At 29.3% G+C, this 111,885-nt stretch carries 101 protein-coding genes, 4 tRNA genes, 2 riboswitches and 2 other annotated features (1 of these 109 only partly in view); of the genes, 16 read left to right on the top strand and 89 right to left on the bottom strand.

Annotated elements, in window-relative coordinates:
• Window positions 1-143: 143 nt before the first annotated feature.
• The 35 genes from LQE93_RS09110 to LQE93_RS08940 form a co-directional block, all read right to left on the bottom strand.
• Entirely contained in the window at window positions 144-2,144 is a 2,001-nt protein-coding gene (locus LQE93_RS09110; RefSeq protein ID WP_231073106.1) for a triple tyrosine motif-containing protein, read from the bottom strand.
• Between the two features lie 154 nt (window positions 2,145-2,298).
• A complete protein-coding gene (locus tag LQE93_RS09105; RefSeq protein ID WP_055266542.1) occupies window positions 2,299-2,742 on the bottom strand; it encodes a YaiI/YqxD family protein in 444 nt (147 codons plus the stop codon).
• A 108-nt stretch (window positions 2,743-2,850) separates the two neighbouring features.
• Complete coding sequence (locus LQE93_RS09100; protein WP_231073104.1) at window positions 2,851-4,203, bottom strand: glucose-6-phosphate isomerase; 1,353 nt, start codon at window positions 4,201-4,203, stop codon at window positions 2,851-2,853.
• Between the two features lie 233 nt (window positions 4,204-4,436).
• Entirely contained in the window at window positions 4,437-5,096 is a 660-nt protein-coding gene (locus LQE93_RS09095; protein WP_231073102.1) for a DUF6241 domain-containing protein, read from the bottom strand.
• A gap of 177 nt (window positions 5,097-5,273) precedes the next feature.
• Window positions 5,274-6,815 (bottom strand): glutamine-hydrolyzing GMP synthase, encoded by a 1,542-nt coding sequence (guaA, locus tag LQE93_RS09090; protein WP_186838734.1) that lies wholly within the window; start codon window positions 6,813-6,815, stop codon window positions 5,274-5,276.
• Window positions 6,816-7,068: 253 nt separating this feature from the next.
• Entirely contained in the window at window positions 7,069-8,523 is a 1,455-nt protein-coding gene (guaB, locus tag LQE93_RS09085) for an IMP dehydrogenase (RefSeq protein WP_231073101.1), read from the bottom strand.
• 101 nt (window positions 8,524-8,624) lie between these two features.
• Window positions 8,625-8,722, bottom strand: a riboswitch (purine riboswitch).
• Window positions 8,723-8,850: 128 nt separating this feature from the next.
• Complete coding sequence (locus LQE93_RS09080) at window positions 8,851-14,718, bottom strand: DUF5057 domain-containing protein (RefSeq protein WP_231073099.1); 5,868 nt, start codon at window positions 14,716-14,718, stop codon at window positions 8,851-8,853.
• 17 nt (window positions 14,719-14,735) lie between these two features.
• On the bottom strand, window positions 14,736-15,353 hold the full coding sequence (locus LQE93_RS09075) for a PilW family protein (RefSeq protein ID WP_231073098.1): 618 nt from the start codon (window positions 15,351-15,353) through the stop codon (window positions 14,736-14,738).
• 13 nt (window positions 15,354-15,366) lie between these two features.
• Window positions 15,367-17,490 carry a hypothetical protein gene (locus tag LQE93_RS09070; protein WP_231073096.1) on the bottom strand — a complete coding sequence of 708 codons (2,124 nt, stop codon included), beginning with the start codon at window positions 17,488-17,490 and terminating at the stop codon, window positions 15,367-15,369.
• 23 nt (window positions 17,491-17,513) lie between these two features.
• On the bottom strand, window positions 17,514-18,398 hold the full coding sequence (locus LQE93_RS09065; protein ID WP_231073095.1) for a type IV pilus modification PilV family protein: 885 nt from the start codon (window positions 18,396-18,398) through the stop codon (window positions 17,514-17,516).
• Window positions 18,399-18,406: 8 nt separating this feature from the next.
• Complete coding sequence (locus LQE93_RS09060) at window positions 18,407-19,684, bottom strand: hypothetical protein (protein ID WP_231073093.1); 1,278 nt, start codon at window positions 19,682-19,684, stop codon at window positions 18,407-18,409.
• A 1-nt stretch (window position 19,685) separates the two neighbouring features.
• Complete coding sequence (locus LQE93_RS09055; protein WP_231073092.1) at window positions 19,686-20,234, bottom strand: PilN domain-containing protein; 549 nt, start codon at window positions 20,232-20,234, stop codon at window positions 19,686-19,688.
• 9 nt (window positions 20,235-20,243) lie between these two features.
• Window positions 20,244-21,428: a type IV pilus assembly protein PilM gene (gene pilM / locus LQE93_RS09050; RefSeq protein ID WP_231073090.1), complete on the bottom strand. Its 1,185-nt coding sequence runs from the start codon at window positions 21,426-21,428 to the stop codon at window positions 20,244-20,246.
• 112 nt (window positions 21,429-21,540) lie between these two features.
• The gene (locus LQE93_RS16890) at window positions 21,541-21,969 is read right to left on the bottom strand and encodes a prepilin-type N-terminal cleavage/methylation domain-containing protein (RefSeq protein WP_331000416.1); all 429 of its coding nucleotides are present in this window, start codon (window positions 21,967-21,969) and stop codon (window positions 21,541-21,543) included.
• A 55-nt stretch (window positions 21,970-22,024) separates the two neighbouring features.
• A complete protein-coding gene (locus LQE93_RS09040) occupies window positions 22,025-23,227 on the bottom strand; it encodes a type II secretion system F family protein (RefSeq protein ID WP_231073088.1) in 1,203 nt (400 codons plus the stop codon).
• 15 nt (window positions 23,228-23,242) lie between these two features.
• Window positions 23,243-24,934 (bottom strand): GspE/PulE family protein, encoded by a 1,692-nt coding sequence (locus LQE93_RS09035; RefSeq protein WP_231073086.1) that lies wholly within the window; start codon window positions 24,932-24,934, stop codon window positions 23,243-23,245.
• Between the two features lie 126 nt (window positions 24,935-25,060).
• Window positions 25,061-25,810: a prepilin peptidase gene (locus LQE93_RS09030; protein ID WP_231073084.1), complete on the bottom strand. Its 750-nt coding sequence runs from the start codon at window positions 25,808-25,810 to the stop codon at window positions 25,061-25,063.
• 406 nt (window positions 25,811-26,216) lie between these two features.
• A complete protein-coding gene (gene groL / locus LQE93_RS09025; RefSeq protein WP_055266576.1) occupies window positions 26,217-27,842 on the bottom strand; it encodes a chaperonin GroEL in 1,626 nt (541 codons plus the stop codon).
• Between the two features lie 15 nt (window positions 27,843-27,857).
• Entirely contained in the window at window positions 27,858-28,142 is a 285-nt protein-coding gene (gene groES, locus LQE93_RS09020) for a co-chaperone GroES (protein WP_231073082.1), read from the bottom strand.
• 255 nt (window positions 28,143-28,397) lie between these two features.
• Window positions 28,398-29,888, bottom strand: a complete 1,491-nt coding sequence (locus tag LQE93_RS09015; protein ID WP_231073080.1) for a 4Fe-4S dicluster domain-containing protein — start codon at window positions 29,886-29,888, stop codon at window positions 28,398-28,400.
• A 261-nt stretch (window positions 29,889-30,149) separates the two neighbouring features.
• The gene (locus LQE93_RS09010; protein ID WP_231073078.1) at window positions 30,150-31,484 is read right to left on the bottom strand and encodes a class II D-tagatose-bisphosphate aldolase, non-catalytic subunit; all 1,335 of its coding nucleotides are present in this window, start codon (window positions 31,482-31,484) and stop codon (window positions 30,150-30,152) included.
• A gap of 181 nt (window positions 31,485-31,665) precedes the next feature.
• Window positions 31,666-32,394 carry a GntR family transcriptional regulator gene (locus LQE93_RS09005; protein WP_231073076.1) on the bottom strand — a complete coding sequence of 243 codons (729 nt, stop codon included), beginning with the start codon at window positions 32,392-32,394 and terminating at the stop codon, window positions 31,666-31,668.
• Between the two features lie 249 nt (window positions 32,395-32,643).
• Window positions 32,644-33,204, bottom strand: coding sequence for a hypothetical protein (locus LQE93_RS09000; protein ID WP_055266586.1), 561 nt, complete (start codon window positions 33,202-33,204; stop codon window positions 32,644-32,646).
• Between the two features lie 232 nt (window positions 33,205-33,436).
• On the bottom strand, window positions 33,437-34,348 hold the full coding sequence (locus LQE93_RS08995; protein ID WP_055266588.1) for a DNA-3-methyladenine glycosylase family protein: 912 nt from the start codon (window positions 34,346-34,348) through the stop codon (window positions 33,437-33,439).
• Between the two features lie 86 nt (window positions 34,349-34,434).
• On the bottom strand, window positions 34,435-34,860 hold the full coding sequence (locus LQE93_RS08990; protein ID WP_055266590.1) for a C-GCAxxG-C-C family (seleno)protein: 426 nt from the start codon (window positions 34,858-34,860) through the stop codon (window positions 34,435-34,437).
• Window positions 34,861-34,942: 82 nt separating this feature from the next.
• A complete protein-coding gene (locus tag LQE93_RS08985) occupies window positions 34,943-35,413 on the bottom strand; it encodes a hypothetical protein (RefSeq protein WP_231073074.1) in 471 nt (156 codons plus the stop codon).
• Window positions 35,414-35,661: 248 nt separating this feature from the next.
• Window positions 35,662-36,510: a 3-hydroxybutyryl-CoA dehydrogenase gene (locus LQE93_RS08980; RefSeq protein ID WP_231073072.1), complete on the bottom strand. Its 849-nt coding sequence runs from the start codon at window positions 36,508-36,510 to the stop codon at window positions 35,662-35,664.
• A gap of 38 nt (window positions 36,511-36,548) precedes the next feature.
• On the bottom strand, window positions 36,549-37,580 hold the full coding sequence (locus tag LQE93_RS08975; protein ID WP_055266597.1) for an electron transfer flavoprotein subunit alpha/FixB family protein: 1,032 nt from the start codon (window positions 37,578-37,580) through the stop codon (window positions 36,549-36,551).
• A 19-nt stretch (window positions 37,581-37,599) separates the two neighbouring features.
• A complete protein-coding gene (locus LQE93_RS08970; RefSeq protein WP_055266599.1) occupies window positions 37,600-38,379 on the bottom strand; it encodes an electron transfer flavoprotein subunit beta/FixA family protein in 780 nt (259 codons plus the stop codon).
• 13 nt (window positions 38,380-38,392) lie between these two features.
• The gene (locus tag LQE93_RS08965; protein WP_231073070.1) at window positions 38,393-39,532 is read right to left on the bottom strand and encodes an acyl-CoA dehydrogenase; all 1,140 of its coding nucleotides are present in this window, start codon (window positions 39,530-39,532) and stop codon (window positions 38,393-38,395) included.
• 35 nt (window positions 39,533-39,567) lie between these two features.
• A complete protein-coding gene (locus tag LQE93_RS08960) occupies window positions 39,568-40,362 on the bottom strand; it encodes a short-chain-enoyl-CoA hydratase (protein WP_055266603.1) in 795 nt (264 codons plus the stop codon).
• 362 nt (window positions 40,363-40,724) lie between these two features.
• The gene (locus LQE93_RS08955) at window positions 40,725-41,384 is read right to left on the bottom strand and encodes a redox-sensing transcriptional repressor Rex (protein WP_055266605.1); all 660 of its coding nucleotides are present in this window, start codon (window positions 41,382-41,384) and stop codon (window positions 40,725-40,727) included.
• 184 nt (window positions 41,385-41,568) lie between these two features.
• Entirely contained in the window at window positions 41,569-42,135 is a 567-nt protein-coding gene (locus tag LQE93_RS08950; protein ID WP_055266607.1) for a manganese efflux pump MntP, read from the bottom strand.
• 287 nt (window positions 42,136-42,422) lie between these two features.
• On the bottom strand, window positions 42,423-44,915 hold the full coding sequence (locus LQE93_RS08945) for a heavy metal translocating P-type ATPase (protein ID WP_231073062.1): 2,493 nt from the start codon (window positions 44,913-44,915) through the stop codon (window positions 42,423-42,425).
• Between the two features lie 15 nt (window positions 44,916-44,930).
• Window positions 44,931-45,287, bottom strand: coding sequence for an ArsR/SmtB family transcription factor (locus tag LQE93_RS08940; RefSeq protein WP_186838714.1), 357 nt, complete (start codon window positions 45,285-45,287; stop codon window positions 44,931-44,933).
• Between the two features lie 219 nt (window positions 45,288-45,506).
• Here LQE93_RS08940 and LQE93_RS08935 point away from each other — a divergent pair, with 219 nt between their 5' ends.
• From LQE93_RS08935 to manZ, 4 genes are read left to right on the top strand one after another with little or no spacing between them, the layout of a single operon-like run.
• Window positions 45,507-45,932: a PTS sugar transporter subunit IIA gene (locus tag LQE93_RS08935; RefSeq protein ID WP_231073060.1), complete on the top strand. Its 426-nt coding sequence runs from the start codon at window positions 45,507-45,509 to the stop codon at window positions 45,930-45,932.
• Window positions 45,929-46,414: a mannose/fructose/sorbose PTS transporter subunit IIB gene (locus LQE93_RS08930; protein WP_055266616.1), complete on the top strand. Its 486-nt coding sequence runs from the start codon at window positions 45,929-45,931 to the stop codon at window positions 46,412-46,414. The genes LQE93_RS08935 and LQE93_RS08930 overlap by 4 nt, the downstream gene beginning before the upstream one ends.
• 41 nt (window positions 46,415-46,455) lie before the next feature.
• Complete coding sequence (locus LQE93_RS08925; protein ID WP_231073058.1) at window positions 46,456-47,244, top strand: PTS mannose/fructose/sorbose transporter subunit IIC; 789 nt, start codon at window positions 46,456-46,458, stop codon at window positions 47,242-47,244.
• Between the two features lie 16 nt (window positions 47,245-47,260).
• The gene (gene manZ, locus LQE93_RS08920; protein WP_186838712.1) at window positions 47,261-48,082 is read left to right on the top strand and encodes a PTS mannose transporter subunit IID; all 822 of its coding nucleotides are present in this window, start codon (window positions 47,261-47,263) and stop codon (window positions 48,080-48,082) included.
• 605 nt (window positions 48,083-48,687) lie between these two features.
• Here manZ and LQE93_RS16805 read toward each other — a convergent pair.
• From LQE93_RS16805 to LQE93_RS08910, 3 genes are all read right to left on the bottom strand, one after another.
• Entirely contained in the window at window positions 48,688-48,816 is a 129-nt protein-coding gene (locus tag LQE93_RS16805) for a hypothetical protein (RefSeq protein ID WP_269144361.1), read from the bottom strand.
• 140 nt (window positions 48,817-48,956) lie between these two features.
• Window positions 48,957-50,534, bottom strand: a complete 1,578-nt coding sequence (gene lnt, locus LQE93_RS08915; RefSeq protein ID WP_186838710.1) for an apolipoprotein N-acyltransferase — start codon at window positions 50,532-50,534, stop codon at window positions 48,957-48,959.
• Window positions 50,535-50,809: 275 nt separating this feature from the next.
• Complete coding sequence (locus LQE93_RS08910) at window positions 50,810-53,476, bottom strand: cation-translocating P-type ATPase (protein ID WP_231073056.1); 2,667 nt, start codon at window positions 53,474-53,476, stop codon at window positions 50,810-50,812.
• Between the two features lie 500 nt (window positions 53,477-53,976).
• Here LQE93_RS08910 and LQE93_RS08905 point away from each other — a divergent pair, with 500 nt between their 5' ends.
• Window positions 53,977-54,279 carry a hypothetical protein gene (locus LQE93_RS08905; RefSeq protein ID WP_055266626.1) on the top strand — a complete coding sequence of 101 codons (303 nt, stop codon included), beginning with the start codon at window positions 53,977-53,979 and terminating at the stop codon, window positions 54,277-54,279.
• Between the two features lie 78 nt (window positions 54,280-54,357).
• On the opposite strand, the gene LQE93_RS08900 is transcribed toward LQE93_RS08905, so the two are convergent.
• Window positions 54,358-55,539: a chloride channel protein gene (locus LQE93_RS08900; RefSeq protein WP_231073054.1), complete on the bottom strand. Its 1,182-nt coding sequence runs from the start codon at window positions 55,537-55,539 to the stop codon at window positions 54,358-54,360.
• A gap of 165 nt (window positions 55,540-55,704) precedes the next feature.
• On the opposite strand from LQE93_RS08900, the gene LQE93_RS08895 reads away from it, so the two are divergent.
• A complete protein-coding gene (locus LQE93_RS08895; protein ID WP_055266631.1) occupies window positions 55,705-56,142 on the top strand; it encodes a globin domain-containing protein in 438 nt (145 codons plus the stop codon).
• Window positions 56,143-56,436: 294 nt separating this feature from the next.
• Complete coding sequence (locus tag LQE93_RS08890) at window positions 56,437-57,504, top strand: mannose-1-phosphate guanylyltransferase (protein ID WP_055266633.1); 1,068 nt, start codon at window positions 56,437-56,439, stop codon at window positions 57,502-57,504.
• 55 nt (window positions 57,505-57,559) lie between these two features.
• On the opposite strand, the gene LQE93_RS08885 is transcribed toward LQE93_RS08890, so the two are convergent.
• The 5 genes from LQE93_RS08885 to LQE93_RS08865 form a co-directional block, all read right to left on the bottom strand.
• Complete coding sequence (locus LQE93_RS08885) at window positions 57,560-58,936, bottom strand: aldehyde dehydrogenase (RefSeq protein ID WP_055266635.1); 1,377 nt, start codon at window positions 58,934-58,936, stop codon at window positions 57,560-57,562.
• Window positions 58,937-58,963: 27 nt separating this feature from the next.
• Complete coding sequence (locus tag LQE93_RS08880) at window positions 58,964-59,692, bottom strand: DUF3298 and DUF4163 domain-containing protein (RefSeq protein WP_231073052.1); 729 nt, start codon at window positions 59,690-59,692, stop codon at window positions 58,964-58,966.
• Window positions 59,693-60,020: 328 nt separating this feature from the next.
• Entirely contained in the window at window positions 60,021-60,806 is a 786-nt protein-coding gene (gene rluF, locus LQE93_RS08875; protein WP_055266640.1) for a 23S rRNA pseudouridine(2604) synthase RluF, read from the bottom strand.
• A 17-nt stretch (window positions 60,807-60,823) separates the two neighbouring features.
• On the bottom strand, window positions 60,824-61,816 hold the full coding sequence (locus LQE93_RS08870) for an anti-sigma factor domain-containing protein (protein WP_186837910.1): 993 nt from the start codon (window positions 61,814-61,816) through the stop codon (window positions 60,824-60,826).
• Between the two features lie 9 nt (window positions 61,817-61,825).
• A complete protein-coding gene (locus tag LQE93_RS08865) occupies window positions 61,826-62,419 on the bottom strand; it encodes a class D sortase (protein ID WP_231073050.1) in 594 nt (197 codons plus the stop codon).
• Between the two features lie 394 nt (window positions 62,420-62,813).
• Between LQE93_RS08865 and ispF the strand changes: the two genes are divergently transcribed.
• Window positions 62,814-63,287, top strand: coding sequence for a 2-C-methyl-D-erythritol 2,4-cyclodiphosphate synthase (gene ispF, locus LQE93_RS08860; protein ID WP_231073048.1), 474 nt, complete (start codon window positions 62,814-62,816; stop codon window positions 63,285-63,287).
• 129 nt (window positions 63,288-63,416) lie between these two features.
• Here ispF and LQE93_RS08855 read toward each other — a convergent pair whose 3' ends face one another.
• From LQE93_RS08855 to LQE93_RS08845, 3 genes are all read right to left on the bottom strand, one after another.
• Complete coding sequence (locus tag LQE93_RS08855; protein WP_331000417.1) at window positions 63,417-64,832, bottom strand: Na+/H+ antiporter NhaC family protein; 1,416 nt, start codon at window positions 64,830-64,832, stop codon at window positions 63,417-63,419.
• 364 nt (window positions 64,833-65,196) lie between these two features.
• Window positions 65,197-65,272 (bottom strand) — tRNA-Lys (locus LQE93_RS08850).
• Window positions 65,273-65,295: 23 nt separating this feature from the next.
• Window positions 65,296-65,369: transfer RNA gene (locus tag LQE93_RS08845), tRNA-Gly, on the bottom strand.
• A gap of 324 nt (window positions 65,370-65,693) precedes the next feature.
• Between LQE93_RS08845 and LQE93_RS08840 the strand changes: the two genes are divergently transcribed.
• The 3 genes from LQE93_RS08840 (at window position 65,694) to LQE93_RS08830 (ending at window position 67,416) form a co-directional block, all read left to right on the top strand.
• Window positions 65,694-66,095 carry an HNH endonuclease gene (locus LQE93_RS08840; protein ID WP_055266651.1) on the top strand — a complete coding sequence of 134 codons (402 nt, stop codon included), beginning with the start codon at window positions 65,694-65,696 and terminating at the stop codon, window positions 66,093-66,095.
• A 159-nt stretch (window positions 66,096-66,254) separates the two neighbouring features.
• Window positions 66,255-66,854, top strand: a complete 600-nt coding sequence (locus LQE93_RS08835) for a chromate transporter (protein ID WP_186837913.1) — start codon at window positions 66,255-66,257, stop codon at window positions 66,852-66,854.
• A gap of 1 nt (window position 66,855) precedes the next feature.
• Complete coding sequence (locus LQE93_RS08830) at window positions 66,856-67,416, top strand: chromate transporter (protein ID WP_055266655.1); 561 nt, start codon at window positions 66,856-66,858, stop codon at window positions 67,414-67,416.
• 5 nt (window positions 67,417-67,421) lie between these two features.
• On the opposite strand, the gene LQE93_RS08825 is transcribed toward LQE93_RS08830, so the two are convergent.
• The 3 genes from LQE93_RS08825 to LQE93_RS08815 form a co-directional block, all read right to left on the bottom strand.
• Window positions 67,422-68,297 carry a LysR family transcriptional regulator gene (locus LQE93_RS08825; RefSeq protein WP_186837914.1) on the bottom strand — a complete coding sequence of 292 codons (876 nt, stop codon included), beginning with the start codon at window positions 68,295-68,297 and terminating at the stop codon, window positions 67,422-67,424.
• 88 nt (window positions 68,298-68,385) lie between these two features.
• Window positions 68,386-68,460, bottom strand: a tRNA-Gly gene (locus tag LQE93_RS08820).
• A 116-nt stretch (window positions 68,461-68,576) separates the two neighbouring features.
• Window positions 68,577-68,660, bottom strand: a tRNA-Leu gene (locus LQE93_RS08815).
• Between the two features lie 167 nt (window positions 68,661-68,827).
• Window positions 68,828-69,041: a binding site (T-box leader), on the top strand.
• Between the two features lie 72 nt (window positions 69,042-69,113).
• Here LQE93_RS08815 and thrS point away from each other — a divergent pair.
• Window positions 69,114-71,045: a threonine--tRNA ligase gene (gene thrS / locus LQE93_RS08810; protein WP_055266659.1), complete on the top strand. Its 1,932-nt coding sequence runs from the start codon at window positions 69,114-69,116 to the stop codon at window positions 71,043-71,045.
• Window positions 71,046-71,081: 36 nt separating this feature from the next.
• Here thrS and LQE93_RS08805 read toward each other — a convergent pair whose 3' ends face one another.
• The 3 genes from LQE93_RS08805 to LQE93_RS08795 all read right to left on the bottom strand — a co-directional run bounded on the left by LQE93_RS08805 (window position 71,082) and on the right by LQE93_RS08795 (window position 72,986).
• Window positions 71,082-71,657, bottom strand: coding sequence for a 5-formyltetrahydrofolate cyclo-ligase (locus LQE93_RS08805; RefSeq protein WP_070205690.1), 576 nt, complete (start codon window positions 71,655-71,657; stop codon window positions 71,082-71,084).
• On the bottom strand, window positions 71,650-72,492 hold the full coding sequence (locus tag LQE93_RS08800) for a CPBP family intramembrane glutamic endopeptidase (RefSeq protein ID WP_186837915.1): 843 nt from the start codon (window positions 72,490-72,492) through the stop codon (window positions 71,650-71,652). Before LQE93_RS08800 ends, LQE93_RS08805 begins: the two co-directional genes overlap by 8 nt.
• A gap of 179 nt (window positions 72,493-72,671) precedes the next feature.
• Window positions 72,672-72,986, bottom strand: a complete 315-nt coding sequence (locus LQE93_RS08795) for a DUF1540 domain-containing protein (RefSeq protein WP_055266665.1) — start codon at window positions 72,984-72,986, stop codon at window positions 72,672-72,674.
• Between the two features lie 288 nt (window positions 72,987-73,274).
• Between LQE93_RS08795 and LQE93_RS08790 the strand changes: the two genes are divergently transcribed.
• The gene (locus LQE93_RS08790; protein WP_055266667.1) at window positions 73,275-74,933 is read left to right on the top strand and encodes a glutamine--tRNA ligase/YqeY domain fusion protein; all 1,659 of its coding nucleotides are present in this window, start codon (window positions 73,275-73,277) and stop codon (window positions 74,931-74,933) included.
• Between the two features lie 189 nt (window positions 74,934-75,122).
• On the opposite strand, the gene LQE93_RS08785 is transcribed toward LQE93_RS08790, so the two are convergent.
• From LQE93_RS08785 to cdaA, 14 genes are all read right to left on the bottom strand, one after another.
• The gene (locus LQE93_RS08785; protein WP_172675765.1) at window positions 75,123-75,260 is read right to left on the bottom strand and encodes a hypothetical protein; all 138 of its coding nucleotides are present in this window, start codon (window positions 75,258-75,260) and stop codon (window positions 75,123-75,125) included.
• 137 nt (window positions 75,261-75,397) lie between these two features.
• Entirely contained in the window at window positions 75,398-75,550 is a 153-nt protein-coding gene (locus tag LQE93_RS08780; protein ID WP_156334263.1) for a hypothetical protein, read from the bottom strand.
• 248 nt (window positions 75,551-75,798) lie between these two features.
• Window positions 75,799-77,460 (bottom strand): glutamate--tRNA ligase, encoded by a 1,662-nt coding sequence (gltX, locus tag LQE93_RS08775; RefSeq protein ID WP_055266669.1) that lies wholly within the window; start codon window positions 77,458-77,460, stop codon window positions 75,799-75,801.
• A gap of 158 nt (window positions 77,461-77,618) precedes the next feature.
• Window positions 77,619-77,793 (bottom strand) — a binding site (T-box leader).
• A gap of 117 nt (window positions 77,794-77,910) precedes the next feature.
• Window positions 77,911-79,212: an NCS2 family permease gene (locus tag LQE93_RS08770; RefSeq protein WP_207731827.1), complete on the bottom strand. Its 1,302-nt coding sequence runs from the start codon at window positions 79,210-79,212 to the stop codon at window positions 77,911-77,913.
• Window positions 79,213-79,289: 77 nt separating this feature from the next.
• Window positions 79,290-79,391: riboswitch (purine riboswitch) on the bottom strand.
• A 230-nt stretch (window positions 79,392-79,621) separates the two neighbouring features.
• Window positions 79,622-80,041: an FMN-binding protein gene (locus LQE93_RS08765; RefSeq protein ID WP_231073039.1), complete on the bottom strand. Its 420-nt coding sequence runs from the start codon at window positions 80,039-80,041 to the stop codon at window positions 79,622-79,624.
• Window positions 80,042-80,192: 151 nt separating this feature from the next.
• On the bottom strand, window positions 80,193-80,609 hold the full coding sequence (locus LQE93_RS08760; RefSeq protein ID WP_070205695.1) for an FMN-binding protein: 417 nt from the start codon (window positions 80,607-80,609) through the stop codon (window positions 80,193-80,195).
• 156 nt (window positions 80,610-80,765) lie between these two features.
• Window positions 80,766-81,188: an FMN-binding protein gene (locus LQE93_RS08755; RefSeq protein ID WP_055267109.1), complete on the bottom strand. Its 423-nt coding sequence runs from the start codon at window positions 81,186-81,188 to the stop codon at window positions 80,766-80,768.
• A gap of 332 nt (window positions 81,189-81,520) precedes the next feature.
• Entirely contained in the window at window positions 81,521-82,864 is a 1,344-nt protein-coding gene (gene glmM, locus LQE93_RS08750) for a phosphoglucosamine mutase (protein WP_231073037.1), read from the bottom strand.
• Window positions 82,865-83,037: 173 nt separating this feature from the next.
• Complete coding sequence (locus LQE93_RS08745; protein ID WP_231073028.1) at window positions 83,038-83,877, bottom strand: AIM24 family protein; 840 nt, start codon at window positions 83,875-83,877, stop codon at window positions 83,038-83,040.
• A 223-nt stretch (window positions 83,878-84,100) separates the two neighbouring features.
• On the bottom strand, window positions 84,101-85,171 hold the full coding sequence (gene buk / locus LQE93_RS08740; protein WP_186837917.1) for a butyrate kinase: 1,071 nt from the start codon (window positions 85,169-85,171) through the stop codon (window positions 84,101-84,103).
• Window positions 85,172-85,195: 24 nt separating this feature from the next.
• Window positions 85,196-86,104: a phosphate butyryltransferase gene (gene ptb / locus LQE93_RS08735; protein WP_186837918.1), complete on the bottom strand. Its 909-nt coding sequence runs from the start codon at window positions 86,102-86,104 to the stop codon at window positions 85,196-85,198.
• A 141-nt stretch (window positions 86,105-86,245) separates the two neighbouring features.
• Window positions 86,246-87,844: an NAD(P)/FAD-dependent oxidoreductase gene (locus LQE93_RS08730; RefSeq protein WP_186837919.1), complete on the bottom strand. Its 1,599-nt coding sequence runs from the start codon at window positions 87,842-87,844 to the stop codon at window positions 86,246-86,248.
• A gap of 261 nt (window positions 87,845-88,105) precedes the next feature.
• Window positions 88,106-89,350, bottom strand: coding sequence for a CdaR family protein (locus tag LQE93_RS08725; RefSeq protein ID WP_231073026.1), 1,245 nt, complete (start codon window positions 89,348-89,350; stop codon window positions 88,106-88,108).
• Window positions 89,317-90,174: a diadenylate cyclase CdaA gene (cdaA, locus tag LQE93_RS08720; protein ID WP_055267096.1), complete on the bottom strand. Its 858-nt coding sequence runs from the start codon at window positions 90,172-90,174 to the stop codon at window positions 89,317-89,319. The genes LQE93_RS08725 and cdaA overlap by 34 nt, the downstream gene beginning before the upstream one ends.
• 159 nt (window positions 90,175-90,333) lie before the next feature.
• Between cdaA and LQE93_RS08715 the strand changes: the two genes are divergently transcribed.
• On the top strand, window positions 90,334-91,332 hold the full coding sequence (locus tag LQE93_RS08715) for a hypothetical protein (RefSeq protein WP_231073024.1): 999 nt from the start codon (window positions 90,334-90,336) through the stop codon (window positions 91,330-91,332).
• 64 nt (window positions 91,333-91,396) lie between these two features.
• Window positions 91,397-91,987: a cell wall hydrolase gene (locus tag LQE93_RS08710; protein WP_055267092.1), complete on the top strand. Its 591-nt coding sequence runs from the start codon at window positions 91,397-91,399 to the stop codon at window positions 91,985-91,987.
• Window positions 91,988-92,197: 210 nt separating this feature from the next.
• Here the strand turns inward: LQE93_RS08710 and iadA are convergent, their stop codons facing one another.
• From iadA to LQE93_RS08680, 6 genes are all read right to left on the bottom strand, one after another.
• Window positions 92,198-93,370 (bottom strand): beta-aspartyl-peptidase, encoded by a 1,173-nt coding sequence (gene iadA, locus LQE93_RS08705; RefSeq protein ID WP_231073021.1) that lies wholly within the window; start codon window positions 93,368-93,370, stop codon window positions 92,198-92,200.
• 68 nt (window positions 93,371-93,438) lie between these two features.
• Window positions 93,439-93,963, bottom strand: a complete 525-nt coding sequence (locus LQE93_RS08700; RefSeq protein ID WP_231073019.1) for a chromate transporter — start codon at window positions 93,961-93,963, stop codon at window positions 93,439-93,441.
• A gap of 3 nt (window positions 93,964-93,966) precedes the next feature.
• Complete coding sequence (locus tag LQE93_RS08695; RefSeq protein WP_231073017.1) at window positions 93,967-94,500, bottom strand: chromate transporter; 534 nt, start codon at window positions 94,498-94,500, stop codon at window positions 93,967-93,969.
• A 166-nt stretch (window positions 94,501-94,666) separates the two neighbouring features.
• The gene (gene ptsP, locus LQE93_RS08690; RefSeq protein ID WP_186837923.1) at window positions 94,667-96,286 is read right to left on the bottom strand and encodes a phosphoenolpyruvate--protein phosphotransferase; all 1,620 of its coding nucleotides are present in this window, start codon (window positions 96,284-96,286) and stop codon (window positions 94,667-94,669) included.
• Between the two features lie 172 nt (window positions 96,287-96,458).
• On the bottom strand, window positions 96,459-97,493 hold the full coding sequence (locus LQE93_RS08685; RefSeq protein ID WP_055267084.1) for a ribonucleotide-diphosphate reductase subunit beta: 1,035 nt from the start codon (window positions 97,491-97,493) through the stop codon (window positions 96,459-96,461).
• Window positions 97,494-97,619: 126 nt separating this feature from the next.
• Window positions 97,620-99,851 (bottom strand): ribonucleoside-diphosphate reductase subunit alpha, encoded by a 2,232-nt coding sequence (locus tag LQE93_RS08680; RefSeq protein WP_231073015.1) that lies wholly within the window; start codon window positions 99,849-99,851, stop codon window positions 97,620-97,622.
• Between the two features lie 314 nt (window positions 99,852-100,165).
• Between LQE93_RS08680 and LQE93_RS08675 the strand changes: the two genes are divergently transcribed.
• Window positions 100,166-101,023, top strand: coding sequence for a YitT family protein (locus tag LQE93_RS08675; protein ID WP_186837925.1), 858 nt, complete (start codon window positions 100,166-100,168; stop codon window positions 101,021-101,023).
• A gap of 135 nt (window positions 101,024-101,158) precedes the next feature.
• Here LQE93_RS08675 and cwlD read toward each other — a convergent pair whose 3' ends face one another.
• The 16 genes from cwlD to LQE93_RS08595 form a co-directional block, all read right to left on the bottom strand.
• On the bottom strand, window positions 101,159-101,863 hold the full coding sequence (cwlD, locus tag LQE93_RS08670; protein ID WP_055267078.1) for an N-acetylmuramoyl-L-alanine amidase CwlD: 705 nt from the start codon (window positions 101,861-101,863) through the stop codon (window positions 101,159-101,161).
• Window positions 101,864-102,008: 145 nt separating this feature from the next.
• Entirely contained in the window at window positions 102,009-103,622 is a 1,614-nt protein-coding gene (locus LQE93_RS08665) for a Na/Pi cotransporter family protein (protein WP_055267076.1), read from the bottom strand.
• A gap of 287 nt (window positions 103,623-103,909) precedes the next feature.
• A complete protein-coding gene (rpsI, locus tag LQE93_RS08660) occupies window positions 103,910-104,302 on the bottom strand; it encodes a 30S ribosomal protein S9 (protein WP_032117054.1) in 393 nt (130 codons plus the stop codon).
• 26 nt (window positions 104,303-104,328) lie between these two features.
• A complete protein-coding gene (gene rplM, locus LQE93_RS08655) occupies window positions 104,329-104,763 on the bottom strand; it encodes a 50S ribosomal protein L13 (protein WP_055267075.1) in 435 nt (144 codons plus the stop codon).
• Between the two features lie 158 nt (window positions 104,764-104,921).
• A complete protein-coding gene (gene truA, locus LQE93_RS08650) occupies window positions 104,922-105,656 on the bottom strand; it encodes a tRNA pseudouridine(38-40) synthase TruA (protein WP_186837927.1) in 735 nt (244 codons plus the stop codon).
• A gap of 23 nt (window positions 105,657-105,679) precedes the next feature.
• On the bottom strand, window positions 105,680-106,477 hold the full coding sequence (locus tag LQE93_RS08645) for an energy-coupling factor transporter transmembrane component T family protein (protein ID WP_186837928.1): 798 nt from the start codon (window positions 106,475-106,477) through the stop codon (window positions 105,680-105,682).
• Between the two features lie 2 nt (window positions 106,478-106,479).
• Window positions 106,480-107,358, bottom strand: a complete 879-nt coding sequence (locus tag LQE93_RS08640) for an energy-coupling factor transporter ATPase (protein ID WP_186837929.1) — start codon at window positions 107,356-107,358, stop codon at window positions 106,480-106,482.
• Complete coding sequence (locus LQE93_RS08635; RefSeq protein ID WP_055267113.1) at window positions 107,343-108,176, bottom strand: energy-coupling factor transporter ATPase; 834 nt, start codon at window positions 108,174-108,176, stop codon at window positions 107,343-107,345. Before LQE93_RS08635 ends, LQE93_RS08640 begins: the two co-directional genes overlap by 16 nt.
• 197 nt (window positions 108,177-108,373) lie before the next feature.
• Complete coding sequence (gene rplQ, locus LQE93_RS08630; RefSeq protein WP_032117049.1) at window positions 108,374-108,715, bottom strand: 50S ribosomal protein L17; 342 nt, start codon at window positions 108,713-108,715, stop codon at window positions 108,374-108,376.
• 20 nt (window positions 108,716-108,735) lie between these two features.
• The gene (locus LQE93_RS08625; RefSeq protein ID WP_055267067.1) at window positions 108,736-109,683 is read right to left on the bottom strand and encodes a DNA-directed RNA polymerase subunit alpha; all 948 of its coding nucleotides are present in this window, start codon (window positions 109,681-109,683) and stop codon (window positions 108,736-108,738) included.
• Between the two features lie 102 nt (window positions 109,684-109,785).
• The gene (rpsD, locus tag LQE93_RS08620) at window positions 109,786-110,406 is read right to left on the bottom strand and encodes a 30S ribosomal protein S4 (RefSeq protein WP_055267064.1); all 621 of its coding nucleotides are present in this window, start codon (window positions 110,404-110,406) and stop codon (window positions 109,786-109,788) included.
• Window positions 110,407-110,438: 32 nt separating this feature from the next.
• Window positions 110,439-110,834 carry a 30S ribosomal protein S11 gene (rpsK, locus tag LQE93_RS08615; protein WP_055267062.1) on the bottom strand — a complete coding sequence of 132 codons (396 nt, stop codon included), beginning with the start codon at window positions 110,832-110,834 and terminating at the stop codon, window positions 110,439-110,441.
• A 15-nt stretch (window positions 110,835-110,849) separates the two neighbouring features.
• Complete coding sequence (gene rpsM / locus LQE93_RS08610; protein WP_055267060.1) at window positions 110,850-111,215, bottom strand: 30S ribosomal protein S13; 366 nt, start codon at window positions 111,213-111,215, stop codon at window positions 110,850-110,852.
• Window positions 111,216-111,422: 207 nt separating this feature from the next.
• Window positions 111,423-111,536: a 50S ribosomal protein L36 gene (gene rpmJ / locus LQE93_RS08605; protein WP_016205879.1), complete on the bottom strand. Its 114-nt coding sequence runs from the start codon at window positions 111,534-111,536 to the stop codon at window positions 111,423-111,425.
• Between the two features lie 47 nt (window positions 111,537-111,583).
• Complete coding sequence (gene infA, locus LQE93_RS08600; protein ID WP_005212092.1) at window positions 111,584-111,802, bottom strand: translation initiation factor IF-1; 219 nt, start codon at window positions 111,800-111,802, stop codon at window positions 111,584-111,586.
• A gap of 7 nt (window positions 111,803-111,809) precedes the next feature.
• Window positions 111,810-111,885, bottom strand: partial view of a KOW domain-containing RNA-binding protein gene (locus LQE93_RS08595; protein ID WP_055267058.1) — the end only. 236 nt of this gene lie beyond the right edge of the window; 76 of the gene's 312 nt are visible here — the last part of the coding sequence; its start codon lies beyond the right edge, outside the window; its stop codon occupies window positions 111,810-111,812.

Raw genomic sequence — 111,885 nt, 5'->3', positions numbered from 1 at the left:
AATGCAAATCCTATTTGTTGCATAGGAATCACATTTTTTGTGAAGTTTTTCATATTATTACTATGCGCAAAAAAGGAAGTTCAAATTCGAACTTCCTTTTCTTTATCGGCAAATATCAATTTTTTTTTGATACAGCCCCATTTTTATACTATATTAAATGTTATACTCTCATAATCTTCATAGTTTACCTTCTTATAAAAACTCTTACTTAATACTAAAAGTCTATATTGCCCTTTTGAAAATGGTAAAAATGTATAGTAATTCTTCTTACTATATTCCTGAACTAAAACCCAATTATTTTCCTTCATCATGTAAAATTCATAACACACATTTTTTCCACCTTTACTAGTTACCTCAAATGTAACTTCTTCCCCAACCTTAATTTCTTTTTTGTTAGCTACAACCTTTGTGGAATTTACAGGCATTACATCTTTAACATAAATTATTACTTCTCTTTTAGAATCATATTCTTCAGTAGATTTAATATTTTTAGCATAAATACTAAAGGCATACTTACCTGGACACTTTGGTTTTACTCTAATAGCTTTATTTTCAACATATCCTGTATCTTCGACATCTTGTCCATTAATCTTAGTTACAAACCTTACTACGGTATCTGTTGTGTTCTGTATTATAGCCTCCATTTCTATAGTATCATTAACTAAATATATTTCTTTATTATTAGTTAATACATAATCAATATTAGCTGGAATATAATCATTACACTTTATATATATAGATGTAGAAGAATCAAAATCTTTAATAGAATATAAATCTTTTACCCTAACTTCTACTTCATATTCTCCCTTTTCTTTTGGAACGAAATTAATCCAATTATTTTTAATATAATCCATTTCTTCTTTTTGGATTCCATCTTTATATACTATAAATTTATAAAGAGCCTTGCATCCACCTTCACATTTAACATTTATATTAAATGGTTGATTAACAAGCGCTGCTCTTCCTTTATCACACTTAACTTCAACTATACGTACTGGTCTATCTCCTTTTTTATCTACTTGATATCCAATAGAATTTATGCTTTCATAATCACCTTTAAAAGAAATATCTTTCACTTTTAAAGTAATATTATATTTTCCTTCTTCTGATGGTTCCCACAAATATCTATTACTTCTTATATAACCACTATCTTCTGAAACAGGTCCTTCAATAATATATCTGTATACTAATTCCCTACCACCATCTACTAATGCCTCTAAATTGATTCTTGTTCCTGTAACCTGAGGTGACTCTATATCAGCCTTAAAATTTCTTATCTTTATTTTTTCATATGGCATTACATCATATACTATAAGCGCTCTATCATCATACTCCTTATTAGAGAAAATATCTCTTACATAGCATAATAGTTTATACTCACCTTCAACTTCTTCTTTAAATGACACTATTGATTTAGATGAAAAATCTTGAACACAAGTATATTTTCCTTCTTTATTAATCTTTACAAATTTATAAAGCAAAGGTCTATTTTCCTCATGATTAGTTTCAACTTTAAATATAAGTTCTTCATTTACTATCATCTTATGAGATAACAACTTAAAATCTGTTATTTCTATAACTTCTAATCCCTTAACATCTATTTTTAATCTTATATAATCATCTACATTATTAGTTGAATCAACCTTTTTACATTCAACTAATATTTCTTTATTACCAGGTTCAGTTGCAGTAAATACATACTTATTATCTGTTGAATAATCATTTAAAATTTCCCACTCATCTTTATTTTTCAGCCAAAATCTATATAAAAGTAATTCTTCTCTTCCTTTAACATTTATTAAAACTTTGTCTCCAACAGTTACTTTGTTTTTATCTATATCTACATTTTCTATTAACTTACTATCTTCAATAATATCGAATTCCAACCTTGCACTATAATCATACGGCTTTGTTGATCCTTTAACCTTTCCTTGGACAAGAATCATATGCTTTCCAGAATTTTTAGGAGTCCATTTACATATCTTTTTTTCTGAAAAGTCTTGTATTGGAGTCCATACTTTATTGTATCCTTCGATAAATTTATACTCTATATCATCTTTTATATTTAAATTAGCCTCAATATTTATATCATTATTTACATAAATAGGCCCTTTATTATCAAAATCTAATAGTAACTCCTTCATAAATTTCTCACCCCACCAAATTTCATCATTTTATTTTACATCAATTAACATAATTTCCTATTTTTAATTATACTCCTTATCCGTCGCAATAAAAATTGAAATTTGTCTATCAGCGATAAAAAAAAGAAATAACCTTTAGATATATTTCTACAGATTATTCCTTCAAATTACTTTTTATTAAAAATAATAAGTTTTTCTTCAATCTTTCATCATCTTCTGATGTTCTTTTTCTAGCATTAGGTGTTCTTCCACCAGCTTTTCTAATTTTTTGCGAGATATGTCTTTGCTCTAACATACCGCTAATATTCTCATTAGTATAAATAGTCCCTCTTGGATTTATGACATGAGCTTTTTTTCCAAGACATATTGCCGCTACTCCATAATCTTGAGAAACTACAATATCATTTTCCATACACTCATTAGATACCTTCATATCTACACTTTGAAATCCACTATCCACAATTTTCACATCACCATAATCCAAAACTATATAATGATGTATATCACAATATACAATTAGTTCTAAGTTATAATCTTTTGCACACCTTTCAATTATTGAAATTCCAGGACATGCATCTCCATCAACTATAATCCTCATAAACTTTCCTCTTTTATTTCAATTAACCCCAGTAGTTTATAATTATCCACAAACTACTGGGGTAATATTATAATTTTTCTATATTAATTGTTAATAGAATTTAGATTACTATTTTAATCTAGCTTCTAATTCTGCTTTTAATTCTTCGTATCCTGGCTTACCAAGTAAAGCAAACATGTTTTTCTTGTATGCTTCAACACCTGGTTGATCGAATGGGTTAACTCCTAGTAAATATCCGCTTATAGCGCATGCTTTTTCAAAGAAGTAAACCATTTGTCCAAAGTAGTATGGACTTAATTCCGGAATGTTTAGTATCATGTTTGGAACTCCACCATCACAGTGAGCTAATAATGTTCCATTGAAAGCTTGCTTGTTAACGAAATCAACAGTTTTTCCAGCTAAGAAGTTTAATCCATCAACGTTTCCTTCTGCTTCTTCTATAACTATTTCTTTGTTAGCTTTCTCTACATTAAGAACTGTTTCAAACATTATTCTTGTACCATCTTGGATAAATTGTCCCATTGAGTGTAAATCTGTTGAGAAATCTACTGCAGCTGGGAATATACCCTTTTGGTCTTTACCTTCTGATTCTCCGTATAATTGCTTCCACCATTCGTTAAAGTAGTGTAAGCATGGTTCATAGTTAACCATAACTTCAACTTTCTTACCTTTATTATATAAAGCATTTCTCATTGCAGCATATTGGTAGCATTCGTTTTCTTTTAATGATGGGTTTGAGTATACTTCTCTAGCATCTGCAGCCCCTTGCATCATTTCATCTATGTTAATTCCAGCAACGGCTATTGGTAATAAACCAACTGCTGTTAAAACTGAGAATCTTCCACCTACGTCATCTGGAACAACGAAAGTTTCGTAACCCATAGTATCTGCTAATCCTTTTAAAGCTCCTCTAGCTTTATCAGTTGTAGCAAATATTCTTTCTTTAGCTCCATCAACTCCATATTTCTTTTCCATGAAGTCTTTGAACATTCTGAAAGCTATTGCAGGTTCAGTTGTAGTACCTGATTTAGATATAACGTTAACTGAAACATCTAATCCTTCGATTGCTTCAAATAAATCAGTTATATATGTTGAACTTATGTTATTTCCAACGAAAAATACCTTTGGAGTCTTTCTCTTATCGCTTGATAACATGTTATAGAAGTTGTTAGTTAACATTTCTATAGCAGCTCTAGCTCCTAAGTATGATCCACCGATACCGATAACTATTAAAACATCTGAATTTGATTTTATCTTTTCAGCAGCAACTTTAATTCTTTCAAATTCATCTTTATCATAATTTACAGGTAGGTCTAACCATCCTAAGAAGTCGTTACCTGCTCCTGTTTTTTCATGAACTGTATCATGAGCATATTTAACCATACCTTCCATCATATCTAATTCTGAAAGATTAGCATATGGTTGAACTTTTGATAAATCTAAGCTTAAACCTTTATTCATTCTTTTACCTCCAAATTTTCTGGAATAATTACCATTTTAATTATATCATAAATTATTAAAACCTAATATTTTTTTCTAATATTTTATTACCTAATAAATACAAATAAAGATTTACATTTTATAAATTCTATTTACTCTATTTACTAAATATATTATATGTAAAAAAGAATTAAGTTATTAATCCAACAAAAAAGAGCTGTTCATAATAAACAACTCTTCATTAACACTATATCTTATAATCCTAAATTAGTTTTTACAGCTTCTATAGCAGCCTCATCTAATTTACTTGCTTTTCCAATTTCTCCATCAAGGTTTTTCCATACATAGTTATGTACTTCTACACCATTACTGAAGTCTCCTTCTTTCCATTTGCTTATTTCTTTATACAAATACCAATCAACTTCTTCTACCATACTCAAAGCTTCATCTATAGTTTCCATAGTAATTTTCTTTGTCCCATTTATTTTACCATCAATAGCTAATATTATAGTATTTGCCATATGATGAACATATTCATTTATTTCTATCATTCTCTGCTCATCAACAGTAATTGTGTGATTCTCATCTTGCGAAGGTTCTTCTTCAGAATCTTCTTTATTATTTCCTACAACTTGATTAGGTTCACCTTCCGGTTTGTTATATGTCGGTGCTTGAGATAAATCATAAAACTTCATTCCACTCCAAGCCATTCCACCTAAAATAACAACTATAGCTATAACAATACCAATTGCTTTTAATACATTTGAGCCTTTGTGTTCAGATTTTTGAACAACCTTCCAATCATCACTACTGTTAACATTCTGAGCATCACTAATACCTTTTTGTGAGATTTCTTCTACTGAATCTACTACATCATTATTATTTCCATCTATTACTTTATTATCTTTATCCATTTTCTCACCCCATACCTAATTTTTCCCACATTTATACTATAAAGCACATGATATGTCATGTCAATTATTACCATAATACCTTTTACAACAAAATACTACATTTAAAAATAAAGAGAACCCCTGAAATTATTTCAATGGTTCTCTTTTGTTTGATTTAAAATTTATATTTTATGTATATTATTCAAATTCAATAGTTGCTGGTGGTTTTCCTGTACAATCGTACATTACTCTGTTAACACCTTTAACTTCATTTACTATTCTAGTTGTTACCTTTCCAAGTACTTCCCACGGAAGATCTGCTGATTCTGCAGTCATGAAATCACTAGTAGTTACAGCTCTTAAAGCTATAGCATAATCATAAGTTCTTTCATCTCCCATAACCCCTACTGATCTCATATTAGTTAATGCAGCAAAGTATTGTCCTATTTCCTTATCAATTCCTGCTTTAACTATTTCTTCTCTATAGATATAGTCAGCATCTTGAACTATTCTAACTTTTTCAGCTGTTACTTCACCTATTATTCTTATTCCAAGTCCTGGTCCTGGAAATGGTTGTCTGAATACTAAGTGTTCTGGAATGTTTAGTTCAAGTCCCGCTTTTCTAACTTCATCCTTAAATAATAATCTTAGTGGCTCTATTATTTCTTTAAAATCAACGTGGTCAGGAAGTCCTCCAACATTATGGTGAGACTTAATAACTGCTGATTCTCCAAGTCCACTTTCAATTATATCTGGATAAATTGTACCTTGAACAAGGAAATCAACTGTACCAATCTTCTTAGCTTCTTCTTCAAATACTCTAATGAATTCTTCACCAATAATTTTTCTCTTAGTTTCTGGATCTTCTACTCCAGCAAGAGCTTCATAAAATCTTTCTTGAGCATTTACTCTTATGAAGTTTAAGTCATATTGACCTTCTGGTCCAAATATAGCTTCTACTTCATCACCTTCATTTTTTCTAAGTAGACCGTGATCAACAAATACACAAGTTAATTGCTTACCTACAGCTTTTGATAAAAGTACTGCAGCTACAGATGAGTCAACTCCACCTGATAATGCACATAATACTTTACCATCTCCAACTTTTTCTCTAACTTCTTGGATTGTCTTTTCAACGAAAGAATCCATTGTCCAATCTCCAGAACAGTTACAGATATTCTTAACAAAGTTAGTTAACATCTTAGTACCTTCTTGAGTATGCATAACTTCTGGATGGAATTGAACTGCATAAAGGTTCTTTTCTTCACATTCCATAGCAGCTACTGGACATACTGGAGTGTGTCCTATTATATTAAAGTTTTCTGGAGCTCTTTCTATGTAGTCAGTATGACTCATCCAACATATAGTTGAAGATTGTACTCCATCAAATAATTTAGATTTATTATTTACAGCAACTTCTGTCTTACCATATTCACTTACAGGAGCAGTTGCAACACTTCCTCCTAAAACATGAGCCATAAGTTGTGAACCGTAGCAGATACCAAGTACAGGTATTCCTAATTCAAATATAGCTTTATCACATAATGGAGAATCTTCTCCATAAACACTGTTAGGTCCACCAGTGAATATTATTCCCTTTGGATTCATTTCTCTTATTTTTTCAATGCTTAAATTATATGGATGAACTTCACAATAAACGTTACATTCTCTTACTCTTCTTGCTATTAATTGATTATATTGACCACCAAAGTCAAGTACTAATACTAATTCTTTATTCATTAAGAATCCCCCTAATGTATTTTTCTTTATTATCTCGTAAAATTGTACATTTTTCAACATAAATATGAACGATTACTTTATTTTTTTAAAAATAATTCGCATATATAACGTAACAAGAGAAAAAATATAAAAACTTTGTTTGTATATAAGCCTATATATCTTTTCTCCCCAATTTCAAATCTATTAATTTTAAATATAAATTATCTCTAAAACTCTATTTTAATAATTAATTAGAAACTATTAAATAGTCAAACTATTCACTTACACTGTAGTTTGGTGCTTCTTTAGTTATCTTTACATCATGTGGATGACTTTCTCTTATTCCTGAAGAAGTTTGGATAACAAAAGTTGCATTTTCATATAAGTCAACTAATGTATGTGCTCCAAGGTAACCCATCCCTGATCTTATTCCACCCATTAATTGATATAATGTATCTGCTACATATCCTTTGTAAGCAACTCTTCCTTCAATTCCTTCTGGAACAAACTTCTTAGTTCCATTTTGGAAATATCTATCAGATGAACCTTTCTCCATAGCCCCTAGAGAACCCATTCCTCTGTAAACTTTATATTGTCTTCCTTGATATATTTCTGTTTCACCTGGAGATTCTTCACAACCTGCAAGCATTGAACCCATCATACAAACAGATGCTCCAGCAGCTAATGCCTTAACTATATCTCCTGAATATTTTAATCCCCCGTCAGCTATTACTGGTATACCATATTTAACAGCTTCTTCAACACAATCCATAACTGCAGTTAATTGAGGTACACCAACACCTGCAACTATTCTTGTAGTACATATTGACCCAGGCCCTATACCAACCTTAACACAGTCAGCACCAGCTTCTATTAAATCTTTTGTAGCTTCTGCTGTAGCTATGTTACCAGCTATTATTTGAAGTTCAGGGTATTTAGCTTTTATCTTCTTAACACCTTCAATAACACCTTTTGAATGACCGTGAGCTGTATCTAAAGTAATTACGTCTACCTGAGCTTTAACTAAAGCATCAACTCTATCCATCATATCAGCTGTTATCCCAACAGATGCTCCACAAAGAAGTCTACCTCTTGAATCCTTTGCTGCATTTGGAAACGCCCTAACCTTTTCTATATCTTTAATTGTTATAAGTCCCTTTAAGTTATTTTCATTATCAACTAAAGGTAATTTTTCAATTTTATGAATCTTTAATATCTCTAAAGCTTGATCTAACGTTGTTCCTTCTGGAGCAGTAACTAATGGACTCTTAGTCATAACTTCTGAAACTAATCTATCATAATTCGTTTCAAATACTATGTCTCTGTTAGTTATTATTCCAACTAATTGAGTTCCTCTTGTAACAGGAACCCCAGATATTCTATATCTAGCCATTAAATCTAAAGCTTCTCTTACTGTATGATTTTCATTTAAGAAAATAGGGTCAGTTATTACACCATTTTCTTGTCTCTTAACTCTATCAACTTCTCTAGCTTGCTCTTCAATTGGCATGTTTTTATGTATAATTCCGATTCCGCCTTCTCTTGCCATAGCAATCGCCATCTTAGATTCAGTAACTGTATCCATACTCGCACTCATTAAAGGAATATTAAGAGTAATAGTTTTTGTTAACTTAGTTTTTAAACTAACTTGATTAGGTAACACTTCTGATTTGTTTGGTACTAATAATACATCATCGAATGTATAAGCTGTTTTTAGTATTTTTGCCATAATCCTTCATCCCCTTAAACATTTAATTATAAAAAAACAGACATATTATCTTCATTAAGTGAAGATAATATGCCTATGCTAAGAAATCCTTGCAAAAACAAGCTATATCAAACTTCACTTATAGTCGGAAATTTACGGCTTCCGGTAGATACTCCCCTCCATATTAGGGGGATATATAAGCAGTCTTTATTGTTCGTATTTTGTTATTGTTACTATTATAGTTTATAGGTATTATCTTGTCAATATTTGTTTCATATAAAAAGCAAGCAATATTTACATCAAAATTTCAATGTTTATACTGCTTGCGTTTAATATGTTAATTTTTAGTTAGAATAGGTCTGGTAGAGTTATACTCTTTTTAGTAGTATATACTTTAACATCCTTACTTTCTCCATTAATCGTAATGTTATTAGTATATTGTCTTTCAAAAATACTACTTTCTTTAGGTATCTTTCCTGTATATCTTATTAAAATTTGAGTATCACTTTGAATATTTTCATTTATTCTAATTTTATATCCAACAGCTTCATACATTACACTTATTTTATTCTTATCTATCTCCTGTAATTTAGCTTCACCAGAACCTTCAACTACTTTATATACCTTTATATTATTTTTTGAATCAGTATCTAGTAATTCATTAGCTACCTTTAATCTAATTTCAACACCATTTCCACTTAATTTAAAAGTAGAACCAAAATTAATATTAGCTTCAGCAGCCATTTCAAAACCATTAATATTTTCATTTATTAAAATTGAATTCCCAGAAACACCTTCATATAAACCGTGAGTCATATCTGCTATCTTTGGAACTAACTTAGCATAGACAATTTGTGAATTTTTTTCATAGTTTAATGTAAATTTATTTGTTGGCAATACTTCTGATATTGTATACCCCTCGCTTTCACCAATACTTACACTGTAACTACCACTTTTAACTGAGTTAAACCTCACTTGTCCATCACTTTCTGATACTCTTCCTTTGATTTGCTCACCATTAGTATTTTCTAATATAACTTCAGTATTTATCGCTAAATTTTCTCCATTTACTCCAGTTACTATAACAGTTACTTCACCTTGTTTACTATTAACTATAATTTTAGCAGTAGTTGTTTTAGTATTAGCTTTACTTGTATAGCTTATAGCAATATTAATTTCATGCCCTGCTAAAACATTTTTAGCAACTAAATCTCCTACTAAGTAAGTCTTATTATCTTCATTTATTATATTTATATTATTAATAGAAATATAATCAGAGTTATAACTTTCTTCAGCATTTATATTAGATATATAGCTATTACCATCTTCATTTTGCTTATCTAATTCTATCTTAACTTGAACACTTTCACCTACTAATGTTTCTATATTTTGTTCACTTGCTACTAATAGAGGATCTAATGTAGGTATTACTACATAATCCTTAGTTGTTTTAGCTCCTCTCTTATCCTCAGCTTCAATTGTAATAATCATTTCTTCATCTATAGATCCAAACTTATTTTTAGAAATAGTTATAGGAAAAGATGATCCCTGTGTTTTAAATTCACTTGGAATATTATTACCTGAATTTATACTTTCACCATTTAGCTTAACATTTGTTACTTTAACTAAATCGCCATCAATATCTTTTACCACAATATTAAAATTCAAATCAACATTAGGCGATATCTCTGTTATATTTTCTAATGCAGTTATACTAGGTTTATGATTAGCACCTCTTTCAGCTTTTACTATTGTATTAACAAATAGCCTTAACTCTGAATCTGGGTATTCTATAGCTTCTCTTTGATTTTCACCTGTTCCAGAAAAAGTAATATTCCCTCTAGAATAAGTATAATAATAATTTCGTGAATCATATTTATTTACTATACTATTTTTATATGCATTACTAAGACTTGAAATATCTCCATTATTATTTGTTAAATTAAATACCGGAACAACATCATCATCTTCAAAGTTAAGTTGTAAGTATTGTCCATGAGTTCTTCTAACTCTTATTGTTTCACCTAGACTAAATGGATAATTAGTTAGAAGTGTTTCATTTGTCTTATACACTTCTATACTATTTGTTAAATTAACCCCTTGAGAGCCATTAATTCCACCAGTTAAATTAGTCATTTCAGCTAAAGTTGCACCTGCTTCATTTGCATATGATTCCGTTGTATTATTAGTGGTTGGAACGTATGAATCATGTTCTATTTTCGTACCATCTAAATCTTTTTCTTCTGGGTTTAAAGGGTCTATATATCTAGACTGCCCTATATAATCTCTAAAAGTTTTAACCAATTCATTTGCTTTTCTAATATTAGCACCATACTGCCAAGTCTTATACCATATTGTATCATGTGTTAACATAAGTCCTTGACCTGTTGAAATAAATTCTTTAATTTCTTCTATTCCTTTCATGCTTATATTTTCTATAAAAGCATCTGCAAAGCCCATTATTACCATGTCATATTTGCTACCATTTAAAGAATCTTTACCAGGTCCTGCATAGTTTCCTTGATAGAAATCCTCATAACTTATTACTTCGACTATGATTTCATAATCTTGAACCTCTTTTTGCTTTAAAAGAGCCTGAAAAGCTGCATTAGTAGCTAAATTAAGATTCCCTCCCCTAGAACTAGCTGATGAATTTGCTCCACTATTCAGGTTTCCTCTTCCGAATGGTGAAATCTGCAATACATTAATAACTTGCTTTTCTTCTGTTAATCTTCTAAATAATATATTTCCATCAAAGTAAGATTTAATAGGTTCATAGTAATTTTCACTAATTTCTTTTACTACTTCTATTCTCCAATCTACATATCCTATAAATTGAGGATAATCATTATAAAAGTTATACTCTAACCTATATCCCTCTTCTGGAATTCTTACATTATTAACTTGTTTTACAATCTCTTCTTCCTTAAATAGTCCATCTCCATTAATATCTAAATATAAATTAATTTTTACATCCTCATCCATCACTGATGATTTAATATCAAATCTCATATTTCTTTTATAAACTGCACCTAAAATATCCTCATGTGTATCACCAACAGGACTTGAAGATATTGTTATAGGTCTTTTTACACTAATATTTGAATTAATATAATTTACATATTTCTCAACTATATTGTCTATAGTTATTCTTTTACTATTATCATTTGTGCTAACTCTCATATCTTTTACCAAGTTAACCTTTTGTTGATTCCACTTACCATCTTCATTAACTGTATAATTATATATTTTAAAGCCCTCTGAATTAGTTAGATCATTTATAGCTTCATCTATATATACAAGTTGGCCAGAGTTAATAAATTCTTCAATCTCACTTGCCTTTTTATCAGTTATATCATTTTCTAAAGCTACATAATCCTTAAACCATAAAATGTTCTCACCGTAATTAGAAACACTAAATGAATTATCTACATATCTCCCCACTACTATTACATCGTATTTACCATTTAAGTCATCTACTTTACCGATGAACTCTGCCATAGTCATGTGAGTTATTTCTACTTTATATTCATTGTCAAACTGGTTAATTAATACTTCTTCTGTTCCAGTTCCAACAGCTCCTGATTTCCTTGTTAATTTAAAACTATCTGCTGGTTCTATTTCTAATATTCTTATATCAGGTCCATTATATTCAGGTATAACTTCATTTTTAATAACTGTTATAGTTGGCATAGATATATCATTGATAATACTCTCATTATTAGATGATAGTATATTTTCAAATTCTATATTAGCACTCCTAAAAGTTAAGTCATTTCCATGAGTATTTGCTATTACCTTAAATGAAACTGTAAACTTATCAGCAATATATTTATCATTTACACTGTCATAAGTATATTTAATTTTATCTCTAAAATCTAAGCTATATTTTCCATCACTATCTTTAACTAATCCACCATCTTCAACAGCTGTGAACTTATCACCTAGATTAAATAATAATTTAGCATTATTAAAATTAATATTACCTGATTGTGATTTAACAAATTCTTTTGGATCAATTTCATAAGTTATTGTTATTTCATCACCTACATACGGATAACTAGGTGTATTACCTATTAGATTAGCTTGAATATCTAATTCACTTGAAGCAACAGTCCCAGTTACTTTAAATATATAGTTAACTACATTATTTGTATAATTAACTCCAACCTTAGCATTATTCCCACTTTCTAAAGGTGTACATCCATCAGGTAATGATTTAATTACTAGCTCATGATTTCCACTAGAAATATTATTGAATACTATACTACCTTCATTTAGTTCTCCATTTATTTCATTAGATAATTTATCTTTAATTACTATATTAGATAAATTAGTAATATCATTTCCTTCTTCATCTATCACCTTAACATTTATCTGACCTCTTTTTACATTAATAGCTAAACTATTATCTCCATTTATTGATGTATTAGCACCGTTTTGATTTAATATATAGCTATAATTTCCACTTAATATATATACCTTTTCATTATCAGTAGTTACCTCTTCATCATCACCAATTTCAAATTCATATTCCTTACTAATTGTTTTATCAACAGTTCCAAAATACAACTCTACACCATTTTCACCAGTAAGGTTAAAGTTGTTTGGTATTTTGATTGCATTGAACTTTGCATTATTATAAATTATTCCATCCATACCAGGATGAGTTAAAGTAACACTAGCTCTTAAAGTATCACCTATTAAATATCCATTTGAATCCTTATGAAAATCAACACCTAACTTTTGTGCTTCAGAAGCCTCAAAAGGTTTTATAGATATTGTAGTATTTTCTACTGGAATTTCTTTCTTATTCCCATATATATCTGTATATGTTAATTTATCATTACCTTTAAATAAATTATAATCTCCTACTTTATTGGCTCTTATAGTAAATTCAATTATTTGAGTATCTGCTGTATACCAATTACCTTTACCTAGAACATAATTTATTGGATCTACTTTTATTATATTTCCATTCCCATCATCTACTGAAAATCCATCAACAGCTTGTATACTATCTGATAAATTCAAATTTAACTGTGCATCTGAAAACGAATAACTTTTCTCTAAAGTATCAGCAATTTTACTAAATACAGAATCTATAGCACCTGTATCAGTAGCAAAAAAAGTGCTTTTCTCTCCTAATGTTATTCCTCCCATAGATTCATGGATAGTTTTCATTTTAATATTTGCATCACTATCTTCATCACCCAAACCATAACCAATGGTGAATACATTATATTTTTTATCCTTTATTATATTACCTATTGTAGTAGCATATCCAAGTGACATACCATCATTATCACTGCTACCCTTTCCTCCTACAGATTTATTATCATAATTCAATGTTGTATAATACTTATTTACTGTTTCAGTTACTTCTTTACAATTTTTATTCCATCCATGACTATATTTACATGGATTACTACTAGTACATTGAATTCTACCACATCCATTATTTTCAATTCCTGTACAATTACACTTCCAATAACTTTGATTTGTAGTTCCTTCATATGTATAATATGTAGGCTCTCCATCCCCCATAAATATTATAGCTTTATTTGCATCGGATTTTGACTCATAAAGCATATTAGCTCCTTTTCTTAATCCATCACCAGTATTAGTTCCTCCATCTGCTTTTAACCCTTCTATTTCTTTTATTAAATTCTCAACATTTTTTGAATTAACACTACTTTCATTTGTTACTTCAACTAAATCATATTCCTTTTTACCATTTTTACTATAAGTTATTATTCCAATTTTTAAATTACTTATCTTTGGTGTAATTTTATCATCTAATGTATCACTCATTGTATTTATAAAGTTTTTAGCCGCTATCTTTAAATTACTTATTTTAGTTCCCGCCATACTTCCAGATACATCTAAAACCATAACTATTTCTTTCGGCTTTGATAAATTATGTTGAAATGGATGTGGTACTATTTGATATCTAACCTTAAAATCTTGTCCTTCCATTGGATTACTGGGAGTTGTCCCTAAATAATTTATATCAATTTGTGGCTTAATAGTCTCAGAAGCATATAATTCAAGCTCTTCATCATGATTATTTTCATTTATATGTTGATGTTCTTCTACTTCATTAACAGTATCATCAGCCTTAACAATGTCCCCAGACATCCACCCTACAATTAAAAGAAAAATCAATAAAAAGCTAATAATTTTATTCTTATTTATTTTAAATTTATTAAACATTCTCTTCCCTCCCCTTATTAATTATTTCTAAATTTCACCAAAACAGTGCTTTCATATTTAACATCTGAATAGCCCTTTTTCTTAGCTAAAGTTATGTTAAATTCAAGTCCAGGTGAATCACTTAATAGTGTACTTTCCATCTTAATAATCCCTTCATTAACAATCATTCTCACATCTAAAGGTCTTATTTTTATATCTATAACATTAGTTGATAGAATCGTTTCTGCTATATCACTTGTACCACTTTCATCATTAAAACTAGCCTTTAATGTTCCATTACTTTCTAATGTTAATTCAAACCTACTTGTATCTTCATAATTTAAAACTATATTATTTATAGACTTCTTATAGTTCTTTTCTTCAACACTATTAATAGGTAACAACGAATATTTATTAAGTGGATCATTAGCAGCTATATTATCAACAATTTCAATATTCTTAGCCTGAGTTCCTAAGTTTAATAATAACTTTTCAATATTTTCTGCTTCATATTGAAGTTCTGAATTTATCTCCGTAGTGTTTAAGGTTTTATTATTTGTGAAAAAGAAAGTATATGCTACTCCTATAATCATTGTGGTAATAGCTAGTGTTATTACTAATTCTATTACCGTAAACCCTGTTGATTTTTTCTTCAAATAATTCACCTCTTTACTTTAGTATCTTCCAATTCTTTGTTGATAAGTATGAGTCTACCTCATATCCATTTGTAGTAGTTTCTACATTTATTAATTCTCCAACATTAACTTCAGCGTCATTTATTTTGCTTCCTATAAAAATATTCTCTAATACATCATAATTTGATGCTATTACTTTTCTTACTATATTTTCATCATATTCTATCTTTACAGTATTTGAAGCTGTATTTTTAAATTCAACATCTCCACCAGCTATAATAATTCCTTTAAAATCAAAATCATCTTCAATATTAATATTATTTTTTACTATAATAACGCCTTGTTTTATTTCTTTATTTCCTATCTTGTTATCTATTATTGTTACTTCTGAAGCTGTATTATCTAAATATACTTGTCCGTACTTTTCATTTAATGTAATACCTTCTACAATTTTTGAAAAATCAACTTGATTACTTACAGTATTAACAACTTGCCCAGCAGAATACAATTCGCTATTATCTTTATCAGAATCTACTCCATTTGTATTTCCCATTGTAAATACATTCCTAGCAAATTCGCTTCTTATTCCATCAATAACAGCATCTCCGCTCCAATTATTGTCATATTGCACTTTGCCAGCTTTATCAATATAAGCTCCAACCGAAGATACATTTCCTTTTAGATTTACTCCACCTGTTTTTAATTCACTTGAATTAGCAGCATAATATTCTTTAATATATTCAGCTTTCTTTTTTAAAGTATCATCTCCATCAATAGATTCAATTAACTGTAAAGGATTGTAATATTTCATAGTTACATTATCTTCATATTCAGCTAATATATCTGTATAAGCTAAGTAATTGCCTTTAACTGCTACAGATTCACCGGTTTTATATTTTTTTCCCTCATTATCAGTAGCATTTATATATGCAACTCCCATAATATACGAATCACCATTAACTGTTATTGAAGATGTAGGTGTATTATCTTCTTTAAGTCCAATTTCATTTACAATAATACTACTTGATTTCATTGCTTTTTCTGCAGTATCTGCTACTGTAGTTTTATCATTTATTCCATAAAAATTAGTATCTATATTTATACTACTTTCAGTTGCATTTAAAGCTAAATCATTATTTACCACTAAATTTTTATTTACATTTAAAATGTTATTTGAAGATGTAGCATCTGTGTTATCTTTACCTACATAAGTATTTAAGGCATAAATATCATTTGTTACAGTAACATTTGTATTATTTTTTAATTGTAGCGTATTAGCAGTATATATATTTCCGTCTATATTTAAAGTGCTGTTATCTACTACTACTCCCCCTCTATATTTATCAAAAACATAATTAGGATTTTCTATATTTTCTTGATTACCCTTAATCCAAATATCACCTTTTATACTTACATTACCAGTTACATTCATATTTCCATCTGCCGTTATAGCTTTACCGTCAAATACAGGTTGAATTTCTATATTTTCCGTATTAGTAGATGCTACTAAACTTCCTTCATAATCTGGAGTTTTTATAACAAATTCTGTAGATATTGTTTTTGTGTTTTTAAATTCACCAGTTAAACTTTCAAAGGTAGATTTAACTTTAATTCTTATCTCACCTTTGCCTTCTTCTATTGACGTATCCCTATACTCGTAATCTAATATTTCTATTACAGGATTAGCAGTTACATCAGCACTTCTCTCATAATTTTTCCAACCAAAACTATCAGTATCTTCACTAAATATCATATATTTATTATTAACTATACCTTGCGCTAGTAATGCATCTGTATCTTTATTTTCTCCTTTATTAGCAGCGCTTTTACCTAAAAACTTAATAAACTCTTCTTTAAAGTCTTTGTTCATTTTTTCATACAAACTACTTATATCTTCAGTAGAATCCTTATACTTTTTAGTTACTTCTTTACTAGCCTTCAATATTGCAGCTTCGCTATTTTTTACTATAACGTTATAAACAACATCAAGCCCTGAATCTGCCTTATACATATTCTCAATACGTCTACTCTCATTAATTCTCATCTTATAATCACTTGTTACTAAAGTAAGTATTGCTGTACTTGTAGTAAATAATATTGCCATAACAACAGTTATAACAACTAAGCTAGAACCTTTTTTCTTTAACTTATTACTCATCAAACTCCCCCCTTACTTTTTAATTATTGTATCCATATATTTTGAGATACTATTCCATTAAATAATGTATTTCCTCTATTACTAACTGTAACTTCTACATTATATAAATCACCTAATGTATTTTTAGTGCTCGATATTATGTTATTAAATATTTTTATCTTACCTATATATGAATTAACTTCAACTTTTCCTGTAGTTGATGAATTCTTTTTAATATATATATTTTTTTCAATATCTGTTTGGTTATAAAAATCTAATTTAATATTTCCTGTAAAGTTATCATTTAAATCAATTAAAATATTATTATCATTACTTATCGGTACCCCAGAATCATTAATCATTTCAATTTCATTATTTAACAAGATAAATATTCCATTACCTATTTTTAAATTTAAATTATTATTTACTATTGGATAATAGCTGCTTACTTCAGACAATCCTGATTCAGTATTTTTGTATAAAGTAACTGTTTTTGAAGCATCCCCTTTAAACTCTAATTTATAATCAAATACTATATTTTCTAAAGGATCTTTACTAATATCTTCATAAGTAAATTCATCGTCTTTAATTAATTTAATTTCTACAGCATATTTATCTATACTGAACTTCCCATTAAAATTATTAAAATCAGCAGCACTTTCATCAGTATTAACTCTTTTTATTCCCTGACCATTTAGTAACTGAAAATTACCATTACTATCTAGCTTTATCTTGTCATAAACCTTCATTTCTTCTAAAAGCTTTTGTCCTAAAAATGCAGCTTCTTGTTTTATTTCAGCTCTCTTATTTGTATTAACTGAAGTCATTACTAATCCTGAAATAGGAACTATTAAAATTGATAAAAGGGCAACACTAATGATTGCCTCTATTAATGTCATCCCTTTCTTTTTATGCTTACATATTCTCATTTCAACACCTACTTATTTTTAACATTAACTGAGTTACCCGAGCTTTGAATTTCAATTCTTGGATTAGATGTATCGTCTTTTTCCACAAATACTTCTACTTTTCTTTCAGTGTTGTTGATAACTTTCAGCTTTACTTGTGAATTATCGTCTGTTCCAACTCTTGCTTCACTTGTTATATTAATTACTATGTTATCTGATTTAGTAGTAAACTCTGCACCTGTCGAAGTATTATCCTTTGGATAATATCCTGAAGTTGTTTTGTATTTGTAATATAATTTACCATCTAACTCATTAAATTCTATCTCTGCTTCTTCAGTTTTTACATTATCTGAATATAAATATGTTGTTCTATCACTATCGTTAGCTCTACCTAAAGTTAAAGTAGGTAATTCTGATGCTGGTGCTCTTAGTAGCATTACAAAATCATTAATATCTGCCTCTGTTCCAAGCTGTTCAATAGTTGAACTATAAGCACCATTAGCTGCTCCTACTGTAAATGGAGTATCTTTTCCATAAGTATTTTCTAATTCCCATTTTAAGTATTCAATATCCTTATCATTAAGCTTTGGAATACCATATAGCTCTAAATTCATGCTTCCAGTAACATCAGTAGTTGATGTTGGAGTTATAGCTAAATTAGTTATATTAATCTTTCTGCTATATCCTTCTAACAATCCTATAAATCTCTTCAATGCATCATAAGAACCATTAAAGCTTATTCCTATTTTTAATTGTTCAGCTGTTGCTGAATTATCTGTAGCAATAGCTTGAGAATTTCCTTCATTTGAAGTTTCCCCATTACTTAAAACAACATTGTTTTCAACTTTTTGTTCACCATTATTATCAGCTAAAGTTGTATCTCGTGAGCCTGTATAACTATCTGCTATAAACTGAAGTGTACTTTCTGTTTTTATAACCTCTGTTACAGTAAAAGTTTCAACTGCTGCGACTTCTATTGGATTAAATGATATATTTGCCTTTAATCCACTTGCAGTTATTAATGTATCTATTTCTAATATTATCTTTTCTTGAAGTATTGTTGGATAAAATATTCCTGATTTCTCTTCAATATTAGAGTTTATTACTTTTATTTCAGATTTCTTATTTTCTAAATTTGCAATAGTTTGCATTGTAGTTGTATATCTATTTTCAACTTCACTTAATTCTGCTCTTTTAATTTCTAGCTTTTCTACTTGATTAACATATACAAATTGATAATAAATAACACTTACTAATACAGTTCCTAATACTCCTAAAAGCATTTTTTCCTTTTTACTAATCTTCATGTTATTCACCATCCTTTAAAGTACATCTTATATCAAATGTATACTTCTCATCACCAGATATTGCACCTATGTAAACTTCTTGAATATTTTTAAGTTGCTTTAAATTATATTGAACTTCAGCAATAGCAGTTCTATTAGTAGATGTAGCTTGCATTGTTATTTCAGTATTAGTAAGATTTAAGCTGTTAAAACTAACTTCTGTTGGCAATGTTGAACTTATCATATTTAGAATCTCATTTGATACAACATCTCTACTCTCAACACCTTTATATATCGTATTTAATTGCTTTTCATAACTACTTAAAAGATTTAACTTAGCTTCTGTTTGCTCTGCTTCTAATAATTTCTCTACAATTGATGGATCTTCTAATTTAGCAGTATAATCAGCTATACTTTTATTAACCTTATATAAATTAATACTATTCCATGCTAATGTCCCAACAATAAATGCTGCTACAAATCCTGATAAGGAGTATTTATAAATATTCTGATTTTTTTGTTCTTTTTTCTTTCCTTGATAAGGGCTAAAAAAGTTAATATCTCTTCTCATATTTCCTCCCTATAATCTAATGATTGCACCTATGGCATTTAAATATCTATCCATAGAAAGCTCTTTTAGTTCCTTTGAAGTAAAATCAACATTATTAAGCTTGTCTATTTTTTTAACAGGCATATTAAATTTATCTTCAACATACTTTTCAATACCCTTAATGTTAGAAGTTCCACCATAAAGGTATATCTTATCTATTTTATTCCCTACACTTTTGCTTAAATAAAACTTAAATATTCTCTCAATCTCTAAAGAAATATTACCTAACACCTTTTTTAATGCTATATTAATAAAATCATCTTCTTTAATATCATCTAAATCTGATTTTTCAATCTTTAATGCTTCTGTTGATTTTGCAGCCATACCTAACTCTTCAGCTAAAGCAAAATTAATATTTTCTCCACCAACTCTCATCATTCTTGTAAAATCAAGCTTACCATTCTTTAAGATTATTATATTAGTAGTAGTTCCTCCCATATCTACAAAAGCAACAGTACACTCTTCATTTTCCTTAGCTAACTCTGAGTAATTAGCTATTTTATTAAGAGAATTATAAGTAACATCTAAAGCATATGGATTTAATCCTATTGAATTTATTAAATTATAATAATCTCTAGAAATCTTATCTGGGTAAGCAATAACATTAACTTTATACTTATTACCACTTTCAGCTTCAACCTCATCTAAAATAATAAATTGAATAACATAATCATTAAGATTAATAGGTAAATATTGCTGTATTTCATATCTTATAACAGTATCCAACTCTTCATCCTCAACCTTAGGAATCATAATTTCTCTGTTAATTATTAAAGATGAATTAGTAGTGATAATAGCATCTGCTGCTTTTACCTTAATATCCTTCAAAGAAAATTTAAGCATTTCAGATAACTGATTTTCATTAAGTATCTTCCCATCAGCAATAGTGCCTTCAGGCGTTACTATTTCAGTACAATTATTTATAACCAATTTACCCTTATGATACTTTCCTGAAGCTATCTTTATAGCACTAGCTCCAATATCAAAACTTACAACATTTCTTGGTTTTTCTATTTTAACATTAAGCTTAGACATAACGCCCTTGCTACTATCCTTGCTATTACCTATCTTAAGCTTTTTTAAATCCTTTAAATCCATTTGACCAAGTTCCTTTAACTTAGAAAAATCAAACTTCTTCTTATTTTCATCTGACATTACTTCACCCCTTAGGTATTATTTTAATCTTTAAGAGATTTACACCTTATCCTATAATTCCGTTTTATAAATTATAGGATAAAGTGTAAAGCATATGCTCTACACTTTTTTCTTAATATTCTTTATATGGAGATTCTGGATATAATTGGATTTTTCCTGCTAGAACTTTAACCCCACCATCTGTATCTATTGTAACCGTAAAGTTATTTACCTTATCTGCACCTGTTGCCTTACTCCCTTTAACTTTAGGCGTAGATTGAAGATAAGCTATTATAGCTTTTTCATTATCGCTAGCTAAATCATCATTGTCTAATTCAAAAGTTTGAGCCTCTGTTATTGTAACTTTTTCTTCTGCGATTAATGCCGCTGTTGCATTTTGAATAGTTTTAGCATTAGCGATATCTGCATTTAAATTAGCTTTTCTTTTAACATCTCCAAATTTAGGAATAGCTATTGCTGCTAAAATTCCTATAATAGCAATAACGATAATTAACTCTATAAGAGTAAATCCTTTTTTCTTGTTTTTTAAGTTTTTAATCATTATAAAAACCCCTCCTATTATGTATTTTTTATTTATTTTAATTTTTAATTAAAACCTACATTTGTGTGTACATATCAAACATTGGTAGCATTATTGAGATAACTATAAAGCCTATTACAACTCCCATTACTACAATAAGTAATGGTTCTATTAATGCTGTTGTTGTTTGAATAGCTTGTTCTACTTCTTCATCATAGAAATCTGCTGTTTTATTTAATATTTCATCTAATTGCCCAGTTTCTTCTCCTATGTTTATCATTGAAGATAACATTTCTGGGAATATTCCTGCTTCTTTTATTGGTTCACTTAAACCTTCACCTTTTGTTACTTCTTCTCTTACTTTATTAATTGCATCTTCTGCAATCTTATTTCCAAGAACTCCTGCAACTACAGGTAATGAATGAACTAATGATACCCCACTAGCAATTAGTGTAGACAATGTTCTTGTAAATCTTGAAACTATTATCTTCTTATTTAATTCACCTATTATAGGTAAATGTAACTTCAATTTACTTATTGTATATATTCCATGTTCTGTTCTGCTATAAAATTTAAATCCTACAATTGCACATATAATACAAATTATTATAAATAAGAAATTCTTTTGTAATATTGCACTAATATTTATAAGAATCTTTGTAGTTATCGGAAGTACAACTCCTTCACTTTCAAACATTTCTATAAATGTAGGCATTACAAATGTCATAATAAACATTACGGCACATACTGCTACAATTCCTAATATTGTTGGATATGTCATTGCAGCTTTTATTTTATTATTTAGCTTATTTTCCTTTTCAAAATGAGTAGACATTCTTAACATCATAGTGTCAAGGTTACCACTTATTTCTCCTGACTCAACCATACTTATAAGAAGTTGTGGAAATACATCATCATGCTTCTTTATTGCTGCAGAAAGCATTTCACCCTTTTTAACATCTTCTTCTATTTCAGAAGTTACTTTTCTAAGTTTTTTATTAGTAAGCTGGTTTGCCATAATATTTAAAGATCTATTTATAGACACCCCTGCATCAATCATTGTATATAGTTGTCTACAGAATATAGCAATATCTTTAGTTGTTACTTTCTCACCAAACCCTAATTCAATATTAGTGCTCTCTACTACTTCTTCTATCATAAGTGGATAATATCCATTAGACGTTATCATTTGAATAACTTCATCTCTTGAATTGGCAACATGATTTCCTTCAATCTTTTTACCATTACCACTCATGGCTCTATATTTAAACTTCGCCATTATTCATTACCACCTTTATATATCGCTTAGTAAAGTAATCGTAGCAAGTTCATTTATTGTAGTTATTCCTTTTAGAACTAACTCTTTACACTCTTGCCCTAGTGTAGTCATTCCATTTTCTAAAGATAAATCTTTAAGAACATTTGGATTTTTAGTTTCATTAATTAAATCTCTATGTTTTCTGGTTATATCCATAATTTCATAGACACCAATTCTCCCCAAATAGCCTGTACCATTACAATGTCCACAACCTTGTCCTTCATATAAAGTAAGATTCTCTTCAGAGTTACCAATTAAAATTTTCTTTTCATAATCAGTTGCTTCATAAGATTCTTTACAGTTAGGACAAATTCTTCTTACAAGTCTTTGTGCAATAACTCCACAGATTGATGTAGATACTAAATACGGCTCTATCCCCATATCTATAAGCCTTGTTATAGATGATGCTGAATCATTTGTATGTAGTGTACTTAAAACTAAGTGACCTGTTATAGCTGCTTTTATTGCTATTTGAGCAGTTTCCTCATCTCTAATTTCCCCTATCATGACTATATCAGGATCTTGTCTTAGAATACTTCTAAGCCCAGATGCAAATGTCATTCCTGATTTAGAATTAACATTAACTTGATTTATACCATCTAACGTATATTCAACTGGATCTTCAATAGTAACAATATTAACATCATCTGAATTTAATTCATTTAATACGGTATAAAGTGTAGTTGATTTACCACTTCCTGTTGGTCCAGTAACTAGTACAATACCATGAGGATTAGAAATTATGTTCTTAAGTTTATTAAGATTATTTTCATTCATCCCTAAATGTTCTTTCCCTAATTTATAACTACTTCTATTAAGTATTCTTATAACTATTTTTTCTCCACTAACTACTGGTAAAATAGAAACTCTTAGATCAACATCATTATTACCTACTCTAGTAATAATTCTTCCATCTTGAGGTACTCTTTTTTCCGCTATATTAAGACCAGCTAGTATTTTAATTCTAGCTACTAATGGAGCTAAGCTTTCTATTCCTAACGTATTAACAGTTTGAAGCTCGCCATCTATTCTATATCTTATTCTTATTTCCTTTTCGAAAGGTTCTATATGTATATCTGATGCTCTCATCTCTATAGAGTTTCTAAACATATAATCTATCATTTTAACAACTGGAGCATTTTTAACATCATCAATTTCTTCAATATTATCAGCTATATTTTTAGATTCTAATGTCTCCTTAGTAAGCTCTTGAGCTGCCTTAGAAACTTGCTCTGTACTATAGTTAAGATCTATAAATTTTTGTATATCACTTTTTGATGATATATAGATTTCTGGTTCTATACCTGTTGATATATTTACATCATCTATAGCAAATATATTTAAAGGGTCAGACATAGCAATTTGAATTTTATTATTTTTAAATCCAAACGGAATTAATACATGCCTTCTACATAGATTTTCTGTAACTAAATTTAATGTCTTATTATCAAATTCAATACTATTTAAATCTATTTTTTCTATTCCTGTCTGAGTTTCAATAGCTTCGAGTATATCTTCTTCACTAATTATCCTGCTTTCAACTAATACCTCTCCAAGCTTCTTTCCTAAAACTCTTTGAGATTTCAAAGCCTCTTGTAATTGATATATCGTTATTTTCCCAGCATCAATTAATATATCACCTAACCTACGTTTTTCACCTAACGCCATTAAAGACCTCCTAAATACTTATATAATCATCTTTTGCGCAATTGTATTCATAATATTATTTATCTATTTTTATTCGATAAGTAATTATTTAACTTCTATTTATATTTAAATTTCTATTATTTCTTTCTAAAATAATCCTAAGTAATATTCTATTAATCTACTTCCATAAATTGATGCTATTATTCCTCCAATAGCTAAATACGGTCCGAAAGCCATCTCAGCTTTTCTATCTTTAAGCTTTAATATCAATATAATTGCCCCTACCAATCCTCCAAATATGAAGGCTAAAAATAAAGTAACCACTATTCCTTTAATACCTAGAAACAATCCGCATATAAGTGCTATATCTATATCGCCTTCACCCATTCCTCCAGTTAAAGCAACTATAGCCCATATAACACCCAAACCAATTGCAGCTCCTGCAATATTTGTCCAAGGAATATTTTTAGTAATTATCCATTCAGCTAATAAAAAAACAATTCCGCTTATTACTCCAAAGATAACTGTTGAATTAAATACATATTTTGTATCAAAATCTATAAATCCAATAACTATCATAAGTGAAGCAAACACTGCAAACTTAAACAGTTCAAAACTAAATCCGTAGTTTAAATAAATTACTACATATAATAAAGCATTTAACAGTTCTATTAGTGGATATCTAATACTTATCTTTTCTTTGCAGCTTCTACATTTCCCACCTAAAAAAGCATAGCTTAATACTGGAACTAAATCTTTAGGTTTAAGCTCATACCCACAGCTTGTACAGTGAGATGGTGGAAAGGAAATAGACTCCTCTCTAGCAATTCTATATATACACACATTTAAAAAACTTCCTATACAAAGCCCAAATAATACGACAAAAAATAACTCCAATATTTATCACCATTTTCATTTATATTATACTTTTCCATTAATTCACCTAAAATTATACACGAAAAAAAAATGATACTTCCACGTAAACTTTATATTTGTCGATAATTTCTATTAATACTATTTTTTATCGCTCTATTTATATCTTTATTAAAATTTGCATTAAACTCACATTTTATTAATACTTTTACTTAACTCTTTCAAATAAAAAAGAAACTGCATTAATTAACCATACTCTGTCAAATAAACAGAGTAGTTAATAAAGCAGTTTCTTTATCAACTCTAGCAATTAATTATTCTCCAATTAATCATCAAATAATCTTTAAAGATTATTAAATTGATTCATAATTGCATTGATACTAATCTTTAGTTATCTCAAATTAATTGCTAATTATTCTTTTTAATTATTTTAGTACATTCCGTCCATTCCGCCCATTCCTGGTGCTGGCATTGCAGGTTCTTTTGCTGGAATGTCAACAACTGCAGCTTCAGTTGTTAAGAATGTAGATGCTACTGATGCAGCATTTTGAAGTGCTGATCTTGTAACCTTAGTTGGGTCAACGATACCAGCTTTAATCATATTTACATATTCTCCATGTAAAGCATCATATCCAATTCCATTTTCGCTATTCTTAACTTTATCTACTATAACAGAAGCTTCATCTCCTGCATTTGTAGCTATTTGTCTCATTGGCTCTTCTAAAGCTCTTAATATTATATTTATACCAACTTGAGTATCTGCAACATCTGAAGTTAATTCAGCTACCTTGTTAATTATGCTAACATAAGCTGTTCCTCCACCAGATACTATACCTTCTTCAACAGCTGCTTTTGTTGCTGCTAAAGCATCTTCTATTCTAAGCTTTCTTTCTTTTAATTCTGTCTCTGTAGCTGCACCAACTTTAATTACAGCAACTCCACCAGCAAGCTTAGCTAATCTTTCTTGTAACTTTTCTCTATCAAACTCAGAAGTTGTTTCTTCTATTTGAGTTCTTATTTGATGAATTCTTTCTTTTATAGTTTCTTTACTTCCTCTACCATTTACTACAGTAGTGTTTTCTTTAGTCACTTTAACACTTTCTGCTTGACCAAGCATGTCTAAAGTAACTTCTTTTAAATCTCTTCCTAATTCTTCAGATATAACTTCTCCACCAGTAAGTATAGCTATATCTTGAAGCATTTCTTTTCTTCTATCTCCGAATCCAGGAGCTTTAACAGCTACACAATTGAAAGTTCCTCTTAACTTATTAACTACTAATGTAGTCATAGCTTCCCCTTCAATATCTTCAGCTATAATTAATAACTTTCTTCCTGATTGAACTATTTGCTCTAATATTGGAAGTATTTCTTGTATATTAGAAATCTTCTTATCAGTTATTAAGATAAGTGGATTATCTAAAACAGCTTCCATTTTTTCTGTATCAGTTACCATATAAGCTGATACATATCCTCTATCAAATTGCATACCTTCAACTACTTCTAGTTCAGTACCCATTGATTTAGATTCTTCTACAGTTATAACGCCCTCGTTACCTACTGTTTCCATAGCATCTGCTATAAGATTACCTATTTCATCATCTGCAGCTGATATAGCAGCAACTCTAGCTATATCTTCTTTACCATTTACAGGCTTAGAACTATTTTTAATTTCTTCTACTGCAACATCAACAGCTTTTTTTATACCATTTCTAAGTAATATTGGATTTGCTCCTGCAGTTACGTTCTTTAACCCTTCTCTTATAATAGCTTGAGCTAAAAGAGTAGCTGTAGTTGTACCATCCCCTGCAACATCGTTAGTTTTAGTTGCAACTTCTTTAACTAATTGAGCTCCCATATTTTCATATGGATCTTCTAATTCTATTTCTCTTGCAATTGATACACCATCGTTAGTTATAAGTGGTGAACCAAATTTTTTATCTAATACTACATTTCTTCCTTTAGGTCCTAAAGTAACTTTTACTGTATCAGCTAGCTTATCAACACCAGCTTGCATAGCTCTTCTTGCTTCTTCTCCAAATTGAATCATCTTTGCCATCTCTCAAAAACCTCCCTATTCAACTATAGCTAAAATATCATCTTGTTTTAATATTGTGTATTCTTCTCCGTCAACCTTAACTTCTGTTCCTGCATATTTAGAATATAATACTTTATCTCCAACTTTAACTTCCATTTCTATTCTCTTACCTTCATGAACAGCTCCTGGTCCTACAGCCATAACTTCAGCTTCTTGTGGTCTTTCTTTCGCTGTACCTGATAAAACTATTCCACTCTTCGTTGTAGTCTCAGCTTCTAATTTTTTAATTACTACTCTATCACCTAATGGTTTTATATTCATCTTACTTCCTCCTAAAAATATACTTTTATTTTTAGCACTCACCATTATTGAGTGCTAACAACTTATATTTATAATATATCTTTTTAGTCTAAATCTTTCAACAACTACTTTTTATATTATTACCTTAATATGGTTAAATATTACCAATTAGAACTATTTATTTTATTATAACTCATTTTTTCATTCATTCTTATAACTTTTCAAACTATTACAAAAATATAAGAGGAACTGAAATTTTCAATTCCTCTTATGTTGCTATTCTCTCTCAAGATTTATATCTTCAAACTCACTTAATGTACTATTCTTAAGAACAGCCTTAATTGTAGTTCTATTATTAATCTTAGTAAAAGCTCCTCTTGCTCTAAGTGGTGGCACTATTGTTCCAGCACCATTTATACATCCACCTTCACACATCATACCTTCTATAAAATTTCCTTGTAATTTACCCATTTTAGCAAGATTCATGGTTTTCTTACAATCTAATCCTGAAACTTGAACTGGTTTAAATTCTGCCTTACATCCACTATCAGATACATAGTTTTGTATAGCTGCTGTAAGTCCTCCAGCCATACCAAATCCTCTTCCAAATATTGAAGCATCATTAACATTTTCGTCTTCCATATCAAAAGGATTTACATCAAAGGCTTCAAATAAAGCTAATAACTCTTCAAAGGTTAATACATAATCTACTGCCTCACTTACTCCTAATCTAACTGCTTCTCCTTTTTTAGCCGTGCATGGTCCAACAAATACTACCTTAGCATCTGGTTCTTTGCTCTTGATATATCTTGCAGTTGCTACCATAGGAGATACTGTTTTTGATATTCTATCTTTTTCACTTGGGTTGATTTTTTCTATAAAGCTTAGGAATCCTGGACAGCAAGAGTTAGTCATATACTTATCTCCTCTTTCCATTCTTTCTACAAATTCATTACTTTCATGAACTGTAACAGCATCAGCCCCTAAAGCTGCTTCAACCATATCTTCAAATCCTAAAGCTTTAAAAGCATTTCTTATCTTACCATAATTCATAGTTGGTCCAAATTGTCCTGTTATAGCTGGTGCTACTACTGCATACATCTTTCTATGTCTTCCCAATCTCTTAGCAACAGGAACTATTAAACTCTTATCTGATATAGCTCCAAAAGGACATGATCTCATACAAGATCCACAGTTTACACATATCTCTTCCTTTATAATAGCTCTTCTATCTTCTTCATTTATATCTAAAGCACCTGTAGGACATGACTTCTTACATGGTCTCATAACTTCAGATATAGCATCATAAGGACATTCCCTTTTACACATACCACATTCTTTACATAATTCTTGATTTATATATGCTCTTCCTGCAACTATATTTATCGCCCCAAAGTTGCAAGCTTCTTTACATCTATGAGCAAGACAGTTTCTACAAGAATCTGTAACATTAAATTTATCTATTGGACACCTATCACAAGCTGCTTCTATAATATATATAATTTGTTCATCCGGTCTTATGTCTATAAGTTCTGTGTCAAAATTATCTCCGTTTGCAAGGTAGCCTGCAGCAAGCTTAGCTCTTTCTAGAACAATTGCTCTTTCTTTATATACACAACATCTATACTGTGCCTTATCACCTTTAATAACTTCATAAGGAACTTTTTCGATACTTTCTAAGGATATTTCATTCTTTTTGGCAAGTTTCGCTACTTCAGTTAATACTTCATGCTTAAGCTTTTTTAATTGGGTTTCAAACTGAAACATATAATCACTCCCTCTCATAAACCTTGTTAATTTTATTATACAATATTTCCCTATTTATTTCTATTTTTTGAATTTTCTGATAACTTTTGCAGTTGTCGAAATCATTGTAAATAATAACTTACAAATCACAACTTATTATTTTTAAAATAAAAAATGGCAAGTTAAAGTTAAAATACTACACAGCTTCTTGATTTTTTTAATCTAATTTAGCTGATTTAACTCATTAACTTGCCATCTATTACATTTAATTTATTCTTAAATTTAATTCATTTGTAACACTTTATGATTCTCAACAGCATAAATATAGTCATCTATATATTCACCTATTCTATCTTTAAGTAGATTTTCTACTGTTAACTCCATTTTTCCGCTTCTAATCTTCTTATATTGATTATGCATATATTGACTTACTAAAGTTAATGGAATATCAACTTGTTTTAAATTTTCTATCATTTTCTCTAAACTATAGTTAACTTCTTCTATCGGTAAGTAATATCTACATCTATCGGACAAACCATATATTCTATCAAATTTTATCTTTTCTTGAGTACCAGAGTAATGATTTTTCCAGTATCCATTATTCTTTACCATATTAAATTCTAATATTTCTCTAAACTTTGAAAGTTCAATATTAGCATTATATTTTAATAGTTCATTTTCCATTAAGTTTAATTCAAATGCTGCTTCTCTAAATCCGTAAGTTAATGCAGGTCCAACCTTTAAAATAATAAATCCATCTTCAACCATCTCATTTAAAGCTTCATCTGTTTGATAATCTGTTGAATGAGCTTCAAATACTAATTCTGGATAATCTTTTAAAGCTTCTGATAATTCTCTTGCTTTCTCTCTATCATATTTCCATACTTGCTCACTCCCAAACTCAACTCCTGGTTGGACAACAACTCCAACAACATATTGCCAAGCATCACCTACTCCATGATTTTCAAAGGCATTTTTAAATGTCTCTATTGTATTAACTAAGTTTTCTACCTTAGTTACTGCTATTCCTTCTTCCTCTTCTTCATCAGCTTGAGCTCCTCCAGGTATCGGTACTTCACTACCTATAACATACACAGGATGTACACTTTCTGGCTTTTCATTTAAAAGCTCAGTATAAGAATCTTCTGCCACTTTACATAACGTTGCAGCTCTTTCTGCAATTAAATCATCTCCAAATACACCATTTTCAAAATCACCGATTATTGGCATGCTTGTATCTATATGAATTTTTGTAAATCCAGCTAATACATATTCTCTAATTAATGTTTTAGAGTTTTCCATAGCTTTTTCTTCACCTAATTTAGTCCATGTTAATGGTCCTAAATGATCCCCACCTAATATAATTCTATCCACAGGAAAATTATTTTCTTCAGCTAAATTGTGAATATATTTCATGAAATCTTTAGGAGTCATTCCTGTATATCCCCCAAATTGATCAACTTGATTTGCTGTAGATTCTATTAATAAGTGCATATCTTTATCTCTTAATCTATCCATAGCTGCCTCTATAACATACTTATTAGAAGAACACACTGAAAATATTCCTGCTTTTTCTCCACTTTTATACTTTGAAACTAATTCTTTAATAGGATGCATAATATAACCACCTCTCACATTTAATTAATATTTTATTTCTCAATCCCATATTTCTACAGGTAATTACCAGTTGTCGTATAGATTTACAATTCTATTTAGTTATCTCTTCTATAACCCATTTAATTAAAGATAACTAACTTTATTTATATATATCAACTCTCATTAAGTAAAATCTATATTATTATTTATTTAATAATTGAACTCTATATTTGAACTTATCACCACGAGCTATCCCAATTGTATATTCTATTAAAGTATCATGATCATAAGTAAATCTCTCTATTCTTAAACTAGGAGCCCCTTCAGGTATCTCTAAATATATGCTTTCTAATTTTTTAGTAATAATAGGTTCAAAATATTCCTCTGCTGAAGTAAGCTTTGCACCAAACTCATTCACAAGCACATCATACATAGGTATACTCTCTAATTTATCTTTACTTAGTCCAATAAATAAATTATATGGTAAATATGTTGTCTCATACATCATCGGTATATCATCAGCTTTTCTTATTCTAGTAATTTTATATACAAGCTCATCATCACTAATCTTAAACATACGACTAATCTTTTCTTCAGCCTTTATTATTTCAAATCCTACAACTTCTGAATTAGGTTTCTTTCCTAGTTTCTTCATCTCTTCAGTAAATGAATAAAAGGAAATTAAGTCCTGATTTAACCTTTTTGGTGATACGAAAGTCCCCTTTCCATGAACCTTATATATATATCCTTCCTTTTCAAGTTGATCTAAAGCTTGGCGAACTGTAGTCCTACTAACATCATATATATCACATATCTCTCTTTCAGAAAGAATTTGTTCATGCTCTTCCATATTTTTTTCTATTTTTTCTACTAATATATTTACTAACTGTAAATATAGTGGTGTCTTTAAATTCTTATCTATACTATTCATTCTTATCTCCTAAACTGGTAATGACCACTTAATATTATTATAATTCTTTTCCTAATATATTCCAACTAGATTTTCTATTATCTAATAAACTTTTCAACGACCTTTTTAGATTCTTTTCTAATTGCAAACACTTAAACTTAAATATCTAAAAAATTTGTCTAAAGCTCAAAAAAATACAATATGTAATTATTAGACAACTTATTGCCCATAACTACATATTGTTAATTGTTTTTTATATGATTATAAATTTTAACTAGCAGTCTTATAGCTACTTCTAAAGAATAATTGATAATTTAAAATATTAATAATTGATATTATAACTAAGAACAATCCTGTAAATTCAATTGATATAACAACCATGCTAATCATATATAGAAGTAAACTAGCTAAAAATATTATTACCACATTCCATATTTTTATATTAGCCTGTTTTTTGCTTATTATCTCCATCATTTGAGCTTCTGATAAATCTTCATTACTATACTTTTTAGAAAGCATATTAGTTCCAATAGTTGTGATAAGCTGTTTACTAACAAAATCACAAATAAAGATTATAAATAATCCTATAATTGATAGTAAGAAAATTTGATAATTACTTACATCTAAAGAAAGCATAACTGTCGATGCTTTAAATGTAGCAAATAAGCTCACTGGAAGCAATAATATTATAGGTAACATTACTAGACTAAACATAAATGTTATTTTTAAGTTTTCTTTAAAAGACTTTCCTTTGTTTATCGTAGCTGTCAAAATAAAAGAAAAAATTAAAATTACTAGTATTGCTATTAGTGCTGTAATAATGTACTTCATCCCATATCCCCCCTTAAATTCATTAATCCCTTTTATACTTTATATAATGTATTAATTATATAACATAATTTATATATTGTATATTTTTTATAATTTTACCTAATTTTTTAATAATTATATGCAATAAAAAACCTCTTTTTTATATAGTTTGTTTAAATATTTTATCAACATTATATAATTCTATATAAAAAAAGCAGCTATTGCTGCTTTTTTACCATTAACTTATACTATTTTAAAGTTTTATATTATTTTCTCTAGCATAATAGAAAAGATATTGTTGTGCTAGGCCTGATAATTCACCGAACTTATCTCTTCCGAAAACTCTAATCTTGTTTAATGATACATCTGGAGCTACATAAAAATGAATCATTGCTCTCTTAACCCAAACATCAACTGGGAATGCTGACTTCTTTGCCATTGAGAATAACATTATACAATCTGCCACTTTAGCACCTACTCCCATAAATTGTTGAAGGGCTACGTGACATTCATCGGTATTTAAGGACTTTATATAATCTAAATTATAAATCTTTAATTCCTCATTATCTGGATTTTCTAATGCTTCATTAACTTTTCCTATAGTATCTAATATGTACTTACTTCTAAACGATGCGCCTGTATCTTTTATTTCTTCTAAAGTTGCATCTTTGATTTGTTCTGGAGTTGGGAATGCATAATAAGTATTTCCTTTATACTCAATTTTATCTCCCCATCTTTCAGATATCTTCTTAATTGTCTTCATGATAGCCGGAATACTATTTCTTGCAGATACTATGAAACTTATTAACATTTCAAAAGGTTCTTGATTTAAAATTCTTATTCCATATCCAAATTCAACACTTTTTCTTAAAATTTCATCTTTCGCAAGTTCTTCTTTTAATTCAGAGTAATTTGTATTTAAATCTAAATAATCTTTCCATATCTCTTCGAAATCATTAAGATTCGTATTATATATAGTTACATCATCTCCATTTTGTACAATTTCAATAACTCTTCTGTATGCAACTACAATATAATTTGTATCAGATATCTTTTCCCATCTGAAACATTGTCCACACTCAAGTATTTGCTTTATATCAAAGTTTTTTACACCTTTTATCATTATAGAATTATCATCAATTTGTATTACTTCTTTATAATCCATAAAACACCTCTGTTTGTTTAAAATAAATTTATGGCTTACGCTATATATTTAATTTTATCTTTTCTTTATTCCTTAATTAATATTCATTATCTATTAATAGCATAATGCTCGCTATACTCTTTAACTATTTCATCTAAAACCTCTGCTGCAGTGATCATCATTTTGGTACATCTTGGTACACCTTGCTCATAATACTTATCTTTTAATGGTAAACAATCTAAAGAGCCCATTCTTTTATAGTATTCATTCATAAATTTAACTGTCATAGCTCTTACTTGCGGACTTTGATGTCCTCTTTCTGTAGTAAACATTATACCTAATGTTGCTATAGACCCAGTAATTGCACCACATATACTTCCAATAGCCATTCCACCACCAAATGATGCCATAGTCATTAAAGTTTGCTTGGATATATTTAAATCATATTCCTCATTTGCTGCAACAAGCATACATTCAGCACAATTCAAATCATATTCTTTATCATAATATTTAATCACTCTATCAACTAACATAAGTTTCTCCCTTCATAGTTATCTAGCTTTTCTTATGTATAATAATTATTATATATTAAATTTTATTATTTAACAAAATATATTATTTTTTATACAAATTTTGATAAGAAATTATAAAATGCGAAACTCCAAAAATTATCATAATTCCAACAGCTATATAATTATTCATCCATAAAGATGCAAAAATAAAATATAAAACTGGAAAAATAGCTAAAGGGATAGGTACAAATAAAAAGTTCTTTCCAAGTAAACTATCATTCATACCACCTATAAAATATCTTATCCAAACCATATAATATAAAGCTAAAAATAATATACTTAAATATAAAAATGGATTTTTAAAATTTAATTCTTCATAGCTAACAAAAAAACAAATAGAAATTGCAAATAATATTCTACTTCCTTGCTCTATTATTTCAATAATAGAAGTTCCATTAGACGTAACTGTACTTTCTTTTTTAGGAGCTACCATAAAATAAACAATATTTATAAGCATAGGTAATAAAAATATAATTAATCCTATAACAGAGAACTTAAACTTCAATTCAAACAATAAAAACACCCCTTTTTTAATATGGAACTATTTTATCACAAAAAAGGATATAGAAGCACTTTTACAAAAAACACTTCCATATCCTATTTATCATTTGACGCTAGGCAAAATATATCTAATTTAAGTTAATACTTTCTCTTCCTCTTTGCATTAGTAAACCTATCACTTCTCGTAGAAATTTTTCACTTCGTTCAATGAATTCCATTTGGCGTAGTTACCTTTCACCTGATACAGGGATTATTATATAACTACTTGCTATAATCGTAGAATCCTTTTCCTGTCTTTCTTCCTAACCATCCAGCTCTAACATACTTTCTTAATACGTTACTAGCTCTATATTTATTATCTCCAGTTTCATTATATAAAACATCCATAATAGCTAAACAAACATCTAATCCTATTAAATCACCTAAAGCTAAAGGTCCCATAGGATGATTTGCACCATATTTCATAGCTGTATCTATATCTTCAACAGATGCAATTCCTTCTTGAAGTATAAATGAAGCTTCATTTATCATAGGAATAAGTATTCTATTAACTACAAATCCTGGAGCTTCTTTAACTTCTACAGGTTCTTTTCCTATTGCTAAAGCTGCCTCTTTTACTACATCAAATGTCTCTTGAGATGTAGCCATCCCTCTTATAATTTCAACTAACTTCATTACTGGAGCAGGATTAAAGAAGTGCATTCCAATAACTTTATCAGGTCTTGATGTAGCTAAAGCTACTTCTGTTATAGATAAAGAAGAAGTATTTGAAGCTAATATAGCCTCTGGTTTACATATCTTATCTAATTCTGCGAATATTTCTTTCTTAATTTTCATATTTTCGATAGCTGCCTCAACAACTAAATCACAATCAGCAGCTAGATTCATATCAGTAGTTCCAGAAATTCTTGAAAGTATTTCTTCCTTAACTTCTTCAGTCATTTTTCCTTTAGCTACTTGCTTAGATAATCCTTTATTAATAACAGCAATTCCTCTTTCTACAAATTCATCTTTTATATCTCTAACTATAACTTCATATCCCTTTTGAGCAAAAGCTTGAACTATTCCAGCACCCATAGTTCCAGCACCTAAAACAAAAATCTTTTCCATATCCCTTATTTCCCCTCTCATATTAACATTTCATATAACTACACTAATTCTACAGCTATTTCTGATTCCTTAGATTCCATTGATTTTAATTCACTTATCATTTCTGGTATTACTTTATTTAAATCTCCAACTATTGCATAGTCTGCAACTTTCATTATTGGAGCAGTTTCATCTTTATTTATAGCAATAATCATATCTGATTCTTGCATACCAGCGACGTGTTGAATCGCTCCTGAAATACCACAAGCTATATATATGCTTGGTCTTACAGTTTTACCTGTTTGCCCAACTTGATAATCTCTTTCTATCCAACCTTTATCCACAGCACCTCTTGATCCTCCAACTACTCCACCAAAAGCATCTGCTAATTCTTGAAGTAATGTGAAGTTTTCTTTAGATCCTACTCCTCTACCACCTGATACTATAACCTTTGCTTCACTTATATCTACAACTTCCTTATTAGCTTTTACTATTTCTAAAATTGTAGTTCTTATATCTGAAGCTTCTAATTTAACTTCTACATTTTCCACTGTAAAATCATAATTCTTTTCAGTTAATCTAGAGAACACGCCTGGTCTTACAGTCGCCATTTGTGGTCTGTGATCAGGACAAGCTATTGTAGCCATAATATTTCCGCCAAAAGCAGGTCTTGTTGCTAATAATGCTCCATTTTCAACTTCAACAGCTAAAGATGTACAGTCTGCAGTTAATCCTGTTCTTAATCTTGCCGCAACTCTTGGTCCTAAATCTCTTCCTATAAACGTTGCTCCTATAAAGAATATTCCTGGCTTTTTATCATTAACTAAATCACAAAGAACTTTTGTGTATCCATCAGTAGTATAGTTTTCTAACTCAGCATGGTCAGCTACTAATACTTCATCAGCACCATACTCTCCTAATTTATTAGCTAAATGTCCAATATTATTTCCTAATAATACAGCTGTTAACTTAACTCCTAATTCGTTAGCTAATCTTCTACTTTCACCTAATATTTCTAAAGATACTTTTTGTAACTCGCCATGTCTTTGTTCAGCGAATACCCAAACTCCTTGATAATCTGCTATATTCATCATAAATCCCTCCATTCTCTTAGATGTAATGTTTTTCTTTTAATCTGCTTAAAACATATGATACTGCTTCTGGTACTGAATCTTTAACTATTTCTCCTGCACCTTTTGCTTCCTTAGTCATTGATTTCTTAACCTTTGTAGGTGATCCATTCAATCCTATTTCATTAGCTTCTACATCTAAGTCAGCTGATGTCATTATCTTTACTTCTTTATTTGCTGTATCAAATATTAATCCAACATTCATATATCTTGGATGATTTAATTCTTCAATAGCTGTTAAAAGGCATGGTGTCTTAACCTTTATTAATTCATATCCATCTTCTAAAGCCCTATTTACTATTAAGTCACTTCCATCAAATTCAACATTTTGTACATAAGTTACTTGAGGAATTTCTAAATGTTCTGCTATTTCTGGACCAACTTGAGCTGTATCTCCATCAATAGCTTGTCTTCCTCCAAATATTATGTCATAGTCTAATGTTTTAATAGCTGCTGCTAAAGTCTTCGATGTTGCAAGTGTATCTGCTCCTCCAAAGGCTCTATCTGTTAAAAGTATAGCTTCATCAGCACCCATACATAACGCTTCTCTTAAAGCTTCTTTAGCTTGTGGAGGTCCCATACTTATTACTGTAATATGAGCTCCATTTTTTTCTTTTATTTGTAATGCAGCTTCTAAGGCATTCTTATCTTCTGGATTTATTATTGAAGGTACACCTTCTCTTATTAAGGTTCCCTTAACTGGATCTATTTTTACTACTGTTGTATCTGGTACTTGTTTTAAACAAACTACTATATTCATATAAAATACCTCCCTATCTTAATGCTGCGCCTGAGATAACCATCTTTTGAACTTCTGAAGTTCCTTCATAAATCTCAGTTATCTTAGCATCTCTCATCATTCTTTCTACTGGATAATCCTTAGTGTATCCATATCCACCATGGATTTGAACAGCCTTAGTTGTTACTTCCATAGCAACTTCAGCAGCAAATAATTTAGCTCTTGCAGCATCTACTGTGTAAGGTAATTTATTTTGTTTAAGCCATGCAGCTTTATATACAAGGTGTCTAGCAGCCTCAATCTTAGTGTCCATTTCAGCTATCATCCATTGTAATCCTTGGAAAGCACCTAAATTTCTACCAAATTGTTTTCTTTCTTTCATGTATTTAATAGCTTCTTCATAAGCTCCTTCAGCTATCCCTAATGCTTGAGCTGCTATACCTATTCTTCCTCCATCAAGAGTCTTCATAGCCATACCAAAGCCTTTTCCTTCTTTACCAAGTAAATTTTCCTTTGGAACTATACAATTTTCAAATATAAGTTCAGTAGTTGAAGATCCTCTTATTCCTAGCTTCTCTTCTACTTTACCAATAGAGAATCCTGGGAATGACTTTTCAACTATAAATGCCGATATACCTCTAGTTCCTTGTTTTTTATCCGTCATCGCAAAAATTACAAATATATCTGCAACTCCTCCATTAGTTATAAATATTTTTGAACCATTTAAAACGTAATGATCTCCTTCTAATACAGCTGTTGTTTGTTGACCTGCAGCATCCGTCCCAGCTCCTGGCTCAGTTAATCCAAAAGAACCTATCTTTTCTCCTTTAGCAAGTGGAACTAAATATTTTTGTTTTTGTTCCTCTGTACCAAAATCATTTATTGCTCCAGCACTTAATGAAGTATGTGCAGAAACTATAACCCCAGTAGTCGCACAAACCTTAGATAATTCTTCTACCGTTAAGATGTAAGATAAAACATCTCCACCTGCTCCACCATATTCCTTAGAAAATGGGATTCCCATCATTCCAAGCTCACCCATTTTCTTAACATTATCTATTGGGAACTTTTCAGTTTCATCAACTTCAGCAGCTATAGGTTTTACTTCATTTAAAGCAAAGTTTTTAACCATTTGCTTTACTAGTTCTTGTTCCTTAGTCAATCCAAATTCCATATTTGTTACCTCCTACTCCTTACATCCCTTTTTATCTATCTATTTTGGAAGTTCTTAGCTCTTTTTTCTAAAAATGCAGTCATTCCTTCTAATTGATCCTCTGAATCAAAACACTTACCAAAATCTTCAGCTTCAACTTTAATAGCTGAATCTATATCTACTTGAGTTCCTCTATTTATTGCATCCTTACATAACTTAACTGCTATTGGTGCATTTGCAATTATTGAACCTGCCATTTTTTTAGCTTCATCCATTAAACTTTCTACAGGCACCACTTTATTAACTAATCCTATTCTTAAAGCTTCTTCAGCATTTATCATCGCACATGTATATATAAGTTCCTTAGCTTTTCCTGCTCCAACTAATCTTGGAAGTCTTTGAGTTCCACCAAATCCTGGAGTTATTCCAAGTCCTGCTTCTGGTTGCGCAAACCTAGCTTTTTCTGATGCTATTCTTATATCGCATGCCATTGCAAGTTCACAACCTCCCCCTAAAGCAAATCCAGGTATAGCCGCAATTACAGGCTTGTCTAATGTTTCTAATCTTCTAAATACTTTATTACCAAGTAATCCAAACTCCTCAGCCTCTGTTGAATTTAAATCTTTCATTTCTGCAATATCAGCTCCAGCTACGAAAGCTTTTTGACCAGCTCCTGTAACTATTACACAATAAATATCACTATTATTTTCAATGCTATCTATTACTATGTCTAACTCTCTCAAAGTGTCTGAATTTAAGGCATTTAAAGCTTTTGGTCTATTAATAGTAATAGTCGCTAAATTACCTTCAGTTTCAAAAATTACATTTTTTAACTCAACATCAACTTGCATTCTCAACATTCCTCTCTTTTATACAAAATTCATCATCAAAAAAAGCATAAATCATCACCAATTGTTAATTTTATAACAATTATCGCTAAAAAAATATACTTTCTTGTCGTCTTCAGTATAGTAATTGGAATAATTTAATTTCTGTGATTATTATATTACTTTACAAAGAGCTTTTCAATAACTTTTTACATTTAAGTTATTTTTTACCATATTTAATTTTATCTGCTCTTTTCACAATCAAAATTAAATATAATCCTCCTAAAAAATAAAAAAATATACTTTCAAAATAGTAAATTATTACTACTTTGAAAGTATATATGTATATATTATGTTCTCATTAAATAAATATTCTTTTTCTAAGACTATTCATCCTGTTGATCTTGTTCATGTTCTGCTGCTTCGCTATGCATTAGATATATTAAAGTTAATAAACTCTCTGATAGGTGTACATTTTCAACTATTACGTCACTTGGTACTTTTAAATCTACAGGGGCAAAATTCCATATTCCCTTTATTCCACATTTAACTAGAATATCACATACCTTTTGGGCATTTATTCTTGGTACACAAATAATTCCAACGTCTGTTGGGTTTGCTTGTGCATATCTTTCTAACTCATCAATATCTTGTATCTCAATATCTCTAATCTTCATTCCTAATAATTTTGGATTTGCATCAAAAATTGCATTAATATTTAATCCTGCTTTAGAAAATCTATAGTTAGCAATTGCTTGACCTATATTACCAGCTCCAACTATTAAAGCTTTATATTCTCTGTCTAACCCTAATATTAATCCTATTTGGTTATAAAGATCTTTTACATTATATCCATAGCCTTGTTGTCCGAAATCTCCAAAATTATTTAAATCTTGTCTTATTTGTGAAGCTGTAAAACCTATTTTTTCCCCAAGCTCTTTTGAAGAAATTCTATCTACATCATTTGCCATTAACTCTTGTAGATATCTATGGTATTTAGGTAATCTTTTAATTACAGCCATAGAAACGTGTTTTTTTCTTTCCATAATCTAAATTCTCCTTAAAGTATCTTATATTTAATTAAGTCCACTTTCTCTACTTTTATACATTGATAATATAATAACATACTTTTAGCAAGTATTCTATATATCAAAATAATATAGATGAGCTATTTTCGTAAATATTTTTTTATTAAATGTATATCAAACAAGTAATAGTGTATATTATTTTTTAAAATATTCCAAGGTGTTCTAATAAAATTTTTACCCCTATTAATATCAGAATAACTCCACCAACCATTTCAGCTTTACCTGAAAATAAATCTCCAAATATCTTTCCTATTATAACACCTATAGCTGAAGTTACAAGGGTTATTATTCCAATAATCAATACAGCAGTTATAATATTTACATTTAGAAATGCAAAACTAACTCCTACAGCTAATGCATCTATACTTGTTGCAATAGCTAATATAAACATTCTTTTCATTCCAGTATCTACTTCATCATCCCCATCTTCATCAGGATGAATTGCTTCATAAATCATTTTTCCTCCGATAATAGATAAAAGAATAAATGCTATCCAATGATCAAACTTTTCGATATAGCTACTAAATCCATTTCCTAATATCCATCCAATTAAAGGCATAACTCCTTGTGCTATACCAAAAAACAATCCTGCTTTTAATGCTATTCTCCATTTCTCCTTTACTGGAATTTTTAGACCTAATGCTACTGAAACAGCAAAAGCATCCATCGCTAACCCTACTGCTAAAAAAACTAAACTTAATAAATCCATAATCTCCTCCACATTTTAAACTCTTATATTTTTATATTTAAATTAATATTAATACCTATCAATTATTTTACTTAAAGTTTCATCTTATTTTTCCTAAAAAAATAGAGACTTATGTATAACGTAGCAGATTCGTTATACATAAGTCTCACAATTTAAAACAAAGCCAGATGTATTCACATCAATATGTTGACTTTGTTACAAGATGCGATGATCTTGCATGCTACTCCCTTATGCCCAAATATTCTCGACTTTTAAATTATAATTAAAGTAAATTTCTTTGTCAACTTTTATCTAAGACACCTTATAGAGTTAATTACAGCTAATATTGTGACACCAACATCAGCAAATACAGCTTCCCACATAGTACCAATACCAAATGCAACTAAGATCATTACTATTGTTTTTACAGCTAATGCAAATATTATATTTTGCCAAAGTATTTTATTTGTTTTTCTTGCTGCTTTTATAGCATCAACTATAGATTTAGGATCATCTTTCATTAATACGACATCTGCAGCCTCAATAGCCGCATCTGAACCAATTCCTCCCATAGCTATTCCAATATCTGCTCTTGCAAGTACTGGGGCGTCATTTATTCCATCACCAACAAAAACAAGCTTTCCTTTTGAAGATTTAATATTCATTAACTTTTCAACTTGTTCTACTTTATCAGCTGGTAATAATTCTGAATAAACTTGATCTAAACCTATTATCTTACCTACTTTATCAGCTACAACTTTATTATCCCCAGTAAGCATTACAGTATTTTTTATTCCAATGCTCTTTAATGTTTCTATTGCTTCTTTAGATGTTTCTTTTATCTCATCTGATATAACTATATTTCCCTTATACTCAACATTGATAGCCACATGGACTATTGTACCAATAGTATCTACTTCATTAAATTTGATATTAAATTTATTCATTAATTTGTAGTTACCTAAAAGTACTTCATTTCCTTCGATATTAACTTTTATTCCATGACCTGAAATTTCTTCATAATTAATTAAGCTTTCTTTATTTATTTCTTTTCCATAAGCCTTAACTATTGACAAAGCTATAGGGTGATTAGAATTACTTTCACCATACGCCGCTAACTTTAACAACTCATCTTTATCTATATTATTTGTATTTATTTCCGTTACTTTAAATACTCCCTTAGTTAAAGTACCTGTTTTATCAAAAACTACCGTTTCAACATCTTTTAATGCTTCAAGATAGTTACCACCTTTAACTAATACACCTTTTTTAGATGCACCGCCTATTCCTGCAAATATTCCTAGCGGAACTGATACTACTAATGCACAAGGACATGAAACAACTAATAAAGATAATGCTCTATATATCCATACAGAAAATATTTGATCTTTCATAATTAATGGTGGAACTACAGCAACTAATAAAGCTATTAAACAAACTACAGGTGTGTAAATCTTAGAGAACTTCGTTATGAACTTTTCTGTTAAAGCTTTTTTATTTGAAGCATTTTCAACAAGTTCTAAAATTCTTGCAACAGTTGATTCTCCATACTCTTTTGTAACTCTTACTTTTAATACTCCAGTATTGTTTATAGCACCAGCTAATATTTCTGTATCAACAGTTATTTCTCTAGGAACTGATTCTCCTGTTAGTGCAGACGTATCTATAAAACTTGTTCCATCTACAACTATTCCATCTAAAGGAACTCTTTCACCTGGTTTTATTATTATTATTTCATCGATTTCAACATCTTCCGGATCTACTCTTATCTCATTTCCATTTTCTAATACAGTTGCATAATCTGCTCTTATATTCATTAAAGAAGATATAGATTTTCTTGATCTTTCAACTGCATACTTTTGGAATGCTTCTCCTATTTCAAAGAATAACATAACTGCTACAGCTTCTGGATATTCCCCTATAGCAAAAGCTCCTAAAGTAGCTATAGCCATTAAGAAGTTTTCATCAAATACTTCTCCTCTTAATATATTCTTTGCTGCTGTTATCAGAACATTCTTACCAATAATCAAATAGGTTACCGCAAAAAATATAAAGGCTATTAACGGATAACTTTCTAACATAACAGCAAGAACAAATCCTACAGTACCTATAACTAGAGATATATTTTCTTTTATATAAGACATTGTAGTTTTCTTTTCTTTTTCACATACTACTTCATTTGAAGAACTTGCATCACTTAAAATAGTTCTATTACTTTTTCCTCTCTTACTTGTTTCTTGTAATTCAACTTCAACATCAGGTTCTAAACTTTTTACTATTTTATTAATTTCTTTAAATGCTTCCTCTATTTTATATCCTTTATTTAACTCCACTAATAGAGTTGTAGTTGCAAAGTTTATATTAGCGTACTTTATACTATCAAGGTTTTTAACTTTCGCTTCAATTTTATTTGCACAATTTGCACAAGTTAATCCTTTTAATAATATCCTATTACTTTTATTTACTGTTTTATCATTTGTATAATTATCGCTATGATTATTTATGGTGCAGCAACCATCTTCACACCTACTTATTGTTCTAGCAGGACGTTTTATATTACCTTTTACTTCTTCAACAATAACATCTTTTTCGATAGACTTAACTATATCTTTTATTTGATTTATTATTTCTTCTTTATTATAATTAACAAAAACTTCAGCAATTAAAGTACTCGTAGCGAAGTTTACAGTAGCTTCTTTTATTCCATTTATATTACTTACTTTGCTTTCTATTTTATTAGCACAATTTGCGCAACTTAAACCTTTTAATAACAGCTTAACCTTTTTAACACCATCATCCATATAAATACTCCTCCTTTATTCTGAAATATGTCTAAATCCTTCATCAAAAATATGCTTAATATGTTCATCATCTAATGAATAATAAACAACTTTACCTTCTCTTCTAAATTTGACTATTCTTGCAGCTTTTAATCCTCTTAATTGGTGTGATATAGCCGATTGGCTTATATTTAGAAGCGCCGATAAATCACATACGCACATTTCAGCTTCAAATAGTGCACAAAGTATTCTTATTCTTGTTGTATCTCCAAACACTTTGAAAAATTCAGCTAGTTCATAAAGCGTCTCCTCTTTTGGCAATTTCTCTCTTACTTCTTCTACTACATCTTTGTGTATCACATTACATAAACAGCTTTCATTTTTCTCTTCCATCTTAATCCTCCATTCATATGAATAGTTGTTCATATGTTCATACTTATATATTATGCTTACCCTAGTATTTTTGTCAACATTATCTCTATGTTAAATTTTCAAAATATGAAATTTTTTCATTCTATTCACAATAAATTAACATATAAATATAAAGTAAATATTTTAGACATTATTTTTATTATTCACAATTTTTAATATAAAAATCGAGGAGATGATTTAATGGTATCGCTGATAATTGGAACACATGGTAGTTTTTCTAGAGAGCTTATTAATTCCGCTGAGCTTATTTATGGAAAGTTAGAAAATGTTAGCTATATAACCTTTCTTCCTGGAGAAGGTCAAAAAGATTTGATTGATAAATACAACACTATAATAAATAAGCTTGATAAAAATTCTGAAGTTCTTTTTTTAGTAGATTTATTTGGTGGTAGTCCATTTAATGCAGCTAGTATGCTATCAATAGATAACGTTAACATGGATGTTGTTACTGGAGTAAATCTTCCTATGTTATTAGAAGTTTATTCAAATATTGATAATTCTTCATTAGAAGACTTGGTATCAATTGCTATTAATTCAGCTCAAAAAAGTATCTGCTCATTAAAGAAATCTATAGATTTAAATAGAGAGGATGATGATTTATTATGAAAATTGGATTAGCTAGGATTGATGACAGGTTAATTCACGGACAAGTTGTAACAGTATGGACAAAAGAATGTAAATGCCAAAGAATAATTGTTTGCAATGATGAAGTTGCTAACGATAATCTTAGAAAAACTTTATTAACCCAAGTTGCTCCTCCTGGAGTAAAATCTCATGTTGTAAGTATAGATAAAGCTGTGAGGGTTTACAATAATCCTACTTATGCAAATGATACCGTATTATTATTATTTACTAATCCTACCGATGTAGTAAGACTTATAGATGCCGGAGTAGATATTAAATCTGTAAACATTGGTGGTATGTGCTTTAAAGAAGGTAAAAAACAATTAACTACTGCAGTCTCTGTAAACGAAGAAGATGTTAAAGCTTTTAGATATCTTGATAGCAAAGGTATTGAATTAGAAATAAGAAAGGTTGCATCAGATTCAAAAACTAATATTATGCCTCTGATAAATAAAAATTTTTAATTAGCCTATAAATTTTTTATATAAAAAAGGGAGGTTTATTTATGTCAACTATTCAAATTATCCTTATCTTCATAGTTGCATGTATATCTGGTATGGGTAGCGTTCTTGATGAATTTCAAACTCATAGACCACTTATAGCGTGTACACTTGTCGGACTTATTTTAGGTGATCTTAAAACCGGTATCATCATTGGTGGTACCCTAGAAATGATGGCACTTGGATGGATGAACATCGGTGCTGCAATGGCTCCTGATGCTGCTCTAGCATCAATTATCTCTACAATTATAGTTATATCAGGAAAACAAGAAATGGGTGCTGGTATTGCTCTAGCAGTTCCACTAGCTGCTGCAGGTCAAGTTTTAACTATATTCGCTAGAACTATAACAGTATTCTTCCAACATCAAGCTGATAAATATGCTGAAAAAGGTGATTTAAAAGGAATTGATATGTGTCATCTATTAGCATTAATAATTCAAGCTCTACGTGTATCTATTCCTGCATTAATAGTTGCTATATTTATAGGAACTGAAGCTGTTCAAAACATGCTTAATGCTATTCCTCAATGGTTAAGTGGAGGACTTGGAGTTGCTGGTGGTTTTATAGTTGTTGTAGGATATGCAATGGTTATAAATATGATGGAGGCAAAATATCTAATGCCTTTCCTATTCTTAGGATTCGTAGTTGCTGCATTTACTGACTTTAATCTTATAGCTCTTGGTGTTTTAGGAACAGTAGCTGCAATAGTTTATATTCAATTAAATCCTAAATATAACAAATCTAAAACTGTTACAGTAGTAAGCAATACTGATAATGATGATTTATTAGACTAAGAAAGGAGTGTAAATAATGAGTGAAATAAAATTAACAAAACAAGATCGTATTCATGTATTTCTTCGTTCTAATCTTCATCAAGGTTCTTGGAACTTTGAAAGAATGCAAGCTTTAGGATATTGCTATGCTATGATACCTGCAATAAAAAGATTATATCAAGGTGAAGATAGAAAAAAAGCTTTAAAAAGACACTTAGAATTCTTTAATACTCAACCATTTGTAACTGCTCCTATATTAGGGGTTAACCTTGCTATGGAAGAACAAAAAGCAAACGGTGCAAATATAGATGATGGTTCAATTAATGGTTTAAAAGTTGGTTTAATGGGGCCTTTAGCAGGTGTTGGTGACCCAATATTCTGGGGTACTTTAAGGCCTGTAACTGCTGCATTAGGAGCTTCCTTAGCACTTACTGGAAGCTTACTTGGCCCTATTCTTTTCTTCCTTCTATTTAATGTAGTTCGTCTTGGATTTAGATGGATAGGTATCGAATATGGTTACACTAAAGGTACTGATATAATCAAAGATATGGCTGGAAATAAACTTCAAAAATTAACTGAAGGAGCTTCAATCCTTGGTTTATTCGTAATTGGAGCTTTAATTTGTAAATGGACAACTGTTAATATTCCATTTGTATTAGCAGAATACACTGCTCAAGATGGTACAAACGTAGTTACTACAGTTCAAAGCGTACTTGATAGCTTACTTCCAGGATTAATTCCTTTATTGATGACTTTTGGTTGTATGAAACTTCTTAAGAAAAAAGTTAATCCTTTATGGATAATCTTCGGATTATTTGCTATTGGAATTATAGGATACTATTTTGGCTTCTTAGCTTAATTGAAATAAAGTGCGAAGCACTTTAGAGAAAAGTTTGACTTCGTCAAAGGAGAAAAGTTAGCTAACGCTGAAGGGAAAAGGTCACTTACGTAACAGGGAAAATATTGCTTTTCGCAATAATGAAAAGTCTGAGTATTGCACTTTTTTCTGCTACGCAAGTAGCATTTTCACCTTAACTTAAGTTAACTTTTCCCGGCTTCTTTAGCAGCCTTTTCACCTCGACGAAGTCGACTTTTCACTTGCGCACCTAGTGCGCACTTTATTTCTTTTCTTCATTAAAAATATAGTTCCTAATCTTATAAATGCAACTAAAACTAAAATATCTCCTACTTTACTATAGAGTGTATTCTCGTTAATAAATTGAACTTTAGTATTTATGTACCCACTTTCTAATGGTGGCAACATTCCAATAGCTTCTTTAGTTAATTATTCATATATTTTGAAGTGGTCATGTGTATCATTAATACTCTACTTTTCTTCTGTAGATAGATTTCCTTGAATAATAGATATATCTACTAAGTCATTATTATTAATGCTATTAATTTTTATTACCCCAAATACTAAATTAACTATAAATATGCTTACTGAAATTATTATATATTTATTTATAAAAATGGTATTAATCCTATCCTCATAAATAAGCTTAGATTATCATATGTAAAAGATAATCCAGCTATTATAGCAGATATTATTACTAATAATAACTCTTTATTTTTATTCAAAACTCTAATCATAACCTTCAATAATAATCCTTTATCCTTTGTACTAAATTAAATATATATCATTATTTAATTCATACCCATTGTAAACCATTTATATATTTTTGATTTAATAATAAATCAATATTATTAGAAAGTTAATACTTTAGTTATATCTAATCCTCATAGTTTCTATATAAATTCTTTATTAAAAATACACATACTATAAATAAAATAACTATGTAAATTATATATTCACCTATCATTGTATATAACGTCTTATCATTTATAATCTCTACAGATGAATTTATATATCCTTTCTTTAAGGTGCTTAACCTTTCTGCTATTCTTCCTTTATTATCTATAAAACAAGAAATTCCCGTATTAGCAGCGCTTACAACATATCTATTATTTTCAATAGCCCTTAGAACTGCATTATTGTTATGTTCATAAACTGCTTTAGAATCTTTAAACCAAGAGTCATTACTTGCTATAAATATTACTTCAGCTCCATCTTTTACACACTCTCTTACTAACCTTGGGAATACAGATTCATAGCATACTAAACACCCTATCTTAATATTACTATCATCAATAATTGCTAATTCCTCTCCTGCTTTAAGATCCCCATCTACAAGATTTAACTCTTTAATTATAGGAATATTATCTAGTAGAAATTCTTCAAAAGGTAGAACTTCCCCAAATGGTACTAGATGTCTCTTAAAGTAAATGTCTTCAATATCTCCATCACTATTTATGGCTACTATAGAATTATATTTATAACAATCATTTTTATAGTCTGTATAAAAAGTACCAGTCATAAATGTAACATTAAGACTTTTAGCTAACGCCTTATACTCCTGTAATATCCAGCTATTCTTTGAAATATCTATAGGTATAGCAGTCTCTGGCCATAATACTACTTCAGTCTTATCCCCATATGTACTACTATTTTCAACAGCCTCTACAGTTAACTCTTTATAAATATTAAAACTTTTAAATATGTCTCCTTTTTGCCATTTTTCAGTAGTATTTATATTTCCTTGCACAACAGTTACATTTACCTCTTTACTATCTACCCTCTCATTTAATTTGGCATATCCAAAAACTATATTAACAATAAAAATTAATATAGCTATAAAAACTAATTTCATAGCTACAGCTTTATTCTTCTTATAATTAACTAATCCCTCTAAAATCATTCCATTAAAAACTATTATTATAAAACTAATAAAGCTACTTCCAAAAAGAGAGATGCTTTGAATTATAGGTAAGTAATCTACCTGAGATATAGCAAGCTTTCCCCATGGAAATCCTAATAACCCTTGTTCCTGTATATACTCAATTACAACCCATAAACTTGCTATAGTAAAAATATTTAATAAGTTGTTTTTTACTTTTAGATATTTAAAAAATCCAAGAACTATACCTATTACTAAGCCTTCCAACAAACTAATTAATATCCATCCACAAAAAAGTATTATAATACTTTTTGTCTTACCTAAATCAAGCCATTCAAAAGGATATAGATTGAATATCCAATGTAATAACACTAAATAGTATGTAGTTCCAAATATAGTTCCAATTTTAAATATTTTTATAAAAGTATTCTCTTGTCTAATTAATATATTAATTAAAGGAATAAAACTTATCCACATAAGTATTCCTAAGTTATCAACAGTAAATGATATTCCGCTTATAATAGCTGATAAAATTATTATTAATATTTTACCTTTATATAAATCTGTTTTCATTGTACTATCCCCTAATAGATTTAATATTTTTAAGTATTAACATAAAACCTTTTATTAAACCAATCATATAAGTTAATTATTGATAATAAAAAAAGGCTGTGCCTAAGCACTAGCCTCCTTATAAAAATATCTGATAGCAGGTTACCTATTTGTTGCATAGCCTAAAATTATGGCTCTCTTCTGTGCTGCTATCTGACTTATATTTGAGAATTCCCTTTACTATAGTTTATTACCATATACAAAAAAGTTTACAATTTATTTTAAAATATTTATGATTATGCTATATTTTCTAAATTTTCTTCTTTTTCTATTATACTAATATTTTCTTTTCTATCAGCAATATTTTCTTTAACAATCTTAACGATTTGTATTATTATAGTTGGTATTATCGCTAATAAATATATTGTTCCATATTGATTTAATCTTAAGTTTTCAACTTGGAATAATCTTTGTAAGAAAGGTACAAATAAAACAGCATTTAAAAGTATTAATCCAATTCCAAAAGCTCCCCAAGTATATTTATTTGCAAATACGCCTAATCTAAAGATTGAATTCTTACCTCTACAGTTAAATCCATGGAATAACCTAGCTAAACAAAGTGTTGCAAATGCCATAGTTGATGCTGTTAATGGAGTTCCTCTCTTAGCTCCTCCCATATAGAATGCTATTAAGGTTACTATTCCTATTAACAATCCTTCTAAACCAATACCTAATAAGAAATCTTTAGTTAATATTGATTCGCTTCTTCCTCTTGGCTTTTCATTTAACAATTCTTTATTAGCATTTTCCATACCTATTGCTATAGCAGGTAGACTATCAGTTAAAAGATTCATAAATAACAAATGTACTGGTGCAAATATCACTGGTAACGCCATTATTGATGAATACAAAACAGCTATTATCCCTGCAGTATTACCTGAAAGTAAAAATCTTATTGAGTTTTTAATATTGCTATAAACATTTCTACCATTAGCAACTGATTTAACTATAGTAGCAAAGTTATCATCAGTTAATATCATAGATGCTGCATCTTTTGAAACTTCCGTACCTGTAATACCCATTGCTATACCAATATCAGCCTGCTTTAATGCTGGCGCATCATTAACTCCATCACCAGTCATAGCAACTATTTCACCTTTTTCTTGCCATGCTTTTACTATTCTAATTTTGTGCTCTGGTGAAACTCTAGCATAAACTGATATATGCTCAATATTTTCTTTCAATTCTTCATCAGTCATCTTATCTATTTCTAGACCTTCAATAGCTCTGTCTCCATCTCTTAAAATACCAATTTCTTTTGCAATAGCTGAAGCTGTAATCTTATGGTCACCTGTAATCATAATTGGTTTAATACCTGCTCTTATACAATCCGCAACCGCTTGTTTACTTTCTTCTCTTGGAGGGTCTATCATCGAAATTAATCCTATGAAAGTAAAGTTGTTTTCATCTTCTAAAGTTAAATCTCTAATCTCTGATAACTCCTTATATCCAAAAGCTAAAACTCTTAATCCATTTTCAGATAATTCTTTATTAGTTATTATTATATTTTGCTTATCTTCATAACTTATTTCTTTAACACCTTCTGAAGTCATAATATATTTAACTCTATCAAGCATTACATCTAATGCACCTTTTGTGAACATTACATTTTTGTTATCTATTTTATGAAGAGTACTCATAAGCTTTCTATCTGAATCGAATGGAATTTCTGATAATCTTGAAATATCTCCACGTAAATTTAGTTCATTAATAGAAAGTTTATGACCTAAATTAACTAAAGCAACTTCTGTTGGGTCTCCAATTTCTCTTCCATCTTGTGATGTAGAATCATTACAAAGTATAGCATTCTTTAATAAGTATGCTTGTACATTATTATCTAGGCTTAAACTTTCACCATCTATAAGTTCCCCATCAACATATACTTTTTTTACAGTCATTTTATTTTGAGTTAATGTACCTGTTTTATCAGAACATATTATAGATACTGAACCTAACCCTTCTACAGCTTTTAATTTTTTAATAATAGCATTTTCTTTTGCCATCTTTTGAGTACCTAAAGCAAGAACTATAGTTACTATTGAACTTAAAGCCTCTGGTATAGCTGCAACAGCAAGAGCAACGGCAAACATTAATGAATCAATTACTGGCATTTTTCTATATAAAGATAATCCAAATACAACAACACAAATAGCTAATATTATAAATGCTAGTTTCTTACTAAAATCATCTAAACTTACTTGTAATGGAGTCTTCTTTTCTTGAGTTTCTTCCATTAGAGTTGCTATCTTACCAATCTCTGTTTTCATACCTGTTGAAGTAACTAACACTAAAGCTCTACCGTATGTAACTAGAGATCCTGAGAATACCATATTTTTTTGATCACCTAAAGCTACTTCTTTTTTATCTATTGTTTCAGTTGTTTTATCAACACTTAATGATTCTCCAGTTAGTGAACTTTCATTTACTTGAAGTGAGTAATTTTCAATAATTCTACCATCAGCAGCTACTAAATCCCCAGCTTCTAATATTAATATATCCCCAGGGACTACATTTTTAGAATCTATCTCTATTTTAGCTCCATCTCTTATAACCTTTGCCGAAGGTGATGACAAAGCTTTAAGAGAATCTAAAGATTGTTCTGCCTTAAAATGTTGTACAGTTCCAAGTATTGCATTTAAAATAATAACTGCAAATATTACTAATGTACTTTCTACATTATCACTCATCATTGATATTATTCCTGCAATAATTAATATAAATACTAGTAAATCCTTAAACTGACTTAAAAACACTTGGATAACTGTTTGTTTCTTCTTCTCATTAAGTGCATTTAATCCATTTTTACTTAAGCTTTCCGTAACTTGTTGTGATGTTAAACCATCTTTTGTAACATTAAAATCTTTCAATGAATCCTCTACATTAATATTAAAATAACTTTTCATACTTTTTCCCCCTTATCAAATTTACAATAATATGAGTCAATATAAAAAGAGACTCTTAATATAGTTCTCATTAAAATAACATCTAAGTTATTTTTTTAAGAATTATATTAAAAGTCTCGTAACCTGGTAGGCATATAACACCAGACTTAAAAGTCGCGATTGTTGATGTTATATTTTAAACTACTCCCCTTTAATCAATATTCATTTTATATAGTATTATATACCACTTATTTGAAAATGTCAATTATTTATAATTCATTTTACAATTATTTAATAAATTAAAAAAAATTAGTTGCTTGTTAAAATATATACCTTTAATTGTATTTTTATGGTATAATAATTTCATAAACCTACCAGGCAAAAATAGGTTTGAAAACGAAGGTAATCTGCTAATGCCTTCGTTTTTTGTTTTATTTTTATATTTTTTGTAAACGTTTTAAAGGAATTTTTTTATTCTTACCGAATATTTATATTATAGAAAGTATTTAAAGAGGTGACTTATGAACCATATTTTTTATATTAGTAATGATTGCATTGAAGTGTTTTTATCAGATACTTCTTCTACTGAAGATGATGAATTATTAGCTAAAGCGTTAAATTTCATGAGAAACTCTGGTTTAACAGTTACTTTAAAAGGTTTTGATAAATATAATAGAGCTATAGTAGATATAGATGGTGTAATACATACTGCAGCCAAAAACGGAAGTCTATGTCAAAGTCAAAGATTTATTACTGCAAAACATAAAATTTCTGTTGTAGAAAACTCTGAAAGATATAATAATATAGTTAAGCTATTAGCATAATAGTTTAATTCAAGCAACCTCTAAAAATATAAATTTTATAGTTTATATTTTTAGGGGTTGCTTACTTATACACCCTTTCTACTCTATCCAAAGCTGAGATGAATATATTCCTTTTTTGCCTGAAATAATTACGCTTATTATACAAACCACCATAGCAAAAACTATATTCACTGACCCAAAGAGTTCAAGATACATAATAAAACAGGCTATTGGCGCATTAGTGGCTCCTGCAAAAACACCAACTAATCCTAATGATGCTGCTACCGCTCTTGGTACTCCAAATATATTTGCTAATGTTGATCCTAAAGTGGCTCCTATTACAAATAACGGTGTTACCTCTCCTCCTTGATAACCTGCTCCTAAACATAATGTTGTTAAAACCAACTTTATTAGAAATGCAAAATACGGTACTTCTTTATCAAATGCTCCTGTTAATAATCCTAAACTTAAATTGTTATATACTCTATTTCCAATAATTAATGTAACACTAACCATTAAACTTCCACCTATGAAAGCTTTTAAATAGTTATTCTTAATATATTTTCCTAATATATACTTAAATAATTTAGTCATCTCAATAAATAATCTACTAACTAATCCAAAACATATAGACATAACTATTACTCTAAATATATTTGTAAATAAAAAAGGTTCAACTGGTGGAAAATCAAAATGTGTATGCTTTACGCCTAAAAATCTTACTACTCTATCTCCTACTATAGCTGCAGTTATTGCCGGTAACATAGAATTATAACTTATACTCCCTATAGCTGATACCTCTAATGCAAATATTGTCCCTGCAAGAGGAGTTCCAAATACTGATGAAAATCCAGCAGCCATACCAGTAATTAATAAAATTTTTTTATCTTCTTTGTAATTCAATAATTTACATAAAGAATTTGCTATAGTTCCCCCAATCTGAACTCCAGTCCCCTCTCTTCCTACAGAACCTCCAAATAGATGTGTTAGCACTGTACCTATAAAAACTAGAGGAGCCATAATAAATTTAATTTCCTCATTGCTTCCATTTATATTTTCAATTATTATATTATTTCCCTTATTAGAATTTCCTCCAAACTTCTTATAAAGAAATGTCATCAATGATCCTGAAACCGGTAAAAACCATATCAAATTATAATAAGTTAAATTTAAATTAATTGACTTTTCTAATAGTATTAAAAACACTCCTATTGAAACTCCTGATAGTAACCCAATTACAATTGCCACAAATGTTAATCTTAAAATTTTTACAAGTCTCATATACATTCCCCCATAAATTTAATTAATAATATTAAATTTCCCATAACTTCAAAAACTTATTTTAAAATTAAATGTATATTTTACTTGCACATTTAATTCAAAAGTGATATATTATACTCATAGATAATAATTATTAATTAATATTTACTAAAAAGGAGTTTTAATATGTTAGATCAAAAAACAATGGATATAATAAAAAGTACAGTTCCGGCTTTAAAAGCTCATGGATTAGATATTACAAAAACTTTCTACAAGACAATGTTTGAAAGAAATCCTGAAGTTGCACCATTATTTAACATGGATAGACAAAAATCTGGTGAACAACCTAAAGCATTAGCAATGTCGATTCTAGCTTCTGCTCAAAACATAGACAACCTATCAGCTATAATGCCTGTAGTTGAAAAAATAGCAATAAGACATTGTGATTCTGGAGTAAAACCTGAACATTATCCTATAGTTGGAGAAAACTTATTAATTGCTATAAAAGAAGTTTTAGGAGATGCTGCTACAGATGATATAATGGATGCTTGGGGTAAAACTTATGGTGTTCTTGCTCAAGTATTTATAGATGTTGAATCAAAAATATATGCTTCAAGAGCTTAAAAATAGTTAAGTCTATTAATGAATACTTACTAATAAAGTCAGTAATGCTGACTTTATTTTTTTTACTAAAAACTTTATTTAATTTTTCTCTTCTTATTATCATTATATTTCAAATATTACAAAAAAACTTAAAATAATATCTTAATCCAAAAATATATTATTTAAAAATCAATTTATTTTAACTAATATCTTCATTTTATTGCATTTATATTAATCAAATATCTCTTTATACATTTCACAAATATTATTTTCCTCTCATATAATACACTATAGCATTACTTGGAGTTGGATCATTTGATATACGCACTAGTTCTAGCAGGGGGAAAAGGTACTAGGTTATATCCCTTATCAAGGACTAACCAACCTAAACAATTCTTGAAACTAATTAATGGTAAAAGCTTTTTAGTAAACACCGTTGAAAGAATAACTCCTCTAATTAGTAAGGAGAATATTTACGTTGTTACTAATCAAGATTATGTAGATAAAATTAAAAATGAGTTAAGCGATATAAATCCTGACAATATATTTACAGAACCTCAAAACAAGGAAACCGCAACTTGCATAGGTTTATCTGCAGTCAAGCTTTTAAAAAAGGATAAAGATGCCATAATGGTTGTCTTACCTTCAGACCATCATGTAGAGGGTAAAAAAGAATATTTAGATGTATTGTCAGAAGCTATTGATATAGCAAATAAACGTCGAGGCATTGTAACAGTTGGTATTACTCCAACTAGACCCGAAACTGGATATGGTTATATTGAAATGGGTGAAAGAATTGTATCTTCTGAGGCAGCTTATAAAATTGCTCGATTTACTGAAAAACCCAATATAGAGGTTGCTAAGGATTTTCTACTAAAAGGCACTTATCTATGGAACTCTGGTATGTTTATCTTTAGAGCAGATGTAATTCTGCGTGAAATAGAAAAATATCTTCCAAAGATGTATAAATCACTTATGGAGATTTATCAAAACATCGGTGAAGAATTTGAAGAGCAAGTAGTTAGAGAACAATACAATCTTATAGATGGAATATCTATTGACTTTGGTGTGATGCAACGTACTAGAAAAGCATATGTGATCAAAGGTAACTTTGCTTGGGATGATATTGGTAGTTTTACTGCACTTAGCAGATTCTTAACTCAAAATAATAGCAATAATATTAGTAAGAATGTATATGTTCAAGATTGTGAAAACTGTTCAATCTTTGGAGATAAAAATTTAATAATAGGTTTTGGCGTTAAAGATTTAGTTGTTGTTGATGCTGGTGATGTTATTCTTGTTATGGATAAGAATAAAGACCAAGAAATTAAACATCTGCTAAATGATCTTAACACTAACGAGCAATTTGATGATTTTGTATAAAGTCATCGCTGTAAAGAGGCTACCTTTTGGTGGCCTCTTTACAGTTGCTTATAATTTATTTCATTATTTTTCTTAATAGATTTATTCTATTATTATAAGGTGCAAATCTAACTTTAAACTCTATAAAGGTTCCTCTTTTCATAACTGATTTACTATGAGTAAAAGTATTAAAACTATCTTTTCCATGATATTTCCCTAATCCACTTGGTCCTACTCCTCCAAAAGGAAGGTTTCCGTTAGCAACATGTATTATAGTATCATTTATAGTTACTCCTCCTGCACTAGTTCTTTCTATAATATACTCTATATTTTTATTGCTTTCTGAGAAATAATATAAAGCTAATGGCTTCTCTCTATGATTTATAATACTGATTGTTTCATCTAAATTTTCAAACTCTATTACTGGAAGTATCGGTCCAAAAATTTCATCTGTCATAACTGATGAATCTAGCTTCACGTTGGTTAAAATAGTTGGATCCATATATAGTTGATCTTTATCAATTTCTCCTCCAAAATATATATCTCCATCATTTAAATAATTTGAAAATCTATCTAAAGATATAGTATTTACTACTCTAGGATAATCTGGACTTTCTTTTATTATTTCACCAAATTGCGTCTTAATTTCTTTAACTAAAGTTCTTAAAAATTTATCTTTTATATCTTTATGTAAAAATAAATAATCTGGAGCAACACATGTTTGACCTGCATTCAAAAATTTTCCCCAAACTATTCTCTTAGCTGCTAAATTAATATTTGCATCTCTATCCACTATACAAGGACTCTTTCCTCCTAATTCTAAAGTTATCGGAGTAAGATTTTTAGCTGCCTTTTCCATAACAATTTTTCCAACTCTTACGCTTCCAGTAAAGAATATATAATCAAAAGGTAAATCTAAAAGATAAGATACTACTTCTTTTCCTCCTAATGGATTAACAACTCTTATATATCCTTTATCAAAATTTTCATTTATAATTTTCTCTAGTAACCTAGCTGTATTTATAGTAGTTTCTGAAGGCTTTATTATTGCTGTATTTCCTGCTGATATAGCACCAATAAGTGGTGCTATAACTAATTGAAACGGATAGTTAAATGGCCCAATTATCAATGTAACTCCATAAGGTTCTTTATATATGTAACTTTTTGAAGGGTAATATACAATTGGCGAACTTCTCTTCTCTCTCTTAGACCACTTTCTTACATTCTTTATGTGTAAATTAATCTCATCATATACTAACCCTATTTCTGTTGCATAGGCTTCAAAGTTTGATTTTCCTAAATCATCTTTTAATGCTTGTAATATTTCCTTTTCATTTTCCTTTATAACTTTTTTCAATGTTTTTAGTTGTTTAATTCTAACATCAATATCATTACTTTTTCCTGAATCAAAGAACTTCCTTTGATCACTAAATATATTTTTAATTTCTTTCATATAAACCTCTCTAAGCATATGTTTAAATTAAATTTTACCATACTTAAAGTTTTCTTCAAACATATTTATAGGTATACGAAATTCTGGTATTCCTGTTGCATATGGTGCAATTTCATATTGTCCATAATATATCACCAGATTACCATCTTCTATATAAAATTTTGTTTTTTCATCAATTCCATTAAATCCTTCTTTACCAGTAAAATAAATATCAGAATTTTTATTAATCTCATTCTTAATATTTGAATCTATCTTATCTTTATAATTATATTCACTATTAAACAGATCTTTTAATGTTAATATATCTCCAGTTGTTTCATCTATATTATATGATTTTCTTGTTGTTACACCATGAGCTCCTCCAGTATATTGATAATAATCAATATATAAGCTTATAACTTTTTTCAAATTAGTAACTTTATATTTAGCATTAAGCTGATATGGATTTAAAGGGGGTGTTCCATTCTTAAAATACTCATCTGCAATATATTTAGCATCATTTATCCATTCTTCTGTCCAGGTTGTGATTAAATTATTTATATTTTTTTCTTTATCTTCATTCGGTAAATTTTTTATTTGTGGAATAGTTACATCAATTTGCAAATAATCATTTTTACTCTTATAAACTTTATCCACAATAGTCATCTGTGGATAAACATTACTATATCCCCTTGTTATCAACATACTTTGTGGACAACTCCCAAAAACTGTTGATAACATGAATATTACTAAAATCGCCTGTTTTAGCCATTTCATCGATATCTCTCCTCTTTTTTCGACATAGTTCTTTCTTTTATCAATATTATCTACAATTTTACTAATAATTATTAACATTGCTATCAACAAATTTATAACAACTTATCCACAGGCACTTGTGGAAACTGTGTGTAACTCCTTTATTTGTAAAAAATAATTCCAAATTAGATTTTCCCAAATATTTTTTATTATACACATTAATTAATTCGTTAATCACACTTTCAAAAATGCTCTATAAATTTTAATATAAAAACAAATCAAAATTTTATAGTAAAAATAACAAAAAAATAAACCGCCTAAGCAGTTTATTTTTAATTTATTAATAATTCTATTTTATTTGCTCAGCATCTTTAGTTTTCACAGATGTTGATATCAATCTATTGAGTTCTTTTAACTCTTTTTCAGTCATATCTCTCCATTGACCTATTTTTAAATCATCTAAATTAACATTCATAATCCTTACTCTTTTAAGCTTAGTAACTTCATATCCTAAAGCTTCACACATTCTTCTAATCTGTCTATTTAATCCTTGTGTAAGTATAATTCTAAAAGTGTTATTACCTTCTTTTTTAACATAGCATTTCTTTGTTACTTGACCTAGTATTCTTATACCATTACTCATTCGTTTAACGAATTCATCATTAATTGGTTTATTTACAGTTACTATATATTCCTTCTCGTGATTATTTCCTGCTCTAAGAATCTTATTTACTATATCACCATCATTCGTTAAAAAGATAAGTCCTTGTGAATCTTTATCCAATCTTCCTATAGGAAATATTCTTTTTTCATGGTTAACAAAATCAACTATATTTCCTTTTACCTTATGTTCAGTTGTGCATGTAATTCCAACTGGTTTGTTTAAAGCTATATATACCAGTTCTTCATCCTTATATATTTTTTTACCATCAACTCTTACTACTTGCCCTTTTGAAACTTTAGTTCCCATAGTTGCTTTTACATTATCTATAGTAACTCTTCCACTTTCAATTAATTTATCAGCTTCTCTTCTTGAACAATAACCTGATTCACTTATATATTTATTTAATCTTATATCATCTGGTCTATCATTATGAATAATTATATTATTCCTCTTTTGTGAATTTTGTTTCATATACTTCCCTCTTACTACTAAAAATTCTGCTCTATTCCAGAATTATTTAATTTAAAATCTATTTGTTCTAAATATATATAATCCTCGGTTTTAGATAATAGTCCATATTTTATTGGTTTTCCATTTACAGTAACTATTATACCTGTTTGAGGCATCATATCATTTTCATTTGCATACTTAATTATACTATATATTGCATGATCTATACCTTTATCAAGGACATCAATGGTTTCTACCATTTTACTTCCTCTTTCAGTTCTAGAATATATATTTTTTATCCTATTAAAAGAATTTACCTCTAATACAATATTTGATGTTGTTCCTACCATTACAGTACTTACTACTTTAGTATATCTGAAAATAGTCATTCCGATTAAAACTAAAAAGATAGCTACTAACATTGATATATGAAATTTATAATCTCTCAATAACTTCTTTGGAGTTCCACTAACCTCTTCACCTATTGATACTATATCATTTGTCTTAATCTTTACTAGGTCACCCATAGAGGTCATTATCATCGCATTCTTTTTTCTAGAGCTTATAACAATTCCTTTAATATCTTTATTATTTTTTAAAATACTTAAAGCATTTACATCAATATCTTTTTCTTCATCTTCTATTACCCTTAAATAATCCTGTATATGCTTATATTTAGGGTCTGATAATATAACAACATATGTCACTATATTATCTCTCCATTCTTCTAAGTATCTTCTAGTCTTGCCAAATTCTTTTGCAACTACACTCATCGGAATATTTTTCTTACTTTTAAAGTTATCTAATATTTCAACATCTTGAACTATAAAAAAAGCGATATTTAAAAGTTCATTCTTTATTGAATACGGTACTTCCATTAATGCTAAGTCTTTTAATATTACTCTGTAATTAATAAGTTCTCTCTTTAATAATAATATTTGTTCTTTTCTTTCTTCAATTATCTCATCACTTATAACTATAAGTGGTGCTATAGATGAAAATCTATATACTACTCTTTCGTCTCTCCCCATTTTTATCCCCTAACTATTTAACTCTTCTTCTGAAATTAACCTTCCCTTTACTATAACCCTTTGTTTAGCTCCTACAGTACATGTTACTAATGTCATAGTTGCTTCTTTTGTATCATCTAAAACATGAACGTCTTCAGGCTCTACAATAAAATTATCTTCTACTACGTAAGTATATTTTTTATCATGTGTCTTAACTATTACTTCATCTCCAGCTTTTACTTTATATAAGTTGATAAAAGCATCTGTATAATCAGAAACTCTATGTCCTGCTACTGCAAAATTACCTTTTTCACCAGGAGCAGCAGAATCATTAAAATGGCCTAAGAAATATTTAAGAACATCATCTGAAATTCCTTCAACTAATGCTTGAGATAACTTTATACTTGGTATTTCTATTATTGCTATAGGAGTATATCCATTAATATCTTCTAGATTAACTTCTTCTTTACTTGTTAAAGACCCTTCACTTATACCACTTTCAAACATCTCAATAACAGCTTTTTGTTTTCTAATTGTTTCTACTTTTTTATAGACTACAGTTCCTATTATAATTAAACCCACAGCTATAAGTAACAATCCAATACCCCTTCTAAACTTGTCCACTTTTCCACCACCTATAATTAATTATTAAATAAGTTCATATTTTCTTTTTTATACATATATTATAGCATAAAGTATTTTAAATATATTATTTGAAATCAATAATATTGTAGATTGGGTGGTTTAACATGCATCTCCAAAAAAATAATGTTGTCTATGTAGACTTCCTATTTAGAAGAAAAAAAATAAAATCAAAATATATGATTTTATTATACTCATTATATACAAAAATAAGAAAAGCGTTTCTAAAGTCCTCTTTAAGAAAGCTATATCATAAATCAAATATATCTACTAAAAAACAAAGTTCAAGCTACTAAGAAGAAACCTTCTGTTTTCATTTAAATTTTTTATCTTATTTGTGGTAAAATATATTTATATTTTTATCGAGGTGATTTTAATGAGAATAGGAATGGGCTATGATGTTCATAAATTAGTAGAAAATAGAGATTTAATATTAGGTGGAGTAAAAATTCCTTACGAATTAGGTTTATTAGGACATTCAGACGCTGATGTTTTATTACATGCAATAATGGATTCATTACTTGGAGCTTCTGCTCTTGGAGATATAGGAAAGCACTTTCCAGACACTGATCCAAAGTATAAAGGAATTTCTAGTATACATTTATTAAAAGAAGTTGGGAAACTTTTAAAAGATAATGGTTTTGAAATAAACAATATAGATTCAACTATAATAGCTCAAAAACCAAAGATGGCTCCTCATATACAAGATATGAGAAAAAATATAGCTGATGCCTTAAATATAAATATAGATCAAATAAACGTTAAAGCTACAACAGAAGAAGGCCTTGGTTTTACAGGTGAAGGAAAAGGAATATCTTCACAAAGTATTTGTTTACTAATTAAAAATTAGAAATAGCAAACGGTAAAAAATACTCAAAAAACTTAGATTTAAAAATTAAAAATAGATAATATACTTATAAAATTAATAAGTATATTATCTATTTTTTTATTTTCTCTGACTAAATTGTAAAATCGTTTTTTATTTTAAGTTCTTATCTTCTATTTTTAATTTGCTATTATTTCTGTGGTGCCAGAATATCGCTATAACAGCACATACCCCCATTAAGTATGGATAAAATAAATATTTCATAATTGCAAATGGTGATATAGCTGCAAGTCCTGCTGCTGAAATTAATTGTGCTCCATATGGAATTATACCTTGGAATACACAAGAAAACATGTCCATTATTCCTGCAACTCTTTTTGGTTCAAGTCCAACCTCATCTGATATATTCTTTGCTATAGGTCCAACTGTAACTATAGCTATTGTATTATTTGCAGTACAAACATCAACAAGACTTACTAATGTTGCTATTCCTAATTCAGCATTTCTTTTATTCTTAAATCCTTTTAATCCCTTATTTAGTATATAATCTATTCCACCATTATGTTTTATTAATGATATTGTTCCAGATATTAATAGAGAAATTATTATAAGTTCCCCCATCCCCATAACGCCTGTAGCTATAGATTGAGATAATGACATTATATCAAAAGCACCAAAATATATTCCAATTCCACCTGCTATTATAGTTCCACCTAAAAGAACTAATATTACATTTAAGCCCAATAAAGATGAAACAATTACAGCTATATACGGTAATATTTTAACTAAACTATATTCTAAAGATTCTACTTGTGTAATTCCAGCATTTCTTGTTAAGAACGCTAATAATATTGCTGTAATAATAGCTGCTGGTAAAACTATTTTAAAGTTCATTTTAAACTTATCTTTCATTTCGCATCCTTGTGTTCTAGTTGCAGCTATAGTTGTATCTGAAATAATTGAAAGATTATCACCAAACATTGCCCCACTTACTACTGCTCCTACTGCTAAAGCTACTGCTACACCTGTTTTATCCGCTACTCCAACAGCTATTGGAACTAATGCAACTATAGTCCCCATTGATGTACCTACAGATAATGCTATAAAACATGCTATTATAAATAATCCTGCTATTAAAAGATTGCTTGGTAATATTGATAATCCTAAATTAACTGTAGAATCAACAGCTCCCATATCTTTTGCTACCTGAGCAAATGCCCCAGCTAAAACAAATATTAATATCATTAATATTACATTACTATCACCTGCCCCCTTACAAAAAATTTCTATCTTATCTGTTAAAGATTCTTTGCTTTTCATAAATATTGCTGTAAATGCTGCTGCCGAAAATGGTATTATAACTGATACCGCATACATATCTCCAGCTATTACAGATAACCCCACATAAACAATTAAAAAAACTAATAATGGTAATAAAGCACTTAAACTTCCCTTTTTCTGCATTCTCTCTTCTCCTTTTTCTTTACATTTGTTAAAAAATGTATTTATCCTACATACTTCTAGATTATAGTTTATTATCTTAGAATAAAAAAAGCTCCAGTAATAGATACTGAAGCTCTGTACACTTAATATTTATACTTCTTATCTATCAGGATTTAGCACCACGTCATTAGTTAAAATTCAACACTTAAAAGTTATTATAAATAACCTTTAACTAAAAAATAACACTAACTATTAAGTAATTAATAATCAATAGCTAATAATATAGTAAAATAACTCTTTACTATACAGTATTAATTCTTAACTACCTAAACAGGTTGCCGGGCTTCACAGGGCCAGTCCCTCCACCACTCTTGATAAGGTATTCTTTTTTATAATTATACTAACAAATTAAGACAAGTTATGTCAACAAATTTGTTCTTGTATATATAATAAAAAAAGATGGAACATACTCCATCTTTTTTATTAAGCTTGGTGCGCCATCACGGGTTCGAACCGGGGACACCCTGATTAAGAGTCAGGTGCTCTACCAACTGAGCTAATAGCGCATATTAATTTTAAAAAATTATAATGGAGCGGGTAGTGGGAATCGAACCCACCTTTCCAGCTTGGAAGGCTGGAGTATTACCGATATACGATACCCGCATAAACAATATTTATCTTTTTCATTTTTAATTTTATCACTTGAAAATTTAGTTGTCAATAATTACTATACTTTTTTCTATGATTAATCTTCTCTGTAACCATTACTTTTCTTATGTATTATTTATTTCAAAGTTATCACCTTATAATTAATAACTTAATATAATATAGTATAAAATTTCTTTTATTTTCATTGATATAATTAATTTTTATTAATATCTCATTCTCTCAATTAATATATTATATTATAAATATACAATAGTAACATTTGAAACAAATTAATATTGATAATATAATATATATATTAAATTAAAAGGGGGCAAAGGTTTGTACAAATGTGAAGTTTGTGGTGAAATAGCTGATATTCATCATATAGTATTTAGAAGTCAAGGCGGTTTTGATATAGAAATAAATTATAAATACTTGTGTCCTGAACACCATCGTGGTAATGACGGTCCTCACCATAACCGTTTTATTGATCTAAAGTATAAACTTGAGTTACAAGAGAAATTATATTATTGCCTTCCAAAAGATTATTACTGGCCTAAAGAACTAACTGAAATACTTGGAATTCATAATGGTTCACTAAAAAGATTATTGAAAGACTTAAAAATTCATAAGGAAGGATATAGCAAGAAAGATATAATATTTAAGCTTATGGGAAACACTTTATACTCTTCTGAAATGATAGATGAACTTGCATTAGATTTATTAATAAATGAAATATAAGAAACTGCATTATTAGCAGTTTCTTTTTTTTATTTATATATCCATAAGTAAATACCTATATTTTTAATAAAATATACGTATTTTACTAATCAAAAATTTAAACTTATACTATTATAGGACTTTGTTAAAAGTATCAATAACAAGAAGGAGAATCTATTAATGGAAGGTTTAAGAAATAAAAGAAATTGGAAAGTACTCTGGCAATTATTCAAATCTACATTCATTCTTAGCGCCTTTACTTTTGGTGGTGGATTTGTAATTGTATCTCTTATGAAGAAAAAATTCGTTGAAGAATTAGGATGGCTAGATGAAAGTGAAATGCTTGATATAACAGCTATAGCTCAATCATCTCCAGGTCCTATTCCAATAAATGCATCTGTTATTTTAGGATACAGAATGCAAGGAATTCTTGGATCAATTGTTGCAGTTGTAGGAACATCTATACCTCCTATCGCTATTATCTCTGTTATATCTTCATTCTACGTTAAATTTAGAGAAAGCCAAATTATAGGAACTGCATTAATGGTAATGAGAGCTGGTGTTGCTGCTGTTATATGTGATGTTGTTATAAATTTAGCTAAAAATGTAATAAAAACAGGTCAAGTTTTATACATTGCTCTAATGATAATAGCATTTATTATGACTTATGTATTAGGTATAAGTGCGATAACAGTAATTTTACTGTGTATTCTTGTTGGTATCGTAAATCTTATATTAGATATAAAAAATTCTAAGAAGAAAGCAAATTTGGAGGTATAATATGCTAGGACTATTATTTTTAAGCTTTATTCAAGTAGGATTATTTAGTGTTGGTGGTGGATATGCTGCTATACCTCTAATACAAAATCAAATAGTAAATATACATGGACTTATGACTCTTCCAGAGTTTGCTGACTTAATTACTATTGCCGAAATGACACCAGGTCCTATATCTATTAATTCAGCGACATTTGTAGGAACTCGATTAGCTGGTTTACCTGGTGCTCTTATTTGTACTTTAGGATGTATAATTCCTTCATTTATTATTTGTCTTATACTAGCTCACTACTATTATAAATATCGTAATTTCGGTGGTGTACAAACTATATTGGCTAGTCTTCGACCTGCAGTAGTTGCTCTTATAAGTTCAGCAGGATTATCTATTTTAACACTTGCTATTTTCCAAGCTGAAAAGCAAGATATAGTATTATCAAATTTTAGACCTATAGAATTTTTATTATTCGTAGGAGGACTTTTTGCTATCAGAAAATTTAAAGTTAATCCTATATTAATTATTTTTGGTTCAGGATTAATAGGAACAATAGCTTATATGGCATTTTAAAAATCTTATTTTAAGTATTGTATACTTTCTATCAATCTTTTTAAATGGTTTGATATAAACTTATCCTTATGGTACACTACACATATTTCTCTCGAAATATCTATATTTTTTATTGGAATTATATGTAGTGTACCATCTTTAATTTCATCTTGTATTATCAATGTAGATAATATTCCTAACCCTTGCCCCCCAATAACTGCATTTTTTATAGCTTCTGTATTTGTGCTATTCCATTTTTCATTTACAGCTATATTATTTTCTTCTAGTATTGAGTCAAATATCTCTCTAGCTCCGCTTCCCTTTTCTCTAAAAATCATATCTTGACCTGAAAGTTCCTCAATATTTATTTCATCTTTATAATAAAAGTTATGTTTTTTTCCTGATACTAAAACTAGTTTATCACTACATATAGGAATTCTTACAAGATCTTTATTATTAACTATCCCCTCTACTATTCCTATATCTAAATTACTATGCAATAACATACTCTCAATAACATTAGTATTATTTACAATTATTTTTGTAGATATATCTTTATTTTCTTCTTCAAATTTACTTATAATATCATTTAATATACAAGTTCCTACAGTGACAGTTGATCCGATCTTCAAGCATATGTTTTGCCCTGAATTTTTTAAATCTGCCTCCATTTCATCAAAAGAACTAACAATATGTCTAGCATATCTTAATAATAATTCTCCACTTTCTGTTATGTAAAGTTTCTTTGAAAGTCTCTCAAATAGCTTAACTCCGTAATAATCTTCTATTTCTCTAATAGCTTGACTAACAGATGGTTGTGATATAAAAAGTCTTTCTGCTGCTTCACTCATTTTTCCACAATCAGCAACAGTTATAAAAATTTTTAAATGTCTTATATTCATATACCATACCTTCTCTCGTAATATGAATTGATTATACTACAAAAATAAAAAATAACTAATACTATATCTAAATAATATTAGTTATTCTTGGAGCGGAAAACGGGATTCGAACCCGCAACCTTCACATTGGGAAGGTGACACTCTACCGTTGAGTCACTTCCGCAAATATTTATTAATTTCTTGCTAACTTATTTTCTTGTTATATCTATATTAAAAGTTCACTATTTTTATAACTATTTTATAAAATAAAAAACCTCCGATATAAATCGAAGGTTTAAATGGTGCAGATGAAGGGAGTCGAACCCCCACGCCAAAGGCGCTAGATCCTAAGTCTAGTGCGTCTGCCAATTTCGCCACATCTGCTTACTATATTATTAATTATACACCTTATTCCATATATTACAATATATTTTAGAAATATTTATAAAATATATTTACTTTGCTCACATTCAGAGTTTTAAATTCATTATTAAATCATCCGAATTATTGACATTTCTTATGTAGATATTTATAATATTTTCTATAAATATATAAAAACGTTGAAGAGACGAGTAAACTACCACTTCATTTCCAGAGAGAAAATACATCAGCTGTAAGTATTTTTATTTGAAACTAGTTGAAAACCAGCTCTGAGTGACTCTAATAAAGTCCGTTTACATCACGTTACGATGATATTTAAGTGGCCTAAATTTTAGGCAATTAAGGGTGGAACCGCGGGAAGAATTATATGCTCTCGTCCCTTTTCTATACTAAATTTGTATAAGAAAAGTGACGTAGAGCTTTTTTTATACAGCAAAATGAAAGGAGATATATAAAATGATTAAAATTACTTTAAAAGATGGATCTATTAAAGAAGTTGAAAATGGATCATCAGTTTTAGATGTTGCTAAATCTATTAGCGAAGGATTAGCAAGAAATGCTCAATGTGGACTTGTTAACGGAGAGGTTGTTGATTTAAGAACTCAATTAAATGAAGATTGTGAATTAGCTATATGTACTTTTGATTCTCAAGAAGGAAAGGATACAGTAAGACACAGTATCTCTCACGTATTAGCTGCAGCTGTTAAAAGATTATTCCCTGAAGCAAAACTTGCTATAGGACCTTCAATAGCTAATGGATTCTATTATGATTTTGATGTAGAAAAAGCTTTCACTGCAGACGATTTAGTAAAAATCGAAGCTGAAATGAAAAAAATAATAAAGGAAAATCCTCAAATAGAAAGATTTGAACTTCCTAGAAATGAAGCTTTAGAACTTATGAAGGATGAACCTTATAAAGTTGAATTAATAAATGAACTTCCAGAAGATGAAGTTATTTCATTCTACAAAATGGGTGATTTTACAGACCTTTGTGCTGGTCCTCACGTAATGTCATTAAAGAATATTAAAGCTATAAAACTTATAAGAAGTGCTGGTGCTTACTGGAAAGGTGACGAAAAGAATAAGATGCTTTCTAGAATATACGGAACAGCATTCTTAAAGAACGCTGATTTAGAGGCTCACTTAGCAGCTTTAGAAGAAGCTAAAAAGAGAGATCATAATAAATTAGGTAGAGAACTGGGAATATTTACTACTGATGAAAAAGTAGGTCAAGGACTTCCACTATTCATGCCTAAGGGAGCTAAATTATTCCAAACTCTTCAAAGATGGATTGAAGATGAAGAAGAAAAAAGAGGTTATGTTTTAACTAAAACTCCATTTATGTCTAAAAATGATTTATTTGTTGCTTCTGGTCACTGGAGTCACTATAAAGATGGTATGTTTGTATTAGGTGATGAAGAAAAAGATACAGAAGTTATGGCTTTAAGACCAATGACTTGTCCATTCCAATTCACTGTTTATAATGCAGAACAACATAGCTATAGAGATCTTCCAATAAGATATGCTGAGACTTCTACTCTATTCAGAAAAGAAGCTTCTGGAGAAATGCATGGTCTTACTAGAGTTAGACAATTCACACTTTCAGAAGGACATATAATTTGTACTCCTGAACAAGTTGAATCAGAATTTAGAGAAGTTATAGACTTAATAAACTATGTTATGGAAACTCTAGGAATTGCAGAAGATATAACTTATAGATTCTCTAAGTGGGATCCAACTAATACTGAAAAATATATAAATAACCCAGAAGCTTGGGAAGCTACTCAAAACCAAATGAGAACTATATTAAATCACTTAAATATAGATTATGTTGAAGCTGAAGGTGAAGCTGCATTCTACGGACCAAAGCTTGATATTCAATCTAAGAACGTTCATGGAAAAGAAGATACTATAATAACAGTTCAAATAGACTTTGCTCTAGGTGAAAGATTAGGTATGTCTTACATAGATAAAGATGGTGAAAAGAAAATACCATTTGTTATTCATAGATCTTCAATCGGATGTTATGAAAGAACTATTGCAACTTTAATAGAAAAATATGCTGGTGCATTCCCAACATGGATGGCTCCAGTTCAAGTAAAAGTTCTTCCACTTTCAGATAAATATGCTGATTATGCTGATAGCGTAGTTAGAACTTTAAGAAACAATGGTGTTAGAGTTGAAGTTGACCACAGAACTGAAAAGATTGGTTATAAAATAAGAGAAGCTAGACTTGAAAGAGTTCCTTATATCCTAGTTGTTGGAGAAAAGGAAGCTGCAAACAATGAAGTTGCAGTAAGAAGTAGAAAGAACGATGATGAAGGTGCAATTGCATTAGATTCATTCGTTGAAAGAATTAAAACTGAAATTGCTAACAAAGAAAGATAAAAATTTAGAGGCTGATTTTCAGCCTCTTTTTTATTTCTAAATTGTATTTTCTATATAAATCATTTCTTTATCAGTAAATATATAATTTACTTTAATATCATGCTCTTCTGCTTTTATATAATTCACCATCTGAAAATTATATGCCAATGCTACCTTAACTACATCATAATTTAAATTTGAAATATATTTATCGTAATATCCCCCACCATATCCGATTCTATTACCATCACTATCAAATGCTATTCCAGGCATTATTATGATATCAAATTTTTCTTCAGTATTATTTTTATCCACAATATTAGGTTCTAAAATACCATACTTATTAACACTTAGTTCATTTAAACTGTGAATTTCTACTGACTTCATAGTTTTATCTTCTATATTAATCTTAGGCACATAAACTGATTTATTATTATCTATTGAATTTTTAATTATATCTATTGTATCTACTTCATTATTATAGCTTACATATATAAAAATCTTGTTGGCATTTATATATAGATCATTTTCTATTACTGATTCATATATTATCCTATCTAACCTCTTCTTTTCTTCTTTTTTTAAATTATGTCTTAAGTCTAATACCTTTTTTCTAATGATGTTTTTATACATTTTCAATTCCTTTATTATTCTTTATTGTCCTAAAAGATTTGATAAAAATAATTAGTCCTATTATAGGAATTACTATAAACAAAATTATTGTCCATAATCTTGATTCTGGATATACTACAAAATTAACTAAAAAATTATTAGCAAAGTGCATACCCATACAAACATAAATTGATCTTGTATAATAGTAGGCTAGTCCAATAATTACACCTAGAAGAAATGCATTTATTCCTTGTGGTAAATTCATATGAGCTATACCAAATATAAGCGCTGAATATATTATTGCTTTTTTATAACTATACTTTTTTAATAATCCATTTAACAATATTCCTCTATATAATATCTCTTCAAAGAACGGAGCCATAATGCAGCTTGAAATAAATATAAAAATATATGATGTATTCAAAAGATATTCTTCTAAATATTCATATAGCCCCTCATTTAGAGTTGGCAATGAATATAATAGAAAATCAAATACTCCATAGGTAATACATATATATCCAACTATCATACCTACTCCAGCTAAGTACTTTTTCTTAGAGATTTTTTCATCATATAATACATTTCCATTAGTTTTAAAACTTCTATTAATTAACACTATAATAACTAACATAATTCCATATTGATAAATAAAATCTGTTATAGTTGTTAATAAATTTTCACTCCAGCTATTCATAAAGAACATATCTCTATAAAACTCTACGAATATACTTATAGGAGTATATACAAAACTATAAGTTATATCAAAAATAAATGATAGTATTATAGCCTTCCAAAAAGTAATAGGTTTAATTTCTAGACTTCCTTCGTTTAAGTTTTTAATATAATTTAATTTCATTATTCACCCTTTAAATTGTTATTATTATACAATTAATTATACACACAATACTGTAGCTTCGCCACATTAAAAATTGCTACGCTAAATGAAAATATACTTTGTATAATGCAAATTGTCTACGACAAGTGAAAACCTCCACTTTGTCGTAAAACAATAATCCTCTTTTATTTAGGTCAAACTTAAAGTTTTGGTACAAAGCTATTACATTCAGTTTCTCCAGTTGTACATGCATTCATGCCAGCAATATGTATTGCTTCTGCTGCACACATACGATTCTCATTATATGTACAATTTTCAGCTTCACATTGAACATTTAAGCTTCCATGAGGTGCTTCAAAATTACTTGTGAAAGCTCCATGCTTTTCTTCAAAACTATCACAACATGTTGCTGAGGCCGAAGATGCTTCAGACCCTCCTACTGTTATTCCTTCTTTACAACAGCATGCAGAATTATTATGTATACAACTTTCTACATTACAAATTAAATTGGTCATATTATACCTCCTAAAAATACATATGAGTCTTATTTATATTTTTAGAAATATTGATTCTTTTATTCACATCTATAATTTTATTGTCGATTTTATTGTATTTATATAACTTTTTATATAAAGGTTACTTTCTTTTTTACTTATATTAGATTAAAATTATTATTAATAGTAAATATATAAAATATATAGTTTAACCGTTGAAATTTGATTAAATAATAAGTTGTATTTATAATATTTATTAACTTTTAATTTCAAAATAAACTAAAATATGATAATAGGAGAGGTAATACTATGTCAAATGAAATTAATTCTTCTAATTTTATAAGAAATATAATTGTAGAAGACCTTAATAGTGGAAAGCATAAAGAAATAATAACTCGTTTCCCACCAGAACCAAATGGTTATCTTCATATAGGTCATGCTAAATCAATACTTTTAAACTTTGGATTAGCTGAAGAATTTAAAGGTAAAACTCACTTAAGATTTGATGACACTAATCCAGTTAAAGAAGATACTGAATATGTTGAATCAATAAAAGAAGATGTTAAATGGCTTGGTGGAAACTGGGATGCTCTTTACTTTGCATCTGATTACTTTGAAGAAATGTATAACAGAGCTGTTTTATTAATAAAAAAAGGATTAGCTTACGTTTGTGATTTAACACCTGAAGAAGCTAAAGAATATAGAGGAACATTAACTGAACCTGGTAAAGAAAGTCCATATAGAAGTAGATCAGTTGAAGAAAACCTTGATTTATTCGAAAGAATGAGAAAAGGTGAATTTAAAGATGGAGAAAAAGTTTTAAGAGCTAAAATAGATATGGCTTCTCCTAATATGAACATGAGAGATCCTATAATTTATAGAATAGCTCACGCTACTCATCATAATACAGGCGATAAGTGGTGTATCTATCCAATGTATGACTTTGCTCATCCATTAGAAGATGCTATTGAATCTGTAACTCACTCTATTTGTACTTTAGAGTTTGAAGATCATAGACCTCTTTATGATTGGGTTGTTAAGGAATGTGAAATGGAGTCAATTCCAAGACAAATAGAATTTGCTAGATTAAACATGACTAATACTGTTATGAGTAAGAGAAAGCTTAAACAATTAGTTGATGAAGGTGTTGTTGATGGATGGGATGATCCAAGAATGCCTACTATATCAGGTCTTAGAAGAAGAGGATGTACGCCAGAAGCATTAAGAAACTTCTGCTCTGCCATAGGTGTTGCTAAAGCTAACTCAATAGTAGATTCTCAAATGTTAGACTATTTCATAAGAGAAGATTTACAAATGAAAGCTCCACTTGCAATGGCTGTTTTAAGACCTTTAAAATTAGTTATAACTAACTATCCTGAAGATCAAACAGAAATGTTAGAAATAGAAAATAACGCTAAAGATGAATCTTTCGGTAAGAGATTAGTTCCATTCTCTAGAGAGCTATATATCGAAAGAGAAGATTTTATGGAAGAACCGGTTAAAAAGTACTTTAGATTATTCCCTGGTAACGAAGTTAGATTAAAAGGTGCTTATTTTGTAAAATGTACTGATGTAATAAAAGATGAAAATGGTGAAGTTATCGAAGTTCACTGTACTTATGATCCAGAAACTAAAAGTGGTTCAGGATTCACTGGAAGAAAGGTTAAAGCTACTATACATTGGGTAGATGCTAAAACTGCAAAACCTGCTGAATTTAGATTATATGAGCCATTAATATTAGATGATCAAGAAGGAAATGAAGGTAAACACTTCTTAGAACAAATAAATCCTAACTCAATGGAAATTTTACAAGGATTTATTGAACCAGTAGCTGTAGAAAATGCAAGTCCACTAGATAAGTTCCAAATGGTTAGAAACGGATTCTTTACAGTAGATTCTAAATATACTACATCTGAAAAATTAGTGTTTAATAGAATCGTACCTTTAAAATCATCATTTAAATTATAAAAAGAAGTGGCCACTGGCCACCTCTTTTTTTGTATGAATATAAATTATGAAAATTATATTGAAATTAATTAATTTCTCAAAGATTCATTTTATACCCATCTCCGTTGACTACCTCATCTTAGTAAGGTGAAATGATTGAATTAGTAGAAGTAAGGTAACGGGTTATTACCAACTTCTGAGTCGCCAAATCTATTTTGTAGATGTCCATTTATTATCTGTAGCAGTTTTTTCTTCTTTATGACTCCTACAACTTTGACAACTATTTAAACTTGATGTAGGTTTTGATGCCCATGCGTTATTTGTAGCTGTTTTACAATAATTATGCATTAGAAATCTCCTCCTTCATTAAGTTTCATTAATAGTATGTTCTTTAAGTTCATCTTAATACATGGAAATTATTTATAAAGTTATGTATTAAAATTTAATACATTTATATTTTATATAGTTTTATATTTATTTAAGCATTACCATTGATTATTAGTTGCTGTTTTCTCTTGTTTTTTATTACATTTACAATTATCATAAATACTTGATTGTACACTAGCTGGTGATGCCCACTGATTGTTGCCTGCTGATTTTTGCGCCTTATTACATCCACAATTTGCATTTTTACTCATATACAAAGCACCTCTTTAAAATATATTTAGCCCTGATACAGCCAAGTCTAATACTTAGTTCTACCACCGCTACAATAATAGTTTGTACATTATTCTCTTCGTAATACCTTGTATTAATTGTTTAAAATAGCATTGTAATGTTCTCTTCCAATAATATTAAATTTATACCATTATAAAATTATATAAATAAAAAATAAGAACTCTCTAACTAAGTAGAGAATTCTTATATCTTATAAATATCTAATATATTATAAACTTAAAAATCTTTCAAATCTTTCTCTTACCTTTTCTTCACCCATAATTTGCATTATAGTATAAAGGTCTGGAGTATTAGTTCTGTGTGATAATGCACTTCTTACTGCTCCAGCAACATCTGAAATCATTCCTTTAAAAGCATCTGGATTAGCTTTGTACTCTTTTCTATTTGCGCAATATCCAAGCTCTGCTCCTATTACTTTTAACTCTTCAAACCAAGCTTCTTGGCTTCCTATATTAAAAGTAAATCTCTTAGCATATTCTTCGATTATAGCTTTAGCATTTTCTAATGATAAAGTCTTTGGAAGTTCTACTTGTTCTGCTGTCTCATTGTAGAATAATTCATCAAAGAAATAGAATATTTTGTCTTTAACTTCATCCCATTTAGCAAAATCTTTTCTTGGCTTTGGACCTTCTTTATCTATATTAAATACTTCTTTTGCCATAGCTTCATTTGAAGTTACTAGGTCATACATTTCTTTATCAAATTCTTTAGCCCATGCTGTATATTGAGCATATACTTCGTTTGCTGGCATTCTAGCTATAACATCTTTAGAAACGTCATTTAATTTAACTAAATCAAATAATGCTCCACTCTTGCTCATTTTCTCTAATTGAACATTAAATTCGTGATAATCAGCAGTTGGATTTTCAGCTCTCCATTCTTCATATGTTGAATTTACGATATTTAATAAGTATTCAATAACACATACTGTTGGATATCCTACTTCTTTATAATAAGAAACTGCAGCTTCAGCATCTTTTCTCTTAGAAAGTTTTCTCTTAGATCCACCTTCTTGTTTCATTATTGTTGGAATATGAGCATAATTTGGTCTTTCGAATCCTAAAACATCAAATAATTGAACATGTATTGGAAGTGATGATAACCATTCTTCTCCTCTTATAACATGAGTTGTTCTCATTAAATAATCATCTATTGCGTGAGCAAAGTGATATGTTGGAAGTCCATCACCTTTAATTATAACAACATCTTGATTGTTTTCTGGGAAAGAAATATCACCTTTAATTAAATCATGGAACTCAACTCTATTTTCAATATTTCCTGGTGATTTTAATCTTAAAATATAGCTTTCTCCGTTATTAATTCTTTCTATAGCTTCTTCTTCAGTTATATTTCTGAATTTAGCATATTCTCCATAGTATCCTGGAGTTATCTTATTAGCTACTTGTCTTTCTCTTAATTCAGCTAATTCTTCTGGAGTACAGAAACATGGATAAGCTAATCCTTTTAATAGTAAATCTTTAGCAAAAGTTTTATATATTTCAGCTCTTTCACTTTGTCTATATGGACCATATTCACCTTTTGAAGTATCTTGCCCAGTCATTCCTTCACTGAAGTCCATACCAAAATTATGCATTGTAGCAATTGTATCTTCAATAGCTCCTTCAACTTCTCTCTTTTGGTCTGTATCTTCTATTCTTAAGAAAAATACTCCTTCAGTTTGACTTGCTAATCTTTCATTTATTAAAGCTGCAAATACTCCTCCAATATGTTGAAACCCTGTTGGAGATGGTGCATATCTACATACTACAGCACCTTCTTTTAAATTTCTTTTAGGATACTTTTCAATATAATATTGAGGTGTCTTATCAATATTAGGGAATATTAATTCTGCTAATTTTTCAAATGCCATTTTGTTCTCTCCTCTTTCTACAATTAATAGTTAAGATTTAAAAATTAAGACTTTATGATAAAGCTCATATAGAGTTCTTTATTTTTAATATATATTGTTTTATATTATTTCTTAATTTTTATATTTTAAAATAAAAAAGTCTTTCGTCCTAAAAAATTCTTTAGGACGAAAGACATATCTTCCGCGTTACCACCTAAATTGGTTATTACTAACCCACTTAATTGAAAATATAGCTCCAAAGCTTCCTTCAGCATTATTAAATATCAGGTTCTCACCAGCCCTAACTCTCTTTGATTTAATTAAGTGCTTACTCTTCTTTTTCATCGCTTTATATAAAATTATCTCTTTGGTATATTATTCACATATACCAGATTAATTATACAATTATGCATTTTTATTGTAAAGAGTAAATCAGTTACAAATTAAAAATGACAAATGATAAATTATTTTTTAAATTATAAAGTAAATAATAAACAATACAGCTAATCCATACATTACCGGATGTACTTCCTTATATTTTTTCTTTGCTAACATAAGTATTACATATGTCAAGAATCCAAATGCAATTCCTTCCCCTATACTGTATGTTAAAGGCATTAATATTATAGTCAAAAATGATGATATTGCTATTTCACTCTTGTTCCATTCAACATCTGCTACAGACATAAACATCAATGATCCTACTATTATTAAAGCAGGTGCTGTAACTTGAGTGGTTATTACCGATAACAATGGTGAAAAGAATAAAGATATTAAGAACATTACTCCAACAACTACACTTGAAAATCCAGTTTTAGCCCCAACTGCTATTCCTGACAAAGATTCTGAATAAGATGTTGTATTAGTTGTTCCTAAAACAGCTCCCACGCAAGTAGCAACAGAATCTGCCAATAATGCTTTTGAACCACCTTCTACAGAACCATCTTTCTTAATTAAACCTATTTTTGAACCTACTGCTACAATTGTTCCAGCAGTATCAAAAAAGTCCATAAATAAGAATGTGAATATAACCATAATCATTTGTGGATTAAAGATATTACCTAAATTCTTAACTGCTACTCCAAAAGTAGGCGCTATTGATGGTGGTATAGAAATTATTGCTTTTGGTACATCTACTAATCCAAATATCATACCAACACATACTGTTACAACCAATCCAATAAATATAGCTATTTTATTTCCTCTCACCATTAACACTGCCATAACTATTAACCCAAATATCGCCAACAATACTGATGGTTCAGTTAAATTTCCTAATGCTACAAATGTTGCTGGATCTGCTACTACTATTCCAGCATTTTTAAATCCAATAAAAGCTATAAAAAGTCCAATTCCTGCACTTACTGCATATTTAAGATTATTAGGAATTGCCTTAATTACTGTTTCTCTAAATCCTGTTATAGATAAAATTATAAAGATTATTCCTGATGCCAAAACTCCTGCCATAGCAGTTTGCCATGGAATATTCATACCTAAACATACACTAAACGTAAAAAATGCGTTTAATCCCATACCTGGTGCTAAAGCCATTGGAAATTTTGCATATATTCCCATAATCAATGTTCCTATGGCTCCTGCTAATGCTGTAGCTACAAATACTGCCTCTTTAGGCATTCCAGTATTAGATAACACTTCTGGAATTACAAATAACGTATAAGCCATTGTTAAAAAAGTTGTTAATCCACCGATTAACTCTGTTTTAAAATTAGTTCCTTTTTCTTTAAATTGAAAATAATTAGAAATGAAATTCATCTTTTGTTCCCCCTTATGCCTTTGTAATCAAAGCATCTATCGTATAAGGGATAATAGATATGTAAATAGATACACATATATGTATATCGACATATCGTAGTCAAATCATTTAAGGCGATTTGGTAGAAACTGTTGGACCATATTACCAACTTTATACGATAAAAGTGATTACTTTTAATATGAAGCACGCTACTAATATAATTCGTAAGCGCAAAATAATTTCTCTAAATCAACGTGTACCTTTATTAAGTATAGATTTAGGATTTCATCTATTGTATTTATACTAAACTACTTTTAATTTCTTGTCCACTTTTAAAAATTGTAAATATTTTTTGTCTTAAAAATTTAATTAAATAAAAAATGCTATCAAATAACATGATAGCATCTTACAAATATGTTAACTTATTAATTATTTAGCTTGATCTAGAGCATCTTGAACTGCATCTAAATAACCATTAATTTTAATTGTAACTCCTGATATTGCATCTGTTTTACCTTCATCATTGCAAGTTATTTTATCTAAATTAAACTCATCTTTAACAATAGTTTCTTCTAATAAATCAACTTGCTCATGCCACTTCTTTCCTGGTTCATTCTTCATATCATATGCGCCTGACTTAGAAGCTTCTGATTTCATTGTTCCATCTTCTTGTTCAGTATCAATATCAACTGAAACTGGTTTACCTTCTTCAAATTTGACTGTAGCTATAGTTTTACCACCAAACTCATCTTTAACTTCTCCAACTTTTTCTCCTGTAAATCCTTTAGATCCACATCCTGTTAATGCCATAGCAACTAATAACACAACTGCAATTACTCTTTTCTTCACAATTACCACTCCCTTAATTTTACTTTTATTCAAATAAATTACTATATATTACCATAATTATACAACAGATTCTTCGTATAGTAAAGTTAATTTATTCTCAAAGTAAAAAGGTATTATTCATTTGTGAATAATACCTTTTTCATATTAGTTACTATTTAGCTTGTTCTAAAGCGTTTTGAACTGCATCTACGAATTCTTGAACTGAAATTGTAACTCCTGATACTGCATCAGTTTTTCCATCAGTTACATTTAATTTGCTTAAATCAAATTCATTAGAAACGATAGCTTCTTCTAATAAATCAACTTGCTCATGCCACTTCTTTCCTGGAGCATTGTTCATATCGTAAGTTCCTGCCTCAGAAGCTTCTGCTTTACTTGAACCATTATCTTCTACATTATCAAGCTCAACTGAAACTGGCTTACCTTCTTCAAATTTAACTGTAGCTTTAGTTGTTCCACCAAATCCACCTGGAACTTCTCCTACTTTTTCTCCTGTAAATGCTTTTGACCCACATCCAGTTAATGTCATAGATGCTAATAATACAACTGCAATTACTTTCTTTTTCATAAGTGTCATCCCCCTAAAACATATAATTTTCTATATTTTTTTTGTTTTTTCGGCATGATAAATTATACATTTTAGCGTTTATGTTGTAAAGTAAATTTATTTTAAACAAAAAGGTATCATTCATTTTTGAATGATACCCACTTATTATATCAATTATTATTTAGCTTGTTTTAATGCATCCTCAACTGCGTCTAAGTAACCTTTAACTTTTATTGTAACTCCTGATACTGCATCAGTGTTTCCTTCATCGTTAGTTAAAGTTACTTTGCTTAGATCGAAATCATTAGCAACGATAAACTCTTCTAATAAGTCAGCTTGCTCGTGCCATTTCTTTCCTGGCTCATTTTTCATATCATATGCTCCTGATTTAGAAGCTTCTGATTTCATTGATCCATCAGCTTGTTTAACATCAATGTCTACTGCTACTGCTTTACCATTTTCAAATTGAACAGTTGCCATAGTTACATTTCCTTTTGAATCTTCTATTTCTCCAACTTTTTCTCCTGTAAATCCTTTAGATCCACAACCTGTTAATGCCATAGCTGCTAATAATGTAACTGCGATTACTTTCTTTTTCATAAATATTATCCCCCTAAAAAATAATTTTATTAATCGTTATCATGATAAGATTGTACAACAAATTTGTTATTTTTTCAACATGATTGTTAAAATTAACACAACTTTACCTGCTTATCAATTATCGGTTATTTTTTTACCACTTTATTATTTGTATGACTGTTTTTTTATCATTTTATCATTTTTCTTTAAATTTCCCCCAATTCTTTTTTACTAAATTAAAAAATCTTATTCGCTAGTCTTATGTTTTTTCTATACTTCTAATGTTATTTATAAAATTGATTTAACTATAATTTACTTGAAAAATAAAAAGACCACTTGTGTGGTCTTTAATTTTATATTTTGCTTAGTATTAAGTTAGCAAGATCATGGGCCATTTTATCGATTTCTTCTTGATTTTCACCTTCAAGCATAACTCTTATTAGAGGTTCAGTTCCTGACGGTCTTATTAACACTCTACCTTTTCCATTAAGCTTAGCTTCAATTTCCTTAATAGAGTTTATTATTTCTTCATCTTCTAAGTATATATTCTTCTTATCATTAGTAACTCTAGCATTTACTAATACTTGAGGTAGCTCTTTCATTATTCCAGCTAATTCACTTAAAGTTTTTCCTGTATGCTTTTTAATAGATGCAACTTGAAGTGCTGTTAATAATCCATCTCCAGTTGTATTATGTTCTAAGAATATTATATGTCCTGATTGTTCTCCCCCTAAAACATATCCATTCTTAAGCATTTCTTCTAATACGTATCTATCTCCAACTTTAGTCTTAATAGTCTTTATATTTTCTTTCTTACAAGCTATATCTAGACCAAGGTTACTCATCACAGTTACTACTAAAGTATCATCCTTTAACTTTCCTTCGTCTTTTAAGTGCTTAGCACATAAAGTTAAGATATAATCTCCATGAATTAAATTTCCTTTTTCATCAACAGCCATACATCTATCTGCATCACCATCAAAAGCAAATCCTAAATCACAATTCTTTCTTACAACATAATCCATTAATTCTTCTGGATGAGTTGATCCACAAGCATCATTAATATTTTCTCCATCTGGATTATCATTGATTACTCTAACTACTGCACCTAACTCTCTAAATGCCTTAACTGCTGCTTCGTAAGCTGCTCCATTAGCACAATCTAATCCAACTCTTACTCCTTTTAAATCACCTGTAATACTTGACTTAACAAAATCTATATATTCATCTAACGCTCTTGGTTCAGTACTACATCTACCTATAGCTCCTCCTATTGGTGATGGAACCTCTGCGAAGTTACTCTCTATAACTCTTTGTATTTCATCTTCTATACTATCATCTAATTTATATCCTCTATTATCAAAGAACTTTATTCCATTATCTTGAACTGGATTATGAGATGCTGAAATCATTACTCCTGCATCAGCATTATATTTTCTTGTTAAATAAGCTACTGCTGGTGTTGGTACAACTCCTAACAATACAGCCTCTGCTCCTACTGAAAGTATCCCTGCAACTAAAGCTGCTTCTAACATATCACCTGATATTCTTGTATCCTTAGCTACTAGTATCTTTGGTTTATGTGTACCTTCTGTTAAAACATAAGCTCCAGCTCTTCCTAAACTATAAGCAATATCTGCAGTTAATTCAGTGTTTGCTACACCTCTTACTCCATCAGTTCCAAACATTCTACTCATTTAAATTACCTCACTTATTTTTATTGTATATACTTTAATGAACTAGTAAAACCCCACTATAGTATACATCGTATTCCTTTAATTTACAACTTGATAACAAAATCGTCTATTTATAATATATTATATCCATAAGTTAGTATTCAAATTTAAACTTTAGTTATTTGAACTTATAATTAATATATTTCATCATTCTCATCATCGTCATCAAAATTCTCTTCGCAAATATCACTGCTTATATTAAAAGTTTTGTTATAAATATTTTTTGTAGGAATTATCCAAGCTTCTCCTATCCCAGTATATATATCAACCTTATCATCATTATCAGATATATCCCTAATTATAGTATTTCCAGAACTCTCTACTGATAATTTTACATTTCCTGTTCTCAATACTACTAAATCATCTTTTACTACTAGTTTATCTTTATAAAGTTTACATCTTAATATCTCACTTTCAGGTACTGGAATTTTTAATAAAACTATCCCACTTCCTTTTAGCTTCAATTGAACAATATCCTCATCATCTTCTTTCATTTGAGATGTCCTTTTCATAATTTTATATATTTCAATTTCCTCTTCACAAGCATAAAATATATTATCATCTATTATTATTTCATCATCTTCTAACTCTACCAACGTAAAATATTCAAGGGTTTGTTCTAAAAACACCTCCCCTTTACCTTCAATTATTGGTTTAATCATAGATTCATCTATTTTTTTATTTTTAAATAACCTCTGTGAAAATTTAGATGTAACTTCTATATTACTTTTTATAGAAACGTCACCTTTCATAAAGCTTAAAGCTCCAGGCTGTACTTTAACCGAACTATTATCTAAGATTATTCTAGCTTGCTTAAGAGTTATCCCATAATTCTGTAATCTATTTATATTTATTGTATTCTCAATCGAACTTACTCCACTTAAGTTTTCATACTCAAGTATTTGAAAAGTTGAATCATTAATCATTTCTGAAATCATAGTTAATTTATTATTAATATTAACAGTTGTTCTCATCCTCTTCACCCCTTGTCCAAATTCTTGACAAGTATTTAATTTTTAATACGAATTAATATCATTTCTTTAGTTATCCATCCACTTAAATAAACTTAATTGCTTCATATGCAGATATATAGAGTTGAAATTATATATATTAATAACAAAAAAGAGCAAGACTCATTTTAGTTAAGAATTAATTCTTAACTTTAAATATTGTCTTGCACTTTAATTTTATATTATCTTAAACGTACTTTTTTGCTTTTTCTTCTCCACTAAGAACTCTAATTGCCCCTTGTGCTAATGCTAACAATTCATCTTCTCCTGGATATACTACTATTGGTGCAATCCATCCTACATACGAATTTATATCATCACATACTTTTTTTCCATAGGCAATTCCACCTGTCAAAATAATAGCATCGACTTTGCCCATTAATACTGTTGCCATACTTCCAATTTCTTTTGAAATTTGATATATAAATGCATCATATATTAATGATCCGTACTTATCTCCTTCTTGCTTTAGCTTTAATACATCTCTTGCATCGTTAGTATTTAAATATGCTACATAGCCACCTTTACCAACTATCTTACTAAATACCTGAGATTCTGTATATTTCCCACTATAACACATCTTTATTAAATCACCTACAGGAACTGATCCTGCACGTTCTGGTGAGAATGGTCCATCACCATCTAATGCATTATTAACATCTATAACTCTTCCATTTTTATGAGCTCCAACAGAAACTCCTCCACCCATATGAACAACTATTAAATTAAGATTTTCATATCCTTTGTTAGTTTCTTTTCCATATCTCTTTGCTACAGCTTTTTGATTTAAAGCATGAAATTTACTCTTTCTTGGTAATTCAGGCATTCCTGAAATCCTTGCAATATCTTGAAGTTCATCTACTACTACTGGATCAACTATAAAAGCCTTTATTCCTAATTCATCAGCTATTTCCTTCGATAATATTCCCCCTAAATTAGATGCATGTTGACCTTGTACTCCTGCTTTTAGATCTTCTATCATAGACTCATCAACTTCATAAGTTCCTCCTGGCATAGGTTTAAGCATTCCACCTCTACCAACTACAGCATCTAAAGTAGTTATATCAAATTTCTTATTTTTCAACACATCTAAAATAACATTCTTTCTAAAACTTTTTTGGTCATAAATAGTTTTATAAGAAAGAATCTCTTCTGCTGAATGCCTTAAAGTTTCAACTAAAACTTCATGTTCTCCATCATATACTCCTATCTTAGTTGATGTTGACCCTGGATTTATTATAAGTAATCTGTATGACATTTCTCAATCTCCCTCTTTATCCGTTTATTTCTTTGATTCTGCAACTAATGCTGCTAAAGCTATAGAATTTACCTTAGTTTCACAACTGTCAGCTCTAGATGTCAAAATAACTGGAGCTGATGTTCCTACTAAAATACCACCATTCCTAGTTTTCGCTGTATATGTTAATGCTTTATACATTACATTCGCAGCCTCAATATTTGGAAATAATAATATGTCTGCTTTTCCAGCAACCTCACCTTTTATACCCTTATGATGAGCTGCCTCTTCAGATAACGCATTATCTAACGCTAATGGTCCATCTACTATACATCCCTTTATTTGACCTCTATCATTCATCTTAGATAAAAGTGATGCATCTACTGTTGCCGGCATATCTGTATTCACAACTTCTACAGCACAAATTGGAGCTACCTTTGGGTACTCAATACCACAAGCTTTCGCTACCATCACTGAATTATTAATAATCTGAGCTTTTGCCTTAATGTCTGGATAAGTATTAAATGCTGCGTCTGTAAGTAATATAAGTCTATCTATACCATCGATTTCAAATACTGCAACATGAGACATAAGCTTTCCTGTTCTTAATCCTACTTCCTTATTTAATACACCTCTTAAAAATGTAGCTGTATCTATAAGACCTTTCATTACCATATCAGCTTGTCCAGTAGATACTAACTCCATAGCTTTCAATGTAGCTTTTTGTGGATCCTCTTCGTCTATTATTTCAAATTTACTTAAATCCATATCAATATTTTTAGCTATTTTTTCAATTTTAGCCTTATCTCCTACTAGAATTGAATCTACAACTCCTCTATCTTTTGCTAAATTAACAGCTTCTAAGACAGGTTCATCTTGAGCTACCGCTACAGCTAATTTCTTAGTACTTACAGCCTTTAATTGTGAAAATAATTCTTCAAAATTCTTTCCCATATAACACCTCATACTATTCCATAATTTTCTTTATTTAATTATTTGTTTACCCATTAACCATTATACCATCATTTTACTATTTTAAAATTATTTGTAATAAAAAAATCCTGAAAATAAACTTTTCAGGATTTTTTACTATATTTAATAACACTTATATTTTCCTATTATTCTTTCTGCTACTTTTATTCCATCAACTGCTGCTGATATTATTCCTCCAGCAAATCCAGCTCCTTCACCTGCTGGATATAATCCATGCATAGATATACTTTCAAGATTTTCATTTCTTGTTATTCTTACTGGAGCAGATGTTCTAGTTTCTATTCCTGTAAGAACAGCATCAGCTCTTCCATACCCTTGTATTTTCTTATCAAAGTTAACTACACCTTCTTTTATAGCTTCAACTACATAACTCGGTAAGCACCCTCTCATATCAACTAATTCATATCCTGGCTTATAACTAGGATTTACAGCTCCTAATTTAGTAGATTTTCTATCATTTAAGAAATCACCTAATAACTGAACTGGTGCATTATAATTACTTCCTCCAAGTTTAAAGGCTAAACTTTCATAATGTCTTTGGAATTCCATACCTCTTAATACATCATTTCCTTCAAAGTCCTCTGGACTAACTGTAACTACTAAAGCAGAGTTTGCATTTTCTAAATCTCTAGCATGATAACTCATTCCATTTGATACTAATCTATTCTCCTCTGAAGAAGCTGCAACAACAACTCCACCTGGACACATACAGAATGAATAAACCCCTCTATTTAAATCTTTACTTTGATATGTAAGTTTATAATCTGCCGCTTTTAATCTCGGATGATTATGATATTTTCCATACTGAGAAATATTTATCATTTCTTGTGGATGTTCTATTCTTACACCTACTGCAAAAGCCTTTGGCTCCATAAATACACCAATTTCTTTTAACATCTCATATGTATCTCTTGAACTATGTCCTAAAGCTAAAACTAGAGCATCACAAGGTATTTCTTCGCCATTCACTATTATGCTCTTTATTTTTCCATCTTTCCCATTTATGTATTCAAGCTTTGAAGAGAACATAACTTCTCCACCAAATGCTATAATCTTTTTTCTTATATTCTTAACTACATCTTTTAATATATCAGTTCCAACGTGTGGCTTAGCTTCATATATAATTTCAGCAGGTGCACCAGCTGAAACTAATTGCTCTAAAACATAGTCGCATCTTTTATCTTTAATTCTTGTAGTTAATTTTCCATCTGAAAATGATCCGGCTCCCCCTTCTCCAAACTGAACATTAGATTCTAGGTTTAGTTCTCCATTATCCCAAAATCTTTTTACTGTTTCAGTTCTTTTATCTACATCTTCTCCTCTTTCTATAACTAAAGGTCTATATCCTTTTTCAGCTAACATTAACGCTGCAAATAACCCAGCTGGACCTAGACCTACTACAATAGGTCTACTATTAAGTTCTTCAGTTCCAGGTTCTACATCTGGATCATACTTTGTATCATCTATTTTTACATTGTTATCATGAAGTCTATCAACAATTTTCTTTTCATTTTTATGATTAACTTCAATAGCATATGTAAACTTAATATTATTTTTATTTCTTGCATCTAAACTTTCTTTTATAATTTTAAAGTTTTCTATTTCATCAATTGAAATCTTTAATTTCTTACTTACTCTTTTCTTTAAAACTTCTATATTATCATCTAGTCCAAGTACTATATTATTAATTCTTATAGTCATATAATCACCTTTCAAATTGTTATTTATGAAACTACAACCGTTATAGTAATAATTTCCACTTACAAAATTATAATTCATTCTGTAAAAATTTATTTAAATAAATGACAGATTTTGAATTTAACTTCTGTATACTTTCTTATAGTTCTATATTTTATCATATCTTAATTATTAATACAGTTTTTTATAAAAAAATAAAGCCTGCTATTAAGCTGACTTTATTCATTAAGCATAACTTATAAATTTCTAATTATTCATAAAAAACTACTCTGTTGGCGTAGTTTCCGTAACTACTTTTTCTAAATTAAATGATACTTTATCTAGAACTTCTAATCTAACTTTATCATTAGGAGAATTTAATGTTATCGCTGGATATTCAGTAAATTGCCCTGCTTCAGTATAACTTGATAAATCTAAGTTAGCTGTTATAGATTCTGCAGTTATATTCTTTATATCTTCTTCATAACCAATAACCTTAACTCTTACTGTCTTATTTGCAACATCAAGATTTAATCCGTCAACAACTCCATTTAAAGCAACATCTACAGTTACTTCTTTACTTGATTCATTTTCTACAGTAATAGTTACAGAAACACTATTAACATCTCCTAAATTAACTTGTACTTTATCTGGTATTTTTAAATCTACATCTATAGTTGTATCACCTGTAATATTTGATAAATTTACTGGATTAGTTTCAATAACATCAATAGTATCTAAAATTTCTTTAGGACCACTTAATTCTACTTCTTTGTAATTTGATGTAAAATCCTTTAATCTTATTCCACTTATTAATTCACCTACTGTATTTACTTTAACTGGAACAATTTTGCCTTCATTTACATTTATCGTAGCATCAATCGTATCTTGAGATAATGTAACATTATCAACCTTATTTCCATTTTCATCTACTGGATATAAATGATAACTTTTTGAAATAGTTTCACTTAAATTATATTCTTCCCCTCTAGCTACTACAGAGGCAACATTATCTATAGCTGATTTTGGTCCACTGATAGTTACTTTGTCATTACTAAATTCTATTGGTGCAACATAATATGTTGGTTTAGCTATTATATTTATATCAGAGGTTATTTCTATATCCTTTTTAACATACTCCTCTATATATATAGTTAGAGTCAATGAACTATTATTTTTTATTGCTACTCTAGCCGGTGAATCCACTATATGAACTGGGATTTTATTAGCTCCAATCTTATATGCATATTCGCTTAAATCTATTACAATCTCAAAATCATCCTTATTTATTTTACGCAAATCTTGAGTTGTTCCTTCAATCTTTAGGTTAACAAAAAATTGCTGATTAGGTGCTAATGTTAGATTAGAATCTTTAAGCACTCCTTCGTTCATAAGTTGAACCGGCACTTTATTTATATCTTGTGTCTTAATTGGATTTTCAACGTTTGTCACATAAAACCATAAAGCTATGGATAACAAAAGACATACCATTTGAACTATTGCTTTTTGTTTATTATTCCAGTTATCCATAATTTCACCTTCTTGCCTGCTGTTTTAACTCTCTTTTCTTCTCTATGCTCCATTATCTTTAATAAAACTACTCTTAATTTTTCTTTATCATAATTTCTAGTCAATCTACCATTGATAGCTAATGATATTGTTCCTGTTTCTTCAGAAACTATTATTACTATTGCATCTGATATTTCAGATAACCCAATGGCCGCTCTATGTCTAGTTCCAAGTTTTTTATTGATATCTTTATTTCCTGTTAAAGGTAACACACACCCTGCTGCTAATATCTTATTCTTCCCTATAATCGTTGCACCATCATGTAATGGCGTATTCACTACAAATATATTTTCTAAAAGATTGGCTGAAATTCGTGCATCTAATACAGTTCCATTAGATATTATTTCAGCAAGCCCAGTACTTTGCTCAATAACTATTAATGCTCCTGTCTTTGTTTCAGCTAAATTAGATACTGCTGTTACTATTTCTTTTACATATATATTTCTCTTCTCACTATCTTCAAAACCATATACATCTTCAAAAGCACTTCTTCCTAAATGCTCTAATGCTCTTCTTATTTCTGGTTGAAAAATAATAACTACCGATAATACTCCTATAGTTAATGTCTTATTCAATATAAAATTCAACATAGTTAATTTTAATAACCCACTTATAGGAATTAAAATTACTATAAAAACTATACCTTTCAATAATTGTTCTGCTCTAGTTTCTTTTATGAGCATATATCCTTTATAAAAAATAAATGCAACTACTAAAATATCCACTATAGACATTATTGAAATATTTGCTAGTGAATTTGTAACCACTGTAAAAAATTCTTGCATTTAGTCCACCACCATAATTTTTCTAATTAAAATTATACACCATTATTCCAAATCTTAGTATAAGAAATTTTATTTTATTATTTTTCCTTAACTTATTAATATTTATTTATTTTCACTAATATAAATTTATGTAAAGAATACTTTTTGGAGGTGTATATAATGGAAATTTTTAAAACTAAACTTCGTGAAAACAAAAAGTTTATATTAATTATATTCTTAGTACTTTTACTGACATTTATATCTATAGCATTTATTTATAATTATAAATTTAAAAATAACAATTCTAAATCTAATACATTTGATTATATAGTTGAAGAAATAAATGCTATAAATAATTCAATCAAAGACTATCCTACTGAATTTAATCTAAACAATGAAAGCATAGTTACTTCTCTTAGAAATAATATAAATAATTTAGAAACTATTAAAAATGATTTACGTGCTTTAATTATTCTAGATGATTACACTAGAGATATATCTTCAAAAATTCTCTCATCTATAGAGTCTGCCCAAACTTTATATAATTGTTGTATTTCATCTCTAGAATATCAAAATATATCATCTTCTTCTGAATATGTAACTAAAATAAATGAACAACAATTTGATTTATTAAAAAGTTATAGCGATTTAAATTATTTAGGCATAGACATAAAATTCAATGATAGCTCTTTAGTCTTTTTTGATAAGTTGATAAATTACTTGAATAATTTAGAAATTGTTACTAAAAAAAATAATATTAGTACATCTCAAGGTGAAGCATTTATGAAGAACTTCAAAACTGCTGTTAATAATTTTTCTGAATTAGTTGAAGATCTTGAGCCTGCTATATCAAAAGTCCGAGAAGACAATAGATCATTTGACTCTATACTTAATGATATAGCTGATAAAGAAATTAAATTCTTAAATATAAAAAGCAATATTAATAGTATATCTATTCCTGAAGGCTATTTATCATATTACAATGCTTTAATTGACACCTTTAACTTATACTCTAACTATTTAAAAACATTAAAAGTAGCTATAATATTTGAAAAATCATCTACTAATTATAAAGATAATAAAGATTCTATAGATAAGAATTATGAGAATGCTTTTTCTAAACTTGACGATGTAAATGACTCATTAAACTCTTTAAATAAGTCTTTAGAAAATTTTTAGTATTAATTTTCTTCTTTTGGGTAAAAATATTGTTTGATTGGGTTATATCCAAAAGGAGGTTTTTATGAAAAAATTAAAACAAATATTTTCTTTTATTTTGACCCTTTCTCTTTCAGTGCTATATAGTTATCCTAAATTTGCTTCTGAAAATGATATAAATATCATTAATGATAGCGCAAATATACTTTTAACGACTAGAGAAAACAACAATTTAATAAATAATTTTATAGATATATCCAATGATGAGTATGTAGAAGTTTTTAGCCAAAATGATAAAATGATTTATTTAACTCAAAATGATATATATCTTATGTCGCAAATAGTTTATGCTGAAAGTAAAGGGGAACCCTTTGAAGGAAAGGTAGCGGTTGCATCGGTAATACTTAATAGAGTATTATCTCCTAACTTTCCTGATACTATTGAGGAGGTAGTATTTCAACCAAATGCTTTTTCTTGCGTCATAAATAACGAAATACAAGTATCACCTACTCAAGAATGTTTTGATGCAGTTCATGAGGCTATAAATGGCCACGATCCAACTAGAGAGGCCTTATTCTTTTATAATCCTGAAATTGCAACCTGTAGTTGGATGCAAGAAGTTGATAAAACTAATATAACCCCTATAGGTCATCACGTTTTCTTTTCACTGTATTAAATAAATTGCGTAGCACTTTGGTGAAAAGTTTGACTTTGTCAAAAGGGAAAATGTCACTGACGTGACAGTGAAAATATTGCCTATGGCAATGATGAAAAGTATCTATATTAATAGCTTTCACTTTAACTTCAGTTAAATTTTCACTACTACGATAGTAGCATTTTCACCTCGACATAGTCGACTTTTCGCTTATGAGCTTCGCGAACAATACTATTCAAATGTTCCTTTTACAACAGCCTCTCCTTTTTCAACAACTATTTTTCCTTTCGCTATTACCATATCTATATCTAAACTTTCTTCGTCTACTATTACAAAATCTGCATCTCTTCCTTCTGTTATCCTTCCCTTATTATCAAGCTTAAGTATATTTGCTACATTAGAAGTTATTACTTTTATAGCCTCTTCTATTGGTACCTTATGTTCTTTTATACTCTCTTTAACCTCTCTATATAAACTTGATACTGAGCATATTCCTAACCCTACTAAATGTCCTTGTTCATCAAATTTAGGCATACTTCCATTAGCATCTGAAGAAAATGTTATATGTTCTATATCTACTCCATTTCTTAAAAGAGTTGATAATCCTTCACCGGCTCTTATTTCTCCTGGCTCTAAAAAGTTAGGATCACTACTTGTTGTTAAATCTATAAAACCACCTTTTTTTGCATATAATTCACCTTCATAGAATAACTTATCACTTCTATTTATATGAGTTGGTAATACTTGCGTTGGTGGAATCTCTGTTTCATCTATTAATTTAGATAAATATTCTAACTTTCTTGCTCCATTTCCTAAATGAACATTAACTATCCCAGCCTTTCCAGATAACAAGCCTCCAACTCTAGCACTAGCTACTGTATTTACGAAATCTTGAAATGTTGCTTGAGAACTTCTATGATCCGATAACGCTACTTCTCCAACTCCTATAACTTTGTCGACCATCATCATATCCCCTTTTATACTATCTGTAATGGTCTTTACAGGAATCTCATAAGAACCTGTATAACAATAAGTAGTTATGCCCTCTTCTTCTAATCCTTTAGCTTTTGCAATTAATGATCTCATATTTCTACATACTCCATCAGTTCCAATACATCCTACTACTGTCGTTACTCCAGCCTCTATTAGCGTTGATAACTGCATCTCTGGTGTACGTGTCTTAAATCCACCTTCACCACCTCCACCTAATATATGAACATGATTATCTATAAATCCTGGATAAAGTAGCTTTCCTTTCCCATCAATTATTTCTATTGCTACAAAATTATTTGGAATTTCTACATTATCATATATTCCTTCAATTTTATTTGAAGTTATTACTACATCTTTAATTCCTAAATCTTCTGGCGCGTAAACATGAATATTCTTAATAACAGTAATCATTATTCTCCTCCTATAATTTTCTTAAAAACTTTATCTAAGTTATATTTTTATCCTATTAATATTATTAGTTACAAATAAAATATTAGTCCTAATATTGCTGCAATAACTATAACTAAAATTGGATGTACTTTCTTGGAGACTAATATAATTCCTATTATTATAGTTATAATTATGCTTTTTAAATCTACGTATGATTCTTTAGCTAAATCTATAAATGCATATATTATTAAAGCTATAAGTATAGGTCTCATACCAGCTAATATAGCCTTTACAGTAATCGATTCTTTAAACTTATCTAATATCTTATTTATAATTGTTACTAATATAAACGATGTTGTTATAACTCCTAATGTTGCTACAACACTACCACCTACTCCTCCAACTTTATATCCTACAAATGTTGCTGAATTTATCGCTACAGGTCCTGGTGTCATTTGTGATATTCCTATTATGTCACTAAATTGAGACATTGATATCCAACAATTATTTTCTACTATTTCCCTCTTCATAAAAGGTAACATTGCATAACCCCCGCCAAAGCTAAATGTTCCAATCTTTAAGAAAACAAAATAAAGTTTAATTAATATCTCCATATATTACACCTGCTTTTTTAAGAATATAACTCCATATAATCCTGAAATAATTATTACCAATACAGGGTGTATATTAAAAAATGCCAAAGCAATTATTCCAACAATTATAGTTATTAGTGTTCTTATATTCTTCTCTAGACCTTTTGAAAGGCTTATTGCTCCAATTAAAACTAGCATTGGAACTGCTGCTGTTATTCCTTTAAAAGCCGCATTTACATAATAGTTATCTCTAAATTTCATAAAAAAAACTGCAATGATTAGAATGATTAAAAATGATGGTAATATTACAGCAAGTAATGCTACCATCGCACCTATAAATCCACCAATTTTATATCCTAAAAATACTGAAGTGTTAACAGCTAAAGCTCCTGGTAAACTTTGAGAAACAACCAAAATATCCAAAAATTCCTCTTTACTAATCCATCCTTTATTTACTACCACTTCCTCTTCTATTAGTGGTATCATTGCATATCCTCCTCCAAAGGTAAATGTCCCAATCTTAAATATTGATAAAAATAGTTCTAAAGACTTTTTCATAATCTCCTCCATAATTTACCTTTATTCTTTCTTACTGTGAGTATATGATACTTCAATAATCTATAGTTTAAATTTAACAATTTATGATATATTTTTCAATTATTAATAAATAAAAAAAGTACGCCTATTCAGCGTACTTTTTTATCTATTGTTAATTATTTTAATATTACTCTTGTTCTAATATTATCTTCTTAGCTGTTAATATTGATGTAGCACTCATTGAGAATTCATCTAGTCCGTATTCTACTAATGTTGGGATAGCAGCTTCATCTCCTGCCATTTCTCCACACATTCCAACCCACTTACCGTGTTTGTGAGCTCCATCTATAGTCATTTTTATTAATCTTAATACAGCTGGGTGCATTGGATTGTAAAGGTATGATACCTTCTCACTCATTCTGTCTGCAGCTAATGTATATTGGATTAAGTCGTTAGTTCCGATTGAGAAGAAGTCTACGTGCTTAGCTAATTCATCAGCCATAACTGCTGCAGCTGGAATTTCAACCATGATACCCCATTGAGTTGTATCTGAAGTTTTAACTCCTTCAGCATGTAATTCTGCTCTACATTCTTCAACGAATGCTTTAGCTGCTTGGAATTCTTCTAATCCTGAAATCATTGGGAACATTACACAAAGATTTCCGTATACAGAAGCTCTTAATAAAGCTCTTATTTGAACTCTGAATATGTCTTTTCTATCTAAACATAATCTTATAGCTCTATATCCTAAGAATGGGTTCATTTCTTCTGGTAATGGTAAGTATGGTAATACTTTATCCCCACCGATATCTAATGTTCTAATAACGATTTGCTTACCGTTAGCTTTTTCTAAAACAGTTTTGTAAGCTTGGAATTGTTCTTCTTCAGTTGGAGCTGACTCTCTATCCATGTATAAGAATTCAGTTCTGAAAAGACCTACACCGTCTCCACCATTAGCTAATACTTGATCTATATCTTCTGGCTTACCGATGTTACCACAAACTTCAATTCTCTTTCCTGATTTAGTTACAGTCTTAACTTCGATAAGTTTCTTTAACTCTTCTTGTTCTGCTGCAAATCTTTCTTTCTTAGCTATATACTCAGCAATAACTTCTTCTGATGGATTGATTATTGCAAATCCTTCTATACCATCAACGATGATTGAATCACCATTTTTAACTGATTTAGTTATATCTCCTAAACCAACTACAGCTGGGATTTCTAAAGTTCTAGCCATGATAGCAGAGTGAGAAGTTCTTCCTCCGATATCAGTTAAGAAACCTACAACTTTTGATCTATCTAATTGAGCTGTATCTGATGGAGTTAAGTCGTAAGCAACAACTACAGTATTTGCTTCAGTTATAGCAAATCCACTTCCACCTTTTCCTGCTAAGTTAGAGATGATTCTCTTAGAAACGTCTTTAATATCAGCAGCTCTTTCTCTCATATAGTCATCTTCCATTGATTCGAAAATCATAACAAATGTATCTGTAACGCTTTGAACTGCTTTCATAGCATTTAAGCTGTCACCTTCAATAGTCATTTCCATTTGACCTGTGAATTCTGGGTCATCTAATAAAGTTAAATGAGCTTCAAAAACTTGTGCTTCGTGCTCTCCTATTTCTGCAAGGGTTTTTTCTTTTATAGCTGTTAATTGTTCTTTAGAAGCGTCTAAAGCTTTCTTTAAGCTTTCTTTTTCAGCAGCTACGTCTGAAACTTTAGCATCAGTTATAACTATTTCTTCATGTTCTTGTATGAATACTTTACCTATTGCATAACCCTTTGATGCAGCAATACCTTTTTTCATTATTGAATTCCTCCCTATACTTAAGCATAAATCTTGTTGTTCTTAAGTTAAAAATTAATTAAAATTTTTATCAAATAATTATCACTAATTTTCATTATAACATATTTTTTATTATTGTTAATAAAAATTGTTTACATTTTTTCCAATCTGAAAAAAATTCTATATTATTTTCCTATAAATCATCTATTAATGTGCTTGCTTTTGCATATGCTGTTGACTTAGCTTCAAAAAAATCTGTTTTTACTGAATTTGCATCTGATAAAGTGTCTACCCAATTAGCAGGATTTTTATCATATCCTTCATATAAAGGCGTTAAACCTATCTCTTTTAATCTTTTATTACCTAAATATTTTATATACGACTCTATCATATTTTTATTTATTCCTTGGATATTATCTCCGATAACATAATGACCCCAATTTATTTCATTTTCCACTCCACATCTCATCATTTCCCTTAATTCCTCTTTAAGTTCATCCGTAAATAAGGTTTCCTCTTCTCGTTGAAGTTCTCTCATTATGTTTCTAAATAACCAAAGGTGTGTATTCTCATCTCTATTTATATATCTTATTTCTTGAGCTGAACCTGGCATTTTACCATTTCTCTCCAAATTATAGAAAAACATAAATCCTGAATAAAAATATATACCTTCTAATATATAGTTTGCCATTATAGTCTTAATCAAATTCTCTTTTGTAGGTGATTCTATAAAATTATTATATAAATCTCCTATAAATTTATTTCTAGTTAATAAAATTTCATCATCTTTCCATTGATAAAGTATTTCATTTCTTTTTTCTGGTGAACATATAGTATCTAACATATAACTATAGCTTTGAGAGTGAACAGCTTCTTGGAAAGCTTGAATTGTTAAACACAAATTTACTTCACTAGCTGTGATGTAATTATTTATATTACTCAAATTAGCAGTTTGTATTGAGTCTAAAAATATTAAAAAAGATAATATTTTATCATAAGCTGTTCTTTCTTCTGTTGTTAATTTATTATAATCTTTCAAATCTTGAGAAAGATTAATTTCTTCTGGTATCCAGAAATTATTCATTCCTTGTCTGTACCAATCAGCAACCCAACTATACTTCATATTATTAAAATCATTTAAGTTAGTTGTATTTCCATTAATCATCCTCTTCTTACTTATATCTATATCACCATTTTCATTAAATAATGGCTTTCTATTAACATTCATCTCTCATTTCTCCTCACTTCTTTTTTAGTGACAAATTTAAAATTACAAGTTACTAATAAAATTTTCTAAAATAACCTCAGTTGATTTTATTCCTTAAGTTTTAACTCACTTTAAGTTGTAACTGTTTTAAGCTGAACAGCTTTCACAATCTGAAACAGTTAATGATTTAGATCTTACATAATAAATTGATTTAACACCACATTTACATGCTTCTATATATAGGTTCATTATTTGTCTCATTGTATAATCTGTAGTTATATATAAATTAAATGATTGTCCTTGATCTATATGTCTTTGTCTTATTCCATTTACTTGTATGCATAATTTTTGTTCTATGTTATACGCTGAATTATAATACCAGAAGTTTTCCCAACTTAAATTTGGAGCTGTTTTTGGTATTATACTTCCCTTTTTCTCCTCTAACCAGAATCTTGCCATAACAGGGTCAACACCTTCAGATGTTCCAGCTATAGTAGCAGTAGAGCCATTTGGAGCAACCGCAAATAGGTATCCATTTCTCATTCCAAATTCTTTAACATTTTCTCTTAATTCATTCCACATTGGTGAGTTATATTGTCTTAAATCAAAATAATCACCTGTCTGCCAATCAGACCCTTCAAAATATGTATACGAACCTTTTTCTTTTGCTATATTAACACTAGCTTTTATTGCATAGAAATTAATCTTTTCATACACTTTATCAGCAAACTCTAGATGCTTATCTTCTGTCCAATGAATTTTATTATTAGCTAGCATATGATGATAACCACTTGTTCCAAGACCTATAGCTCTGTATTTCTTATTAGTAACTTCTGCAAATGGTACCGCATAATAATTTAGATCAATTACATTATCCATAGCTCTTATTTGAGTTTCTACTACATACTCAATTTCTTTATCTGAATTTACATCTATATTTCCTAAAACTACTGATGAAAGATTACATACTACAAAATCTCCAGCTTTAGTTTTTTCTACTATTATTTTGTCTCCATCTTCATCAATTATTTCTGTTTGTTGTATGTCCATAGCACTTGTATTTTGCATTATCTCTGTACAAAGATTTGAAGAATATATCATACCTTTATGCTTATTAGGATTCATTTTGTTTGCTGTATCCCTATAAAAAGCAAATGGAGTTCCTGTTTCTGCCGCACTCTTTATAATTAATCTAACTATATCTTTAACAGACATTACTCTTTTTTCTATTCTTTCATCATTAACACATTCATAGTATTTTTCTTCCCATTCTTCTCCATAGAAATCTTCAAGATTATATCCTTTTACAGTTCTTATTTCGTGTGGACACATCATATACCAATCTGCATCTATATTAGACTCAGCTAGCTTCCAGAAAAGATTAGGATAACAAAGCCCTGGGAATATATCGTGAGCTTTCTTTCTATCATCACCATTATTTGTTCTTAACTGTAAAAATTCTGGTAAATCTTTATGCCAAGCATCTAACCATATTGCAACTGATCCATTTCTAACTCCTAATTGGTCTACTGCAATAGCTGTATCATTAAATAATTTTATCCATGGTATTACTCCGCCTGCAGCTCCTTTAAATCCTCTAATAGTAGAACCCATAGCTCTTACTTTACCAAGATATATTCCCATTCCTCCACCGAATTTAGAAACCTCAGCAAAATTGTCTAATGATTTATATATTCCCTTCAAGCTATCATCTACTGTATCTATAAAACACGAACTCAATTGATAGAATGGTTTTCTTGCATTTGACATAGTTGGTGTTGCCATAGTTGCTTTAAGCGAACTTAAAACATCATAGAATCTTTTTGCCCAATATAATCTTTCCTCTTTTTTTTCTGGAATTGCTAAATGCATAGCTATACCCATAAACATCTGTTGAGGTGCTTCTAAAACAGCTCTACTAAAGTCTTGAATTAGATACCTCTTTGCTAATAAATCTATTCCGCTATATGTAAAAATTAAATCTCTCTCTGGTTTTATAAATTTCTCTAATTCATCTATATCATCTTTAGAATAACTGTTTAATATATACTCTCCATATAATTTTTTTTCTGTCATATTATTTATGAAGCTATAAAAATCATTATATACATTAGAATCTTCTTCTAATTCTCTGTTTTTTCTTATGTCATCATACAGTTTATCTATATATAATTTTGAAGCTACATATTGCCACTTTGGTTCACTATCTGTTGTTAACTCAAGTGAAATTTGAATTACTGACTTTCTAATCTCATCATTACTCATTGACGGTCTTATTATATTTTCACAACTCTCTATTAGCTTCTTACTTGTATAGATTTCATTTTCCCCTTCTAATCCTTCAACTGCATAGTTACATATTCTTTGTAAATATCCCATAGTTTCCTCCACCATATATAGTATACTTTACTCTTTTTTTCAACACTCTGACACAATATATTGTTAATTATAACTTTGCTATATATACTTGTAAAATTAAAAAATAAATAAAAAAAGAGAAAATAACATATTTTCCTCTCACTTGCTTAAATTATCTATTATTTTTAATAATTAATAACTATTACTATTTAATATATATTATCGTAATTGTCAATATTTTATTGCTAATTTTATTAAAATAATATTAACATCTCTTAGAAACTAATATATAATCAAACTTATGAAAAATAATAATTGTAACATGAGGTGCACTAATGAAAGATTTACTTAAATCAAAAAACTTTTATATTGATGTAGTAGTTATAATTTTAGGGTGTTTTATCTACTCACTAGGAGTTAATCTTTTCTTAACTAATGCAAAACTTGTAAGTGGAGGGGTTACAGGAATAGCTCTTATTTTACAATATGTATCTGATATTCCATCAGGTATTACTGTATTCCTATTAAATATTCCTTTATTTTTTATAAGTTATAAATTTCTTAGTAAAAGATTCACTCTGTATACCGCTATAGGTATGCTTTCTATTTCATTATCATTAATAATTACTAAACCATTATCAGCATTAATTCAAGTTAACGACATACTATTATACTGTATATACGGTGGAGTCTTATGTGGTATTGGTATGGGGCTTGTATTTTATAGAAATGGTTCTACTGGTGGAATAGATATTATAACTATGGTAATTAGAAAAAAATATTCTAATTTTGAAATTGGTAAACTTAATTTTGGATTCAACTTAATTATAGTTGCTATTGCTGCAATTATTTTCGGTTTACCACAAGCGCTTTATACACTTATCTCTATGTTCATACAAGGAACTATTTTAGATAAAGTATTAAATGGATTTACAAGTAAGAAATTATTATTAATTCTTACAGAAAAAGAAAACGAAATTATAAATTACGTTATAAATGACTTGCACCGTGGTATTACATCAATTATGGCTGAAGGTGAATACACTCACAGTAAGAAGAAGATGTTATATGTAGCTATTACCTCTTCACAATTTATTAGTTTAAAAAATAAAATTCTTCGTATTGACCCTAAAGCATTTATTACAATAATTGATGCTTCAGAAGTTAAAGGTAAAGGATTCATAAACATATAGTTAAAAATCAAGAGTTAAAAGTTAAAGATGAAACTACTAATATAGTTTCTAATACAATAAAATTATTATAATTTTATTCTTTAACTTTTAACTCTTATCTATTAACCTTTCGTGTTATTTCCCCGGCAATGTCTATTAATTGCTATTATCATTAGTATTATTACTATTTTCATTAAAATATCTATCTATTCCTAAAGAAATTCCATCAACTATTAAATTTTGATGTTCTTCACTCTTTAACTTTACTTCCTCTTCAGGATTGGATAAAAAGCCACATTCAACTAATATTGATGCTCCATCAAACTTATCTCTTAAAATCAAATATGCCTCACCAGCAGGCTTAGCTACTCTTTTATTATTATCTTTAATTGTTTCTTTTAATGAATCTTGAACTATATTAGCTAATGTTGAGCTCTTATCATTAGACGCATACCAAACCTGTGCTCCATAACACTTGCTTTGCGCAAACATATTTTGATGTATAGAGACAAATATATCACAATTAGTTTCTATCTTCATCTCTGTTCTTCTTTTTAAATCATCACGCTTCTTCTCTCTAATAGTACTACCTTTTTGGTATAATCCTTCATCTTCATCTCTAGTCATATATACTGTATATCCCTTACTAACTAGTTTTTCTTTAAGCTTTGTAGCTATTTGGAGATTAATATCCTTTTCTATAGTTCCATTTTTAGATTGAGCTCCTCCATCAATTCCTCCATGACCAGGATCTATTAATATAACTTTAGAATCATCACTTTCTACATTTGCTTTTGCAGACACTGTACAAATTGATAATAAAATAAAAATACTAAATACAAATATAATAATCTTCTTCATATTATTCCTCCAATATACATATCTGATATTAGTATTCTTTAATGTATCACTCTTTATACCATTCTACATTTATTAAATTTTTTAAAGTAACGGAATAAAAAAAGATGTTATAAGGTTTAATTCTACAACATCTTTTTCAAAATTATTAATTATTTTCTATAACACTTTCAGCTATATTAGTTGAATGGTCCCCTATTCTTTCAAGGTTACTTAATAAATCCAGATAAACTGCACCTGCATAAGCGTTACAAGTTCCATCATATAATCTCTTTATGTGTAAATCTCTGAATTTTCTTTGCTTTTTATCTATTTGAGCTTCTACTTCCATAACAGTTTTAGCTTTTTCAACATCTCTATTTTCATAACTTTCAATAGATATATCTACAGCTTGTAACGTCGATTCATAAATAGACTTTAACTCTTCTAAAGCTTCAGCACTATACTCTAATTTTTTATTTATCTTTTGAATTGTTAAATCTGCAAGGTTTTCTGCATGATCTCCAATTCTCTCTATATCATTAACTATATGGAATGTAGCTGCAACTATATTCTTTTCTTTATCTGATAATTCACACTTAGACAACTTAACTAAATAAGTAGTGATACATTCTTCAAGAATATTTATTACATTTTCATTTTCATAAACTTTTTGAGCTAATTTTTCATCGTTATTATTGAATGCACTCATAGCTAACTCTAAACTCTTTTTAGATTTATTAGCCATTCTAATAGTTTCCTTAATAACTTGTCCCGCTGCAATTACTGGTGTTTCTAATAATCTATCATCAATATACTTAACTCCAGCCTTTTCGTCATCATCATCACCAGGTATTAATCTAGTAACTATCTTAATTAAGACAGGTATCAATGGTACCATTATTACTGTATTAACTATATTAAATATAGTATGTGAGTTTGCTATTTGTCTACTTACATCTGAAGTAAATCCTGCAACAAAGTTTCCTAATAAATGACTTGCTATAAATGGTAAGAATATTACTGTACCAACTATATTAAATATTAAATGTAATAAGGCTGCTCTATGTGCAGTTTTATTAGTTCCAACTGTAGCTATCATTGCTGTTACACAAGTACCTATATTACATCCCATTATAATTGGTAATGCTTGATTTATATCTAATGCTCCAGCTGTTGCTAATGCAACTAAAATACCTGTAGTCGCTGAAGAACTTTGTAATATTGCAGTTATTACTGCCCCTGCAAGAACTCCTAAGAATAAGTTTCCTCCAACTGTTGATAATATTTGTTGGAATACTATTGAGTCTGTTAAAGGCTTCATTGCTGAGCTCATTGACCCCATTCCAGTGAATAAAATACCAAATCCTAAAATAATATTACCAATTTCTCTTTTTCTCTTTACCTTTACAAACATAACTATCATAGCACCAATAAAAACAAATATTGGAGCTATTGTGCTTAATTTAAAAGCTACAAGTTGAGCAGTTATTGTTGTACCAATATTAGCCCCCATTATGATTCCTGCTGCTTGTGCAAGATTCATAAGACCTGCATTAACAAATCCTACTACCATTACTGTGGTAGCACTACTACTTTGAATGACTGCAGTTACTATTGCACCAACTGTAACCGCTATAATTGGATTCTTAGTTACTTTTTCAAGTATCTTTTTTAATCCTTCTCCTGCAGCATTTTCAAGACCATCTCCCATTAACTTCATACCATAGATAAATAGTCCTAAACCGCCTAATAATTTGATTATAACCATTAAAGTATCCAAAATAATAATCTCCTTTTCTCCATATAAATGAAACTCCTTCCCCTATAAGAACATGTGCAAGTTTCACTTACAAAATATAAAATTTTGATTCTCACTTATTACAAATTTATATTACAGAGTAAGTTTACAATACTTCTTAACAATTGTTAAGCGTTGTATCTATTTTTTAACATAGATTTAATATAACTAAATTTACCTTAGCTAAAAATAAATAATTATCTAGAATAAATTAATGAATATGTTGATATAAAAAAAGAGAGGTAAAAAACCTCTCTTGGAACACCAAACTATCTCTTAGAGAATTGTGGAGCTCTTCTAGCCTTTTTAAGACCGTATTTCTTTCTTTCCTTCATTCTTGGGTCTCTTGTTACGAAACCAGCTTTCTTTAATTCAGATTTTAAGTTTTCATCTGATTTTATTAAAGCTCTAGTTATTCCGTGTCTGATAGCTCCAGCTTGACCTGTGAATCCACCACCGTGAACATTAACTAAAACGTCGAACTTTTCCTTAGTTCCTGTTAAAACTAATGGTTGGTTAACGATCATTCTTAAAGTTTCTAAACCGAAGTATGTTTCGATATCTCTTTTATTGATAACTACATTACCATTTCCTGGTACAAGTCTTACTCTTGCAACTGATTTCTTTCTTCTTCCAGTACCCATGTATTGAACTTTTGCCATTTTTTATTCCTCCTCCCGAGATTGTATTAGTACTTTAATTCAAGTACTTCTGGTTTTTGAGCTTCGTGATTGTGCTCAGCACCTCTATATACTTTTAATTTTCCAAGCATTTTTCTTCCTAATACTCCTGATGGAAGCATTCTTCTAACAGCTTCTTCCATAGCGAATTCTGGCTTCTTAGCTAAAACTTCTCTATATGGAGTTTCCTTTAATCCACCAACGTATCCGCTGTATTTTCTCATCATTTTTTGATCTAACTTCTTACCAGTTAAAACAACTTGTTCAGCATTGATTACTATTACGTGATCTCCGCAGTCAACGTTTGGTGTGAATGTTGGCTTGTTCTTTCCTCTTAAGATAGAAGCAACTTGAGAAGCAACTCTTCCTAGTGGCTTTCCAGCAGCGTCAACAACATACCATTTTCTTTCAACTTCTTGTGGTTTTGCAATGTATGATTTCATGTTTTTCCCTCCCTGAACTTACATTTAAAGTAATTTTTTATAATTACCGATTTATGTTAAGATCCTGGGCTAGCGGATCTTACCTACATAAATATTCTAACAAACAAAACTTATTATAATACACGGTTTCGGGTGTGTCAACAAATTTTTAAATTTTTTTAATAATAAACTTCTTTAAGAAATAATCCTTTTGCAGGTACACAGAATCCTGCTAATTTCCTATCTTTTTTTAATATAATTTCTTTGATATCTTCCGGTTTAGTTTTTCCACGGCCTACTTCAATAAGTGTTCCAACTATTATTCTAACCATATTATATAAAAAACCATCACCTGTAACAGAAATTTTTATTATTTCATCTTTTTCTTCTACTTTCAAATCGAAAATAGTTCTTACAGTTCCTTTTACTGAGCTTCCTTGACTTCTAAACGCAATGAAGTCATGAGTTCCTATAAAGTATTTTGCAGCTTCTTTCATAGCCTCTACGTTTAAATCATACTTAGGATGATATGAATAGTTTCTAAGTAGGGCTGAAGGAGCCTCAGTATTTAAAAGATTATATTCATAAGTCTTTCCTTTTGCGTTATATCTCGCATGAAATTCGTCATTTACAGCTTCTGATTTAATTATAACTATATCATCAGGTAATTTAGTATTTAACGCTTCTCTAAACCTGTTTGGAGGCACAGAACTATTAGTCTTAAAGTTAGCTACAAAACCTTTTGCATGAACTCCTGCGTCTGTTCTAGATGATCCTATAACTTCACTATTTTCCTTAGTAATAGAAGCAATAGCCTGTTCTATTGCTTCTTGTATACTTATTTTATCTTTTTGTCTTTGCCATCCATAATAATTTGTTCCATCATATTCTATTGTTAGCTTTATATTATTCACATTATCACCTTATTGATTTAATATTACATAGCAAATCTTATTGCAAAACTTGCTATAACTAAAAGTGAGAAAACACCAAAGGCTATAAAGTCTCTTGATGAGAACTTTAATACCTTCATTCTAGTTCTTCCCGCTCCCCCTCTATAGCATCTTGCCTCCATTGCCATTGCTAACTCATCAGCTCTTCTAAATGAGCTAATAAATAGTGGTACAAGTAATGGAATTAAACTCTTCGCCTTTTGAATTATACCACCTGTTTCAAAATCTGCTCCTCTTGCCTTTTGAGCTTTCATAATCTTATCAGTCTCATCTATTAATGTAGGTATAAATCTTAAAGCAATTGTCATCATCATAGCTAATTCATGTGCTATTTCTTTACCTATAGGTCTTAATAGTCTTTCTATACCATCTGTAAGCTCTATAGGTGATGTAGTTAGTGTTAATACTGAAGTACCCATTATTAATAATACTAACCTTACAGCCATGAATACAGCTGTTCTTATTCCCTCTTCATATATCTTAATAAAACCAAATTCAAATAATAAAGCTCCGCCTCTTAACATAAATATGTTTAATACTGCAGTTAAAATTATTAAGAAAAATACTGGTTTTAAACCTTTATATAAATATCTAGGGGGTATTTGTGAAATGTATACCACCAATGCTAAAAAAGCAACAACAAACGCATACCCTACAAATTTATCAATTACAAATAAGCAAACTATAAATAATATTGATAATAATATCTTAGTTCTAGGGTCTAGCTTATGAACAAATGAATCGCCAGGCAAATATTGTCCTATAGTTATATCCTTAATCATAATTACTTTTCTCCCATATTAATTTTTTTATCATTCAGAAGAACTCTTAATAATTCCTTTTTACACTGTTCAACTGTAAATATCTCATCAGAAACATTAAATCCTCTTCTTCTTAATTCTCTCATTAAATAAGTAACCTGTGGTGCTCCTAATCCAATCTCCTCTAATGTATCAATTTCCTTAAATACATCTTTAGGCTCTCCTTGTAACGCTACTTTTCCATGATTCATAACTATTATTCTTTTAGCAAGCTTACCTACATCCTCCATACTATGACTAACTAAAATAATAGTCATTTTATACTCTTCATGAAGCTTTTTAATCTGAGATAAAATATCTTCTCTACCTTTTGGGTCTAATCCTGCTGTAGGTTCATCTAAAATTAAAACTTTTGGTTCCATTGCTATAACACCTGCAATAGCAACTCTTCTTTTTTGTCCACCACTTAACTCAAATGGAGATACATCTTTATATTTTTCATAATCAAGGCCAACCATTTCCATAGCTCTTTTAACTCTAATTAATATCTCATCTTGCCCTAATCCTAAGTTAGTAGGTCCAAAAGCTATATCCTTTTCAATAGTTTCCTCAAATAATTGATACTCAGGATATTGAAATACCAATCCTACTTTTTTTCTTATATCTGATAATTTAACACCTTTTTCAGTTATATCGATATCATCAATTATTATCTTTCCTGAACTTGGTTCTAATAATCCATTTAGATGTTGAATCAATGTTGATTTTCCAGAACCAGTATGTCCTATTAATGCTATAAATTCTCCATCTTCTATATATAAATTAACATCATCTAATGCTTTTTTTTCAAAAGGAGTTTTTGGCATATAGATATGTGTTAAATTCTCTATTTTAATTGACATAACGCACTCACCATCTCATTCACATTTAAAATTTTAGTATCTATATCTATACCAGCTTTTTGTAGCTCATAGCATAACTCTGTAACCTGTGGTACATCTAATCCTATATCTTTCATTTTCTTAACTTGTGAAAAGACATCTCTAGGTATTCCTTCTAAAATAACTTTACCACCATCCATAACTATAACTCTATCAGCTTCTGCAGCTTCATCCATATAGTGAGTTATTAATACAACAGTTATTCCATATTTCTTATTTACCTCTTTTATATTACGTAAAACCTCTTTACGTCCTGATGGGTCTAACATAGCCGTAGGCTCATCAAATATTATACATTTAGGCTTCATTGCTAAAATACCTGCAATAGCAATTCTTTGCTTTTGTCCACCTGATAATAAATGTGGAGCATGTTTCTTATATTCAAGCATACCTACTTTTTCTAGAGCTTCATCAACTCTTTGTCTAATTTCCTCAGGAGGTACTCCTAAATTCTCTGGTCCAAAAGCTACATCTTCTTCAACTATAGTAGCGACTAATTGATTATCTGGATTTTGAAAAACCATGCCTGCTGCTGCTCTTATTTCCCATAAATTATTATCCTCTGAAGTATTTAATCCATTTACAACTACAGTTCCTTCACTTGGTAATAATAAAGCATTCATATGCTTTGCTATCGTTGATTTTCCTGATCCATTATGTCCTAATATAACTAGAAATTCCCCTTTTTCTACTTCAAGATTTACACCATTGATAGCATATTTTGGAGCTTTATCTTCAAAATTATCATATTTAAAAACTAAGTTCTTACACTCAATCATTTTTGTCAATTCAATCCCTCCCTTAGAAAGTAATAATAAATATCATATAAAAACTTTATATTTTTTCCATAAATTAATTATATATCATGTTAAATTATTTACAAGTGTATATACTTTAAGTAAAAAGTTAAAATTTTTATATAATATCTAATTATATACAAAATGGGGATTAAGTATTAACTTAATCCCCTAATATATTATACTAATTCAAGTATAACAACTTCAGCTCCGTCCCCTCTTCTAGGGCCTTTTTTAATCATTCTAGTATATCCACCATTTCTGTCAGCATACTTTGGAGCGATTTCTTCAAATAAAGTTTTAACTACTTCTTCTTCTAAAACGTAAGATAAAACTTGTCTTCTAGCGTGAAGATCTCCTCTCTTAGCAAGAGTGATCATTTTTTCAGCTATACTTCTAGCTTCTTTAGCTCTTGTTTCAGTAGTCTCTATTTTACCATGCTTTAAAAAGCTTGTAACAAGACTTCTTAACATAGCTCTTCTTTGGTCTGTAGAAAGACCTAACTTACGATAACCTGCCATGGAATTTACCTCCTTACTTACTACTCGTCGCTTAGTTTTAAGCTTAAGCCTAATTCCTTAAGCTTTCTTTCAACTTCTTCTAAGGATTTCTTTCCTAGATTTCTAACTTTCATCATGTCGTCCATTGATTTGTTAGCTAATTCTTGAACAGTGTTGATACCAGCTCTCTTTAAACAGTTATATGATCTAACTGAAAGATCTAGTTCTTCAACTGTCATTTCTAGGACTTTTTCCTTTTTGTCTTCTTCTTTTTCTATCATAATTTCAACGTCGTTAGTAGCTACTCCTAAAGACATGAATAACTTAAAGTGCTCAATTAAAATCTTAGCTGATAAACTTATAGCTTCATCAATCTTAATAGTTCCATTAGTCCAGATTTCTAAAGTTAACTTATCGTAGTCAGTAATTTGACCAACTCTTGTATTTTCTACAGTGAAGTTAACTCTTTTTACTGGAGTGTATATAGAATCAACAGCTATTGCTGATAAAGGAAGTTCATCACTCTTATTTTTATTTTGAGTAACGTATCCTCTACCTCTGTTAACAGTTAACTCCATATATAACTTTCCGTTATCGTCTAAAGTTGCAATATGTAGGTCTTTGTTTACAACCTCAACGTCTCCATCTGTTTTTATATCTGCACCTGTTACTACTCCAGGTCCTTGAGCATCTATGTAGATAGTCTTTGGACCTTCACCTTCCATTGTTAATGCTAAAGATTTAATGTTTAAGATTAACTCAGTAACATCTTCTTTAACACCTTGTACAGTTGAGAATTCATGTAATACTCCGTCAATTTTAACTGATGTAGTAGCCACACCTGGAAGTGATGATAAAAGTATTCTTCTCATAGCATTTCCAAGTGTTATACCGTAACCTCTTTCAAGTGGTTCTACTACATACTTACCGTAAGTACCATCTTCATTCGATTCTATACACTCGATTATTGGCTTTTCTATTTCTAACATGTACAAACCCTCCTTATATTTAAAATGGCAACCTTATTACGAGGGCAACTGATTCCATACTTAAATCTAAGATATATTCGTTTTAAAACAAATATTAATTTATTATTTGCTGTATAACTCAACGATTAGAGTTTCGTTAACTGGTACGTCAATGTCTTCTCTAGCTGGTTCAGCAACTACTTTACCTTCATAGTTTTCAACGTTAGCTTCTAACCATTTTGGTAATGTCTTTGGATTTTCAACAAATGTCTTGAACTTTTCAGTTCCTCTGCTCTTTTCGCAAACAGCAATTACGTCATTTACTGAAACTCTGTATGAAGGGATATCTACCTTCTTACCATTTACTAAGAAATGTCCATGAGTAACTAATTGTCTAGCTTCGTTTCTTGAAGCACCATATCCTAATCTGTAAACAACGTTATCTAATCTCATTTCTAGTAACTTAAGTAAGTTTTCACCTGTGATACCTTTCATGTGATCAGCCTTTTCATAATATGTTCTGAATTGGCTTTCTAAAACTCCGTATATTCTTCTAGCTTTTTGCTTTTCTCTTAATTGTACTCCGTAGTTTGACATCTTCTTCTTAGCTGCGCCATGTTGTCCTGGTGCATAGCTTCTTCTTACGAAAGCACATTTATCTGTATAACATCTATCTCCCTTAAGGAATAGCTTTTGACCTTCTCTTCTACATAATCTACATGTAGCTCCAGTATATCTTGCCATTCGTTACACCTCCTGTTGAATTTATATAATAACTAGACTCTTCTTCTTTTTGGTGGTCTACATCCGTTGTGTGGAATTGGAGTAACATCTTTAATTAAAGTTACTTCTAATCCAGCAGCTTGTAATGATCTTATAGCTGCTTCTCTACCTGAACCTGGTCCCTTTACGTATACTTCTATACTCTTTAAACCGTGTTCCATAGCTGCTTTAGCTGCAGTTTCTGCTGCCATTTGTGCTGCGAAAGGAGTGCTCTTTCTTGATCCTCTGAATCCTAATGCACCAGCACTTGACCATGATAAAGCATTTCCAGCTGCATCAGTTAAAGTAACTATTGAGTTATTGAAAGTAGATTGAATGTGTGCAGCACCGTGCTCAACATTCTTTCTTTCTTTTCTTCTTCTAGTCTTCTTGACTTGTTTAGCTGCCATGTGTTTCCCTCCTTATTACTTCTTCTTGTTTGCGATAGTCTTCTTAGGACCTTTTCTAGTTCTAGCATTAGTCTTAGTTTTTTGTCCTCTAACTGGAAGACCTTTTCTATGTCTAATCCCTCTATAACAACCGATTTCTACTAATCTCTTAATGTTTAAAGCAACATCTCTTCTTAAGTCACCTTCAACTAATAAGTCTTTAATGTAGTTTCTGATTTCATTTACTTCATCTTCAGTAAGATCCTTAACTCTAGTGTCTGGATTGATTCCAGTAGTAGCTAAAATCTTTTGTGAAGTTGATAAACCTATTCCATATATATATGTTAGACCTATCTCAACTCTTTTTTCTCTTGGTAGGTCAACACCTGCTATTCTTGCCATTAATTTACACCTCCTGATAATTGAAATGCATTTATATTTGCTTGTTTTATTTATAATAAATTTTTAGGTCAATAGGAAAATTCCTATTGTCAGCCGTACCTAAAAACTATTTTCATCTAATTTAACGCCTATATAATAATATTGAAATTTCAGTAAAAAGTCAATATATTAATATTTGTAAATACATATGTCTAATACTTAATTATATTAGCCTTGTTTTTGCTTGTGCTTTGGATTTTCACAGATAACCATTACTTTTCCTTTTCTTCTTATAATCTTGCACTTTTCGCAAATAGGCTTAACTGATGGTCTTACTTTCATCGCTAACCCTCCTTGTTATTTATGGTAAACCAATTAATTGGTTTAATTTATTTAGCTCTCCAAGTAATTCTTCCTCTTGTTAGGTCATATGGAGAAAGTTCTATAGTAACCTTATCTCCAGGTAGAATTCTTATGAAGTTCATTCTTAACTTTCCTGAGATATGAGCTAGAATCTTATGACCACTCTCTAACTCAACTTGGAACATTGCATTAGGTAAAGCTTCTAAAACTACACCTTGCATTTCTATTACATCATCTTTTGACATAAGGTAATCAACCCTCCTTAACAATGCCTTTTTCTTTTAGAAATTTTTTAATCTTTAAATCAGCACCTCTATGTTGAGATATA

The sequence above is a fragment of the Clostridium sp. NSJ-145 genome (assembly GCF_021044725.1).
GTDB lineage: Bacteria > Bacillota > Clostridia > Clostridiales > Clostridiaceae > Clostridium > Clostridium disporicum_B.
The sequence above is the reverse complement of the archived record's forward strand: the minus strand, read 5'-3'. Positions and strand labels throughout refer to the sequence as shown.

Bases quoted from the DNA above. Each gene is read 5' to 3' on its own strand.
- LQE93_RS09110 (WP_231073106.1), bottom strand. From the start codon at position 2,144: ATGAAGGAGTTACTATTAGATTTTGATAATAAAGGGCCTATTTATGTA.
- LQE93_RS09105 (WP_055266542.1), bottom strand. From the start codon at position 2,742: ATGAGGATTATAGTTGATGGAGATGCATGTCCTGGAATTTCAATAATT.
- LQE93_RS09100 (WP_231073104.1), bottom strand. From the start codon at position 4,203: ATGAATAAAGGTTTAAGCTTAGATTTATCAAAAGTTCAACCATATGCT.
- LQE93_RS09095 (WP_231073102.1), bottom strand. From the start codon at position 5,096: ATGGATAAAGATAATAAAGTAATAGATGGAAATAATAATGATGTAGTA.
- guaA (WP_186838734.1), bottom strand. From the start codon at position 6,815: ATGAATAAAGAATTAGTATTAGTACTTGACTTTGGTGGTCAATATAAT.
- guaB (WP_231073101.1), bottom strand. From the start codon at position 8,523: ATGGCAAAAATACTAAAAACAGCTTATACATTCGATGATGTATTATTA.
- LQE93_RS09080 (WP_231073099.1), bottom strand. From the start codon at position 14,718: ATGTTTAATAAATTTAAAATAAATAAGAATAAAATTATTAGCTTTTTA.
- LQE93_RS09070 (WP_231073096.1), bottom strand. From the start codon at position 17,490: ATGAGTAATAAGTTAAAGAAAAAAGGTTCTAGCTTAGTTGTTATAACT.
- LQE93_RS09065 (WP_231073095.1), bottom strand. From the start codon at position 18,398: ATGAGAATATGTAAGCATAAAAAGAAAGGGATGACATTAATAGAGGCA.
- LQE93_RS09060 (WP_231073093.1), bottom strand. From the start codon at position 19,684: ATGAAGATTAGTAAAAAGGAAAAAATGCTTTTAGGAGTATTAGGAACT.
- LQE93_RS09055 (WP_231073092.1), bottom strand. From the start codon at position 20,234: ATGAGAAGAGATATTAACTTTTTTAGCCCTTATCAAGGAAAGAAAAAA.
- pilM (WP_231073090.1), bottom strand. From the start codon at position 21,428: ATGTCAGATGAAAATAAGAAGAAGTTTGATTTTTCTAAGTTAAAGGAA.
- LQE93_RS16890 (WP_331000416.1), bottom strand. From the start codon at position 21,969: ATGATTAAAAACTTAAAAAACAAGAAAAAAGGATTTACTCTTATAGAG.
- LQE93_RS09040 (WP_231073088.1), bottom strand. From the start codon at position 23,227: ATGGCGAAGTTTAAATATAGAGCCATGAGTGGTAATGGTAAAAAGATT.
- LQE93_RS09035 (WP_231073086.1), bottom strand. From the start codon at position 24,934: ATGGCGTTAGGTGAAAAACGTAGGTTAGGTGATATATTAATTGATGCT.
- groL (WP_055266576.1), bottom strand. From the start codon at position 27,842: ATGGCAAAGATGATTCAATTTGGAGAAGAAGCAAGAAGAGCTATGCAA.
- groES (WP_231073082.1), bottom strand. From the start codon at position 28,142: ATGAATATAAAACCATTAGGTGATAGAGTAGTAATTAAAAAATTAGAA.
- LQE93_RS09015 (WP_231073080.1), bottom strand. From the start codon at position 29,888: ATGTTTCAGTTTGAAACCCAATTAAAAAAGCTTAAGCATGAAGTATTA.
- LQE93_RS09010 (WP_231073078.1), bottom strand. From the start codon at position 31,484: ATGCATCCTATTAAAGAATTAGTTTCAAAGTATAAAAGTGGAGAAAAA.
- LQE93_RS09005 (WP_231073076.1), bottom strand. From the start codon at position 32,394: ATGAATAGTATAGATAAGAATTTAAAGACACCACTATATTTACAGTTA.
- LQE93_RS09000 (WP_055266586.1), bottom strand. From the start codon at position 33,204: ATGAAGTACATTATTACAGCACTAATAGCAATACTAGTAATTTTAATT.
- LQE93_RS08995 (WP_055266588.1), bottom strand. From the start codon at position 34,348: ATGGATTATAAAGAAGTAATACAAATTGATGATAATTCTATAATGATA.
- LQE93_RS08990 (WP_055266590.1), bottom strand. From the start codon at position 34,860: ATGTTAGTTGATAGAGTGATTAAATATTATGATAAAGAATATGATTTG.
- LQE93_RS08980 (WP_231073072.1), bottom strand. From the start codon at position 36,510: ATGGAAAAGATTTTTGTTTTAGGTGCTGGAACTATGGGTGCTGGAATA.
- LQE93_RS08975 (WP_055266597.1), bottom strand. From the start codon at position 37,580: ATGAATATAGCAGATTATCAAGGAGTTTGGGTATTCGCTGAACAAAGA.
- LQE93_RS08970 (WP_055266599.1), bottom strand. From the start codon at position 38,379: ATGAATATAGTAGTTTGTTTAAAACAAGTACCAGATACAACAGTAGTA.
- LQE93_RS08965 (WP_231073070.1), bottom strand. From the start codon at position 39,532: ATGGAATTTGGATTGACTAAGGAACAAGAACTAGTAAAGCAAATGGTT.
- LQE93_RS08960 (WP_055266603.1), bottom strand. From the start codon at position 40,362: ATGCAAGTTGATGTTGAGTTAAAAAATGTAATTTTTGAAACTGAAGGT.
- LQE93_RS08955 (WP_055266605.1), bottom strand. From the start codon at position 41,384: ATGGAAAGAAAAAAACACGTTTCTATGGCTGTAATTAAAAGATTACCT.
- LQE93_RS08950 (WP_055266607.1), bottom strand. From the start codon at position 42,135: ATGGATTTATTAAGTTTAGTTTTTTTAGCAGTAGGGTTAGCGATGGAT.
- LQE93_RS08945 (WP_231073062.1), bottom strand. From the start codon at position 44,915: ATGGATGATGGTGTTAAAAAGGTTAAGCTGTTATTAAAAGGTTTAAGT.
- LQE93_RS08940 (WP_186838714.1), bottom strand. From the start codon at position 45,287: ATGGAAGAGAAAAATGAAAGCTGTTTATGTAATGTGATACACAAAGAT.
- LQE93_RS08935 (WP_231073060.1), top strand. From the start codon at position 45,507: ATGGTATCGCTGATAATTGGAACACATGGTAGTTTTTCTAGAGAGCTT.
- LQE93_RS08930 (WP_055266616.1), top strand. From the start codon at position 45,929: ATGAAAATTGGATTAGCTAGGATTGATGACAGGTTAATTCACGGACAA.
- LQE93_RS08925 (WP_231073058.1), top strand. From the start codon at position 46,456: ATGTCAACTATTCAAATTATCCTTATCTTCATAGTTGCATGTATATCT.
- manZ (WP_186838712.1), top strand. From the start codon at position 47,261: ATGAGTGAAATAAAATTAACAAAACAAGATCGTATTCATGTATTTCTT.
- LQE93_RS16805 (WP_269144361.1), bottom strand. From the start codon at position 48,816: ATGATTAGAGTTTTGAATAAAAATAAAGAGTTATTATTAGTAATAATA.
- lnt (WP_186838710.1), bottom strand. From the start codon at position 50,534: ATGAAAACAGATTTATATAAAGGTAAAATATTAATAATAATTTTATCA.
- LQE93_RS08910 (WP_231073056.1), bottom strand. From the start codon at position 53,476: ATGAAAAGTTATTTTAATATTAATGTAGAGGATTCATTGAAAGATTTT.
- LQE93_RS08905 (WP_055266626.1), top strand. From the start codon at position 53,977: ATGAACCATATTTTTTATATTAGTAATGATTGCATTGAAGTGTTTTTA.
- LQE93_RS08900 (WP_231073054.1), bottom strand. From the start codon at position 55,539: ATGAGACTTGTAAAAATTTTAAGATTAACATTTGTGGCAATTGTAATT.
- LQE93_RS08895 (WP_055266631.1), top strand. From the start codon at position 55,705: ATGTTAGATCAAAAAACAATGGATATAATAAAAAGTACAGTTCCGGCT.
- LQE93_RS08885 (WP_055266635.1), bottom strand. From the start codon at position 58,936: ATGAAAGAAATTAAAAATATATTTAGTGATCAAAGGAAGTTCTTTGAT.
- LQE93_RS08880 (WP_231073052.1), bottom strand. From the start codon at position 59,692: ATGAAATGGCTAAAACAGGCGATTTTAGTAATATTCATGTTATCAACA.
- rluF (WP_055266640.1), bottom strand. From the start codon at position 60,806: ATGAAACAAAATTCACAAAAGAGGAATAATATAATTATTCATAATGAT.
- LQE93_RS08870 (WP_186837910.1), bottom strand. From the start codon at position 61,816: ATGGGGAGAGACGAAAGAGTAGTATATAGATTTTCATCTATAGCACCA.
- ispF (WP_231073048.1), top strand. From the start codon at position 62,814: ATGAGAATAGGAATGGGCTATGATGTTCATAAATTAGTAGAAAATAGA.
- LQE93_RS08835 (WP_186837913.1), top strand. From the start codon at position 66,255: ATGGAAGGTTTAAGAAATAAAAGAAATTGGAAAGTACTCTGGCAATTA.
- LQE93_RS08830 (WP_055266655.1), top strand. From the start codon at position 66,856: ATGCTAGGACTATTATTTTTAAGCTTTATTCAAGTAGGATTATTTAGT.
- LQE93_RS08825 (WP_186837914.1), bottom strand. From the start codon at position 68,297: ATGAATATAAGACATTTAAAAATTTTTATAACTGTTGCTGATTGTGGA.
- thrS (WP_055266659.1), top strand. From the start codon at position 69,114: ATGATTAAAATTACTTTAAAAGATGGATCTATTAAAGAAGTTGAAAAT.
- LQE93_RS08805 (WP_070205690.1), bottom strand. From the start codon at position 71,657: ATGTATAAAAACATCATTAGAAAAAAGGTATTAGACTTAAGACATAAT.
- LQE93_RS08800 (WP_186837915.1), bottom strand. From the start codon at position 72,492: ATGAAATTAAATTATATTAAAAACTTAAACGAAGGAAGTCTAGAAATT.
- LQE93_RS08795 (WP_055266665.1), bottom strand. From the start codon at position 72,986: ATGACCAATTTAATTTGTAATGTAGAAAGTTGTATACATAATAATTCT.
- LQE93_RS08790 (WP_055266667.1), top strand. From the start codon at position 73,275: ATGTCAAATGAAATTAATTCTTCTAATTTTATAAGAAATATAATTGTA.
- LQE93_RS08785 (WP_172675765.1), bottom strand. From the start codon at position 75,260: ATGCATAATTATTGTAAAACAGCTACAAATAACGCATGGGCATCAAAA.
- LQE93_RS08780 (WP_156334263.1), bottom strand. From the start codon at position 75,550: ATGAGTAAAAATGCAAATTGTGGATGTAATAAGGCGCAAAAATCAGCA.
- gltX (WP_055266669.1), bottom strand. From the start codon at position 77,460: ATGGCATTTGAAAAATTAGCAGAATTAATATTCCCTAATATTGATAAG.
- LQE93_RS08770 (WP_207731827.1), bottom strand. From the start codon at position 79,212: ATGAATTTCATTTCTAATTATTTTCAATTTAAAGAAAAAGGAACTAAT.
- LQE93_RS08760 (WP_070205695.1), bottom strand. From the start codon at position 80,609: ATGAAAAAGAAAGTAATTGCAGTTGTATTATTAGCATCTATGACATTA.
- LQE93_RS08755 (WP_055267109.1), bottom strand. From the start codon at position 81,188: ATGAAAAAGAAAGTAATCGCAGTTACATTATTAGCAGCTATGGCATTA.
- glmM (WP_231073037.1), bottom strand. From the start codon at position 82,864: ATGAGTAGAATGTTTGGAACTGATGGAGTAAGAGGTGTAGCAAACACT.
- LQE93_RS08745 (WP_231073028.1), bottom strand. From the start codon at position 83,877: ATGAGAACAACTGTTAATATTAATAATAAATTAACTATGATTTCAGAA.
- buk (WP_186837917.1), bottom strand. From the start codon at position 85,171: ATGTCATACAGATTACTTATAATAAATCCAGGGTCAACATCAACTAAG.
- ptb (WP_186837918.1), bottom strand. From the start codon at position 86,104: ATGGGAAAGAATTTTGAAGAATTATTTTCACAATTAAAGGCTGTAAGT.
- LQE93_RS08730 (WP_186837919.1), bottom strand. From the start codon at position 87,844: ATGACTATAAGAATTAATAATATAGTACTTGGACTAGATGATAATATA.
- LQE93_RS08725 (WP_231073026.1), bottom strand. From the start codon at position 89,350: ATGGATAACTGGAATAATAAACAAAAAGCAATAGTTCAAATGGTATGT.
- cdaA (WP_055267096.1), bottom strand. From the start codon at position 90,174: ATGCAAGAATTTTTTACAGTGGTTACAAATTCACTAGCAAATATTTCA.
- LQE93_RS08715 (WP_231073024.1), top strand. From the start codon at position 90,334: ATGGAAATTTTTAAAACTAAACTTCGTGAAAACAAAAAGTTTATATTA.
- LQE93_RS08710 (WP_055267092.1), top strand. From the start codon at position 91,397: ATGAAAAAATTAAAACAAATATTTTCTTTTATTTTGACCCTTTCTCTT.
- iadA (WP_231073021.1), bottom strand. From the start codon at position 93,370: ATGATTACTGTTATTAAGAATATTCATGTTTACGCGCCAGAAGATTTA.
- LQE93_RS08700 (WP_231073019.1), bottom strand. From the start codon at position 93,963: ATGGAGATATTAATTAAACTTTATTTTGTTTTCTTAAAGATTGGAACA.
- LQE93_RS08695 (WP_231073017.1), bottom strand. From the start codon at position 94,500: ATGAAAAAGTCTTTAGAACTATTTTTATCAATATTTAAGATTGGGACA.
- ptsP (WP_186837923.1), bottom strand. From the start codon at position 96,286: ATGAAAAAAGGTATTGCTGCATCAAAGGGTTATGCAATAGGTAAAGTA.
- LQE93_RS08685 (WP_055267084.1), bottom strand. From the start codon at position 97,493: ATGAATGTTAATAGAAAGCCATTATTTAATGAAAATGGTGATATAGAT.
- LQE93_RS08680 (WP_231073015.1), bottom strand. From the start codon at position 99,851: ATGGGATATTTACAAAGAATATGTAACTATGCAGTTGAAGGATTAGAA.
- LQE93_RS08675 (WP_186837925.1), top strand. From the start codon at position 100,166: ATGAAAGATTTACTTAAATCAAAAAACTTTTATATTGATGTAGTAGTT.
- cwlD (WP_055267078.1), bottom strand. From the start codon at position 101,863: ATGAAGAAGATTATTATATTTGTATTTAGTATTTTTATTTTATTATCA.
- rpsI (WP_032117054.1), bottom strand. From the start codon at position 104,302: ATGGCAAAAGTTCAATACATGGGTACTGGAAGAAGAAAGAAATCAGTT.
- rplM (WP_055267075.1), bottom strand. From the start codon at position 104,763: ATGAAATCATACATTGCAAAACCACAAGAAGTTGAAAGAAAATGGTAT.
- LQE93_RS08645 (WP_186837928.1), bottom strand. From the start codon at position 106,477: ATGATTAAGGATATAACTATAGGACAATATTTGCCTGGCGATTCATTT.
- LQE93_RS08640 (WP_186837929.1), bottom strand. From the start codon at position 107,358: ATGTCAATTAAAATAGAGAATTTAACACATATCTATATGCCAAAAACT.
- LQE93_RS08635 (WP_055267113.1), bottom strand. From the start codon at position 108,176: ATGATTGAGTGTAAGAACTTAGTTTTTAAATATGATAATTTTGAAGAT.
- rplQ (WP_032117049.1), bottom strand. From the start codon at position 108,715: ATGGCAGGTTATCGTAAGTTAGGTCTTTCTACAGACCAAAGAAGAGCT.
- LQE93_RS08625 (WP_055267067.1), bottom strand. From the start codon at position 109,683: ATGTTAGAAATAGAAAAGCCAATAATCGAGTGTATAGAATCGAATGAA.
- rpsD (WP_055267064.1), bottom strand. From the start codon at position 110,406: ATGGCAAGATATACTGGAGCTACATGTAGATTATGTAGAAGAGAAGGT.
- rpsK (WP_055267062.1), bottom strand. From the start codon at position 110,834: ATGGCAGCTAAACAAGTCAAGAAGACTAGAAGAAGAAAAGAAAGAAAG.
- rpsM (WP_055267060.1), bottom strand. From the start codon at position 111,215: ATGGCAAGAATAGCAGGTGTTGACCTACCAAGAGAAAAAAGAGTTGAG.
- rpmJ (WP_016205879.1), bottom strand. From the start codon at position 111,536: ATGAAAGTAAGACCATCAGTTAAGCCTATTTGCGAAAAGTGCAAGATT.
- infA (WP_005212092.1), bottom strand. From the start codon at position 111,802: ATGTCAAAAGATGATGTAATAGAAATGCAAGGTGTAGTTTTAGAAGCT.